The 115,343-nt window shown below is 47.9% G+C and carries 112 protein-coding genes, 1 tRNA gene and 2 pseudogenes (1 of these 115 running past the window's edge); 42 read left to right on the top strand and 73 right to left on the bottom strand.

Features of this window, described 5'->3' with window-relative positions:
• A protein-coding gene (locus ACWXW9_RS17490; RefSeq protein ID WP_494930430.1) for an oxidoreductase crosses the window boundary here: on the bottom strand, positions 1-110 show its 5' portion. 940 nt of this gene lie to the left of the window's left edge; only the first 110 of its 1,050 coding nucleotides appear in the window; its start codon is at positions 108-110; its stop codon lies beyond the left edge, outside the window.
• Between the two features lie 196 nt (positions 111-306).
• On the opposite strand from ACWXW9_RS17490, the gene ACWXW9_RS17485 reads away from it, so the two are divergent.
• From ACWXW9_RS17485 to ACWXW9_RS17470, 4 genes are all read left to right on the top strand, one after another.
• On the top strand, positions 307-1,278 hold the full coding sequence (locus ACWXW9_RS17485) for a LacI family DNA-binding transcriptional regulator (protein WP_494930429.1): 972 nt from the start codon (positions 307-309) through the stop codon (positions 1,276-1,278).
• 233 nt (positions 1,279-1,511) lie between these two features.
• The gene (gene licT / locus ACWXW9_RS17480) at positions 1,512-2,360 is read left to right on the top strand and encodes a BglG family transcription antiterminator LicT (protein ID WP_494930428.1); all 849 of its coding nucleotides are present in this window, start codon (positions 1,512-1,514) and stop codon (positions 2,358-2,360) included.
• Between the two features lie 237 nt (positions 2,361-2,597).
• Positions 2,598-4,454: a beta-glucoside-specific PTS transporter subunit IIABC gene (locus ACWXW9_RS17475; protein WP_494930427.1), complete on the top strand. Its 1,857-nt coding sequence runs from the start codon at positions 2,598-2,600 to the stop codon at positions 4,452-4,454.
• A 160-nt stretch (positions 4,455-4,614) separates the two neighbouring features.
• The gene (locus ACWXW9_RS17470; RefSeq protein WP_494930426.1) at positions 4,615-5,130 is read left to right on the top strand and encodes a thioredoxin family protein; all 516 of its coding nucleotides are present in this window, start codon (positions 4,615-4,617) and stop codon (positions 5,128-5,130) included.
• Between the two features lie 269 nt (positions 5,131-5,399).
• Here ACWXW9_RS17470 and ACWXW9_RS17465 read toward each other — a convergent pair whose 3' ends face one another.
• Entirely contained in the window at positions 5,400-6,743 is a 1,344-nt protein-coding gene (locus tag ACWXW9_RS17465) for a sugar phosphate nucleotidyltransferase (RefSeq protein WP_494930476.1), read from the bottom strand.
• Between the two features lie 156 nt (positions 6,744-6,899).
• Between ACWXW9_RS17465 and ACWXW9_RS17460 the strand changes: the two genes are divergently transcribed.
• Entirely contained in the window at positions 6,900-7,595 is a 696-nt protein-coding gene (locus ACWXW9_RS17460; protein WP_283653033.1) for a response regulator transcription factor, read from the top strand.
• A 45-nt stretch (positions 7,596-7,640) separates the two neighbouring features.
• Here ACWXW9_RS17460 and ACWXW9_RS17455 read toward each other — a convergent pair whose 3' ends face one another.
• From ACWXW9_RS17455 to ACWXW9_RS17445, 3 genes are read right to left on the bottom strand one after another with little or no spacing between them, the layout of a single operon-like run.
• A complete protein-coding gene (locus tag ACWXW9_RS17455) occupies positions 7,641-12,071 on the bottom strand; it encodes a putative glycosyltransferase family protein (RefSeq protein WP_494930425.1) in 4,431 nt (1,476 codons plus the stop codon).
• Positions 12,072-12,123: 52 nt separating this feature from the next.
• Positions 12,124-13,860, bottom strand: coding sequence for an ATP-binding protein (locus tag ACWXW9_RS17450; RefSeq protein ID WP_494930424.1), 1,737 nt, complete (start codon positions 13,858-13,860; stop codon positions 12,124-12,126).
• Positions 13,857-14,306, bottom strand: a complete 450-nt coding sequence (locus ACWXW9_RS17445; RefSeq protein ID WP_134913005.1) for a hypothetical protein — start codon at positions 14,304-14,306, stop codon at positions 13,857-13,859. The genes ACWXW9_RS17450 and ACWXW9_RS17445 overlap by 4 nt, the downstream gene beginning before the upstream one ends.
• Positions 14,307-14,351: 45 nt before the next feature.
• Here ACWXW9_RS17445 and ACWXW9_RS17440 point away from each other — a divergent pair, with 45 nt between their 5' ends.
• Complete coding sequence (locus ACWXW9_RS17440; protein ID WP_494930423.1) at positions 14,352-15,056, top strand: response regulator; 705 nt, start codon at positions 14,352-14,354, stop codon at positions 15,054-15,056.
• Here the strand turns inward: ACWXW9_RS17440 and ACWXW9_RS17435 are convergent.
• The 4 genes from ACWXW9_RS17435 to ACWXW9_RS17420 are packed head-to-tail and all read right to left on the bottom strand — an operon-like array spanning position 15,024 to position 19,496.
• A complete protein-coding gene (locus ACWXW9_RS17435) occupies positions 15,024-15,935 on the bottom strand; it encodes a glycosyltransferase family 2 protein (RefSeq protein ID WP_494930422.1) in 912 nt (303 codons plus the stop codon). The two genes, ACWXW9_RS17440 and ACWXW9_RS17435, sit on opposite strands and share 33 nt — an antisense overlap.
• A complete protein-coding gene (locus ACWXW9_RS17430; RefSeq protein ID WP_494930421.1) occupies positions 15,895-17,121 on the bottom strand; it encodes a glycosyltransferase family 4 protein in 1,227 nt (408 codons plus the stop codon). Before ACWXW9_RS17430 ends, ACWXW9_RS17435 begins: the two co-directional genes overlap by 41 nt.
• Complete coding sequence (locus ACWXW9_RS17425; RefSeq protein WP_494930420.1) at positions 17,105-18,370, bottom strand: lipopolysaccharide biosynthesis protein; 1,266 nt, start codon at positions 18,368-18,370, stop codon at positions 17,105-17,107. Before ACWXW9_RS17425 ends, ACWXW9_RS17430 begins: the two co-directional genes overlap by 17 nt.
• A gap of 4 nt (positions 18,371-18,374) precedes the next feature.
• On the bottom strand, positions 18,375-19,496 hold the full coding sequence (locus ACWXW9_RS17420) for a glycosyltransferase family 2 protein (RefSeq protein WP_494930419.1): 1,122 nt from the start codon (positions 19,494-19,496) through the stop codon (positions 18,375-18,377).
• Between the two features lie 399 nt (positions 19,497-19,895).
• Between ACWXW9_RS17420 and ACWXW9_RS17415 the strand changes: the two genes are divergently transcribed.
• The gene (locus tag ACWXW9_RS17415; protein ID WP_494930418.1) at positions 19,896-21,617 is read left to right on the top strand and encodes an NAD-dependent malic enzyme; all 1,722 of its coding nucleotides are present in this window, start codon (positions 19,896-19,898) and stop codon (positions 21,615-21,617) included.
• 24 nt (positions 21,618-21,641) lie between these two features.
• Positions 21,642-22,595, top strand: a complete 954-nt coding sequence (locus tag ACWXW9_RS17410) for an AEC family transporter (RefSeq protein WP_494930417.1) — start codon at positions 21,642-21,644, stop codon at positions 22,593-22,595.
• A 51-nt stretch (positions 22,596-22,646) separates the two neighbouring features.
• Here the strand turns inward: ACWXW9_RS17410 and ACWXW9_RS17405 are convergent, their stop codons facing one another.
• The 5 genes and pseudogenes from ACWXW9_RS17405 to ACWXW9_RS17385 all read right to left on the bottom strand — a co-directional run.
• Positions 22,647-22,841, bottom strand: coding sequence for an XRE family transcriptional regulator (locus ACWXW9_RS17405; protein WP_452485904.1), 195 nt, complete (start codon positions 22,839-22,841; stop codon positions 22,647-22,649).
• Positions 22,842-22,903: 62 nt separating this feature from the next.
• Positions 22,904-23,071 carry an aspartyl-phosphate phosphatase Spo0E family protein gene (locus tag ACWXW9_RS17400; protein ID WP_082067123.1) on the bottom strand — a complete coding sequence of 56 codons (168 nt, stop codon included), beginning with the start codon at positions 23,069-23,071 and terminating at the stop codon, positions 22,904-22,906.
• 264 nt (positions 23,072-23,335) lie between these two features.
• Positions 23,336-23,515 (bottom strand): hypothetical protein, encoded by a 180-nt coding sequence (locus tag ACWXW9_RS17395; RefSeq protein ID WP_494930416.1) that lies wholly within the window; start codon positions 23,513-23,515, stop codon positions 23,336-23,338.
• Positions 23,503-24,153 (bottom strand): hypothetical protein, encoded by a 651-nt coding sequence (locus tag ACWXW9_RS17390; RefSeq protein WP_494930415.1) that lies wholly within the window; start codon positions 24,151-24,153, stop codon positions 23,503-23,505. Before ACWXW9_RS17390 ends, ACWXW9_RS17395 begins: the two co-directional genes overlap by 13 nt.
• Before the next feature lie 129 nt (positions 24,154-24,282).
• Positions 24,283-24,381, bottom strand: a pseudogene (locus ACWXW9_RS17385) (NucA/NucB deoxyribonuclease domain-containing protein); the annotation flags it as partial.
• Between the two features lie 22 nt (positions 24,382-24,403).
• On the opposite strand from ACWXW9_RS17385, the gene ACWXW9_RS17380 reads away from it, so the two are divergent.
• Positions 24,404-24,583 carry a hypothetical protein gene (locus tag ACWXW9_RS17380; protein WP_044645611.1) on the top strand — a complete coding sequence of 60 codons (180 nt, stop codon included), beginning with the start codon at positions 24,404-24,406 and terminating at the stop codon, positions 24,581-24,583.
• A gap of 507 nt (positions 24,584-25,090) precedes the next feature.
• Here the strand turns inward: ACWXW9_RS17380 and ACWXW9_RS17375 are convergent.
• Together ACWXW9_RS17375 and ACWXW9_RS17370 are read right to left on the bottom strand one after the other, a co-directional pair.
• The gene (locus ACWXW9_RS17375) at positions 25,091-26,509 is read right to left on the bottom strand and encodes a helix-turn-helix domain-containing protein (RefSeq protein ID WP_494930414.1); all 1,419 of its coding nucleotides are present in this window, start codon (positions 26,507-26,509) and stop codon (positions 25,091-25,093) included.
• Positions 26,510-26,638: 129 nt separating this feature from the next.
• The gene (locus tag ACWXW9_RS17370; protein WP_494930413.1) at positions 26,639-27,607 is read right to left on the bottom strand and encodes a LacI family DNA-binding transcriptional regulator; all 969 of its coding nucleotides are present in this window, start codon (positions 27,605-27,607) and stop codon (positions 26,639-26,641) included.
• Between the two features lie 178 nt (positions 27,608-27,785).
• On the opposite strand from ACWXW9_RS17370, the gene ACWXW9_RS17365 reads away from it, so the two are divergent.
• Positions 27,786-29,129, top strand: a complete 1,344-nt coding sequence (locus ACWXW9_RS17365; protein WP_283653047.1) for a 6-phospho-beta-glucosidase — start codon at positions 27,786-27,788, stop codon at positions 29,127-29,129.
• 191 nt (positions 29,130-29,320) lie between these two features.
• On the opposite strand, the gene ACWXW9_RS17360 is transcribed toward ACWXW9_RS17365, so the two are convergent.
• Positions 29,321-30,079 carry an SDR family oxidoreductase gene (locus ACWXW9_RS17360; protein ID WP_283653048.1) on the bottom strand — a complete coding sequence of 253 codons (759 nt, stop codon included), beginning with the start codon at positions 30,077-30,079 and terminating at the stop codon, positions 29,321-29,323.
• 277 nt (positions 30,080-30,356) lie between these two features.
• Positions 30,357-30,430 (bottom strand) — tRNA-Arg (locus ACWXW9_RS17355).
• A 176-nt stretch (positions 30,431-30,606) separates the two neighbouring features.
• On the opposite strand from ACWXW9_RS17355, the gene ACWXW9_RS17350 reads away from it, so the two are divergent.
• On the top strand, positions 30,607-30,900 hold the full coding sequence (locus ACWXW9_RS17350; protein ID WP_134912986.1) for a magnetosome magnetite crystal formation protein family: 294 nt from the start codon (positions 30,607-30,609) through the stop codon (positions 30,898-30,900).
• 298 nt (positions 30,901-31,198) lie between these two features.
• On the opposite strand, the gene ACWXW9_RS17345 is transcribed toward ACWXW9_RS17350, so the two are convergent.
• Positions 31,199-31,558 carry a hypothetical protein gene (locus ACWXW9_RS17345; protein ID WP_404581121.1) on the bottom strand — a complete coding sequence of 120 codons (360 nt, stop codon included), beginning with the start codon at positions 31,556-31,558 and terminating at the stop codon, positions 31,199-31,201.
• A gap of 166 nt (positions 31,559-31,724) precedes the next feature.
• Here ACWXW9_RS17345 and asnB point away from each other — a divergent pair, with 166 nt between their 5' ends.
• Positions 31,725-33,569 (top strand): asparagine synthase (glutamine-hydrolyzing), encoded by a 1,845-nt coding sequence (asnB, locus tag ACWXW9_RS17340; protein WP_494930412.1) that lies wholly within the window; start codon positions 31,725-31,727, stop codon positions 33,567-33,569.
• Positions 33,570-33,739: 170 nt separating this feature from the next.
• Here the strand turns inward: asnB and ACWXW9_RS17335 are convergent, their stop codons facing one another.
• The 3 genes from ACWXW9_RS17335 to ACWXW9_RS17325 all read right to left on the bottom strand — a co-directional run bounded on the left by ACWXW9_RS17335 (position 33,740) and on the right by ACWXW9_RS17325 (position 36,285).
• The gene (locus ACWXW9_RS17335; protein WP_044648295.1) at positions 33,740-34,372 is read right to left on the bottom strand and encodes an XTP/dITP diphosphatase; all 633 of its coding nucleotides are present in this window, start codon (positions 34,370-34,372) and stop codon (positions 33,740-33,742) included.
• Positions 34,372-35,133, bottom strand: coding sequence for a ribonuclease PH (gene rph, locus ACWXW9_RS17330; protein ID WP_044648296.1), 762 nt, complete (start codon positions 35,131-35,133; stop codon positions 34,372-34,374). The genes ACWXW9_RS17335 and rph overlap by 1 nt, the downstream gene beginning before the upstream one ends.
• A 93-nt stretch (positions 35,134-35,226) precedes the next feature.
• Positions 35,227-36,285, bottom strand: coding sequence for a GerMN domain-containing protein (locus ACWXW9_RS17325; RefSeq protein WP_149094769.1), 1,059 nt, complete (start codon positions 36,283-36,285; stop codon positions 35,227-35,229).
• A 153-nt stretch (positions 36,286-36,438) separates the two neighbouring features.
• Between ACWXW9_RS17325 and ACWXW9_RS17320 the strand changes: the two genes are divergently transcribed.
• Complete coding sequence (locus tag ACWXW9_RS17320; protein WP_494930411.1) at positions 36,439-36,996, top strand: phosphatidylglycerophosphatase A family protein; 558 nt, start codon at positions 36,439-36,441, stop codon at positions 36,994-36,996.
• A 284-nt stretch (positions 36,997-37,280) separates the two neighbouring features.
• Here the strand turns inward: ACWXW9_RS17320 and ACWXW9_RS17315 are convergent, their stop codons facing one another.
• The 5 genes from ACWXW9_RS17315 to ACWXW9_RS17295 form a co-directional block, all read right to left on the bottom strand.
• Positions 37,281-38,072: an SDR family NAD(P)-dependent oxidoreductase gene (locus ACWXW9_RS17315; protein ID WP_494930410.1), complete on the bottom strand. Its 792-nt coding sequence runs from the start codon at positions 38,070-38,072 to the stop codon at positions 37,281-37,283.
• A 107-nt stretch (positions 38,073-38,179) separates the two neighbouring features.
• The gene (locus ACWXW9_RS17310; protein ID WP_494930409.1) at positions 38,180-38,818 is read right to left on the bottom strand and encodes a TetR/AcrR family transcriptional regulator; all 639 of its coding nucleotides are present in this window, start codon (positions 38,816-38,818) and stop codon (positions 38,180-38,182) included.
• 128 nt (positions 38,819-38,946) lie between these two features.
• Complete coding sequence (locus ACWXW9_RS17305; protein ID WP_494930408.1) at positions 38,947-39,582, bottom strand: NAD(P)-dependent oxidoreductase; 636 nt, start codon at positions 39,580-39,582, stop codon at positions 38,947-38,949.
• A gap of 52 nt (positions 39,583-39,634) precedes the next feature.
• The gene (locus tag ACWXW9_RS17300; RefSeq protein ID WP_494930407.1) at positions 39,635-40,657 is read right to left on the bottom strand and encodes an MBL fold metallo-hydrolase; all 1,023 of its coding nucleotides are present in this window, start codon (positions 40,655-40,657) and stop codon (positions 39,635-39,637) included.
• Between the two features lie 23 nt (positions 40,658-40,680).
• Complete coding sequence (locus ACWXW9_RS17295; protein ID WP_494930406.1) at positions 40,681-41,469, bottom strand: class I SAM-dependent methyltransferase; 789 nt, start codon at positions 41,467-41,469, stop codon at positions 40,681-40,683.
• Positions 41,470-41,700: 231 nt separating this feature from the next.
• Here ACWXW9_RS17295 and ACWXW9_RS17290 point away from each other — a divergent pair, with 231 nt between their 5' ends.
• Positions 41,701-42,579 carry a DUF72 domain-containing protein gene (locus ACWXW9_RS17290; protein WP_494930405.1) on the top strand — a complete coding sequence of 293 codons (879 nt, stop codon included), beginning with the start codon at positions 41,701-41,703 and terminating at the stop codon, positions 42,577-42,579.
• On the opposite strand, the gene ACWXW9_RS17285 is transcribed toward ACWXW9_RS17290, so the two are convergent.
• The 5 genes from ACWXW9_RS17285 to ACWXW9_RS17265 all read right to left on the bottom strand — a co-directional run bounded on the left by ACWXW9_RS17285 (position 42,571) and on the right by ACWXW9_RS17265 (position 47,655).
• Positions 42,571-43,683 (bottom strand): glycosyltransferase, encoded by a 1,113-nt coding sequence (locus tag ACWXW9_RS17285; RefSeq protein WP_494930475.1) that lies wholly within the window; start codon positions 43,681-43,683, stop codon positions 42,571-42,573. The genes ACWXW9_RS17290 and ACWXW9_RS17285 overlap by 9 nt on opposite strands.
• A gap of 89 nt (positions 43,684-43,772) precedes the next feature.
• Positions 43,773-44,603 (bottom strand): class I SAM-dependent methyltransferase, encoded by an 831-nt coding sequence (locus ACWXW9_RS17280; RefSeq protein WP_494930404.1) that lies wholly within the window; start codon positions 44,601-44,603, stop codon positions 43,773-43,775.
• Positions 44,596-45,945 (bottom strand): nucleotide sugar dehydrogenase, encoded by a 1,350-nt coding sequence (locus ACWXW9_RS17275; protein ID WP_494930403.1) that lies wholly within the window; start codon positions 45,943-45,945, stop codon positions 44,596-44,598. Before ACWXW9_RS17275 ends, ACWXW9_RS17280 begins: the two co-directional genes overlap by 8 nt.
• A gap of 2 nt (positions 45,946-45,947) precedes the next feature.
• Positions 45,948-46,928 carry a polysaccharide biosynthesis protein gene (locus tag ACWXW9_RS17270; protein WP_494930402.1) on the bottom strand — a complete coding sequence of 327 codons (981 nt, stop codon included), beginning with the start codon at positions 46,926-46,928 and terminating at the stop codon, positions 45,948-45,950.
• 19 nt (positions 46,929-46,947) lie between these two features.
• Complete coding sequence (locus ACWXW9_RS17265) at positions 46,948-47,655, bottom strand: glycosyltransferase family A protein (RefSeq protein ID WP_494930401.1); 708 nt, start codon at positions 47,653-47,655, stop codon at positions 46,948-46,950.
• Between the two features lie 216 nt (positions 47,656-47,871).
• Here ACWXW9_RS17265 and ACWXW9_RS17260 point away from each other — a divergent pair, with 216 nt between their 5' ends.
• Positions 47,872-48,585: a GT-D fold domain-containing glycosyltransferase gene (locus tag ACWXW9_RS17260; RefSeq protein ID WP_494930400.1), complete on the top strand. Its 714-nt coding sequence runs from the start codon at positions 47,872-47,874 to the stop codon at positions 48,583-48,585.
• Between the two features lie 225 nt (positions 48,586-48,810).
• Positions 48,811-49,938, top strand: a complete 1,128-nt coding sequence (locus ACWXW9_RS17255; RefSeq protein WP_494930399.1) for an SGNH/GDSL hydrolase family protein — start codon at positions 48,811-48,813, stop codon at positions 49,936-49,938.
• Positions 49,939-50,095: 157 nt separating this feature from the next.
• Here ACWXW9_RS17255 and ACWXW9_RS17250 read toward each other — a convergent pair whose 3' ends face one another.
• Positions 50,096-50,512, bottom strand: coding sequence for a hypothetical protein (locus tag ACWXW9_RS17250; RefSeq protein ID WP_494930398.1), 417 nt, complete (start codon positions 50,510-50,512; stop codon positions 50,096-50,098).
• Between the two features lie 164 nt (positions 50,513-50,676).
• Between ACWXW9_RS17250 and ACWXW9_RS17245 the strand changes: the two genes are divergently transcribed.
• The 3 genes from ACWXW9_RS17245 (at position 50,677) to ACWXW9_RS17235 (ending at position 54,431) form a co-directional block, all read left to right on the top strand.
• Complete coding sequence (locus tag ACWXW9_RS17245; protein ID WP_494930397.1) at positions 50,677-52,656, top strand: methyl-accepting chemotaxis protein; 1,980 nt, start codon at positions 50,677-50,679, stop codon at positions 52,654-52,656.
• 53 nt (positions 52,657-52,709) lie between these two features.
• On the top strand, positions 52,710-52,886 hold the full coding sequence (locus ACWXW9_RS17240) for a YjfB family protein (protein ID WP_137060033.1): 177 nt from the start codon (positions 52,710-52,712) through the stop codon (positions 52,884-52,886).
• A 189-nt stretch (positions 52,887-53,075) separates the two neighbouring features.
• Positions 53,076-54,431 (top strand): dipeptidase, encoded by a 1,356-nt coding sequence (locus ACWXW9_RS17235; protein ID WP_494930396.1) that lies wholly within the window; start codon positions 53,076-53,078, stop codon positions 54,429-54,431.
• Positions 54,432-54,505: 74 nt separating this feature from the next.
• On the opposite strand, the gene ACWXW9_RS17230 is transcribed toward ACWXW9_RS17235, so the two are convergent.
• Positions 54,506-54,901: a hypothetical protein gene (locus tag ACWXW9_RS17230; protein ID WP_494930474.1), complete on the bottom strand. Its 396-nt coding sequence runs from the start codon at positions 54,899-54,901 to the stop codon at positions 54,506-54,508.
• Between the two features lie 107 nt (positions 54,902-55,008).
• A complete protein-coding gene (locus ACWXW9_RS17225; protein WP_025686288.1) occupies positions 55,009-55,500 on the bottom strand; it encodes a hypothetical protein in 492 nt (163 codons plus the stop codon).
• Positions 55,501-55,701: 201 nt separating this feature from the next.
• Between ACWXW9_RS17225 and ACWXW9_RS17220 the strand changes: the two genes are divergently transcribed.
• The gene (locus ACWXW9_RS17220) at positions 55,702-56,481 is read left to right on the top strand and encodes an IclR family transcriptional regulator (RefSeq protein WP_494930395.1); all 780 of its coding nucleotides are present in this window, start codon (positions 55,702-55,704) and stop codon (positions 56,479-56,481) included.
• Positions 56,482-56,514: 33 nt separating this feature from the next.
• On the opposite strand, the gene ACWXW9_RS17215 is transcribed toward ACWXW9_RS17220, so the two are convergent.
• The 9 genes from ACWXW9_RS17215 to ACWXW9_RS17175 form a co-directional block, all read right to left on the bottom strand.
• A complete protein-coding gene (locus ACWXW9_RS17215) occupies positions 56,515-57,744 on the bottom strand; it encodes a Zn-dependent hydrolase (RefSeq protein WP_494930394.1) in 1,230 nt (409 codons plus the stop codon).
• 15 nt (positions 57,745-57,759) lie between these two features.
• On the bottom strand, positions 57,760-58,317 hold the full coding sequence (locus ACWXW9_RS17210; protein ID WP_494930393.1) for an L-2-amino-thiazoline-4-carboxylic acid hydrolase: 558 nt from the start codon (positions 58,315-58,317) through the stop codon (positions 57,760-57,762).
• Between the two features lie 43 nt (positions 58,318-58,360).
• On the bottom strand, positions 58,361-59,086 hold the full coding sequence (locus tag ACWXW9_RS17205) for an ABC transporter ATP-binding protein (protein ID WP_494930392.1): 726 nt from the start codon (positions 59,084-59,086) through the stop codon (positions 58,361-58,363).
• Positions 59,073-59,858, bottom strand: a complete 786-nt coding sequence (locus tag ACWXW9_RS17200) for an ABC transporter ATP-binding protein (RefSeq protein WP_494930391.1) — start codon at positions 59,856-59,858, stop codon at positions 59,073-59,075. Before ACWXW9_RS17200 ends, ACWXW9_RS17205 begins: the two co-directional genes overlap by 14 nt.
• Positions 59,855-60,826, bottom strand: a complete 972-nt coding sequence (locus ACWXW9_RS17195) for a branched-chain amino acid ABC transporter permease (protein WP_494930390.1) — start codon at positions 60,824-60,826, stop codon at positions 59,855-59,857. Before ACWXW9_RS17195 ends, ACWXW9_RS17200 begins: the two co-directional genes overlap by 4 nt.
• On the bottom strand, positions 60,827-61,699 hold the full coding sequence (locus tag ACWXW9_RS17190) for a branched-chain amino acid ABC transporter permease (RefSeq protein WP_494930389.1): 873 nt from the start codon (positions 61,697-61,699) through the stop codon (positions 60,827-60,829).
• Positions 61,700-61,764: 65 nt separating this feature from the next.
• Positions 61,765-62,892 (bottom strand): ABC transporter substrate-binding protein, encoded by a 1,128-nt coding sequence (locus tag ACWXW9_RS17185; RefSeq protein WP_494930388.1) that lies wholly within the window; start codon positions 62,890-62,892, stop codon positions 61,765-61,767.
• 212 nt (positions 62,893-63,104) lie between these two features.
• Positions 63,105-63,587: a hypothetical protein gene (locus tag ACWXW9_RS17180; protein WP_494930387.1), complete on the bottom strand. Its 483-nt coding sequence runs from the start codon at positions 63,585-63,587 to the stop codon at positions 63,105-63,107.
• 300 nt (positions 63,588-63,887) lie between these two features.
• Positions 63,888-64,268 (bottom strand): DUF5071 domain-containing protein, encoded by a 381-nt coding sequence (locus ACWXW9_RS17175; RefSeq protein WP_494930386.1) that lies wholly within the window; start codon positions 64,266-64,268, stop codon positions 63,888-63,890.
• A gap of 118 nt (positions 64,269-64,386) precedes the next feature.
• On the opposite strand from ACWXW9_RS17175, the gene ACWXW9_RS17170 reads away from it, so the two are divergent.
• Positions 64,387-64,656 carry a hypothetical protein gene (locus ACWXW9_RS17170; protein WP_494930385.1) on the top strand — a complete coding sequence of 90 codons (270 nt, stop codon included), beginning with the start codon at positions 64,387-64,389 and terminating at the stop codon, positions 64,654-64,656.
• Between the two features lie 163 nt (positions 64,657-64,819).
• On the opposite strand, the gene ACWXW9_RS17165 is transcribed toward ACWXW9_RS17170, so the two are convergent.
• Positions 64,820-65,047, bottom strand: a complete 228-nt coding sequence (locus tag ACWXW9_RS17165; protein ID WP_007431813.1) for a helix-turn-helix domain-containing protein — start codon at positions 65,045-65,047, stop codon at positions 64,820-64,822.
• Positions 65,048-65,351: 304 nt separating this feature from the next.
• On the opposite strand from ACWXW9_RS17165, the gene efeO reads away from it, so the two are divergent.
• From efeO to ACWXW9_RS17150, 3 genes are read left to right on the top strand one after another with little or no spacing between them, the layout of a single operon-like run.
• Entirely contained in the window at positions 65,352-66,230 is an 879-nt protein-coding gene (efeO, locus tag ACWXW9_RS17160) for an iron uptake system protein EfeO (protein WP_494930384.1), read from the top strand.
• A gap of 4 nt (positions 66,231-66,234) precedes the next feature.
• Positions 66,235-67,599: an iron uptake transporter deferrochelatase/peroxidase subunit gene (gene efeB, locus ACWXW9_RS17155; protein WP_494930383.1), complete on the top strand. Its 1,365-nt coding sequence runs from the start codon at positions 66,235-66,237 to the stop codon at positions 67,597-67,599.
• 24 nt (positions 67,600-67,623) lie between these two features.
• On the top strand, positions 67,624-69,438 hold the full coding sequence (locus ACWXW9_RS17150) for an FTR1 family iron permease (protein WP_494930382.1): 1,815 nt from the start codon (positions 67,624-67,626) through the stop codon (positions 69,436-69,438).
• A 117-nt stretch (positions 69,439-69,555) separates the two neighbouring features.
• Here ACWXW9_RS17150 and ACWXW9_RS17145 read toward each other — a convergent pair whose 3' ends face one another.
• The 12 genes from ACWXW9_RS17145 to ACWXW9_RS17090 all read right to left on the bottom strand — a co-directional run bounded on the left by ACWXW9_RS17145 (position 69,556) and on the right by ACWXW9_RS17090 (position 81,743).
• Entirely contained in the window at positions 69,556-70,857 is a 1,302-nt protein-coding gene (locus ACWXW9_RS17145; RefSeq protein ID WP_494930381.1) for a type III PLP-dependent enzyme, read from the bottom strand.
• Positions 70,858-70,885: 28 nt separating this feature from the next.
• Complete coding sequence (locus ACWXW9_RS17140; protein ID WP_494930380.1) at positions 70,886-71,932, bottom strand: Gfo/Idh/MocA family protein; 1,047 nt, start codon at positions 71,930-71,932, stop codon at positions 70,886-70,888.
• Positions 71,929-73,089: a UDP-glucuronosyltransferase gene (locus ACWXW9_RS17135; RefSeq protein WP_494930379.1), complete on the bottom strand. Its 1,161-nt coding sequence runs from the start codon at positions 73,087-73,089 to the stop codon at positions 71,929-71,931. The genes ACWXW9_RS17140 and ACWXW9_RS17135 overlap by 4 nt, the downstream gene beginning before the upstream one ends.
• 17 nt (positions 73,090-73,106) lie before the next feature.
• On the bottom strand, positions 73,107-74,648 hold the full coding sequence (locus tag ACWXW9_RS17130; protein ID WP_494930378.1) for a hypothetical protein: 1,542 nt from the start codon (positions 74,646-74,648) through the stop codon (positions 73,107-73,109).
• Between the two features lie 50 nt (positions 74,649-74,698).
• Positions 74,699-75,511 carry an ABC transporter permease gene (locus ACWXW9_RS17125; RefSeq protein WP_494930377.1) on the bottom strand — a complete coding sequence of 271 codons (813 nt, stop codon included), beginning with the start codon at positions 75,509-75,511 and terminating at the stop codon, positions 74,699-74,701.
• A 1-nt stretch (position 75,512) separates the two neighbouring features.
• Positions 75,513-76,319 carry an ABC transporter permease gene (locus tag ACWXW9_RS17120; RefSeq protein ID WP_044645720.1) on the bottom strand — a complete coding sequence of 269 codons (807 nt, stop codon included), beginning with the start codon at positions 76,317-76,319 and terminating at the stop codon, positions 75,513-75,515.
• On the bottom strand, positions 76,309-77,301 hold the full coding sequence (locus tag ACWXW9_RS17115) for an ABC transporter ATP-binding protein (RefSeq protein WP_494930376.1): 993 nt from the start codon (positions 77,299-77,301) through the stop codon (positions 76,309-76,311). The genes ACWXW9_RS17120 and ACWXW9_RS17115 overlap by 11 nt, the downstream gene beginning before the upstream one ends.
• A gap of 108 nt (positions 77,302-77,409) precedes the next feature.
• Positions 77,410-78,495, bottom strand: a complete 1,086-nt coding sequence (locus tag ACWXW9_RS17110; RefSeq protein WP_494930375.1) for a hypothetical protein — start codon at positions 78,493-78,495, stop codon at positions 77,410-77,412.
• A gap of 37 nt (positions 78,496-78,532) precedes the next feature.
• The gene (locus ACWXW9_RS17105) at positions 78,533-78,778 is read right to left on the bottom strand and encodes an acyl carrier protein (protein WP_025682535.1); all 246 of its coding nucleotides are present in this window, start codon (positions 78,776-78,778) and stop codon (positions 78,533-78,535) included.
• A 17-nt stretch (positions 78,779-78,795) separates the two neighbouring features.
• Positions 78,796-80,172, bottom strand: a complete 1,377-nt coding sequence (locus ACWXW9_RS17100) for a preATP grasp domain-containing protein (protein ID WP_494930374.1) — start codon at positions 80,170-80,172, stop codon at positions 78,796-78,798.
• A gap of 49 nt (positions 80,173-80,221) precedes the next feature.
• Entirely contained in the window at positions 80,222-81,415 is a 1,194-nt protein-coding gene (locus ACWXW9_RS17095) for a radical SAM protein (RefSeq protein ID WP_494930373.1), read from the bottom strand.
• Positions 81,416-81,464: 49 nt separating this feature from the next.
• Entirely contained in the window at positions 81,465-81,743 is a 279-nt protein-coding gene (locus tag ACWXW9_RS17090) for a phosphopantetheine-binding protein (RefSeq protein ID WP_014277736.1), read from the bottom strand.
• A gap of 595 nt (positions 81,744-82,338) precedes the next feature.
• Here ACWXW9_RS17090 and ACWXW9_RS17085 point away from each other — a divergent pair.
• From ACWXW9_RS17085 to nagA, 3 genes are read left to right on the top strand one after another with little or no spacing between them, the layout of a single operon-like run.
• A complete protein-coding gene (locus ACWXW9_RS17085; protein WP_494930372.1) occupies positions 82,339-83,205 on the top strand; it encodes a MurR/RpiR family transcriptional regulator in 867 nt (288 codons plus the stop codon).
• 2 nt (positions 83,206-83,207) lie between these two features.
• A complete protein-coding gene (gene nagB, locus ACWXW9_RS17080) occupies positions 83,208-83,936 on the top strand; it encodes a glucosamine-6-phosphate deaminase (protein WP_494930371.1) in 729 nt (242 codons plus the stop codon).
• Positions 83,933-85,153: an N-acetylglucosamine-6-phosphate deacetylase gene (gene nagA / locus ACWXW9_RS17075; RefSeq protein WP_494930370.1), complete on the top strand. Its 1,221-nt coding sequence runs from the start codon at positions 83,933-83,935 to the stop codon at positions 85,151-85,153. Before nagB ends, nagA begins: the two co-directional genes overlap by 4 nt.
• A 101-nt stretch (positions 85,154-85,254) precedes the next feature.
• Here nagA and ACWXW9_RS17070 read toward each other — a convergent pair whose 3' ends face one another.
• On the bottom strand, positions 85,255-86,265 hold the full coding sequence (locus ACWXW9_RS17070; protein WP_494930369.1) for a YhcN/YlaJ family sporulation lipoprotein: 1,011 nt from the start codon (positions 86,263-86,265) through the stop codon (positions 85,255-85,257).
• Between the two features lie 195 nt (positions 86,266-86,460).
• Here ACWXW9_RS17070 and ACWXW9_RS17065 point away from each other — a divergent pair, with 195 nt between their 5' ends.
• Entirely contained in the window at positions 86,461-88,038 is a 1,578-nt protein-coding gene (locus tag ACWXW9_RS17065; protein ID WP_494930368.1) for an esterase/lipase family protein, read from the top strand.
• A gap of 109 nt (positions 88,039-88,147) precedes the next feature.
• Here ACWXW9_RS17065 and ACWXW9_RS17060 read toward each other — a convergent pair whose 3' ends face one another.
• Positions 88,148-88,279: a hypothetical protein gene (locus ACWXW9_RS17060; protein ID WP_494930367.1), complete on the bottom strand. Its 132-nt coding sequence runs from the start codon at positions 88,277-88,279 to the stop codon at positions 88,148-88,150.
• A gap of 23 nt (positions 88,280-88,302) precedes the next feature.
• The gene (locus tag ACWXW9_RS17055) at positions 88,303-88,665 is read right to left on the bottom strand and encodes a sigma-70 family RNA polymerase sigma factor (protein WP_494930473.1); all 363 of its coding nucleotides are present in this window, start codon (positions 88,663-88,665) and stop codon (positions 88,303-88,305) included.
• A gap of 191 nt (positions 88,666-88,856) precedes the next feature.
• Here ACWXW9_RS17055 and ACWXW9_RS17050 point away from each other — a divergent pair, with 191 nt between their 5' ends.
• Positions 88,857-89,054, top strand: coding sequence for a hypothetical protein (locus ACWXW9_RS17050; RefSeq protein WP_494930472.1), 198 nt, complete (start codon positions 88,857-88,859; stop codon positions 89,052-89,054).
• A gap of 117 nt (positions 89,055-89,171) precedes the next feature.
• On the opposite strand, the gene ACWXW9_RS17045 is transcribed toward ACWXW9_RS17050, so the two are convergent.
• From ACWXW9_RS17045 to ACWXW9_RS17030, 4 genes are read right to left on the bottom strand one after another with little or no spacing between them, the layout of a single operon-like run.
• A complete protein-coding gene (locus ACWXW9_RS17045; protein WP_494930366.1) occupies positions 89,172-90,113 on the bottom strand; it encodes a DUF4340 domain-containing protein in 942 nt (313 codons plus the stop codon).
• Positions 90,110-91,501, bottom strand: a complete 1,392-nt coding sequence (locus ACWXW9_RS17040; RefSeq protein WP_494930365.1) for a GldG family protein — start codon at positions 91,499-91,501, stop codon at positions 90,110-90,112. Before ACWXW9_RS17040 ends, ACWXW9_RS17045 begins: the two co-directional genes overlap by 4 nt.
• 5 nt (positions 91,502-91,506) lie before the next feature.
• Positions 91,507-92,229 carry an ABC transporter permease gene (locus tag ACWXW9_RS17035; RefSeq protein WP_494930364.1) on the bottom strand — a complete coding sequence of 241 codons (723 nt, stop codon included), beginning with the start codon at positions 92,227-92,229 and terminating at the stop codon, positions 91,507-91,509.
• Positions 92,226-93,371 carry an ABC transporter ATP-binding protein gene (locus tag ACWXW9_RS17030; RefSeq protein WP_494930363.1) on the bottom strand — a complete coding sequence of 382 codons (1,146 nt, stop codon included), beginning with the start codon at positions 93,369-93,371 and terminating at the stop codon, positions 92,226-92,228. Before ACWXW9_RS17030 ends, ACWXW9_RS17035 begins: the two co-directional genes overlap by 4 nt.
• Before the next feature lie 476 nt (positions 93,372-93,847).
• Between ACWXW9_RS17030 and ACWXW9_RS17025 the strand changes: the two genes are divergently transcribed.
• The 4 genes from ACWXW9_RS17025 to ACWXW9_RS17010 all read left to right on the top strand — a co-directional run bounded on the left by ACWXW9_RS17025 (position 93,848) and on the right by ACWXW9_RS17010 (position 98,469).
• The gene (locus ACWXW9_RS17025) at positions 93,848-94,876 is read left to right on the top strand and encodes an NTTRR-F1 domain (protein WP_494930362.1); all 1,029 of its coding nucleotides are present in this window, start codon (positions 93,848-93,850) and stop codon (positions 94,874-94,876) included.
• A gap of 165 nt (positions 94,877-95,041) precedes the next feature.
• Entirely contained in the window at positions 95,042-96,133 is a 1,092-nt protein-coding gene (locus ACWXW9_RS17020) for a glycosyltransferase family 2 protein (protein ID WP_494930361.1), read from the top strand.
• A 55-nt stretch (positions 96,134-96,188) separates the two neighbouring features.
• Complete coding sequence (locus tag ACWXW9_RS17015) at positions 96,189-97,319, top strand: tetratricopeptide repeat-containing glycosyltransferase (protein ID WP_494930360.1); 1,131 nt, start codon at positions 96,189-96,191, stop codon at positions 97,317-97,319.
• Between the two features lie 115 nt (positions 97,320-97,434).
• Positions 97,435-98,469, top strand: a complete 1,035-nt coding sequence (locus tag ACWXW9_RS17010) for a glycosyltransferase family 4 protein (protein WP_494930359.1) — start codon at positions 97,435-97,437, stop codon at positions 98,467-98,469.
• Positions 98,470-98,478: 9 nt separating this feature from the next.
• On the opposite strand, the gene ACWXW9_RS17005 is transcribed toward ACWXW9_RS17010, so the two are convergent.
• From ACWXW9_RS17005 to ACWXW9_RS16995, 3 genes are all read right to left on the bottom strand, one after another.
• Entirely contained in the window at positions 98,479-98,730 is a 252-nt protein-coding gene (locus ACWXW9_RS17005) for a hypothetical protein (protein WP_494930358.1), read from the bottom strand.
• Between the two features lie 289 nt (positions 98,731-99,019).
• Positions 99,020-100,870, bottom strand: a complete 1,851-nt coding sequence (locus tag ACWXW9_RS17000; protein ID WP_494930471.1) for a beta-glucoside-specific PTS transporter subunit IIABC — start codon at positions 100,868-100,870, stop codon at positions 99,020-99,022.
• A 38-nt stretch (positions 100,871-100,908) separates the two neighbouring features.
• Complete coding sequence (locus ACWXW9_RS16995) at positions 100,909-102,189, bottom strand: glycoside hydrolase family 140 protein (RefSeq protein WP_494930357.1); 1,281 nt, start codon at positions 102,187-102,189, stop codon at positions 100,909-100,911.
• A 243-nt stretch (positions 102,190-102,432) separates the two neighbouring features.
• On the opposite strand from ACWXW9_RS16995, the gene ACWXW9_RS16990 reads away from it, so the two are divergent.
• Positions 102,433-103,461, top strand: coding sequence for a LacI family DNA-binding transcriptional regulator (locus ACWXW9_RS16990; protein WP_494930356.1), 1,029 nt, complete (start codon positions 102,433-102,435; stop codon positions 103,459-103,461).
• Positions 103,462-103,520: 59 nt separating this feature from the next.
• Positions 103,521-103,739: a DUF5316 family protein gene (locus tag ACWXW9_RS16985; RefSeq protein ID WP_494930355.1), complete on the top strand. Its 219-nt coding sequence runs from the start codon at positions 103,521-103,523 to the stop codon at positions 103,737-103,739.
• A 46-nt stretch (positions 103,740-103,785) separates the two neighbouring features.
• Here ACWXW9_RS16985 and ACWXW9_RS16980 read toward each other — a convergent pair whose 3' ends face one another.
• Together ACWXW9_RS16980 and ACWXW9_RS16975 are read right to left on the bottom strand one after the other, a co-directional pair.
• Positions 103,786-105,081, bottom strand: coding sequence for an arsenic transporter (locus ACWXW9_RS16980; RefSeq protein WP_494930354.1), 1,296 nt, complete (start codon positions 105,079-105,081; stop codon positions 103,786-103,788).
• A gap of 112 nt (positions 105,082-105,193) precedes the next feature.
• The gene (locus ACWXW9_RS16975) at positions 105,194-105,544 is read right to left on the bottom strand and encodes an ArsR/SmtB family transcription factor (protein ID WP_494930353.1); all 351 of its coding nucleotides are present in this window, start codon (positions 105,542-105,544) and stop codon (positions 105,194-105,196) included.
• 164 nt (positions 105,545-105,708) lie between these two features.
• Between ACWXW9_RS16975 and ACWXW9_RS16970 the strand changes: the two genes are divergently transcribed.
• The 5 genes from ACWXW9_RS16970 to ACWXW9_RS16950 all read left to right on the top strand — a co-directional run bounded on the left by ACWXW9_RS16970 (position 105,709) and on the right by ACWXW9_RS16950 (position 111,362).
• Positions 105,709-107,634 (top strand): BglG family transcription antiterminator, encoded by a 1,926-nt coding sequence (locus ACWXW9_RS16970; RefSeq protein ID WP_494930352.1) that lies wholly within the window; start codon positions 105,709-105,711, stop codon positions 107,632-107,634.
• Between the two features lie 193 nt (positions 107,635-107,827).
• Complete coding sequence (locus ACWXW9_RS16965; RefSeq protein ID WP_494930351.1) at positions 107,828-108,196, top strand: PTS lactose/cellobiose transporter subunit IIA; 369 nt, start codon at positions 107,828-107,830, stop codon at positions 108,194-108,196.
• An 18-nt stretch (positions 108,197-108,214) separates the two neighbouring features.
• Complete coding sequence (locus ACWXW9_RS16960) at positions 108,215-109,510, top strand: PTS sugar transporter subunit IIC (RefSeq protein ID WP_494930350.1); 1,296 nt, start codon at positions 108,215-108,217, stop codon at positions 109,508-109,510.
• A 64-nt stretch (positions 109,511-109,574) separates the two neighbouring features.
• Positions 109,575-111,011 carry a glycoside hydrolase family 1 protein gene (locus ACWXW9_RS16955; protein WP_494930349.1) on the top strand — a complete coding sequence of 479 codons (1,437 nt, stop codon included), beginning with the start codon at positions 109,575-109,577 and terminating at the stop codon, positions 111,009-111,011.
• A 30-nt stretch (positions 111,012-111,041) separates the two neighbouring features.
• Positions 111,042-111,362 (top strand): PTS sugar transporter subunit IIB, encoded by a 321-nt coding sequence (locus ACWXW9_RS16950; protein ID WP_494930348.1) that lies wholly within the window; start codon positions 111,042-111,044, stop codon positions 111,360-111,362.
• A gap of 384 nt (positions 111,363-111,746) precedes the next feature.
• Here the strand turns inward: ACWXW9_RS16950 and ACWXW9_RS16945 are convergent, their stop codons facing one another.
• From ACWXW9_RS16945 to ACWXW9_RS16935, 3 genes are all read right to left on the bottom strand, one after another.
• Complete coding sequence (locus tag ACWXW9_RS16945; protein ID WP_494930347.1) at positions 111,747-112,676, bottom strand: NAD-dependent epimerase/dehydratase family protein; 930 nt, start codon at positions 112,674-112,676, stop codon at positions 111,747-111,749.
• Positions 112,677-112,803: 127 nt separating this feature from the next.
• A complete protein-coding gene (locus ACWXW9_RS16940) occupies positions 112,804-113,430 on the bottom strand; it encodes a DUF1796 family putative cysteine peptidase (RefSeq protein WP_494930346.1) in 627 nt (208 codons plus the stop codon).
• Positions 113,423-114,070 carry a DUF1796 family putative cysteine peptidase gene (locus tag ACWXW9_RS16935; RefSeq protein ID WP_494930345.1) on the bottom strand — a complete coding sequence of 216 codons (648 nt, stop codon included), beginning with the start codon at positions 114,068-114,070 and terminating at the stop codon, positions 113,423-113,425. Before ACWXW9_RS16935 ends, ACWXW9_RS16940 begins: the two co-directional genes overlap by 8 nt.
• A 199-nt stretch (positions 114,071-114,269) precedes the next feature.
• On the opposite strand from ACWXW9_RS16935, the gene ACWXW9_RS16930 reads away from it, so the two are divergent.
• Both ACWXW9_RS16930 and ACWXW9_RS16925 read left to right on the top strand, forming a co-directional pair.
• Entirely contained in the window at positions 114,270-114,617 is a 348-nt protein-coding gene (locus ACWXW9_RS16930) for a hypothetical protein (RefSeq protein WP_494930344.1), read from the top strand.
• A 25-nt stretch (positions 114,618-114,642) separates the two neighbouring features.
• Entirely contained in the window at positions 114,643-115,065 is a 423-nt protein-coding gene (locus tag ACWXW9_RS16925) for a hypothetical protein (protein ID WP_494930343.1), read from the top strand.
• A 65-nt stretch (positions 115,066-115,130) separates the two neighbouring features.
• Here the strand turns inward: ACWXW9_RS16925 and ACWXW9_RS16920 are convergent.
• Positions 115,131-115,343, bottom strand: a pseudogene (locus tag ACWXW9_RS16920) (IS3 family transposase); the annotation flags it as partial.

Here is a 115,343-nt window from a genome sequence, read left to right as displayed (position 1 = left end):
TGGCGTGTGAACACTCTCGATACTTGAAAGGTGTCCCTGATCTGAACATAGGGCAGATGATATCTGGTTGTACTTTTACCAAATCCTAAATATGCAATTTGAATCGTCATTTCGCAAATCCCCTCGTTCCCTAAAGGCTTAGCTTTACGATATCGCAAGTATTGCCAGAATAATCCCGCATCATAAGAACTGTTTTTTTGAAATGCATTGACAGATGATATAAAATGGACGTAATGCCCTCATAAGCATCCTAAGCGTTGTAACGCGTTTCATGTCAAGTATTTTTCTTATGTGAGGAGAAGCATCATGTCGAATCTTGATCAAATTGCCAAACTGGCTGGCTTTTCCAAAGCTACGGTATCCAGAGTGTTAAATAATTCCCCCCATGTGAGCCAGGAAACGAGAAGCAAAATTTTAAAAATCATGCAGGAGCTGGATTACGTTCCCAACCGGAACGCCATTTCCTTATCCAAAGGTCAGACCCTTCAAATTGGCATAATCACTTCAACCATTAATGAAATTGTTCTCGCATTTCTGAACAGCTTTGTAGAAGTGGCGGCCCAGTATGAATTCCAAACGATTATTTATACTTCTGGAGAAGACAAGAAGAAAGAGCTTCTGGCCTTCGAAGATCTGAAAAGAAAAAGAGTTGATGCGTTAGTTATCATTTCCTGTGTAAATGATACCGATTTGTTAAGCACTTATTGCAAGTATGGCCCGATCGTGTCATGGCAACGAATGGATCATACTGATATTCGCTCCGTCGCCATGGACCAGTATGAAGGATATATGCTAGCGCTAAAACACTTGATACAAAAAGGCTATACTCGTATAGCCAATGCCTTTGGTCGCCCGAGCAGCATCAACACCCACAGCAGACAACGAGCCTATGCGTATATTATGGAGCAGCACAATCTTCCTGTATTGCAGCATTGGAATTATTCTTCCATCTATAACATCCGTGACGGTGAACAGGTGGTGCGTGATTTGTTACAGTATCGGGATGAATTCCCACAGGCTATTCTGTGCTCCAACGATTACGTGGCGGTTGGGATCCTCTGCGAAGCCCGTAGACAACTGCTGAACGTGCCGGAAGATCTGGCGATTGTCGGGTTTGATAATACGGAACTTGCGCATACTATGGGCATTACAACCATCCAGAACCCGATTGCAGCTCAGGCGCAAAATGCTTTTTACATGCTTTCCCCTCAGCTCGTAGGTCACCAAATGGAGCTGCATACCCTGCAATACAGCCTCATTGAACGCACGACTACATAGAGTAACGCTTAACCGGGGGGCTAGGTGAAAGTACCTGTGTATGTAATGTTTTTTGTCGAATAAGAATAAAATATGTTGAAATCGCTTTTTTTTGTGCTACAATAGCACTATATAAAAGGATTGTGACCGGTAATGCGGGCAATGCCTGAGTTCAATTGAGTGCTATTGCTAACAATAGTGTTGAATTGTGCTTAGGCATTTTTTATTGGTAAAGGATGGGAGGGGGAACTTCAATGATTATTGAGAAGGTGCTCAATAACAACGTCCTGTTGACTAAAAATGATAAAGGCAAAGAGGTCATTGTAATGGGAAGAGGCATTTCCTTCAAAAAGGTGGCTGGCGACCAAGTCGATGATCATAAAATAGATAAAATCTTCATGTTAAATGAAAACGAGTTCACAGCCAAATTAACGGAGCTGCTGAATGATATTCCTGTATCGCATCTGGAGGTCGTAAATGAAATTGTGACCCATGCAACGCAAGTGCTGGATACAGAATTAAGCGATAATATTTATTTAACGCTGACCGATCATATTCATTTTGCCATACAGCGGCAAGAAAAGGGGCTGGCGCTCCAAAACGCGATGCTGTACGAGATTAAGCGCTTTTACAAGAAAGAATTTGAGGTTGGACTGGATGCTCTGCAAAAAATTGAAGATACGCTCGGAGTAAAGCTGGGCGAAGACGAAGCGGGCTTTATCGCATTGCATATGGTGAACGCTCGAATCGACGGTAACGAAATGAAATCCACGCTAAAAATGACGGAAATCGTTCAGCATATATTGAATATTATTACGTATCATTACGGTATTGTGCTGGATGAGTCCTCCTTTAGCTATTCGAGATTTTTGACACATTTGCAATATTTTGCGATGCGGGTGATTCGTAAAGAGGTCATTCACAGCGGCGAAGAATTTTTGTACAACCAGGTGAGGCAGACGTATACCGAAGCTTTCGCTTGTGCGCAAAAAATCAATGAGTATCTGGAAAAAACATACGACCAATATTTAAGCAAAGACGAATATGTGTATCTGACCATTCATATTCATCGAGTGACGGAGCGAAATAATATCACAGAGTAACAGGCAAGTAAACTTCATAATTTCATCGTATAAGGATTGTGACTGGTAAGGCAGGCAAAACCTAAACTGATGGCGAAATCCACGTTCTTCTTTTAGGAGAGGACGTGTTGCTTTCGCTACGAGTTTAGGTTTTTCTTGTTTACAAGGTTAAAAAGATGCACGCCGGCGCATCTTAGCAACATGAAGTAAACAGAAAGCCCTATCCATAACAAGAATAACCCATAAGGAGTTCTGAACATGAGCGATAAAGAGCTATCCAGAAAAATAGTGACCCTCGTTGGCGGCGAAGAGAATGTCAATTCGGTATTCCATTGCGCTACACGCTTGAGATTTAAATTAAATGATCGTACAAAAGCAGACAAAGCTGCATTGGAAGCAACGCCTGGTGTCATTACAGTAGTGGAAAACAGCGGCCAGTTTCAAGTGGTTATCGGCAACAATGTAGGTCAAGTATTCGAGCATATGATGGCAGAAACGAATTTGCAGGATGCCGAAAATGCAGGTGAGAAAAAGGAAGAGTCTTCCGAAAAAACGAATTTTCTCGGCAAAGCGGTCGATATCATTTCCAGCATTTTTTCTCCCATTCTCGGTGCTCTTGCTGGGGCGGGTTTGCTTAAAGGGCTACTGGCGTTAATTTTATCTTTCCACTGGATTAATGATAAAGGCGGTACGTACCTGATTCTAAGTGCAGCTTCTGATAGTGTTTTCTATTTTCTGCCTGTGTTTCTGGCTATTACATCGTCCCGTAAATTTAAGACAAACGCCTTTGTATCAGTGGCAATTGCCGGAGCTCTGATCTATCCAACGGTTATAGCAGCAGTAAGCAACCCGGAAAGATTGGCGTTTCTAGGTATTCCGATCATTCTGATTAATTACAGTTCCAGTGTCATTCCAATTATTCTGGCGGTATGGGTTCAGTCCTATGTGGAACGCTGGTTCAATTCCTTTATCCATCAATCGGTTAAAAACATTATCGTACCTATGCTATCACTGCTGGTCGTTGTTCCGTTGACATTTTTGGCTTTTGGTCCAGTCGGTAATCTGATCAGTCAGGGCTTGACGAACGGTTTTATATGGGTATACAATTTAAGCCCATTAATCGCCGGAGCTGTTATCGCAGCATTCTGGCAAGTATTTGTTATTTTCGGCGTACACTGGGGCTTCGTTCCTATTATGCTGTCCAATATTGCAACATTGGGTTATGACACGATGCTTCCGATGCTTTCAGCAGCCGTACTTGCTCAAGCCGGTGCAACCTTTGGGGTATTCCTGAAATCCCGCAACACTCAAATGAAGGCTTTGGCAGGTTCCTCTACGATCGCGGCTGTATTCGGGATTACAGAACCAACGATTTATGGCGTAACTTTGAAATTGAAAAAACCTTTTATTTATGCTTGCATATCCGGCGGTATTGGCGGGGCTATTATCGCTTCCGGCGGAGCGACTGCAAATACCTTCTCCCTGCCTAGTTTACTGGCGTTGCCAACTTATTTTGGAGCTGGATTCTTGTGGGTTGTCATCGGCTTGCTCGTTGCCTTTGTACTTGCAGCTCTTCTAGTTATGATTTTGGGCTTCGATGATCCAAAAGAAGAAGCTGTCAAAGCAACACCAACACCAGAGAAAAAAGAAACTGTGATCGAGAAGGAAATTCTCGTAAGTCCACTGCAAGGTAAAGTGCTGCCACTCGAAGAATCTTCTGATGTCGCTTTTGCATCAGGGGCTATGGGTAAAGGAATTCTGATTGAACCTACAGAGGGCGTACTGACTTCTCCTGTAAACGGAACGATTACGACGGTATTCCCGACCGGACATGCTATCGGTATTACTTCCAATGACGGAGCAGAAATTCTGATCCACGTTGGGGTCAATACGGTGAAGCTGAAAGGACAATTTTTTGACAAGCGTGTGAAGGAAGGCGACGTGGTTACACAGGGACAGCTGTTGCTCGAATTTGACATTGAACAAATTCAAGCTGCAGGTTACCCGACAGCCACGCCGATCATCGTGACGAATTCTGCTCAGTATCTGGATGTTTTGAAAACAGCAGAATCTGAAGTGAAACGACAAGATTACCTGATGACGGTGGTTGTCTAGTTTCCATTAAACCATAATAAAGCCCCACCAATACTGCTCAAAAAAGAAGCTTTCCGAATGGAAAGCTTCTTTTTTTATACAGAGTGAGACAAGTATTACAGCGAAAAATGGAAATATCATTTATGGTATGTATAAGATTGTTAAATAAAGGAGGATTTCTGTGAAAAAAGGATATATTGTCGGTCTAAGCGTGATTGCGCTGCTCGTCATTGCTATCGCTATTTCGGCTGTGTTCAAATTTCAGGATCTGGAGCAGGTTGTTCAGCAGAAAGACAAAGAGATTCAAGCGAGTAAAAGCAATTATCCCGAAATATACGATCACTTGAATGCGGTTACAATTAATGGTTTTAAAACTATGATCCAGCAGGACCAAAGTGTGTTTGTCTATGTAGGCAGACCTAGCTGTGGAGACTGCAACCGCTTTGAGCCGAACTTTAACAAGATGATTGAGCAGTATAAACTGGGCTCCAAAATCACTTTTTTGAATGTTCACAAAATTCATAAGGACAAGCCTCAATGGAATAAATTTAAAGAGGAATACAACGTAAAGTATACCCCCACCATTGCGGAATTCAGACATGGCAAGCTGGTGGATAAAGTGGAATGGACACCTGAAAGAGACCTCAGTACGGATGTGGTAAAAGAGTGGCTAATTTCCAAGAAACTGATTTTATAAGCATCGTCCTATACCGTGTCTTATGGACAAGCTTTCATACAGAAAAAGGTATTCACGCGTTCACCGCATGGATACCTTTTTTAGGAATTTCAGATGATTTAAGGTTTCCAAGAAAAATTGGTTCCTGACTCTCCATTCTACCTTATGATACCGCCCTTTGTACTCAGCCGAGTCCTACTGCGCAGACGGATCGTGCTTCGATTGTACAGCACCATTCTGCCAACTCCGTTTCTCATTTACCTTTTTTAGTTAAGCTTATATAGCTAGTATTAGATGGAGTCGGGAAATTCGTATCTGATAATATCGGTTTCTGACACAATATGCCCCATTTGAGATTCGATGAACTCCAAATCCCCTTCGACAGCACCTATATAATGCTTGGTACCCGGCTCTACGACGATAACCTCACCGGGGTTGACCATTTGCATTATTCCATCGATACAGACGCTTCCCACCCCGGACGTAATAGTCCACACCTCTTTACGGAACTGATGTTCATGATAGCTGATGAATCTTCCAGCAGAGATGACTACCCGTTTGGTGACTGTCTGTAAGCCGCCGGCCGCTTGTTGCTGGGACAATACCGTTTGCTTCCCCCAAAAGCGCTCCTCAAAACGAGGACCAATCTCAATTTCCGCCACCATATCCTTAATCCCTGTGGATGATTGTCGATCGGTGACCAGCACACCATCCGGCCCGGCAACGACGATGATGTCCGGGACATTCCAGATGCTAACCGGAATCTCTAGTTCATTGATAATATGCGAATCATGAGAAGCTTCTGAAATATAGCCCGGGCCGCTCAGCTCTGAACTCATTTCCCGCACCAGTGAATCCCACGTTCCTAGATCCCTCCACTCCCCATGATACGGAAGCACCGAAAGCCGACGGGTCTGTTCCACTACCGCAATATCGAAGCTGGTTTTAGGCAATTCTGCATAATTTGTCGAAAGTGATGCATAGTCCGATGATAGGCCCTTTTGCTCCAGCATGTCCAATAAAAAACCAAGCCTGAAGGCAAATACACCGCAATTCCATAGGGCTCCTTCCCGGATCAGCGCCTCCGAACGGATCAGATCCGGCTTTTCCACAAATGAGCTAACCCTGAGATACGGCTGATTGAGGGAGGAAGATGACGAAGGAACAATATAGCCGTATTTGTCAGAAGGCTCGGTTGGAGCAGCTCCCATGAGTGCGATGTCACTCCCGGATTGCTCCAATATAGATGGGAGCCTGCGCAGATGCTCGAAAAACTCATCCCCAGCATATCCGTCCACCGGCATGACCCCTACAATCTCGTCGCGCGACGCACCTGCCCGGTCATGTAAGTAGGCCGCAGCCAAGGAAATGGCCGGAAATGTATCCCGCCGGTTCGGCTCCTCAATTACCACAGCGTCCGCCCCAATTTGCCCGCGGATCAGCTCAGCTTGAGTTCCACTCGTTGAAAAATAGGCCTCTCCTGCCAAATTGGCTTCAGATAACTGCCGCCAAATCCGTTGCAGCATGCTTTCAGGTCGTTCGTCATGACGCAGAATCGTAAGAAACTGCTTGGGGCGACTCTCATTGGACAAAGGCCAGAGACGTTTCCCGGAACCTCCAGATAATAAAATCATTCGCAATGATGCAACCTTCTTCCTCTAAATTAATAAATTACGTGCCATCTGGCACTATTCGTTTTTCATATATTTGCCGAATACATAAGTATGCATAAATCGCAATTTATGCATACTTATGTATTTGTATATCTGTTTGTACAGGAGCTGTCCGTCATGTCCATTAAAATACTGATCATTGAAGATGAAAAAAGTTTGGCAGATATGATCGCCCTTCATCTTCAGGAAGAAGGTTACCATACCGAACTTATTTACGATTCCAAACAAGCACTTCCGACACTTATGCGTTTTAAGCCTGATATTATTGTGACCGATCTTATGTTTTCCGGTATGGTCGAATGCGCGCTAATCGGCCAACTCCGTCAATATACGACGGTTCCTGTGCTGGTGATCTCCAACAATACCCTTTTGAATATAAGAATTAAAGCATTGGATGACGGAGCGGACGATTTTTTATGCAAGCCATTCAACCTGAGAGAGCTAAATGCTCGTATCAAAGCCTTACTGCGCCGCTCTGGCCGCAACATACCTGCCGAGTCCCAAGCCATAACCAAAAAACTCAAAAAAGTGCGGGTCTGGGTGAATGATTACCGTCGCAGCCTGTTGGTCGATGACCGGGAGGTTGAAGTGACTCAAATTGAATTTTCCATTATAAAAGAGCTATCCTGCTATCCGGGGAAAGTCTTTACCCGCAGCGAGCTGATGGATCGGATTAAAGGCGGAGACGGTGCCTATCTCGATCGCACGATTGACGTACATATCTCCAGTCTCCGCAAAAAAATCGAACGTGACCCCAAAAATCCTCAGCACATCCGTACCGTCTGGGGCCGGGGGTACAAATACGAGATGTAGCCGTGCCTTCTAATGGCTACTGAATTGCATCATGGTAACTTCCTTCTATGGAATCTTTCGTTTTTTCCATCGCCGATAAGGAAGAAAACAAGCCGCCCCACCAAGTATCCCAAGTATGAACAGGATCCAGCCAAAGCGGTAGGCGGAAGCCAGAATAATGACGACCTTGCCGCTTCCGCTGCCACTGGTTATAAATCCGGTAGTCACTCCGTTCACCGACAGACGGGCACGCTGGGTTTCACTTCCCAGTCTGAATTCCCACAGTGGATTGGGCGACTCGGTTTCCCGAATCAACACCTGCTGATGCGTCGGATTATACAGCGTAAAGCTGCGTTCCATGGAATTTTCACGAGAAGCCCGAATACTTTCTGAAGCATGGGGAGTCGTAAAAAAGGTTTCCATATCCGTCCCCTCAAACAACGTAAGCTGATCCACTGTAATCATCGCCTGATAAGGGATGACGGAATAATGCTTCATTTGAAATAAGCCTGACTGCTTCTTATGCGCATGCGCCAAAATCTGAAACTGCATAAAGGCGGTTCCTGCCGGAGCCTTCACAATCTGATCGTAATGATTCCATTGCTCCTTATCTCGCTCCTCCACCTCGTTAATATAAGAGGTCTGGAGGATTTGGGAGGCTTTATTCAAAAAAATAACCTTCATATGCCGACTTCCAATTTGTTCTGACCGCGCATCCAGTTGTACGGCATACTCTTGCAGTGGCTCAGCCTTCATCTTCTTCGACGCATAGATATTCCAATCACATGAATAGCTCGGTGCGTAACGAATGGACAACCCCTCGCCGCCTGATGACAGACTCGTCTTCCCAGGCTGAATATCCGCCACGCAACCTACATCATTGGTTAAAGATTCCTTCGTATTATCCTCTGGCATAACCGTCACTTCCTGCGCAGCCATCCGATGAATATCTTCATACCCGCTCATGGACGGCACCTGACTGTCCAACACCAGCGTTAAGCGATACTTCCCTTTGGTTAAAAACAGATTTTTGAACTCTACGCGTCCATAATCGTTCAGTAAACCGGGAATTTGAATGATTTGTTTGGCAAAGCCATCCTGATTCGGCACCGTTTCAATGACCTGTTTTTCGGATGAAGAGGTAACAGGCAACCGCTTATACGACTCACCTGTATGGATCGTTCTTGTCAGCACCTTTCCTGTCTCTTCATTCGTCCACTTCACCGTCAATGCCCCATGATACCCGGCAGGTAAATCAGCCAGAATAGCTGTGGAATAGGTGCCGGTTTTGGCGATCTCCACATCCCTGCTTAACGTACCTTTCTGATAGCTGATTCCCCGTCCCATGCTGAGCCTCGGCAGAGCACGCTCTGACTGCACATTTCCTTGGGCGTTAAAATCGCTCTCGGCCTCCAGGGTGAAAAAGAGCTTGCCCCGCTTCAACGCCTGCTCCACCGGAAAAGATAGCTCATCCAGTTGGTCTACAGGCACAATCGCAAATTGATTGATCGCGTTAAAACCTTGCAGGTTATTAACTGTAATCGGGGTATCCCCTTTGGGAAAAGCATGTTCTCCCAGGTCGACCCATTGGAACTGATTCAAGCCTTCATCATGGGTCTTGATGCCGACCACTCCACCCGGCAGCGTAACTTGCAGCTTCCCGCCAGCTTTATTCATAAACACTCTCGCATATACATGCGAGGTTTGCGACTGTGCCAACTTTTTGTGCATCGTAAATGCGTTAGGCTTACTATATTGTCCCAAATCACGTAACTGGATATCATGAATCCACCAGTAATTCTTTTGCTGCGGGCGTTGCAGGGTTAACAAATCCATTCGCATCCAGTAGCTGCCCGGCGGGGACACATATTCCCCGTAAAATTTCACACCGTCAAAATTGTATCCCTCCGAAGGAGCCACAACATAGCTAACCCCCAGCTCACGCATCTGCTTATCATAAAATCTCATTTTAACATGCATTTTGTTCGTGCCGCGTCCAGAGACGGTAATCTGAAACTGGTACGGGTTATTTTCCTTGGCTTCCAGCAAACCGGATCTGGCGACCTGCCATATATTGCTCGGGTCTCCCTTCATAATCTCGCCGTGCAGGGTCGGCACATCATTCAATTCCTCACGCGGATTAGCCTCCACGCTGAACAACTGCGGATTATCCGGTTTGAAGAAGGTTTCGGTCCGCAGCATGGAATCAAAATCCACGACTGTTTTCCCTTCAATGCTGCTCATCTGATAAGGGGCCACATCCAGCTTCTTACTGGCAAAGGTGACAGCAATCCCAGCGTCCATTTCCATATCAAACGGGAAATTCCGTATATTTTGGGACGATAAATACCATAACCAATCGTTGGTCGAGGCAAAGGTTTTGGACCATTTTAAAAAAGCATTGCCATCTTCAATGACATCAAACGGGCGCAAGTAATCCTCTGCCGGAAGCTGTGACAACAGCAAATCGTTAAAGGAGGCCGCTTCCACATAATCCCCCTTGTTGACCGTCTGAACGGTTTTTAGCTCAGGCTTCAATGCACTGAATAGTACCCCGAAGCGACTAAAATCAAATCCAGGCAGATGACTGTAGCTCTCCAGTCGGCTAAAACCGTAAGGTGTCACTATTTTGCTCGGTAATACGTTCATATAAGGTGGAGCCTGATCCAGATTAAATATGGAAAAAATTCCGTTCTGGTACGTGCGTTTCAGCCCCGTCTGGCCTTCCAGTTGAGACAGATGAAAATCCTGCCGCTTCTCCTGTCCCTCATATTCGTCATGGTACACTAACTGATTAACCCCAAAGGTGGAGAACAACCAGCCCAACCGAGAGCTTAGCCCGTTGTCCAGCAAATACTCCAGAAAGTTCATATAGTATGTGATCCCGGGGTCGTTGCCTTCATGATGGAAAATCGTATTTTTAGGAGATGAGTACACCTGAAAATCCCCGGTTGCCTTCTCGGTTGCTGTCTTACCCTTATTCCATTTAGGCGTAGCTACGCCGTTAAAGCTCTGAATCATATTGTCGGCAATCGGAAAATACAGTGCCTTGCTGTCGAAGCGATCCGGGTCGGTCAGCTTTTCAGCCATTTGGCTGTAAGCCTCCGGCACTTGAACCGGCTTGTAATATCCCTCAATGAATTGGGTACGCAAGGGTGCAAAATACACGCCAAGGCACAGGACAACAATGACAAGCGCCAGCCTTTTATACATTCGTTGCAGCGGGGATGATCCGAACCATTCCATAAACTGAATCACGCCGAAGGTCAGCAGTACCCCGAAATTAAGGGCAATCAGCCCGATAAACTTGTTAGGATCACGGAAAACCGAGCCAATCACAGGTGTCTTCGTCACCAGAATGACAAACCACTTCGCAATGGACGGGAAGGTAGTCCCGGTGGCTGCGACGAGAAATAATAGCGTAAGCAGCGAAAAGATCAGAATGATCGGATTTTTGTGTGAGCGCGTCACCATCGCATAACCAATCAAGAGCAGTAAAAATCCCCCGCCCACATAAAACATCGCAGGCAGTGAGGAAAAGGAAAACATAGGCCACCAATAGCTCAGCAAGTAGCCCACATTATATAAGCTGCTGTTACGACTGAACAGGGACAAAGTATCGACGACGTTGATATTATGCTGCGATGCCTGAGCATCCATCACCATACTGCCGAGATACAGGGACAACCAGTAAAAACTGAGTAGTCCGAAGAACACGCCAAAAATGATCCCTTTACGCAAAAAATTGCCGTATAACGGCTGTAAATAGGTGCGACCCGCCTTGCGGTGCGTCCAGGTCAGTTTGATCAGTAAGAGCACGGTGAACAAGCCCAAATAAATCATGCCGAAGAAAAAATAATGAATCGCAGCGGCGCTGACGGTAAATACCGCCGCCAACAGGAACAAGTCTTTCCAGTTCCGCTGGTACAGCTTGTGAGGATTATAGTTTTTAATTTGCTGAATTTGAAATTTGGGATCAACCGCGCTGAAAAAGAAACGCAGCATTAACGGAAACAAACTATACCCACAGAGCAAATAAATATGCTGAATGCGAAAAATAACCCACGGATTCAGTGCATAAAACAGTGCGCCGATCATGATGGCAAAAATACGGGTTTTCGTAAAGCTCGGTGAGTAATATACACTGACCAGCCGCTTGGCAAAGGCATACATCGAAAATGCGGAAACAAACAGCAGGCCCGTGATAAACGACTTGAGCAAAACCGGGCCGCTTTCCCCGAATAGCAACGAAAGTCCGTAGAAGGGCAAGATATAAAGGATACGGGGAGCATTGAACATGGTAGAGGTAGACCACCGTTCGTTCCATACTCCCATAATTTCCTCCAGATACCGATGAGAGGTGGCTCCAAAGGCAATATCACTAAATACGATTTGCCCCGGTCCATAGATAGGCGCAAGATATACGCCAATCGCTGCCAGCATCAGCAAGATTGCTGCCATATCATAGCGGTATCGAAATATCCATTTTCTTACCATGCCTGGCCCCCCTCTCTTGAAATTTCCGATGATCTTTCGGTTTATCTCTCCGTTATCTTCTCAAACGAACGATTGCCTGCAAGCCCTGATCCGTATTACGCAGCTTTAAGCGGCCGCTGATTGTCTTTAGATAGGCATCCATATGATACAGGCTGAACGTATGCTCCTGCGAGTTTTGGGAATAGTCCGGCTGGAAATAGCTCCAGCGCATCTTGTCATCAATGCCGCCGCCCGTATCCTCAATGGTAATAACAATTTCTCCTTCTTCCAGCCGCGAGCTAACCTTGAGGACTTGAGTCTGGCGCTTGGAACGCAGCAGACCCGTACGTCCCCGCTCCTGATCCTCCGATAGCTTATTCGTTTGGCCCATCGCCTGTACCGCATTCTCCAGCAATCCCTGAATCGTCTTGTACAGCATCGGCGTTTGGGCTGCAATGGACGGAATAGGCTCTTGCCGCAAGATGACCTGAATATCCTTCATGTTCAACGAACGGTTCGCCCATTTCAGCGACTCAGATAATACCTCATTCATATCCGTAAAGCTGATTCCGCTATTGTCGTGCATCTTCTCTTCCAGCTCATCACGTAAGGTGCGGACTCCGGTCAGCAGCCCTCCCAGTGAGGATTCCTGTTTGAGACGTCCCTGAATGAAATTTTCATTCAACTCACGGAAATATTCCAATTCCTCATGGGATGCTCCCTTTCCCTGACTGGAAGCTGCTTCAAAGCGGTTCGCCAGATCATGATAAAAGCCTAACAGCTTCAAGTCATCTCCGCCTGTCAGGCGGGCAGTCTGCTCTTGCAACTCTTGTAGCCGCTGCTCAATCGTCTGCATTAACGGCAAGTAGTACGTATCCTGCTGCTGACGCATATCTTCATCCCGCCGTTGGTCCCGCACCTGATTATTCACGAGCGTATCCTTCACGATCCGTTTGCGAAACTGTACGAGCATGGCCCATAGTATCAACAATAGCAGAGCCATGACCAGCCATACCTTTTTGCGAAAAGAGCTGATCCGCTGGGCAGTGTCCTGATCAACATCCTCAACTGAAATGTAAAGAGCCTCTTCCCCAACGCGGCTGAACCCTATGCCGTGTTTCACTCCCTGATCTTCAACAACACCTGTATTGCCCTCCAGCAACCTGCGGGTTACACCCGTAATGTCTGTCCGATTGATATCCGATGTGTTGAGGGAAGCTACGACCTTGAATTGATCATTATAAAATAAAGTCTCGTGCGGATTGATCGGTTTACTCTTGATGATACCGCTGAGCATACCGGAGTCAATGGTACGCACCATAAAGCCGCCAGTCTGCGCCCCTTGAATCCTGCACACGATATACTGCGCAGGCTGATGATCCTCTGTCACAAAGGAGCTTACGGCACAGCCGTTTTGCAGCAATTTAATTTGCTGTACCGCGCTTTTCATCTCACGGTTATCACGTCCGGCAATCACACGATACTGTTCATCCAGCACATAAAATGCCCCGCTTTCACGCTTAAAGCCCTCGGTATACTGACGCGTCCCCTGATTCAGTATATTTCTGCCGAGGCTGGAGGCCAGCTCATTCAGTTCAGCCTGCCATGCCGTGTAGTGCTCGGATATACGGCTGGACCAATCCTGCACCTCATACCGGAGCTGCTTGTCCTGAATGTCCGCCAATTGACCGCTGAACTGTCGAACAATAAACCACTGAAGCACGATGGCCAGAAGCATGGTCATACCCAGAACAAGCAGGTACAGGATTAGCTTTTGCCAACCCGGTTTCAACAAAGCCCATCGTCTCATGCTTCCCTGTCTCCTCCATTCGGTTCGATTCGGCCCAGAATAGCCTGCATCAGACACTCCAGCTCATAGCTGACCAGCGGAAGCCGTGCGCACAGCAGCCGGGGAGTCCGACGCTGGAGTGCGGCAAACCTCGCAGCGGTTTCCGTCGCCCCATCCGTCAGCAGCAGCAACTCGCAGGTTTTTGCAATATATAAACGATCCAGCTCTTCTTCGCTATACTCGCGCAGATCAACAATGTAAATATCATGACGATCGTCCATATGCTGAAGTGCGCTGGAGACGGTCAGGGTTACTCCCGCATGCCGTGCAGCATGATACTGGTGAAGCAGACGCATTCCTTTTTCCCAGAGCGCATGCTCAGCCGAGTCGAATCGTTCACAAAACAGACGCAGCGCTCGTTCTGTATTGACATCTTTCAAAAATGCCAAAACGCTGATATTATACATGTAGTTCCTCATTTCTTACTTCCTGATTGGAGTTGCGCAGTTCATATGACACCCCAAAACATTCTATTTGTTGACGACAGCCCTATGGTTTTGTCCCTGCTTGAACGGACATTGTCGGAAGAAAGGTTCACCTTACATACCGCTCATACTACCAAAGAAGCCTTGCAGGTGCTGGAGCAGCACCCGATTGATGTCGTGGTTTCCGATCTGCTTATGCCTGGTCTGGACGGGATTACCTTCCTTCGAATGATCAAGGAGGATTATCCCCATATCGTGCGGATCATTTTGTCAGGTCACCTGCATACGCAGACCATTTTATCCGCGATTAATCAAGTGGGCGTCTTCCGCTTTTTGACCAAACCACTGGAGCTGGATGATGACACACTGAAAAAGATTCTATACGAGGCGCTTGATGAAGCCAAGCTCAATCGAACACATCTGAACACAGACCAGAGCATCGCTCCTGCCCTGTCGGTATTTATAGACAGCATTCTGAATGCTCCATACCGACCCTATGTGCTGCTCAATGAGCAAGATATCGTAACTGCAGTACATGTTGCACTCGCTGAACTGTATCCTGTAGGCAGCTCTCTTCGCCACCCTAAACAGGAAGGCATTCAGTTAACTGCACACTCACTGTATATACCGTATGATGAGTCGGAATCTTCCGATCTCGACCTGTACACGGTGGATACGCTGACCCTGGGCCGTTCTTCCTTACGCCTTATCCGCCTTAGCGAGATCGCCTGAGTGACGGGCGCCGCCCTTCAACACGGCGGCTGCCCCAATCAAGGTCAGGCATGCATACATCCACAGCATCCCCGCCGTTAGCAGCGGGTGACGAATATAGCTTTTCAGATTGCTCCATGTATATAGCACCGGACGGAAAAAGTACCACCGTTCCAGCGCCTTCCGCAATCCCCCCTCCTCAGACGACAGCGTACGATCCATCACCGAGAAGTAGTAGGCTTTTTTACGTAATACATCACGCAAATAGACTTGCTTTTCATCATGATATACACGTGTAAACACCGCCCGCCGGATGACTCCGCCAGACTCTATATAACGCAGGGTCGGCTGTATTTCTTCAAAAGCAATCTGCTCTGCGTTAAATCCGCCTGTCGATTCATAAGCGCTCATTCGCCAGAAGCGTGCTGCTTCAATCGAACGTTTTCCCAAGCTCTCACCCGCGTTGTTAATCACATTCCGCTCAAAGACTTTGACTTTGGAAAAAAAGTTGGTCGCTTCCGAATAGGCCTCCTCGGGAACGACCAGTGCACCGATGTCCTGATGATGGTCAAAAAAGTCGATGCTCTGCTGAATCAAATGCTCGGCTAAAATCATATCGGAATCCAATACAAGTATATATTCGGCACCCAAACGTCCGGCTTCCTCAACCGCCTTGACTCTTGCGACTCCCCGCTCTCCATGAGGAAGCTCCAACACCGTTACAGGTACTGGGCTCCCTGCCGCTAGCGTACGAATCGTCTCCACAGTCTGGTCCTCCGAGCCATCATCGGCAATCACGATATGCAGATCCTTGTAATTTTGCCACATACAGCTCCGCAAACAAGGCTCTATCGTCCGTTCATTGTTGTACGTGGAGAAGAGAATGACCACTTTGTCCACTCTGTTCCGCCTCCTTTACCCAATCTCCCATTAACTGCTCAAATGCAGCCGCCGTATGATCAAAATGAAATCCCAGCGCATACTGATACGCCCGCTCACGCATGGCCATATAGTCTTCGCCGCCGTTTGCTGCTCTTTCCATTTGTTCAGATAATCCCCGGACGTCGCCGTGGAAGCACAGGTATCCGCTTTTCCCAAAATCCGTCGCATCCACCAGTCCGGGTGAATTACTGACGATGCTGGGAGTCCCCACAGCCGCTGCTTCGGTAATCGTCAAGCCCCAGCCTTCACGCAGGGAAGGGAATACGAGCGCGTGGGCGCGGCTCATCAGCTCCAGCTTATGCTCTGCTGAAACGAATCCGTAAAAGGTAATATCCGCTTGGGATTGTCCCTGTACATCCGGTTCTCCGTAGGTCAATCCATACCGTTTCATAATCGGCAATAATTGTTCTGCCACATAGGTTTTATCGGTTTTTCCAGCGATCCATAACATAGCCTGCGGGAATTTTTTCTTAAGCTCTCCAAAAGCTTCAACCACCAGATCAATGCCTTTATATTTCACAAAGCGTCCGGCGTACATAAAGGTCGGATTGGACTCCTTGGTTAAAAATTGTTCCCGAGGCCAGTGTTCAAACTCGATGCCTTCAGGCAACAGATGAACACGATCCGGGTGAAAGCCCAGCTTGAGCAGATCATAACGGGTAGATGGGGATACGGTAATTGTCCGATCCTTACGAGCAAGCTTGAGCATCAATGGCTCCAAGCGATATCCGATATGATTTAGCGGGAATCCGGCATTTTCAAACCATATTTCCCTTGTTAGCTGATGTATAAAGAAAATTCGCTTGGGTGCCTCCACCCAGAAACGGGTGAAAAACTGGTGCGTGTTCGCCTGATTAATCACATAATCAATATGCTTGCGATGTTGACGGTAATAGCGCATGGCATAATAAATGACACTGTAAATATTGCCTTTTCGAATATACGTAATTCCGTCTATGATTTCTTCCTCGGGCATCCCCTCGAACCTGGGCGAAAAATGAATAAACTGAAAACGGTCTTGCTGCGAGCGTTTGAGCATTTCGTGGGTGAAAATTTCGGCTCCCCCGCTTTTAGGTGAACGAATGTCACGCCAGGAGAGCAACAGAATTACGGTCTTACCATTCTGTTCAGGTATTGTATTCACGTGGTGAATCCCCCCTTATTTTTATTTTGAACAAATATACATAGGCATCTACCACAAAGTAGAGAGACATGGCGCCGTAAACAATCAATTCGGATAGCAGAAAATCAGACGGGTTTTGATGCGCCACATGAAAAGCTGCCAATAAAGTCGCAACTCCGGCCAGCAGCCCGAACATAAATTTGCGTCTGCCCACCAATACATGCACATGAACAAAGAACAGCACGATGGAAAACAGCCAGTACACCCATCCACCCAACGGAATATAAGCTTCTGCCGACTGGTATGAAGCCCCGAATAGTACGGGAATAGAAGGCGGGAACACAAAGGTAGTGCCCACATATACACAGATCGCTGCAACAGCCATTAATCCGGCATAGACGGCAACCAGCTTGCCCAGAGCTTGGCGGTCATGCCCCTGCGCACCGAGCTTTGGTATAAAGGCAGCTATCAGGCTGTACGACACGTAATAGACCAACTGGCTGTATTTCAACGCAATCGCATAACCGCTGGCCTGTTTGGGAAAGTAATGCTGCACATAGAGCATGTCAATGGAGATACAGAACAAAATAAATAAATTCATAATGAGACTATCCGTAAAATCCTGACCTAGTGATTTCCATAGCCCGGAAGGTATACGTTCTCCAGTCCGTCCGAGTAAAGATAAGCCCCGAACCGAAACAGCCCAGCCGTGAAGCAGCGACAGCAGCATCCCCCCACAGCTTGCCAGCAGTAAAGCCTCCAGCTTCAGCCCTGATGCAGCCAGTATAAAGAACAGGATCAGCTTTCCTAAAACCTCCAAGTAATAGTTCACATTCAGCGCCAACATGCGTTCCCTGCCCTGTAAATCTCCACGGCACGAGCTGACGAGAATATGCAGCCCCACCAAGGCATACAGCATAAATAGCGGGCCGGAATCCACGCCTAATAACGAACGTAGTAACGGATGAAGCGCCAGTAATATCGCCATGGCAAGCACGGTTAGCAACAAAGGTGCTTTTAGCAATAGGGAACCGAGTGGCAGGCTACGGAGCGGAACCTTTTTGTCTCCCTTGGAGACCAGCTTGGCTGTTAATAGCTGAATGGACAGGCCCAAAACGGACAAAAGTGCAAAGAGGGCCAGCAGCGCATTCGCCTGACCATAAGCTTGTCCGGTAAGATACCAGCTCGCTGCAATATGGAAGAAAAAATTAAATCCGTTCAGCAGCACATTAAATAGAGGAAACATCAACGTTCGCAAGCGGTTTGTCACGTTCTTATCTCACCCGCCGATCCAGCCGCCAAATATCAATAATGGAGCGCAAAAAACGAATGGAATCCTTCCAGACATGGATGTGCGATCCGTCCCGGTCAATACACTTGACGGGTAATTGCAGCACACGAAGCTGGAGTCGCTTGGCAATAAACATCATTTCCAGATCCAGCGCCAGTCCAAGCTGTTCCTTCAAATGCGGGAACATCCGCTTCACAGCAACGGAACTCATCACTTTAAGCCCTGTCTGGGAATCCACCACGCCTGTCGGTAAAAACGGCCGGGAAATGACTCGTTTGCCAAAGCTGACTACAGATCGTAATAAGGAACGGTTTTCAGCGGTCATGTCTTTGGTTCCAATCACCACATCATAGTAGCCCTGCCGAACGACATTAATCATTCTGGCAATATCCTCAATAAAAAAGGAGTCGTCCGCGTCCACAAATACGTAGTAATCCGCGCCGATGGTGCGCATCCCTTCCAGATACGTTCCTGCTTTGCGGGTATTGCGTCCCAGTTCCCTGGTTTGAAGCAGCGGACTCAGATTCTGATTAATCCGGTTCACGGACAGGTCTGTCGCCGCCTCCAGCGCTTTGATCAAGGCATTCGTGCCATCATGACTGCCATCATCAATGAGATAAATAGAGCCCTCCACAATATGACTGCGGATAAAGGCTTGCAGCCGTTCAGCAAACTTCTTGACATGAACAAAACGCTGCTCCTCGTTATATACAGACAAGATGAAGGCAATATGCCGGCTTTTGGCCGAATACTCGGGATAGAGCAAGCTTTGAATTTCGGAAAGCATCTCTTCGTTGTCATTGGCTTGCCAAAAAAGCAGGCGCAAACGACCTATTCCGGTAATCTGCACCATATGCTGATCACTGAACGGATGCGATACATCCGTCACCAGTAACAGCGGCATCTGCGGAAAGCGACTACGGATCTGATTCGCTACCCGTACAGCCTGTCCAGGCTCCCTGTAATCAATCAGGCAGCAGCATGCGTCTTCATAGACTGAAGTGGCCTCCTGATCCTCGCACTGTATATATTCGTAAAAATAAATCACGTTGGGATAATCAATAGCCCTGTGGTTATCGCTAAAAATGGCTATAGGTCCCTGCACACAAACATCTCCTTTTTCTCCGGGTAGTTCTATTTTCTTAAAAAGGAATTAAAAATGTTTGCTTATAGGGATTAAACATGGCTACAAATCCTTCATATTTTTTTAATAAAATAGCTCACACATCTTGATATATATGGATATTGTCGAATTGAGACTGATATTTTACATTTAGCAGAAAACAAGCATTTAGACCTACTTTTCTCTGTAAAAATAAGCGTCAAAAGGCCTTGCACTCCATTCTTCATATATAGTTCTTTTTAATCAAAATCAGAATGTATTATGGTTATTTTGTCATAGAAAACTAGGCGAATAAATTAGATTTACACGTCCATACTATGGGCAACATGTCATCTTTCGTCACGAATGGTCATCAATACGAAATGAAAGAAGGTTATTCTTATGGAAGCATTTTATATAAATAGGGACGGATCATTATCTACTCCGCTACGGGGAAAGGATGTATTAGCCAATCCTCTTTTGAACAAGGGGGTCGCTTTTACCGAAGAGGAACGCAAAGAACTGGGTCTTGAAGGAATTCTTCCGCCAACCATCCTTTCTCTGGAGAAACAGAGCGTCCGGGCGTACCAGCAATTTTTGGCACAACCGACCATGCTGCGCAAAAACGCTTCCCTGAACGATCTTCACAATCGAAATGTCGTGCTATATTATCGATTGCTAACCGACCATTTGAGTGAGATGCTGCCCGTTGTCTACACACCTACGGTGGGGACCGCGATTCAGGAATATAGTCATGAGTATAATCGCCCTGGAGGCGTCTATTTGTCGATTGATAATCCGAACGGCATCGGACAAGCATTCTATAATTCTGGCTTGAGCGGTGAGGATGTAGATCTGATTGTAGTGACGGATTCCGAAAGTATTTTGGGGATCGGTGACTGGGGCGTGGGAGGCATTAATATTGCCATTGGCAAGCTGGCTGTATACACGGCTGCGGCAGGAATTCACCCGGGGCGGGTGCTGCCGATTGTGCTGGATGTGGGCACGAACAATGAAAAACTGCTGAATGATCCGCTGTATATCGGAAACCGCCATAAACGGGTTCGCGGAGAGGCTTATAACCAGTTTATTGATACCTTTATCAGCAAAACGTTAGCTCAATTCCCAAAGGCGCTTTTGCATTGGGAAGACGTGGGTAGTGTGAATGCACGCCATATTATCGGAAAATACGGTCAAAGTATTCTCACGTTTAACGATGACATTCAGGGTACGGGAGCCGTAACCTTGGCTGCAATTCTTTCGGCGGTAGGCGTCACCAAGGTTCCGCTGCGTGAGCAACGAATACTGGTCTTCGGCCCGGGAGCAGCGGGAATCGGCAACGCCGACCAAATCCGGTTAGCCATGATCGTCGACGGCCTTGCAGAGAAGGATTCCTTTAAGGCATTTTGGGCCTTTGATTATCGAGGTCTGCTCACAGACAATATGGAAGATGTATTGGATTATCAGAAGCCGTATGTGCGCAAAAAAGAAGAAGTCAGCTCATGGACCCGGTCTGATGACGGCAAAATACCGTTGCTGGAGGTCATTCGTCAGGTAAAACCTACGATATTAATCGGAACCTCCGGCGTAGCGGGTGCCTTTACCGAAGAGATTATCAAAGAAATGGCCAAGCATGTGGAGCGTCCCATTATTATGCCGATGTCTAACCCTACGAACCTTGCGGAAGCTGTTCCGGAGGATTTGGTCCGATGGACAGATGGCAAAGCACTGATCGCTACCGGAAGTCCCTTTGAACCTGTCAGCTATAACGGAACGAAATTTGAAATTGGACAGGCGAATAATGCCTTTGTTTTCCCGGGGCTTGGTCTGGGCGCAATTGTGGTCCGAGCTAAGAGAATTACACCCGCCATGTTTACCGCTGCGGCAGACGCTGTTGCCAATGGAGTAGACACCGATCAACCCGGAGGGGCATTGCTTCCCAACATCCGAAAATTACGGGATGTTTCATTTGCCGTTGCTGTTGCAGTAGGAAAAGCCGCGATTCAGGATCAGGTGGCTCAGGCACGCATTTCAGATATCGAGCAAGCCGTTCGGGATGCGATGTGGAAGCCGGAATATGCGAAGGTAAAAGCAGTGGAAAACGTAATACACCACCCGCATTAATAGGGCTTTCAGGAGGAAAAATCCATGAGTGTCGGACATATCTTTTACATTTTGGTGCCTATTTTCTTCGTTATTATTTTAGGGTGGTTGGCAGGCCATTACAAAAGCTTCGATGCCTCTTCCTCGAAAGCCCTAAATTCACTGGTTACCAAATTTGCGCTGCCCGCGCATTTATTTATCGGCATTACGACCACCAGCAGGAAATCCCTTATCGAGCAATGGCCTTTCTTGCTGGCTCTGTTCATGGGTATTGTCGGCTTTTATGTCGTCCTTCTGCTGGTGGGCCGGTTTGCGGTGAAGCAATCGGTAAAGGATGCATCCATGTTTGCTTTGAACTCGGCACAGCCGACATTTGCCTTTATGGGCATTCCGGTACTAGGTGCCATCTACGGTTCCTCTGCTGTAGCTATTCCGATTGCGATTACGGGGATTGTAGTCAATGCCGTTCTTGATCCAGCGGCTACCATCATAGCTACCGTCGCCAGCCGGAACTCAGGCAAAGAGCGGAATGGTCATCTCGGGAAGCTTGTTTGGGACTCCATCCTCCACGGTTTAAGAGAACCACTGGCGCTGGTGCCGCTTATTGGTGTTATTTTGACCTTGTTCGGCTTCCACTCACCGGATTTATTGAACAAATCGTTCAATCAAATTGGTGATATTACGTCCGGGGCCGCTTTATTCGCGGTCGGTGTGACCATAGGCGTGCGCAATATCAGTTTCAGCATAACCGCCATTGCCATCGCGCTGTTAAAAACGATTGTACAACCTCTATTGATGCTACTGCTTGCCTACCTGTGCGGTCTTTCGTCTGCCGATACGGTAAAAGCCGTATTGCTCGTTTCCTTCCCTGGCTCAGCCGTTGCTGCCATGATTGCTACACGGTTTGAAAGTCTGGAATCGGAAACGGCCTCTGCTTTCGTCATTAGTGCGGTCATTTCTCTTGCTACACTGCCTGTACTCATTTCCCTGCTGGTGTGAATTCATGCGTATAGATAGAGCTGACTTTCTCCAGAAATAGATAAAGATACGCTATTCTTCAATTCCAAGCAATTCGGATACTTGCTTTCTATATCTCGTAGCCTTACGTGTCCCGTGAATGAGATTGGACAATCTGGAGGCCGGAATATGATATGTAGTACAAAACGTTTTTTGATCCATTCTTTTCTCAACCAGTTTTTGTTTGATCTCCCACCCAAAGGGGGTTACAGCATTTCGTCGATTCAATTTTATTACCTCCAAGCCTGGTTTTTGAAATCATATATGAGCAACACGTAATACACATTAGCTTAATGATCTGATCTACCCGTTTGGTAATGATTCAACAGATCATCCAGTTTCTTGGATTGTTCAATCACTTTGGGATGTGTTAAAAATCCGTACTTTTTCTGGACTTGGTACAGCTTCCTCCTAGCTCTCTCGACACGAAGTAAAGTCACACCTTGATTCATCAGCATGATCCCCTCCTATATGTAATATTTTAGAACAAAAAGACGTTTTTTAGGTTTTTTAATGATGCTCCTACCAAAAAAGGACTTTCCCAAAAGTTCGCATAAACTGGGAAGCCACAAGTTTTACGCAAAGGAACCCCTGTCTCCACTACTAAAGTGGGGACAGAGGTTCCTTTGGTTTGGATAACAACCCTTTTGCAGTTTGATCTCTTTTCATAAATAATGAAAAAAAATCCCTTGATCTTTAATGCAATCAAGGGATAGACCGATTCATTTCTCTCGTTTCGACAATGCAAAATTAATTATTTCCCCTGTTATAAGTCCAGCCAAAAAAATATAAACCATCATAGCATTCAACTTATACCCCAGTGCATAAAATATTCCCAGACACACTGCATAGCCTAGCAAAATACTTGCATCACGTTTTAATAATTTTTTCACGGAGTGCATCCAATAGGGTATGGCTGTGAACTAAAGAACTTCGCAGAGTCAGCCGTACCAATTACTTTATTTCGTGAAGCATCTTGATAGAACACCGTATGGTTAGCGTAGGGGATAGCTTCGCATTTCCTAGGATATGAATATTGATAAATGGTGTAGTAAGCTTGGGTATTCAAACTTGCTCCAGCACCTATAATTACAAGAATGGTTGATACAGGAGCTTTAGTAACCGTTGATATTATCCCTGCTGCAAAAACTATCCCTACGTTCACCCAATCATAGGAGTAATCAAACTTGCCTACAAAGGTTCCACCTGAAGGAACAGCATTTAACGAAAAATCAGAACGGCTCTCTTTAACATTAAAGTTCTCCTGTTTTACGCCGTCAATCAGCAAAGTTTGATCTTGTGGGAAATACTCAATTTTAGTTGTTTTTCCATTCTCAACAACAGTCGTTATTCTATGATTGTCATCATTAAAGTTGGTTGTTACAGTCGCCTCTCCACGATCAGTCTGAATAACTTCTGTTTGAACTAGATTTACCTCTGGCTTAGTGGCCTGTTCAGCATTACTCACCGAAGGTAAAACAGTCGCGCAGAGTAATACTGATGCCAATAAAGGGACGAACACTTTCTTGAAAATTTTCATAATAATTCTCCTCCTATACAAATATTTCAAACAGTTATAAATATTACACTTTGTATAGTGAGAAGTAAGGGGGAATTTGTCGAACAATAAATCAATTAAAAAAGTCAAACTCATTCCAGAAAAAAGTATTTAATTAACAATAAATTTTACTTTTGTACCGTCTGGATAGTCATCCAGCTTTACCCAACTACCAACTCCTCGGTTATCACTAGGGGTTATGTATCGAATCTATTTACTTCCTTAAGATAAGATGGTTATGATTGATTTAGGCACAGATAGAACTATTGATTCATATAAGCTTAAAAGTGATTCAAAGAATATGAGAATAAGCTTTTATAATCGGGGTGTAGGTTATGAAGGTGCATTTGCAACGAATGTAGGGGATGGAGATCTCAAAACGCTTCCTGATGAAAAAAAGTTTATAATGTAATCGAACCAACATAACTAACTGGTGAACGCGCTATTCTGACTGTAACAATGGACAATGGATTTGATAATTCCTTTAATAACTGTGATTAACAACGACGAATAACGGAGGAAGAATGAAAAGAAAGTGGTATTTAAGACCAATGGTCATAATTTTAATGATCATTATAACCCCGCCGATAGGCTATTTGAATGTATTCTTCAATAGGAAGAAATTTGAATCCAATGAACGATTAGGCTATTTGGCAATAGCCACGGTATTTGCTGCCCCTATGGTTAACTAAATTTCTACCGCATTCATGGCGAATTCTCGCTATAATAGTTGTTGCACTTATTGGGATATTCATATTCAGAAAAAAGTAAATAATAAAATAAATCCCCGTTACCTTAAAATTGGTCGGCGGGGATTGTTTTGTTCCTATCCGTTTACATTCCTCCTACCGTTTCCTGAAGCTGGATTCTTTGATTATGGCTGTGCGGCTGAACAGGCATAGCTAAGATAAACAAAAAGCTAGTTACGCTGACCAAAAGCACCATTTTTTTTAACATTTTTTACCCACACCTTTTCAATAAGATTGAAATACTCCGCTTTGGTTTCAGGAACCGCATGGGCTTGGAAACGAACGAACAATCCCATACAGTTTATAAAATATGTCTCATTATTTAGTATATTCGCTTTTAGCGATGCATTCATCAAATGTTTAAAGCCAACAGCATAAATCCCTTTGTGTAAATAGTAATAAGCTAACTCATAACCAAAACGTGCATACTGGTCTGGCACAACTTGTTGGGTATACATGTCAGCAGATGGTCGCTGTTGAGCAAAAGAATCAATCTCCGTTTCAAACCGCAGGAGTATTTCATCCACATTTATCTGATATTGGTTAGCGGCCATAACAATGTTCATCATATTCGCAACCATTTCTTTTTCAGTTTTATCTGGTGATGCAATAATATAGTCAACATAATCGTGTAGTACACTTGTATCCCCAGACAAAAGCTTGTATACGTAAGTATTACATTGCGCCCAATGTTGATACAGTTTGATCCAATGCAGGGTATCCTCTTCCGTCTCTTTAACCCAATCTAAATTAGCGTAGGCGTATGTATAATCTAAAGCTTTCTGATAATCGCCTTGGGCTTCACAGACACTTGCACACAGTAAATTGGAATAAGTGATGTACGCAAACATGGGACGACCCAGCCTTCTATCAAGCTCCTCGCGCTTTTGCTTCTTCTGCTGATGTTTCAAAGTATATTGAATTTCCGCTTTATCTCTCATTTTTCTAGCTATTGTATCGAGCTTGTCCCATTTACGCAAAGACCTATACATGTTTGCCAAATCTTTCAACGCATCCAGTTGATCTATTTCATCCAGACGTTCGACAAAGGGCTCAAATAGCGTAGCTGCCCTGAAATTTCGGTTTTGATCGTCTCCAACCTGAATCGTAAACATACGATACTGACAGATGGCCAGACGTTCAGAGTGCTGGTACTTCTCTCCTTCCGCAACCCCCTCATAGAGCAACAACGCAGCAGCGTGTCGACCTTGTGCGAATAATATTTCCGCTGCATCAAATAGCTTCGGGGAATATAGGAGCTTGTCCATGATATGACCAACTACATGCTTAATCGCTTCCAGCTTATCCAGCTCAGCACAGCGATACAATACTGGCTCAATTCGCCGCCAATCCGGGGAACGTTCGATGATGTAATGATCTATGTATCGTTCGTAAAAAAAGCCTTCGGGTAATCCCATAGCCAGCGTGATTCGATCAAGCTGATGTATAGCAACAGGACGATGCTTAAGAATCCAATTATTAAGCGTTCTTTGATGAACACCTGAGCACTCCGCAAATTCTGCTAAAGTCAAGTCATTTTGCTTTAGATATTCTTCCAACTCCGCTAAAATCGTAGGTGTATGTTCCAAGTCATAACCACCCTTCATACAAAAAATCCAAATTTTATAATCTTATCTCAGATTATTGTCCAAATATTGGCATGTGTCAATATACTTTTTCTCTATATTCGCATATCAACTCAAAGCTCTTTCCCCAAATCAGGTAGTCGCTCGCTCCACTAATTTAAACTCCAAATGATGTAACGTTTCATCCAGCCCTTCAAGGGTGTTGCGAATCATAATGAACGCGTTCTCAGCTTGTTTATCAATCGGGTAATGAATCGTTGTTAAATCAAGCAAATGCGAAATTTCTGTGTTATCAAAGCCGACCACCGCAAATTGGTCCGGCACAGAAACGTCGAGCCTTCGTGCTTCGGTCAGCAGTCCTGCTGCCAAATAATCGGTAGAACAAGCGAAGGCATCCGGTTTGTCCGTTTGTTCTATCCACCAATGGGCGATATTTTCACCGGCTTCAATGGTATTCAAATTATAAAAATGCGTGAATGCCTCAGCGTCCAAATCATATTTTCGGCAAAAATCATGATAGGCCCGGATGCGTTCCTTCGTATTTAGCCCTCGCATATTGCCATAAACATTCACAATTTTCCGGTATCCACTGGCATATAGATGCTCCAGCGCCAGCATATAGCCCTGATACTGATCCATAAATACAGACGGGATTGACTCTATGCTCACACGCTGCCATGTCACAATCGGACCATATTTGGTATAATGCTCGATCACACTCCACTCATTGACGCGAATCATACAAACCAAGGCATCCAGTTGCTTTCTCCGCAACATTTCCAGTGCTTCAAGCTCCCTTTCCTTATCTCCATTCGTAATAAAAAGCGCTATATTAAAACCATGCTCCTGAGCATACATCGTAAAACCACGTACAAATAAATTCAATGAATCATTAAAAGAAATTGAAATAATTCCTATAAGCTTTGTCATGCCCGTTTTTAAAGAAATCGCATTCAAATTAGGAACGTAATCCAGTCGGTCTATGACCTCCTGCACACGCTGTCTTGTCGGTTCACTCACATACGGATGGTTATTAATGACACGGGACACCGTTGCCGAGGATACACCCGCAAGCTTTGCAATTTCATGAATATTCGCCATAGCCCTCACCTCATTCTCTCTATTCTAACATGTCCTTGGGCTAAGCCTCTATGACCTCGCTGCACCCCTATAAATATGTTTTTTTAAAGCCCTTGACCTGTAATGCATTACAGAGATTACAGTGAAATAGAAGCTTGAGAAAGCGGTTTTAAAAAAAGTATTCAGGGAGGCAACAATCATGAAAAAAGGCTTAAAGATTGCAACTATCGGCGGCGGCTCCAGCTATACTCCGGAATTAGTGGAAGGCTTCATCAAACGTTATGCAGAGCTTCCCATTCGGGAATTGTGGCTGGTAGACATTGAGGCAGGACGCGAAAAGCTGGAGATCGTGGGAGCCATGGCTAAACGGATGGTGAAAGCAGCAGGCATTGATTGTGAAGTGCATTTGACGCTGGATCGCCGGGAAGCCTTGGTTGATGCCGATTTTGTAACGACTCAATTTCGGGTAGGCTTGCTCGAAGCCCGGATTAAAGATGAAAGTATTCCGTTAAAACACGGTATGATCGGTCAGGAAACCAACGGTGCCGGAGGAATGTTCAAAGCCTTCCGTACCATTCCTGTCATCCTGAGCATTGTTGAAGATATGAAAGAACTCTGCCCGAATGCGTGGCTTATCAATTTCACCAACCCTGCGGGTATGGTCACCGAAGCCGTGCTTCGTTATGGTCAGTGGGACAAAGTGATTGGATTATGTAATGTTCCAATCGGCGCGATCAAGAGTGCATCGGCTGTACTGGACAAACCGGAAGAAGAACTGTTCTTTAAATTTGCAGGGATTAACCACCTTCACTGGCATAAAGTATATGACAAAACAGGGACCGAATTAACTGAGCAGGTGATTGAAGGGCTGTACGCGCCCGGCGCAAAACCGGAGAAGGTCGTTGAAAATATTAGAAACATGCGTTTCCTGTATGATCAAGTGCGTCATTTGAAAATGCTGCCTTGTCCATACCATCGTTATTACTACATGACCGATAACATGCTGAAGGAAGAACTAGAGGAAGCCAAAAATGAAGGAACTCGGGGTCAAGTCGTCAAACGTCTGGAAGAAAGCCTGTTTGAACTGTATAAAGATCCGAATCTGGATTACAAGCCGGAGGAACTATCCAAACGCGGGGGCGCGCATTACAGCGATGCAGCCTGTGAAATTATTAATTCCATCTATAACAACAAAGGCACATTGATGGTGGTTAGCACACGTAACAATGGTGCAATTGATGATGTTCCTTATGACAGCGCGATTGAAATTACCAGTGTGATTCGCGCACATGGTGCAGAACCCGTAAACTTTGGCAAATTCCCGCCTGCACAGCGCGGCTTGCTGCAAGTGATGAAGGCGATGGAAGAATTGACGATTGAAGCGGCAGTAACGGGTGACTACGCAACAGCTCTGCAAGCCTTCACCCTGAATCCGCTCGTACCAAGCGGTGACATCGCCCAAACGGTGCTGGATGAATTGCTGGAAGCGCATAAAGAGCATTTGCCGCAATTTTTTGCGCATAAGGCGAAAGCAACGGTATAAAACAAAAGCAGAGCTTTTCCTATCACTTAAGTGATGTTCCACGTTCTGAGTTCGAAGCTATTGAATCCAGTAAAAGAGGCCGTGTTAGACACGGCCTCTTGGTATTTAATTATTCTCCCGCAGTAACTCGTAGCTAATCCATCGCTCCAACTCCCGGGATAGAACCACGTATTGTGGCTTAATTCAGATTATTAATAGGCAGTCCAACCTGCATCGGCAGTAATCACTGTAGCGTTCACAAAACCTGATTCATCCGAAGCAAGGAATAAAGCCACCTGTGCTATTTCCTCCGATTTTCCAAGACGTGGATTAATAGCCATTCCCAATTGCTGTCTGGAGGCACCAAATTTATTTAGATTAGTTATCGTTGAATTGATGTTAGTTTCCACACCACCTGGAGCAATTGCATTACAACGTATTCCTTGTGGAGCATACATGTAGCCTGTATTTTTAGTAAAACCAACAACTGCATGTTTAGAAGCTGTATAAGCTCCACCAGCTCGCCCACCAAACAACCCACCTGCAGAAGCTACATTCACAATGACACCCTTTTGTTTTTCTAAAAAGATAGGTAGAACTTTACGAGTAGAACGCATAACACTGGTTGTATTAATCGCAAAAATTCTTTCCCACTGGTCATCTTTAATATCGCCTGCCGGTTCCATGTTATCCATAATTCCGGCATTGTTTACCAGAATATCTACTGTACCATAGGTGTCAACGGTCGTATCAATCAGATTCTGAATATCTTCTTCTTTTGCAACATTAGCAACTACAACGATGGCATCTCCACCATTAGCTTTGATTTCTTCTACCACATTAGTTGCTGCATCTGCATTAATATCGGACACCACTACCTTGGCCCCTTCTTGTGCATAAAGCTTGGCAATAGCTTTACCCATACCGGAAGCTGCACCTGTGACTACTGCAATTTTGTCTTGAAGTCTCATTTCTATCCTCCTCGTCTGCATCTGTATCCTGTATAATGTTCAGCAGTTGTTCATCAGCTAAAATCATCAAACGCTGCTTATTTTGCTCACTAGCAGACACTTTTATGCATTAATGTCTATTAAATCGGGGGACATTTTATAAGAACTATCAGTCTATTGAAGCTCTGCATAATGAAATTATAGACGATGTCACTACAGATTAATCGCATCATATCGTGAACCCTGTGGCATAACTGGAACACAAAAAAAGCTCCCTTACGGAAGCTTCTCTGTTATACGTCCCAGGAGGGATTCGAACCCCCGACCGACGGCTTAGAAGGCCGTTGCTCTATCCAGCTGAGCTACTGGGACAAAATGGTATTCGTTGGAACCTTATGTATTCAGCGCATTGATTATTATATCATATTTTTGCTAACTGTCAAAAGCATTTTTTTATCGTACAAGTAAACAGGCTACAAAAGGAATCATTTGGACGCTGACGGGGTATTATGTACAAAAGGCCATGCTACGAAGGAGGTATATAATCCGTGAGAGGTCTATTGTCATCACTTTGTTATTTCAGTATTTTTTTCGCCCCTTTTCTGTTGCCTGTCATTGTGTGGATTGCAGTACGGGACGAGTATGTTCAGGGACATGCGAAAAAGGCTATTTTATCGCACATTTTCCCTATTATCGCGGCGATTCCGCTATTGTATTTTATTGCAACGGCGAATCATGCAGGTTCTGTAATCGGGTTTGTGCTGCTATTCGCTGTGGTCTATCTCGGGGTATTTGTTTACAACATCTACAAAGGTATCATGACGCTCCGTGAAGCCGCCTAAATCTGAAGAAGAAGCCTCCTTGTATTCCGCGAGTTAAGCGGGATACAAGGAGGCTTCTTTGACCATTTTTGATGGACAAATTTATTTATTACCGAAACGTCTAGGACTTTTTGGTACTTCATGCCTTACGTTTTTCTCAAGCACTTCTTCCGCAAATTCATTGTTATGAATATAACTGCTGCCTTTGTTCTTCTTATACTTCGCTTTGCCGTCTATGATTTCCCCCTCCTTTCACGCTGATCCCGCGGCGGCGCTGGAGCCCAAATCAACAAAAGCCGAGGCATGGCGCATCCTATTCTCATACGCCGAACTCCTTGGCAAATTCCGTGCTGAGCTGCCCATAGGAAAGTAACTCCCTTTTAAACTTTTCCCGTTCTTCTCCAGCCGTAATGTGAGTGGAGTCGGTAAAAGCCTTGTCCGTCACTTCCTCAAACGCGGAATGCAGGTTATTGTCGTACCAATCCAGCGCAAGATCGGCGTCATTACGAATAATGCGTACCACGTCATAGCCTTCCTGACCGTCCTGCTGATTGGTGGCGGTGATGTAGACCAGCAATTCCGGGTCATCTGCCGCGCCTGGCCGCACCTCTACCTCTGCGCAGCGCACTCCGTCAAGTTCGGTGAAGCGGCGTATTTTAGCATCCTTGATGTAGTACATTTGCCTTCCTCCTTCCTTGCGAATACACGGGTTGCCCCATTTGTAGTTTTCGGAACGGACAGACATTTTATGCTCCTTTTCGGCATATATACTGATGAACTAGGGATTTAGTTTTTGTTTCATCCCAACACTGGATGAACACGACAAAGAGAGGATGAACAGACATATGTGCGGAATTACTGGTTTCATACAGTGGAACGGAGACTTAATGCATCAATCGGAGCTGCTGCTCAATATGACGCAAACGCTCTCCGATCGCGGACCGGATGCTGCAGGCACCTGGATATCCAACCCGTGTGCCTTCGGACACAGAAGACTGAGCGTCATGGACCCGGAAAACGGTGCTCAACCCATGATCCGGCAGCTTGAGGATATCACTTATACGATTGTATATAACGGGGAAATATATAACGCGCCTGAGCTGAAAAAAGAGCTGCAACAGCGAGGGCATTTTTTCCGGACACAATGCGACACAGAGGTATTGCTCGAAGCCTACATGGAGTGGGGCCCGGATTGTGTGGATCGGCTGAACGGCATTTTTGCCTTTGCGGTCTGGGACAGTGAACGAGAGCAGGTATTTCTGGCACGGGATCGGCTGGGAGTGAAGCCGTTATTTTACAGCCAAACCGGAGATGTATTCGTATTTGGCTCGGAGCCCAAAGCGCTGCTCCAGCATCCTGCGGTAGAAGCCGCAGTCGACGCCGAGGGTTTGGCCGAAATTTTTATTATCGGTCCTGCACGCACCCCCGGACACGGCGTATATTCTTCCATGAAGGAGCTGCGCCCCGGACATACGCTAACGTACAGCCGCGACGGTGTGCGCATTCAAGCCTACTGGAAGCTGGAAAGCTTTGCGCATGAGGATAACACCGAAGAAACAGCGCTCAAGGTGCGCGAGCTGTTGCTGGACACGGTAGAGCGGCAACTGATTTCAGACGTTCCGGTATGCACCTTGCTGTCGGGCGGTCTGGATTCAAGCGCACTGTCCGCGCTGGCTGTCGATTATTACAAGCGTACCGGGCAGGGACAAGTTCATACGTATTCGGTCGATTATGTGGATAACGACAAGCATTTCGAAGCTCATGCGTTCCAGCCCGGAGCCGATGCCCCGTGGATTCAGCGGATGGTCGATGAGTTAGGCACGAAACATCACTGGATCGAATTCGATACGCCCGAGGTCGTAGCAGCGCTGAACAACTCCACGCTAACGCGGGATTTGCCCGGTATGGCGGATGTGGATTCGTCGCTGTATCTCTTTTGCCGGGAGATAAAAAAAGGAGCCACTGTCGCCATTTCCGGTGAGGCGGCGGATGAAGTGTTTGGCGGATATCCGTGGTTCCATCGTGAAGAAATGCTCAATTCGGGTACGTTCCCGTGGGCAGTCGCTCCCGACATGAGAGCCAGTCTGCTGTCTCCCGAGGTGCGGGACTGGATCAAGCCTTTGGAGTATTTGAACGACCGATACTCGGAAGCGGTAGGAGAAGTGCCGAAGCTGCCGGGGGAAACAGGTAAAGCTGCGCAAATGCGCGTCATGTCCTATCTGAACATCACCCGCTTTATGCCTACTCTGCTGGACCGTAAGGATCGGATGAGTATGGGGGCCGGACTGGAAGTGCGGGTACCGTATTGCGACCATCGACTGGTGCAGTATGTATGGAACATCCCGTGGAGTATTAAAATGACGGGCGGACGTGAAAAAGGTATTTTGCGCAAAGCGCTGGAGGGTGTACTGCCGGATGATGTACTGTATCGCAAAAAAAGCCCGTATCCCAAAACGCATAACCCCTCCTATCTTGCTGCTGTGAAAAAACAGGCGCTGGATCTATTGGATGATTCCTCATCCCCACTACTCAAGCTGATTGATGCCCAAAAAGTACGGGATATCGCGGCCTCGCCGGAGGCATCCACCAACCTGCCCTGGTTTGGTCAGCTGATGTCAGGGCCTCAATTGTTCGCGTATTTGGCTCAAGTGGATAACTGGCTGCGCACTTACAAGGTAGCGATTCGGTAAGCGTTAGTCAATAGCTAAAGTAGCAAGCTTCGAGGCATAGAACGGCGATTGGTTCGTCGTATACGGGAAATAGCGACGGAAAATAGTGAATGTCAAAAAGGCTATCCGCAGCTCATGGCTGGCGGATAGCCTTTTGATCGTTATGTGTCTGGCCTGTTACTTATATCAAACTATGCCTGCGGATTCCCAAGCTTTTTCGCCAAGTCACGCAATGCTACACCACGGTGGCTAATGGCTTGCTTTTGTTCCAGCGTAAGCTCAGCCATCGTCTTTTCAAACTCCGGCAAATAAAACAACGGGTCATAACCAAATCCCCCGCTGCCTGCGGTTTCCGTTGTAATCCAGCCCTCCACCGAGCCAGTCGATTCCAAGGTCTCCCCTGTCTGCGGATTATACAGAATCAAGGTGCAGACGAATTGAGCCGGGCTTAGCAAAGGCTGTCCGGTATCATCACCAAGCTGCTTCGATTCCAGAACGTCGAGCAGCTTGATATTGTTTTCGTGATCGCTGGCGCCTTCTCCGGCATAACGGGCCGAGTATACGCCCGGCGCACCGTCCAGCAAATCCACGCACAGGCCGGAATCATCAGCCAGCACAGGCAATCCGAGCACATCTCCGACCGCTTTGGCCTTTTTCAAAGCATTCTCGGCAAAGGTTTTACCATCTTCAACGACATCAGGGATGTCAGGATAGTCGTACATACTTTTGACTTCCTTGCCAAACGGAGCAAAGGCATGTGCGAACTCCCGCACTTTCCCTTTATTCTTCGTAGCGACAATAACAACCGGACCCTCCAACAGCATCAGGCCCCAGCCCCCGCACGTCCTGCTCCAATTTTGTCTGCAATCGGGCCGAGCACTTCTTTTTGACGCTCGATCATTTGCAGAATTCCTTGTTCACCCAAACTGAGCAGTTGATCCAGCTCTTGACGGTCGAACGGACTTTCTTCACCCGTACCTTGCAGCTCGACATACTTGCCGCCACCCGTCATCACGAGGTTCATGTCTACCTTGGCCTTGGAATCCTCTTCATAGTTCAAATCCAGCAGCGCTTTGCCACCAACAACCCCCACGCTGACGGATGCCAGAAAATCGGTAATTGGAAAAACAGGCAGCTTGTGCTGGACTGCAATTTTATTTACAGCAATCGCCAGCGCTACGAAAGAACCGGTAATTGAGGTCGTGCGTGTGCCGCCATCCGCCTGAATCACGTCACAGTCGAGCGTAATTGTCCGCTCACCCAGCGCCTGCAAATTCACAACCGAACGCAGCGCTCTTCCGATCAGACGTTGAATTTCCATCGTCCGGCCTGTCAGCTTCCCACGTGCAGCTTCTCGCTGATTACGCGTATGGGTCGCCCTCGGAAGCATGGAATACTCTGCCGTTACCCAGCCCTTCCCTTGTCCCTTCATAAAGGGTGGAACGCGTTCTTCCACGGTAGCCGTACAGATGACTTTCGTCTCGCCAACCTCTATAAAAACAGAGCCTTCCGCATACTTATTTACTCCTGCTGTCAATTTCATCGGGCGCAGCTCATCACCGTTTCGTCCGTTAGATCTACTCATGCTTTTTCCTCCTACGTCGTATGCAACCTGTTCTTATACATTTATTCTACCAAAGTGTGCAGGCAAAAGCACCCCAAGGACGATTCGCCGCCCTTAAAGAGGAATTTCGTTAATATGCTGTGGCTTGGCTACAGGCTCTCCATAATTCTGATTATTTTGTCCAATCACGCTTTTTTCACCGTTCAGCTCAATTCGAATTTTAGTTTTAACCGCATCCTCTGAATTATCTGCCGCCGTCAGCACGACCGATTCCAAAAACTCGGCAGGCACCGCTTCTCCCTTGGCAAACATGTCATCCGAGAGCGATACCGTAATCACGTTATCTTTGGAGCGTTCCACAGATTTCAGAGCCGTCTCCCCTGTCATGACTTCCTGTAATCCGTCCTTGGTCTGCGGACCCTGGATCAACTGATGCAGCGCGGACTGAACACGATCTTTTTCCGGGCTGACCAACCGTGTTACAGGCACATAGTATTGAACTCCGGCAGGAGAAGATGATGAAAAATATACTGTGACCGGACTGGAATCCAAAGGCGTTACGCCATGACCTACCTCCAGATTAATGCCTACTGCACGGGTCAAAGGATGATCCAGCGGTGTGCCGCCAACAGGCATTTCATTCAGCTTTTTGCCATCCACCCAAATTTGTACGCTTTGAATATCGGGACGGTCAGTCAGGGTCCAGGTCAGGCTCTCCATTAATTTGCGTTCTTCCTGTGGCTTGTAGCTGCCGAACGATTTGTTGAATTCGACGACTGCCAGCTTGTTATTCTTGTCCACCGTCACACTCTTCACTTCCGTACCTTGTGGCAGCACGCCCTTAAAGCCTTCTGGCAATAACCCGGCATACGGTCCGCCCTCAACCAGCGTTTCCAGCGCCGACTTGGCATCCGCCTGCACATCACCTGTAGCAATCGGCAAGGATACCGGAGCCAGTAGACCGTTATGATCCTGTAAAAATACAGCTCTCAACTGTCCGGTGCTGACGGGAGCTTTTCCTGTCACCGCCTTAATCATGGACTGCTCCGTCGTGGATGGCGGGGGATCAATAGATGCCGATTCATTGCCGAAAAGACTGCATCCGGACAACAACAACGGCAGGGACAGCAGCCCTACTACAGACGTTACGCGCAATGGATGTTTTATGTTCATAAATGAAGTTCCTCCCTAACAATTTTGTACAGATTGTACTAATATGTATACGAGCCTCGCGTAAAAAATAACTACTTTTTCAGCCGACTGGACACACTGGTCATAATTGCAGTAGAAATCAGGAACGAATACGAGGAGGGAAACTTCAACTTTATGGACAAGAAAAAAGTGCCTTATAGCCTGAACAGTAAAAAAGTAGCCGATGCGACCCGCGAATGGCTGCACAAGCGTGGTGTAAACATTACAGAGATCGCAGAGCTGGTCATGCTTTTACAAAATAAATATTATCCGAATTTAACGATGGAAGAATGTATGGAGAATGTGGAAAAGGTGCTGATGAAGCGCGAAGTTCAAAATGCGGTGCTCACAGGCATCCAACTGGATATCCTTGCCGAGCAAGGCGCTCTCCTTCCCCCATTGCAGGATATGATTGAAAATGATGAAGGGCTATACGGAGTGGATGAAATTTTGGCTTTTTCCATTGTGAATGTATACGGCAGCATTGGATTTACGAATTACGGTTATGTCGACAAGCTTAAACCAGGTGTGCTGGAACGACTGAACGATAAAAGTCTGGGGCCGATCCATACGTTTCTGGACGATATTGTAGGGGCCATCGCTGCTTCGGCCAGTAGTCGTATCGCGCATCGCAAGCAGGCAGAACGCGAGCAGGAGCTTGGGGAGGAAAGCGCCCCGGATACGACTCGTTAATTAACGACACGTTAGAAAACGACGGTTAGAATAGAATAGATATATGCAGGGTAAGAGGAGAACAAGACATGGCAAACGTGACCGAAGGAAATACATTCCGCACCATGAAGGCTGACGATTATGATCAGGCACTTCCGCTGTGGAATGGGATTTTACTATATTCCAGAGGGCTGGAGTAGCGTCTGTGCGCTTGACATGTATGTAAGCAGAAATGCCAGGTCTGATCTTCAAATGAGAAGCGATCAGACCCGGCGCATGGGGAAAACTAATGTGATTTATACAATCTAAATTTTATTTTGTGGGCGCAGTGCACGTTCTACAATTCCCAGCGTGGATTGGCGAGAGAAGAACCGGGACACCTGAGCTACCCAATAGTTTTGGCGACCGGAAATGATGTGACTACGCCCCTTTTCAAATGCTCTCAGCGCGTTCTTCACAACGGTTTGGGGAGTTTCCCTAATTCCAATTGACGCTTCACTTGCGCCAACAATATCAAAAAACGGCGTTTCTGTTGAGCCTGGGCAAAGGGCCAGAACTTTAAGCCCCCGTTTCCGATTTTCTGCCCATAGCGCTTCAGTAAAAGAAAGCACAAATGCTTTAGTTGCTCCATACACCGCCATATACGGATCGGGCTGGAATGCGGCTGTGGAAGCCACATTGATTAATCCGCCATCCCGGTTACGCAATAAATCAGGCATAAATGCATGTGTGATATCGACTAAAGCAGCCACATTGAGCATGACTTCCTCATGCTGCCGTTCTCCTGAAACCTGCTCAAAGTATCCATAGGTGGCAAAACCGGCATTGTTAATCAAGAGATCCACCTTTAGATGATGTTTTTGAACCTCCTGATGTAATGTTTGCGGTGCTCCTATCACAGAAAGATCAAGTGCGATGACTGTTGTCTTTACACTGTATTTAGCAGAAAGCTCTTTAGCCAACGCCTTCAACTTCGTTTCATTACGTGCAACCAAAATGAGATTGCATTTTTGAGCTGCCAGCGAATAGGCAAAGGCTTCGCCAATACCGGATGATGCACCTGTGATCAGAGCTGTTTTGTTTGCGTACATAAACATGATTATGAACCTCCATAGTATCGTTGTTTTATTTAAGAAACATTGTTACCATTGTTCCAAAATGAACCGAAGTCACCTATTATGACGACCTCAGTACACCTTATATCTTAAGATTGGGATGAGGATGTTTTAAATGCTGCGAGCATATTCTTCAGTGTAAATACATACACCCCTTGAGCCATATCTACATCTGAAAAATGACCTGCAAACTGAAGATGTATGACTCCATGTAAAGCAGACCAAAACATACGGACAACCAGCAGCGGATCATGTTCTTCCAGTTCACCCTGCTCCATAGCGTGTATGACGGTTTCCAGAATTCGAGATAGGGCTGTAGTCGTGCCCTCCAGACTCTGTTCATCCGGTTTAAAATCAGATAAAGCCCCGCCAAACATCATTTTGTAATAGGCTGAATGAAGCTGTGCAAATTGCCAATACGCCCAGCTTAGAGCTTCCAGATCAGCGAGTACGTTATCGGTGCTTGGAACTTGTTGAAAGGTTTCGGCCAATAGCCGACATCCATCCAGGTACATCTCATTGGCGAGACCATCCTTGCTGCCGAAAATACTGTAAATAATCTTGGTGGAACAGCTTAATTTCTGGGCAACTCGTCGTACAGTCACAGCCTCTGGCCCTTCTTCCGCAAGAAGGATACATGCCGCATCAATGACATTTTTACGTAGCATTTGCTGCTGCTGTAGCTTCACTTCCGAATAGGTTTTATAGGGATGCGATGGCTCGGACATTTTTTAATGCACTTCCTTACTATTTTTAACATAGAGTTTGAACGTGATCTTTTCGGAAACAACGTTACCAACAAGAATCATAGTATTCTAATTCTGAATTTTTGTCAAATATTAAACTCGCTACAGCATCAATAGGCAATGCCTACCCGTGTGTGTATAAAATCGCTGCTACTCAACTGACGATAGGTAAAATCGGCCGTGTCAGCGGTCGTAATTTGTGTGCCGCCCTCGGGCAGCATATCCTTTTCCACGCGATATATGCCCGTCCGCGCTCCGTCCGGCAGCCATGTCGAGCAGACTATCGTCCAGTCCAGCGCCGAATCTCGCAGCAGTTCGTACACCCGGCGGTGTTCCTCAGCCGCACGGGTGCTGCGCCGCCGGGGCTCGGAGGATTCATACCGATACAAACCCGGCTCTGTCCGGCTCTGTAAAATCCCTGCCGTCCCCACTGTAATGAGCCGGGGAACGGACTGCTCCTGCATAAGCCGGATCAGCAAACGGATATTCACGGATAAGGTCGTGGTTCCATCCGTATTCAGCGCGCTGATGACAGCCGTCGTTCCACCCCCCAGCGCTTGCGCTACATCCTCAGCGTTGGTGGCATCTCCTTGTACGATCTGGAGTAGCGTCCCATATCTTAATATGTAATCCTCCAGCTTGTCCGGTGAACGAACAAGAGCTGTAACAGTATGACCGTCCGCTAATGCATATTCCAGAATAAAACGCCCCACACGTCCGGTAGCCCCCAGTAGCAGCAAATTCATAAAAGCCTCTTTCCCGGCACGGATGCCGTTGTCCTTCTATTACTTTCCTCCATTACTTTCCGCGAAGCGGGTAGAAACGTGAGATAGGGTTCGTCTCGCTTATAGAGGCCCGACCGCGTCGCTCCAGTTCCACCAGATGGGCCAGTGTCTCGGACATGGCAAACCGTAGCTGATGAATCCCCAGTTTGTCACTAAATACAGCGATACACAGCTCATAGGCTGTACTGCCCTCTGGCTGGATCAACTCATGGAACTTGTCCAGCCGTTCTTCATGATGCTCCAGCAGCGCCTGCGTCCGTTCACGAAAATAACCAAACGGGTTACGGTGCCCCGGATATGCCCACGCTACCTCCAGCTCGCCAAGCCGCTGCAAACCATTCAAAAAAGACTGCAAGGGCTGGGGGGCACTTCCCGGCAGCAGACTGATATTAGGCGAAATCCTTGGCAAAACCGCATCACCGCACAGAATAACGCCGCTATTCGGCTCATACAAAGAGACATGTCCGGGCGCATGCCCCCCTGTCTCAATGGGCAGCCAGCCACGCCCACCCAATTCCAGACAGGCATCCTCCCCGACAGGAATAACGGTGATATCAGGCTGTGGATTCACTTGCAGATGAGCCTGCTGCATGTGCAGTTCCAAGGCCGATACCTGCTCCACAGGAAAGCCGTGACGGACAAAAAAGCTTGGCAGCCTCTGCTCCATCGGCACAGAGATATCCGCTTGTGAATCTGGCTGGCCCCACATCATCATCGCTTCCTTATGGCTTCGCGCTGACATATGTACACGAGCCTGACTTTGCTGCTGCATCCAGCCCGCCAAACCATAATGATCCGGGTGATGATGAGTCACGACAATGTCCGAGATATCACCAAAGGACATCCCCAGCTCCTGAAAGACATGCGCCCATTCTTCCTCCGTATCCGTACTGCGCGGGCCGGGGTCTACGATTGTAAATCCGTCTTGCCCCTTCAGCACATAGCTGTTCACCCAGCGCAGCGGAAAGGACATGGATATTTTGACCTGAAAGCCTCCGTCGATCCGTTCACACGGGGTCAGCTCCGGCATCTTCATGGCTTCCCAACCGCCTTTCCGTATCAAGTACGCACACCGACAAAAATCATTCGGGGCGATGCATTTTCAATATATTTATCTTCGTTATAGCTTCCATGTACCTGCTCTACAGACAGTCCGGCTTCCTCCAGCAAAGCACGGAATTTTTCATATGGGTACAGCTTGACGCGTTCATGATACACACGTACAGGCTCTTCACCCGCTACAGTTGTATCCTGACCAGCAGCACCGCCATCAGAAGCCGAAACAGAAGCGATGGAACGAATGGCAATCTGTTTTTTCACAAATCCGTCCTCGATAACCCGATGCTCCTCAATCTGATTTCCTTCATCCTCCCGTGACGAATGCGGCACCAGATGAGCGGCTACGTACGCAGGATTCAAATAATCTATAATAAAACGTCCGCCCGGCTTCAACAACCGATAAATTTCTTTTAATACTTTAAGCTGCTCCGCATCCTCCTCAAAGTAACCAAAGGAAGTAAACAAATTCACCACCGCATCAAAACTCTCCTCCAGCGGCACCTCTCTCATATCGCCCTGATGCCAGCTAACCCGTCCTTCGGGATCGGCAGCATGTGCCTCACGCAGCAGCACACCGGACAAATCCACACCCGTTACCTTATAGCCCGCATCCGCGAGCGCAAGAGAATGACGTCCCATACCACAGCACAAGTCCAATACGCTGGAGCCCTGCGGCAATTTGAGCCAAGAGATCATTTTCTGTACTTCATGATAGGCTCCCTGAAAGTCGCGATGCTTGTATACTAATAAGTAATCTTCCCCAAAGCTCTGCTCATACCATTCTGCCATATTGTTTCTCCTCCATGAACTCATTTCGCTCTATTACATACTATATTAGCTTTTTCAAACTGGAAACTCAAAAACATTACGATTAAGCAACATGTTACAATAACCATATTTAAGCTTAAATATTCATAGGAACTTCATACCAGCTTCATGCGATTCACCCCATTTTATCATTAAAATGAATCATGGGAACGCCTTTTGACGGTATTTATGAAGGAAAGGAGCGGCAACGTTATGATTCAAATCGGACTGACCGGTTGGGGCGATCACGATGATCTGTATCCGGTCGGCACCAAAGCCAATCAAAAATTAAGCGTCTATGGAAGCCATTTTTCAGTGGTGGAGATGGATAGTTCTTTTTATGCCGTACAGCCCACGGATCGTATGGCACGCTGGGTGACCGAAACCCCTGACTCGTTTTCATTTCTTGTCAAAGCCTATCAGGGCATGACCGGGCATACGCGCGGCAAACAGCCTTATTTCAAAACAACTGATGCCATGTACGAAGCATTGCACACATCCATACAGCCTCTCCGCGAAGCAGGCAAGCTCAAGGCTGTGCTGTTCCAGTACCCGCCCTGGTTCGACTGTACACGTGAGAACGTCGCCGTGCTGCGCGACACGAAAAAAAGGATGGGAGATGTCCCATCCGTACTTGAATTCAGAAATCAAAGCTGGTTCACACCCGAGTTTCGAAAGCAAACGCTGGCATTTATGCGTGAGGAAGGCTGGATACACAGCGTATGCGACGAGCCGCAGGCGGGATTGGGGTCCGTGCCGATTGTACCACAGGCTACGGACAGCAATATGACAGTGGTACGTCTCCACGGACGGAATGTGTCCGGCTGGAATCAAAGCTCCGCACCCAACTGGCGAGAGGTTCGTTATCTGTATCGGTATAATGAGAGCGAGCTGGCCGAATGGAAGGACCGTTTGCTGGAGCTGGAGCAGCAAAGCCGCGAGGTGTGCGTTATTTTCAACAACAACTCAGGTGGAGATGCCGCCGCTAACGCCAAGCAGCTCATGAACATGCTCGGCATGGAGCCTAAGCCTTTTCCACCCCGCAAGCCACCGGAAGAGGACAATGGACCGGAACAGCTTGAACTATTTTGAAGGACGGGCTGAGGATGAAAGGTTGTGAATAGCACTCCTGAGCTTGCGTTCGTTATCCAGCAAATGCGGGTCCTCAGGCAAGTATTGCAAAGCTTTTTGGTTATGCTCATATGAAGCGTCCAGCTTGCCCAGATTGGCACAGCAATGGCTAAGTCGTACATGCGGCAGCCAAGAGTAGCAGGGCAGCGGAACAGCTCTCAAACCAGATACGCCCTGCTGCTCCAGTGCTTTTTCGTACCAGTAGGTGGCTGTGCTCCACTCTTTTCGTGTGAAAAACCAGTCACCAATCATGCAGCACAGGTCCGCTTGCGGCACATCATATCGGAAGGAGCGCAGCAGACTATCCAGTTGTTGCTCCGGCTCCCCGAGATGAAGATAGCATTCCGCCAACCGTACGCAAGCCGTAATCCGGTCTTCCCGGTAGCCGCTCGGCTCTCCCAGCAGGCGATTGAACGCCTCTGCCGCCTCGGCATATTCCTTACGATCAAAGCACTCGTTTGCGTGAAAATATAGTAGACGCCCCTCCACCTTGCCGCTTTCTCTGATCCAGCGGGCAAGAATATGTTGATTGCGGAGCGAGTGATCTTCCATGCGGCGGTGTGTTACAGCCACATCGGAATGAACGATTCGCCCTTCTGATATCACCAGATCCTCATGCAGACGCCCTTCCCAGCGGTATAGCCGCTCCCGCTTCACGAGACGGATACGGCGCGAGGTGAACAACGGCTCACCCTGCTCACCTTCCGCCAGATGGAGTGGCATCACCACCGCGTCGATGTCCGCAGACAAACGCCGCTTCAACGAACACATACGCTCCCGATCCGGCTCCAGCAGCACATCGTCCGCATCCAGCCACAGGATATAGGAACAGGTCGCCTTGTCGAACGATTCGTTGCGGGCGAAGGCAAAATCGTCGTTCCAATCGAATGTATACACCCGATCCGTATAACGGGCTGCAATGGTCTTCGTCTGATCCGTGGAGCCTGTGTCCACGATGATGATTTCATCCATCAGGTCCGCCACCGAATCCAGACAGCGGGCAAGCGTCTGCTCCTCGTTTTTCACAATCATACACAAGCTGATTGTGACGGGAGGTTTAGTTATGGAGCCTTCCGCGCTACAGCTATGCGTCTTGGGCATTTCCGTCGTCATGACTTCAACCCATCCCCTTTACCGTTGGCTGTATTCCCGGTCTATTTCCCAGTAGACCCGCCATCAGTATATGCACCTTTCCCTTCACTCTGCGCCTTGCCTGCCTGTTCAGGACGTGCAGTCCTCTCCGCTGGCAAAGCCCGTTCCTCCATATGCCGGATTCGCTGTACCGCCTTGTCGAGCGCTGCCTTGCGCTGATTCATTTTGCGAACATGCTGCTGCTCCACCAGCCGGAATTGTTCCTCGTCTAGCTCCATCCAGCGGGCCAAATGCTCTGCCCCCGGATTGACTTCGCGCATATCTTTCGATTTTTTGCGGCCTGCGAAGCACAAATATTTGTGATGCACTTCCAGCGCTTGTTCATCAAAATAAGGATATAGCACACGGGACAGGCTCCCGGCATAATAGGTCCGCTTGTGATCGTGAAACGGATGGTATCCGTAGGGTACAGAAAGGACGAGCGTCCCTTTTTTATGAAGCAAACGGTAGGCTTGTGCAAGCAATGTATGAGGGTGTGCGTAATGCTCCAAAATCTCACCTAAAATAATCGTGTCAAATCCGCCGGGCGGACGTTCGAATTGAGAAATATCTTTTAACTGAAAATGAACTCTTCCACGAACAGGTGCAGATTCCTGACGAAGTTCTTTTTTTGCATATGAAATGCTGCCCTCTTCCAAATCAATGGCCGTTACCTCAAAACCTTCCCGCCCGAGCAAAATGGACGTGATCCCCTGACTACATCCAGCATCCAGCACAGTATGACCCTGCACATGGCGGCAAATCCAGTGGATTCTGTTACGGGTAGCCTCATGAGATTCCTCCGAGTTAATCTGCCCGTAATAGCGCTCATTTACCTGATCACGGTTAGCCACCAGCGGCGCCCCCTCCAGCACCGGGATTCCCCAGTATCACGACATGACCACCTGTGCAATGCACCGTCGCGTTGCGTGTATCGAACACCAGCGGGGCATGGTCCACCAACTGCTGGTAGTCCAGCACCGAATGATCCGTCGTGATCACGACGATATCTGCACTTTCCCACAGACGGGTATCCGCCACACGAGATGGAATGACCTTGCCATTAAGCTTAAAGCTCTTTACATATGGGTCGGTGAAGCTCACCGAAGCACCCATTTCCTTTAAGCGCTCAAACAGGACAAGGGCGGGTGATTCCCGGACATCATCAATGTCTTTTTTGTAGGCTACGCCAACCAGAACGATCTCGGACTGGTTCACGGCTTTACCTTTCTGGGCAAGCAGGGATTCAATGCGCTCTGCAATATACAACGGCATACGCCGATTCATACGATCTGCCAAATCCACAAATTCCAGCTCAAGCCCATGCTGCTCGGATTTCCATGACAAATACAGCGGATCGACCGGAATACAGTGACCCCCGATGCCAGGTCCCGGATAGAACGGCATATAGCCGAAGGGCTTCGTTGCTGCCGCATCCAGCACCTCCCATATATTGATGCCAATTTTCTCACAGGCCGCTGTGAGCTCATTGACCATCCCGATGTTGACACTGCGAAACGTATTCTCGAACAGCTTCGCAGCTTCCGCGACTGTTGTCGAGCTGACCGGAACCATTTGCTCCAGAAAGGAGCCGTAAAAGGCTACTCCTGCTGCCAGGCAATCCGGCGTACAGCCGCCAATCACCTTGGGCGTGTTCCGAATGTTAAAATGAACACTGCCCGGATCGACGCGCTCCGGTGAAAAACACACATAAAAATCCTGACCTACCGTCCAGCCCCTGCGCTGTTCAATCACCGGGCGGATCAGTTCCTCCGTTGTTCCCGGATACGTGGTACTTTCCAAAATCAGCAGCGTCTGTTTACGCAAATGGGGAATAGCCTGGTCGATAGCCGTTTCAATATAGGACGTATCCGGCTGATGCTCATCCGTCAGTGGCGTAGGCACGCAGATGACGACGATATCCGAATGCTCCAGCACTTTGATATCCGTAACCGGATGCAGCCTATGCCCGATCAGACCCTCCAACGCATCATCTCCGATATCTATGATGTACGATTGTCCTTGAAGCAGCTTGGCTACTTTGACCGGATCGGAATCCACACCGTACACGTCGTAACCGGCTCGTGCCATTTCCACAGCCATCGGCAATCCCACGTAACCGAGGCCGATTACCGCAACCTTTACCGTGCCTTTACTTATTTTTTCTATAAGTTGCAAAATACCCACCTCTTTCATCGTTACTCCATGCCTCGCAATAGCTCAGCAATTCCTGTGCGGTCCATTAACTCATCGTCCGAGCGATATTGATCAAAGCTCACCCGCTCCAGCCCACCATACTGGCTCAGTAATCGCTTGTTTGCCTGCTGTGGGAGAATGACAAAATAACGATCATCATAGCGGTACGTGTGCGGCACCTCATAAGGAGAAATCAGCACCTCATGCAGCTTTTCCCCACCGCGTATGCCGATTTCTTTTACTTTCAAGGCAGGCTGGCCCGCCTGCTCCTTCATCACTTCCGCCAGATCTGCAATGTTGCAGCCCTTCATTTTCATAACCAGCGTCTCTCCACCAATCGCCGCCACAGAAGCCTTCAGCAGCAAGCCAATAGCCTCACCAAGCGTGAGGAAAAAACGGGTCATATCAGGACTGGTCAGCGTCAAATCCTGCCCTTCCGCGATCTGGCGATTGAACAACGGCACAACACTTCCGCTTGTACCCAGCACATTGCCGCCGCGAATACACACAAAACGGGTGCGCTCGCTCAGATCGTTGGCACGAATCATCAGTCTTTCGCCAATCGCCTTCGTCATGCCATATACATTCACCGGGTCTACTGCCTTGTCGGTAGAGACATCAATAACCTTGGTGACTCCCTGCTCAATACTGGCCCGAATTACATTTTGCGTACCATGTACATTCGTCTTGAAAGCCTCTTCCGGCTGTCTCTCGCATACAGGTACATGCTTCAACGCCGCCAGATGGAACACATAGTCCACCCCGCGACATGCCTCTTGCAATGCTTGTAGATCCCGAATATCACCAATAACGAAATTCAACCGGGGATCAGACTGGAATTGACGCTGCATTGCAATCTGTGCAAATTCACCACGTGAAAAAACACGAATTTCCGCTGGCCCTTCCTTGAGCAATTCCTCCGTCAGACGTTGCCCCCAAGATCCCGTCCCTCCGGTCACCAGCAGTTTTTTTCCTTTGAACAATATAATCTCCTCCTGACCGTTACAAATTGGCAGTGCCCGTTCCCAAAAATTCAGCCAGCACAGCCTTCATGTCATCCTCTGTCAGCCGATCCTTCACTGGCACTTTTTTTACCGAGGTATTAGCGGCGTGTATGACGTTCACGTAGTTGCGATACAGAATCACCTCATGCGGCAGCTCCGTTACATATCCATGCGTGCCCTTGCCGGGAATGACAATACGATAATCATCCAGAAAATCCTTTGCTTGATAGCGGAACACATAAAAGGAGGGCGAACGGTGAAATACCGGTGCCATCTGACCATCTACGGCATCCCACAGGTAACCCATCTGGTTCACCAACGCGACCGTATCCGGCTGAAATTCGTAATCATGCAACTGTTGTACAAACGATTGATGATACAAATCGTCGGAATCAATTCGCGCAATAAGCAGTTCGTCCGCAGCTTCGATATACGCATTAATGCGGCGCTTGCTTTCGATGCTCGTGCCAAAGCGGATATGGTCGGGAATCGGCTCACGCTTGGCTAATTCATCCTCCACAAAGTCACTGCATCCGCCCGCCAGCTTGACAACAGACAAGAAATCCGCATTCGTCTGACTGAGCAAGCTGCGCAGCGTAAAGGTTCTGAATACATCCAGCCGCTCGCTGATCCACTCCCGTGTCAGCCGATTGGGATTCATCCCGTAGTTATTAAAATTAATCTCTATGACAATCTTGCGATTCATTCATCTTCCTCCCTTTCAACCGTCTCTTCACAAGTTATGGAACCGCCGGGGAAACGGCACGTACAAATACATCAACTCTTTCAATAAATAGGTAGAATCCAAAAAGAATAGCCGATCATACAAAAACCTTGCCGCTTTCGACATATGATAGAATACAGAGTTTTTTGCACCCTTCTAAAAGCTGAAGAAGAAGGATAGACAGGGAGGAAGCATGATATGACTAAGCCAAAGTATCTGGAGATTGACGAGGTACTGAATCATTTGAAGTTGGCACTGGATCAACAGCAGCCCTTCTCGCTCATTCGGATTGGGGATGGTGAAAATTTGATTTTGTCTCAGGATACCGTCTGGCCGATGGAAAAGGTGTTGCAGGAACGTTGGGCAGTCAAAGCCAATCTCGGGCAAAAAGGATTGTTTCTACCGAATACGGAATTGCGAGATGCGGTGGCCGAGGCGGTACGCAAAGCCGACATTGCTGGCATCCTGCCTTATGATGACGAATCTATCAAAGCACCGTCCTATATGAAGCGGGAGCTGACCGACCAGGTTTTTAACCATTACGGCCTCTCTCCTGCGCTGACCTGCCATGCCTGCCTGAACCGATATTTGGCTGAGACACCCGCTTTCTGGGACATGCTGAAAAATCGGCGCATCCTGTTCGTCACCCGTACAGCCGCCGAAGTGAAGCCCGTCCTTGAAGCCGAGCCGTATCAGCTGCATATCCCGCACACGCTTGCATTTCATCAATATGAACAAATGGATAAAACGCTCCAGTGGATCGCAGCGCATAAAGATGACTTTGATATTGCGCTATTCTCCTGCGGGGTCAATGCGGTCGTACTGGCGCAAAAAACGGCAGAACTAACTGGCAAAGTAGGTATAGACTTCGGCAAGGCAATTAATATCGTAATGTTTGGCAAAGCGAATTAATGGATAGCCTCTGCTTCTCATATCAAAAAAGCACCAGCAAATTCAAGATTTGCTGGTGCTTTTGGCTATCACAAACCGTCCTAAAGTCCGTGGTCGCATGGAATATCCATATAAAGCCTTGAAATCTTATTTGCTTAAAAATAGACTTTGAGATTTCCTGTCACTTATTTTACAATATTATAGAAACTAGAGTTAAATTTGGAGATTATAAGGAGGATATTGGAAATGACACCTAACAAGAAATTGAAGACATATCCACTTACAAAAGCAAAGCATGTAAAGGTTCATGGTCGAACTACGAAAACACTTGCACCACTAACTCTGTTTTGGACAGGCAGCGGCATTGAATTAAATATCAAAGGCTCGGAGCTGTGGATTGAAATGGAGGCCGATTACCAGGTGTACGAGCAATGGATCAGTATTGTCATCAATGGTGCCCCAATGAGTCGCCTGATGGTAACCGCAGGACGGCATTGGATTTGTATTTTGAGAGGTATGAATCCTAACATGGTTAAAAGTGTCCGGGTGGTCAAGGATGTCCAGCCTATGAGTTCGGACTCGCGCTGCTTGCTGCAAATTCATGCCCTGAGGGTTGACGGAGAATTGCTGCCAGTCACCGATAAGCCCCACAAGGTGGAATTTATCGGTGACAGCATTACCTCGGGAGAAGGAACGATTGGAGCGAAGGAGGAGACAGACTGGGTCCCCATGCTGTTCACGGCACTACGCAATTATACAGCCATAACAGCCGAAGCACTGAATGCGGACTACCGAGTGTTATCACAAAGCGGATGGGGTGTCCTAACAAGCTGGGATAATAATCCGCATGCGAACATTCCGGCATATTATGAGCAGGTATGTGGTGTGCTCACTGGGGAGAAAAATGAAGCATTAGGGGCATTTTCCGATCATGATTTTACCTCATGGCAGCCGGACGTGGTCGTGGTGAATTTGGGGACTAATGACGGGGGAGCCTTTTATTCTCCTGCATGGACGGACCCCGTAAGTGGGAAAGTGTACAAGCAACGCTTAAACGAGGATGGTTCATTCAATGAAGAAGATTTACAATCTTTTGAAAACGCTATCACAAATTTTCTTGCCAAGCTTCGGACCTGTAATCCTGCTGCCCATATTGTGTGGGCCTATGGGATGCTTGGCACTCCGATGATGCCAGCGATCTACCGGGCGGTAGACGCGTACAAGAAAAGAACGAGGGATCGGAATGTGTCCGTATTCCAACTGCCGAACACGACGGAAGAAACGATAGGGTCTCGCAGCCATCCCGGGCTCCCCTCCCATACCAAAGCGGCAGATGAGTTGACAGGGTATTTGCGAGAGATTTTAAAGAATTAGAATCCGGGAAGCAGAATATGGAGAATCGGTCACATGGGACGAGACGCTCCGATTCTAGGAGCCGGAACTGATGAGCTTACAGCAAACAACACCCAGGATATTTGTATCCTGGGTGTTGCGGCGAGCTCTTAATTAAGTAAATACTCGTCTGATATATTTAGAAAAAAGGAGTCGAAGCGATGCCAGTAAATACCTCCGGACCGTTACGTACGGTCGTCGATACCCCGGAAATATAAGAGGAATACACCGTTTGTATCGCCCATGGCGCGGAAAGATTCTGTGCATTAAAAGCTTGCGTTTCAGTGGCTCCTGTAACGCCAAGTACACCCTCTGCCCGATAAATAACATCGTTCGGATCGTATTCGGCACCACGCACGATTTCAATCGCATACGTATCACCAAGCTCACCGATCAGACCGATGGAACCGCTAAAGGTCACTATCGGACCCGGTACGAGATAGGTTCGCAGCCCAATCAGGCCGAACCGCTCCGGTTCAGGACCCAACTGGATATCGGGACCCTCACCTGTTTTTGATGAATTTGTTGAACTCCTCATATCCAGAAAAAAGCCCATTGCTTATCCCTCCAAATTGCAAGATACTCCATGCTATGCAAAAAAATCTTTGCCGACTTGGACAAATTAGCAATAAATCTATCAAATCCGCTTAAAATAGCCGATAGTAAATACATACAATATAAATTTTGGAATTGAAATGTACATAGAAAGCAGGGGGTTTGATGAAACAACTGAAACGACTGAAAACTTTAACGCTTCGCAAAAAATTGACAGCAGCATTCCTGCTGGTCATGCTTGTTCCTAGCATTATTGTCAGCTCTTTTTCTTATCAGGCAGCGTATAACCAGACAGACCAGCAATTAATGGACAGTGCGACGACTAGCGTTACCGCAGCCGACCGCGCAGTCACCCAGACGATTCAAGCCAAAATTGCAGATATCGAATATTACGCTACTACGATGACGGCCAGTGACAACACTCCAGAAGCAGATGCAGCACTCCTGACGGAGCTGCAAATCTATTTGAAAATGCATGCGGAAGCCCTCGATATGTTCGTAGGAACTCCCGAAGGAAAACTCATCATTGGCAAAGCCGTAGGCTCCACAAACGATCCTCGTGAGCGTCCTTGGTACAAACAGGCCATGGAGAAACCCGGGCAAACCGTAATCAGCCCTGTCGGACTCAATACGGCTAAGGTCGCCGTTGTGTATATTTCACGTACGCTTCCTGACAATAGTGGTGTTCTCGGTCTTTCCCTGAACCTGAATAATTTAAAGGAAATTACGAATTTAAAAATCGGGCAGCAAGGTTATGTCATGATATTGGATAACACTAAGCGCATCGTTACCCACCCGACAGAAGTCAGCGGAAGTACCCAATTGGGGGAAAAACTGCCGCAACTGTTTGCCTCCAAGGAAGGCAGCTTTGGTTACGATTTGAATGGCGTATCTAAAAACCTGATTTTTAAAACCAATACGCTGACGGGCTGGAAAATTGCCGGAACGATGGACAAGTCGGAAACAAATGCTTCCGCCAAGCCGATCCTCATCACGACCATCGTGGTGCTGGTCATTTCAGCTATCGTCATCGGTGTGCTGGCGCTGTGGCTAATCAGCAGTATACTCAAACCGATCCAAAGATTGCGTAATTCTATGGATGCTATCAGCCAAGGCAATCTTTCCATCAATGTCGCTACGAACAGCACAGATGAAATCGGCGAATTATCGAGATATTTTCAAAAAACGGTGGATAGCCTGCGTAACATGATCAGAGAAATCCAAGCCATGACTGGCAATCTGTCGGCCTCCTCGCAAGAGCTCGCCGCAGGTGCAGAACAAACCACCCGCGCGATTGAGCATGTGACCGAAGCCATTCAGGATGTGGCCGCAGGCAGCGAGAGACAGGCCAACAGCGCCAAAGAAAATCAGGATCGTGTGTCAGGCATGTCAACAGATATCGCGGCTATGACCGAGGCCATGACTGAAATGACCACGTTCTCTTCTCAGGCCATTCAGGCGTCGGATGCAGGCAGTGAGCATATCGGCAATAGTGTCGTTTCCATTGATGGCATTCGTACTACAGTGGAAGAGCTGGATGCGATTATCGGCGCTTTGAGTGAACGATCCGGGCGAATCGGAACCATTGTCACCGTCATTACAGAAATCGCCAGCCAGACCAATTTGCTTGCCCTGAACGCTTCTATTGAAGCAGCACGCGCCGGGGAGCATGGTAAAGGCTTTGCTGTCGTAGCGACTGAAGTCCGCAAGCTGGCGGAAAACTCCGCTCATTCGGCACAACAAATCCGTGAGCAAATTCAAGGGATTCAAAACGGCGTATCCGAGGCCCTGACCGCAATGGAATCTGCCAAAGAACGCGTAAGCGAAGGCATCAATTCGGTTGACCTGTCCGGCCGCTCCTTCTCCCGTATTCGTAGAGCGATCGTTAAATCGGCGAAGCAACTCGACAACGTCTCAGCTTCTACAGCAGGAGTAGCACAAGGAACAAGTGCAGTGGTCGGAAGTATGGAGGAAATTACACGTATTGCCGAAGAAGCCGCATCCCATACCGAGACGGTATCTGCAGCCGCAGAGGAACAGCTCGCCTCCATGGAAGAGATCGGTTCCTCTGCCGCAGAATTAACCCGGCTGGCAGAACAGCTCCAGGATTTGCTGGCACAATTCCAATTGGATGAAATAAAATAACAGTTCTGACCGATAAATAGTAAGAGTCTTCACGACAAAGGAGGAATGAAAACATGGATATCGCAGCATTATCAACGGGTATGAGCCAGGCCAGCTTGGCGCAAGCAGTAAGCGTGAAGGTATTGAGTATGGCTAAGGATCAAGCTGGTGAACAGGGACAAGCACTGATCCAGATGATGGAAAAAAGCGTACAGCCTCATCTCGGGGGTCAACTGGACCTTCGAGCGTAGCTTTACCGCTATTGGATGGGCGATCTGTTCGGGTCTAAACGGACCGGAGCAGATCGTCTTTTTTTATCACATCGACCATCATGATTTTTCGTTCGATGCAAAACGTAGTAAACTATACATATTATCCACGGCCTTGATTCGGAGGATATAGCAAAAAAATGCACATTGAAAGAGGAGGATACATAAATCATGAGTTATTCTGCATATTTTGAAAAGGTCAGAGAGCAGCAGCTTGATGAGCTGAAGGAATGGTTGTCCATTCCGAGTATTTCCGCATTATCCGAGCATAAAGGAGACATTAACAAAGCAGCTGATTGGCTTGCTGCCAAACTGACATCTGCCGGATTGGAAAACGTTGAAATCATTCCGACTAAAGGCCATCCGCTGGTGTATGCGGATTATCTGCACGCACCCGGTAAACCGACGATCCTCGTTTACGGTCACTATGATGTACAACCGGTCGACCCGCTTCATCTGTGGGAAACTCCACCATTCGAGCCGTCGATCCGCGACGGAAAGCTGTATGCGCGCGGAGCTACAGACGATAAGGGTCAGGTATTCTTGCACATTAAGGCGGTCGAAGCCATTTTGAAACAGGAAGGCAAGTTGCCGCTGAATATCAAATTTTGCATCGAAGGCGAGGAAGAAGTGTCCAGCCCGAACCTGCTTGAATTTTTGCAAACAGGCGCAGACCGCCTGGCTGCCGACGCTGTACTGGTATCCGACACCTCCCTGATCGAAAAAGGTAAGCCTGCCATTTGCACAGGTCTGCGCGGATTGTGCTCACTGGAAGTTGCGATCCACACAGCCAATACGGATCTGCATTCCGGCTCCTTTGGCGGCGGTGTGCCGAACGCGCTGCATGCCCTAGTGTCCTTGCTGGCAACGCTGCATGACGACAAGGGACGCGTCAGCATCGACGGCTTCTACGACGATGTCGCGCCACTATCAGCGGAGATGAGAGCAGAGTTCGTGAAGCAAGATTTCAATGAGAGCAAGTTGCAAAAGGATCTTGCGCTTGATTCCCTGTACGGCGAAGAAGGATTCAGCTTCGTCGAGCGTGTCGGGGCACGTCCGACGCTGGAGCTGAACGGCGTGTATGGCGGCTTCCAGGGTGAAGGCACGAAGACGGTCATTCCGAAGGAAGCTCATGCGAAAATTACGTGCCGCCTGGTTGCCAACCAGAATCCGCAGGACATTCTGGACAAAATCGAGCGCCATCTGCGCGCCCATGTTCCGACGGGTGCCACACTGGACATCCAGCAGGGTGAAAAAGCGAACGCCTTTAACATCGACCCGTCACACGCATTTCTGCAAGCGGCGGCGGATGCTTTTGAGAAGGTATACGGTGTACGCGCCCTGTTTACCAAGGACGGCGGCTCCATCCCAATTGTGGAAACCTTCTCCCGTGTGCTAACCGCTCCAGTCGTACTGATGGGCTTCGGCTTGCCGGATGAAAACTTGCATGCGCCGAATGAGCATTTTAATTTAGAAAATTTCGATAAGGGTCTGCTGACCATTGTGGAGTTTTTGAAATCTGTGTAAGCTAGCAAAAAAAAGCATTCACAGCATGTGATCAACCATGCTTCGTGAATGCTTTTTTACATGGCTGCTGTCGCTTAAGAAAAACGGGTGTAGCGCAACAGGTGAACCAGCCGATTCAACCGCTCTATTTCCCGATCCAACTCGTGAAGCGGTTGCCCGTCCAAAGCAGCGTTCGCTCTCAGATCACGCAGCGGGTTCATTTTCCGACCCATAAGTTTTAGCACCGTGGCCTTCCCCATGTTGTTCACCACCGCATATTGCGTCAACGGGTCAAGCTCGATCCATAATACATGACGCTGCTGAAAAAACGACAATAGTTGCTTTTTCAGTTCTTCCAGCTCTTTCAGCTCTTCAAGCTCACCTGTAATTTGCGGATGATGATGAAAGGCCACATAGCCCATCACCCGCAAGTCACCTATAATTTGTTCCAGATGAAGTGTTTCGTTTATGTACACACTGTTCGTGCTCATGCGATTCCTTGCGCCGTTCGTATGATGTTCCCGGATGACGTTCACCACCTGACTATCGTTATCATTTTATCGAGTATGATTCAATAATACACAAAAAAACAACCGGCTTATACGCCAGTTGTTTCCCGTTCCACAAAATACTTATTGGTCATAAAATGAGCCTTGCCTCTGGAAGTGTCGACCATTCCCTTTTTGTTGTCGAGAAAAACAATTTCCCGGCATTTAGTGCAGTACCACTTGGTCCGCTTAAAGGGAGATTCCGTTACATAGGAGGTGCCGCATTTGCAATCTACTTTGATCAAGGTTTCTGTTGATTTGTAAGCTTGGGACAACTCTTTCAAGCCCGTATCCGGCTGTTGAACCGGGATAATGACTTCCTGATAGCTTGAATATTGATTATGAACTTTAAAATCAGCCACCAGTTCCGCATGCAGCCCAAAGTACTCTTTGCCAATCTCGGTTACAAATTTCTTGCCGATTCTGTAACACTCAAGCCATTCCTGTATCTGTTGATTAGACAAAGGCACTGTGCCCTTGATACCGCTATTTAATGTGTAAGTCATGATGTATAAAGTATCATCTTGTCTATGTCCGTACATGAGAAGCCTCCTTATAATACACTTGATAATGTACTACAAAGCGCAAAAAACATCAATTTTATTATTTGGCAAAAGAGTTTAATAGCATTTTCATATTAGTTAATATCGTAACCATATTGACATTATCGCAAAAAGAGAAGAACATATGATTATTGTGGAAATAAAACCGATGTTACGCATCTTATTTTTGGGGGTATTGACTTGACTGAAAAAAGCCCGCGTTTGATCCAATCGATTAAGCGAGCCGTTGATATTATTAATTGTTTTGATTCTATTCATGTTCATCTATCTCTTAGCGAAATCAGTGAAAAACTGAATTTGAATATCAGCACCGTATATGGAATTATCAATACCTTATGTGCATATTCCTACATTGATAAGAATCCAAGCAACGGCAAATACAAGCTGGGACTGGAGTTTTTACAAAAAGCCAATCTCGTTTCCGAAAGCCTGGATCTCAAGGAAATCGGGCATCCTTACCTGACCCAGCTCACTAAAACGTATCACGAAACATCGCATTTATACGTCTATCAAAATCAGCAAATTTTTTGTGTAGATAAGGTAGAGTCACCGGACAGCTATTTTATTATCAGCTCCAGAGCCGGCAGCAAGTTGCCGATGCACGCCTCAGCGTCAGGCAAGGTTTTTCTTGCTAATATGACGGAAGCCGAGTTCAAGGACGTTTTGCAAAGATACAAATTCACCAAACTTACCGACCATACGATTACCGATAAAAAAGACCTGCTCCTAAATTTACAGTTGATCAGGGAACAGGGCTTTGGTGTGGAGGATCAGGAAATTGAGATGGGCGCATACAGTATTGCCGTTCCCGTCAAGGATGCCAAAAGCGAAATCGTTGGCACGATCAGTATGATCGGCTCGCTGACACGCATGAAGGAAAACGAGGATCGAATCCTTTCCGATTTAATTGAAGCAGCCAAAAACATTTCTGCCCAATTCGGATACCATTGGAAAGCTTAATATCATGAGCTTGTTTGATCCCCTGTACTGGTGTTAACGGGCTTGCGCCAGTTGAATCAGCGTATGATACAGCACCTCTGTACCTGCTCTGCAATCTTCCGGTGTGCTCCACTCCAGCGGAGAATGACTGATTCCCTCACGGGAACGCACAAAAATCATGCCAATCGGACAAAAATCAGTGAACTGCATGCCATCGTGACCCGCTCCACTCACCAGCGTAAACGGACTTAGTCCGGCTTGCTGGCAAGCGGTCTTTACGGCGTTCATAATTTCGCTGGAGCAGGGGGCAGGAGCCACTCTTTGCAGCAGGCTAATCTCCAGCTGAATGACTTGTTCCCGGCTAATCTGTTCGGCATAAGCCCGAATGCTGCCTTCCAGTTCGTTTCTCACCGTTTCGTCGATGTCCCGCAGGTCCAAAGTAAATTCCACATGCTCAGGGATCACGTTCACCCCTCCGGGCAGCGCCCGTATTTTGCCGACCGTCGCGACTGCGTTTGGAAGCTTTCTCGTCTCCTGATAAATGAAGCTCATGATCTCCGATGCACAGGCCAACGGGTCCCTTCTCGCATTCATGGGTGTCGCGCCAGCATGACCAGCTTGGCCTGTAAGCGTAAATTGCAGCCATAACGGACCTGCAATGCCCGACACAATCCCTACCGATAAGTTGTTCCGCTCTAACACAGTCCCTTGCTCTATATGAAGCTCTACATATCCCTTAACCTTAGCTGGAATCCCTGCGGCTTCGCGCAATTTTTCCGGCTCATATCCTGCCCTACGCATAGCTTCAGCAATCGTAAGACCTTGCTCATCCGTCTGTGTTAATTGCTCCAAAGTTAACGTGCCAGCCAGCGCTCGGCTGCCCAGCATCCCCAAACCAAACCGGGAGCCTTCTTCGTCGGTAAAAGCCATCACCTCAATCGGATGATCCGTTTCAATCCCCTGCTCATTCATCTGCTGCAATGCTTCAATCGCTGCCAGCACACCAAGTGCTCCATCAAACTTGCCGCCATGCGGAACAGTATCAATATGTGAGCCTGTCAGCACAACCGAAGCAAGAGGGTCCTTCCCCTCTTTGCGGCCGATCACGCTGCCTATGGCATCCTCATGTACAGTCAAGCCCGCTTCCTTCATATATTGAATGACCAGGTCCTTGGCCTGTCTCTCTTCCTCGGTGAAGGACATGCGGGTTACGCCCCCGCTGTCTTCATGCGCACCAATGGACCCTAGCTCCATAATCCGCCGCCACAGTCTATCCTCCTGCATAGCCGCGCCTCCCCTTTATTTATGATCCGTATCCTTGCTATCTGTCTGCTCGCTGTCCGCCGGGTTCTTCATTTGAAAACGGAAATGACAGTTACCTTCTCTTAATAGATAGTCATCGTGTACGACCTCAAAATTCGGGTTGTATCCTTTGGCAATCGCCGGATCAATCATTTGACAATATAAAATGCCGTACTCCTCCATGCCGTCTTTTTTCCATTGGTCACCAAAAGCGCATTTCGTAAAATTCTGCTCAATCTCCATCGGATGATACTGTGTTTCGTACTCGAACAAATCACTGCGGCCCATATCATAATGGGTCAAATAATTTTCGATATCATTAGGCTGTCCGTCCGCCGCTGCCCTGCGTGCAATATCCCGTCCGCGTTCTTCGCCGAAGGTACGCACACCTTCCCGCACAGCATCCCGGCCCTCTTCCCCGAAACGATCCACAACCGCTTTGGACACATGGGCAAACAGCTTGGCCATAATCGTATACGGCGACACCGGCTCCAAGCTCTCATCATGATATTTGGTTTGCTCGTTATCCTGTTTTTCATTTTTTTCCTGACTCATTGCTGCAACACCTCTCCCACTATTGTAGTCTACCGTTCAAGCTTCATTGGATGCCCAAATAAACCGACCGGATCAAATCATTATGCTTCAGTTCGTCTGCTGTTCCATGCAGCGTGATATTCCCTGTCTCCATGACGTAGCCCCGATGGGCTACCGCCAGCGCCATTTGGGTATTCTGTTCGACGAGCAAAACGGATACTCCATCATTGTGAATGCGACGAATCGCCTTAAAAATCTCACGCACTACGATGGGGGCCAGCCCCATGGACGGTTCATCCAGCAACAGCAATTGAGGCTTGGCCATCAGTGCCCGCCCAATCGCCAGCATCTGCTGCTCTCCGCCACTCATCGTGCCTGCAAGCTGCTTTTTTCGTTCCTCCAGACGTGGAAAAAGGCGGAATACCTCCAGCATATCCCCCTTGACCTCGTTTCGTCCCTTGCGGACATATGCGCCTACTTTTAGGTTTTCAACTACGGTCAGATCGGGAAATATCCCTCTCCCTTCCGGTACATGCGAAATCCCCAGCTTCACAATCTGGTGCGGCTCCAGTCGGGTAATATCCTGTCCCTGAAACCGAATCTGTCCCGCGCTTGCCTTCACAATGCCTGAAATGCTGCGCAAGGTGCTTGTTTTGCCTGAGCCGTTTGTGCCGATCAGACTGACGATTTCGCCTTGGCGGATATTCAGTCTGATCTCGTTCACCGCAGAAATGGCTCCGTAGTTCACCTGTAAGCCTGTGATTTCCAAAATAAATTCATTCCCACTCAAACGAATCATCCTCCCCTCCCAAATAGGCGCTGATGACCTGCGGGTTTTGCTGAATTTCGGCCGGAGTGCCTTCGGCAATTTTAATACCATGATCTAAAACAACGATTTTATCAGAAATGTCCATAATGAGGCCCATATCATGTTCAATCAAAATAATCTCAATGCTGAATTCCTTGGACAGATGCCGTATTTTCTCGACCAACTGTTTTTTCTCGATTGCATTCATGCCTGCGGCAGGCTCATCCAGCAACAGAATTTCACATTTACTGACTAACGCGCGGGCGATTTCTAGTAATCTTTGCTCCCCATAAGGCAAGCCTCCTGCAAGTTCATCAACCTTATGCTCTAGTCCGACTAGAGCGAGAATGCCAATGCATTCCTGTGTAGCAGTTTCCCGTCGATCCCTTCCCTTTTTCGTCAGAAAAATGGAGCTTAGCAGTCCTTCCGTATTGCATTGCCGATGGGCAATCAGCACATTTTCCAATACCGTCATGCCCTGAATTAGCCGGGTATTCTGAAACGTGCGCGCAATCCCTTTTTTCACACGTTCAAAGGGCTGTAGCTTATTAATCACTTCGCCTTTGTAACAGATGGAGCCGGTGGTCGGTCGGTAAATGCCGGTCAACAGGTTAAACAGCGTAGTTTTGCCTGCCCCGTTCGGACCGATTAATGCCAGCACTTCTCCCTGGTTCAGGGTCAGATCAATCTCATGCAGCGCCACCAGACCGCCAAACTTCACAGTAACCTTTTCCAGTTGCAGCAATGTTGTCATGGTTTGCGCTCACCTCTCTGTAAACGGTAAAAATTGGTCTTTCGATGCTTCTCTCCCCAAAATCCCGACGGCTTGAAAATCATCATCAGTACGATGGCAACGCCCATCAGCATCATTCGGTAATCATCCACATAACGCAGAAGTTCCGGTGCAAGCACCAGAATGACTGCTCCGAGAATTGAGCCAGGAATGCTTGCTGCACCGCCCAAAATCACCATTGCTAAAATATTCACTGAATCCATGTATCGGAAGCCATCCGGGCTGATATACGAAATGTATGAGGCCCAGAACGCCCCGGCAATTCCGGCAAAAAAAGCACCCAGCGCAAAGGCCATCAGCTTGTACTTGACTGGACGGATACCGATGGATTGCGCCAGCGTCTCATCCTCGCGGATTGTCAGCAGATTCAGCCCGATCCCGGAATGAATAATCCGATGGACCACGAATATCGTGATGGCTGCCAATACCAGAATAAGATAATAAAAATCAGTCTTCTCGGTGAACGTGTAGCCGAAAAGGGTAGGCGCAGGAATGCCCGGCAGTCCCATCGGGCCCCGGGTCACATCCACCCAATTCACAAAAACGAGCCGGACGATTTCACCAAATCCCAGCGTCACGATGCCCAAATAGTCCCCTCTTAAACGAATGACCGGGCTGCCGAGTAACAAACCGAACAATCCCGTAATAATCGCTGCTGCCGGAAGCGCGACCCAGAACGACACGTTCCAATGCAGCATCAGCAGCGCGGAGGCATACGCCCCGATGCCGTAAAATGCAGCATGTCCAAGCGCAAATTGCCCGGCATAGCCGATAATGATATTCAGGCTGAGTGAAAGAATGATATAAATACCAACCGTAATGGCAATATGCAATAAATAATCATTCACTTGCTGCAAAAATAAAGGCAGGATCAGCAACAACACACCAGCAAGGAGTTTGCTGTAATTTTTCAGTTTCAACGCATTCACCTACACTTTATTAATTTCTTTTTTGCCGAAAATGCCTGTGGGCTTAATCATCAACACAATAATCAAAATGGAAAAAGAGATTACGCTCTGATATTGGGTAGAAATATAGGCCCCGCCCAAGTTTTCGATGACTCCCAGCAGGATACCGCCCAGCATGGCTCCCGGTATGCTGCCGATGCCGCCCAGCACCGCAGCGGTAAACGCGCTAATCCCTGCCATATACCCCATTGTCGGATAGACCGCGTTATAGTAAATGCCGACCATAATTCCTGCACAAGCCGCCAAAGCCGAGCCAATCGCAAAAGCCACCGAAATCATATGATTCGTATTAATACCCATGAGAGAAGCATTCGTCAGACTCATGGAGGTTGCCCGCATGGCGATACCCGTTTTGGTGCGGGTCACAAAAAGTTGCAAGGCAATCATAAGAGCAAAGGACAGCATTAGAATAAGAATTTGAATTTCAGAAAAGGCCAGATTGCCGATTGTCCATGTTTTGCTGCCGAAGGTCGTAGGGAATGGATGCATTTCCGTACCCCATACCTTTTGCACAAAGCTGGTCAGAAAAGTGGATACCCCCAACGCACTGATCAGCGGAACGATCCGATCCGCCGTGCGCAGCGGTCTGTAGGCAACTCGCTCAATAATCATCCCCAAGGTTGCTGTAGCCAGAGCCGCAACGATAAAGGCAGGTAATAATGGCATGTGCAGCGTTTTGACCAGAAACAGACCGAAAAAGCTGCCAAACATATAAATATCCCCATGCGCAAAATTTACTATTTTCAATATCCCGTAAACCATCGTATATCCGAGAGCAATTAAGGCATAAATTACGCCCATCGTTAATCCGTTCGCCAATTGCTGGAGAAACATGGAAACCTCCATTCCATAATTCAGAGCAGGAAGTGTATGATCTCTCCTGCTCTGAATGCTGTGTCTTATTTGTAAATTTCAAACTTTCCGTTCTTCACAACCAGTTTCTCAGGAATCGTCTGGACATCGCCGTTTTGGTCAAAGGTCAGCGTACCTGTTGCTCCTTTAAAGTCCTTCAATGTAACCAGTTGTTTCTTGATGCTTTCCCGATCTGCGCCGCCCTTTTTGATCGCGTCCAGAATGACAGATGCCGCGTCATAAGCATATGCTGCGTGGTTATCCGGCTGCTTGCTGTAGGCCGCTTCATATGCTTTGGCAAATTGGTTAGCCTCGGCATTGCTGCCGCCCGGATAGAAGAACCCAATCAGCTTGAACCCTTCTACCGACTGTCCGCCCAATTCAAGCAAAGCACCCGAGTACAGACTGTCCACACCGATAAAATCGGTTTTCAGGTTCAGCTTCTGAGCCTGCTGAGCAATCAAAGCTGCCTCGTTGTAGAACCCTCCGATAAAAATAGCATCCGGCTGCTGTTCCTTGATTTTAGTCAAAATCGTGCTAAAATCCTTGGTTCCCGGCACATAGGCTTCGTTCGCTACCAATTGAACACCGTTTTTCGGAGCCGCATCTTTATATACATCGAGCAAGCCCAATCCGAAATCCGTTTGCTCATAGATCAATGCTACCTTTTTATAGCCCAGCTCCTTGGACCATTTAGCCAAATAATCGGCCTGGAAGGCATCTGTCGTAATGACCCGGTATGTGTAGTCGCCCGCATTGGTTACGCCCGGCGCACTGGAGGACGGCGCAACTTCGACGATTTTATTTTTGTTATAGATCGGGGCCGCTGCCAATGTAGCAGAGCTGTTAAAGTGACCTATCACCGCTACAATATCCTTATTCGACGTAAACTTGTTCGCTACATTGACTGCCTCGCCTGCGTCTCCTTTGTCATCTTGAATGACCAGCTCCACCTTTTTGCCGTTGATGCCACCCGTATCATTAATCTCCTTGACCGCAAGTCCGGCGCCATTCTTGTAGGCTTCACCGTACTGTGCCTCGGTTCCCGAGATCGGCGCAGACAGGCCAATTTGAATTGTGTCTCCCGAAGCCTGTCCATTCGTTCCATTGGAGCAAGCCCCTAATAATACCGAAAACAACGTAATTCCTGCAATAAAAGCTGCCGACTTTTTCATGAACATAACCCCTTCATTAATATAATTAAACCTACGATTTAAGTATGTTTTTATTATAGTGATATCCGACAGAAAAGCAATGAATATTTTTAATATAGTCAAATTTGTTTTGACATTATCGCAACAATGGAGTATTTTCCCTATTATCCCCCAAGTCGTAACCCCCTATGATGAAAGAGTAGCTAATCACAAAAAAAAGCAACTGACTGATGTCAGTTGCTTTGTCTTTCCACATAGTATTTGTTGGTCATGTACCACGCCTTGCCTTTTTCCGTATCCACCATGCCCTTTTTACGATCCAGGAACACAATGTTATTGCATTCCTTGCATGACCACTTGGTTCTTTTGTGCGGCGACTCTTCTATATAGGAAGCTCCGCATTTGCACTCTACCTGAATCAACGTTTTATACTGACTGTACGCCTCTACCAACGGGTCTACGTCTACAGCTTTACTTACCATTGCAGGCTGTATCATGGATATATGATCCCGCTGCTCCGAGTATTCATTATGTACCTTAAAATCTGCTACCAATTCAGGATTCAAACCAAAATACTGTTTACCGACTACCGTTACAAACTTGCTGCCAATTCGATATGCTTTTATCCATTCCTGAACCTGCTTACTGGATAGGTCGACTGTTCCCTTTATGCCGCTGTTCAGCGTATACGTCATCAAGTGTTGGTTTTGTATCATATGTCTCCCCGTTCACCTCCGATCAAGAATATACCACAGGTAGGCCTAAGGAAAAGCTACTTACTGCTACCTGAAGCAACGAGCCTTTCTGCCTTGTGATCCTTTTTCAACATTTTTTTGCAGAGATCTTTACTCGCCTCCTTAGAATATCACAAGATGCATTTTTATCTTTTTATAACTTTGTGGTACAGCCTTCTACATTAACCATTCATGCGGGTGGGCGCATGAGCTAATGGTAGTTTCTTCCTTCTCTATATATAGTACAACACTTATGCACAAATTCCTACATTTTTCAGCGGTTTAATCGTTTAAAATCTCCTTCGCAATCTGATCGATCTCTTCTAATTTATCGTTTTCACTCGGATTGGTGCTGAGTCTGTTTAGTTCGTATGTTAACTTTTCAAGTAAAGCATTGGGAAGCTGCTTACAAAAATGTATAAGCACGAAATACTTCCATGAACTATCGTTTGAATTTAATATTTGCCGGATGACTGGAATTAGCTCCATATCGAACTGGAACAAAATATTTCTTACTTCCGCTGAAATGGGCCAATTACTGTCTTGTAACCAGGTAAAAAGCTCAGGAATTATGGGTCGAATTTCTTCCTTACTGCACAATTTTAATTGATCAATGCTATCAAAATCCGACTTATGTTTAGGGATAAGATCGTGAGGATTCACCGTGTGGCCTCCTTTACTGGTTTTAGTATTTTACAGATGCTAGTGACAAAAGTAAAAGGCTCTATAAGAGTAGCCATAAAATGACTCTACAACAATGTCTGGTGGAGAAGTCGAAAAAATGAATGTTTTCTTTGATCATAAAGCTCTATGGATTTTTCGAAGTAAATACAACAAAAGTAATATTGGAGCCGTCTTCGAGTTCAACCGTAAGAAACGACTTTCAGCACACCGGGGATGGGTCGCCAAATTCGACGGTGCATTCTCCAAAGGGAAAATTCATTGTTCCTGCTGGATGTGCAGTGAAAAAACAAACCGACTTGGGCATCCCAAATCGGAGTTATCAAGAATAGCTAACTGTCAGGAACAGCTTCTGGATTATGATTTTTAAACTACAAATGATCAAAACAAGCGATTGTCTCTTTCTGCGACAATCGCTTGTTTTTACGTTGGCTCACTTGGTTGAGTCATCCTACAAAACAAAAGCCTTCCCGACCAGCCTTCACTTTTGAAGGATCATCGAGAAGACTTTGCACCCCGCAAGGAACAAGAGGTCAGATTTTTAATTCGCCAAGCCTGATTAATTCCACGACCGCCTGTGAACGACCTTTTACGTTCAGTTTCTGCATTACGTTGGAAATATGGTTACGCACCGTCTTCTCACTAATAAATAGTTGTCCGGCGATGTCACGTGTTGTTTTGTCCTGCACAAGCAGTTCAAATACTTCACGTTCACGGTGAGTTAACAAAAACTTGTTTTTGTGGTCGTTACCCTTCGTCAATTTCACCCCTCCTTGCTCGGGTTTTGTGTGGTGTAACAAGGTTAAGGGATACAGTCAACACATTTTATGTCACGTGCTTAAGTATGGTTCAATATGCGGATAAAAATGGGCCTAGGCACTTATTTTCAGCCTTTGCAGAATCGTTAGACTCTGCGTCTAATTTTATGTATTGACAGGCATATGGGGCAGCCTTATGATAAGAAAAACCGCGACTGATAATCATTATCAAAATAATGATACATATAGATATCGCGCAACAGACTATTGTTCATGGCCGCTTGGCCAGAAAGGGTGTTCATTAATTATGAAATTACGTTACGCTGTACCGGCCGGAGTGCTGGTTTCTTCTATTCTTTTCGCAGGTTGCGGCCAAACCGGAACTGCTACTCAGCAGCCCGCTGCAACGACCAAAGATGCGGGAGCAACTACACAGTCAACGACTCCCGCGGCCTCTGCCCCCAATTTTGATCAAGCGGTGGCCGCTTACCGTGCCTATGCCATAGAGCAATGCGATACGTTTGTGAAAAAGACAGAAGAATTCACGAACGCGGTCAAAGCTGGCGAGCTGGACAAAGCCAAGGCGCTGTATGCTCCTGCACGTATGTACTATGAACGGATTGAACCGATTGCAGAAGCGCTGGGCGATCTTGACCCGAATATTGATGCGCGTGACGGTGATGTGGATGCAGCAGATTGGCGCGGTTTCCACCGGATTGAAAAGACATTATGGGAAGAAAACACCACCAAAGGATTGGACGAGTTTTCCGACCGCCTGTTGAGTGATGCAAAGCTGCTGCGTGCCAAGGTGGAGACGGTCAACATTGACGCCAGCCTGATGGTAACGGGCGCAGTCGAGCTGCTGAACGAAGTGTCCACCTCCAAGGTGACGGGTGAAGAAGAACGTTATTCCCACACCGATTTGTACGACTTTGCAGCTAATGTAGAGGGCGCACAAAAAATATATGAGATTTTGAAAACAGATCTGAACCAAAAAGATGCAGCGTTGGAAACGCAAATTGGCGAGCGCTTTGAGGCATTGCAGAAAGAATTGGCTCCTTTCAAGAAAGGCGAAGGCTATGTATCTTATACGAAGCTTAAACCGGAAGAAATTAAAAAGCTGAGCCAAAACCTTGATGCTCTGGCAGAGCCGTTGTCCCAAATGGGAAAATTGTTAGGAGTGTAACGATATGAAAGGCTTTAAGCGGCAAAAGGGACAACCCTCGCAGCAGCATGCGGAATCCCATGAAGAACAGGCTGATCTGTTAAAAAAGGATGTTCATCCGGAGGTTAGTGAGCTTTCGGGAAAGAGTAAATCTGTATCACGCCGGGATCTATTAAAGCTGGCCGGGGTCGGGGGACTGGGTCTCCTGCTCGGCGGCGGCGGTGTGGGGGCTGTGCTGACAGCCAGCCAACGGCTTGAAAGCATGATGACGGACGCAGATACCAAGGATGTGGTTCCTTTTTACGGGAAACATCAGGCTGGTATTGTGACTCCGGCACAGGATTTCATCTGCTTCGCCGCCTTTGATCTAACGACGAGTGACAAGGAACGAGTGCGCAGCCTGTTTAAAGCCTGGACAGAAGCCACCGCTACGATGACTTCCGGCGCGCTGATCGGCAACGATAACGAAAATCTTAACCTGCCTCCGTCCGATACGGGCGAAGCGGCGGGGCTGTCGCCGTCACGGACGACGATTACCTTTGGTGTGGGTCCGTCCTTTTTTGATGGGCGCTTTGGTCTGGCAGGGCTTAAACCTGCCGGGCTCCGTGAGCTGCCCCGTTTTCAAGGGGATGCGCTGGACGACCAATGGTGTGGCGGCGATATCGGGGTACAGGTATGCGCCAATGATTTGCAGGTAGCTTTCCATGCCCTGCGTAATTTGGCGCGTATCGCCAGAGGAACAGCGGTGCTTCGCTGGACACAGGAAGGCTTCCAGCGGACAGCACAGGCCGATCCGGCGGGAAGCACGCCGCGCAATTTGCTCGGCTTCAAGGACGGTACAGGGAATCCGGATACCTCCAAGGCTGACGAGATGAACCGTCTGGTATGGACACAGGCGAGTGATGGCCCCGCGTGGATGGGCGGCGGCAGCTATATGGCTGTGCGCCGTGTACGCATGCGGGTTGAGGTATGGGATCGCTCGACACTGGGCGACCAGGAGGATACCTTTGGACGCCATCGCAGCAGCGGGGCCCCACTAGGCAAGGCCAAGGAGTTCGACAAGCTCGATCTGGCGGCCACAAGTCCGAATGGCAAGCCGATTACGCCCCCCACCTCTCATGTGGCATTGGCTCATGGGGACGGGAGCATAAATATTTTACGACGGTCTTATTCTTATTCGAGCGGATTGGACAAGCAAACAGGACAGCTCGATGCCGGGTTGCTGTTCATCAGCTACCAACGTGATCTATTCAAGCAGTTCGTCCATATTCAGGAGAAGCTTGCACGCAATGACAAGCTGAACGAATACATTGTACACAAAGGCAGTGCGGTGTTCGCCTGCTTCCCGGGTGTATCGCAAGGCGGCTACATCGGGGATACGTTATTTTAGCAGCAGGCAAGGAAGGGGATTTATATGAATCGGCGCAATAAAAGCTTGGGATGGGTATTTCTGCTGGTGGCTCTGCTGCTGACAGTAACTCCGTTCATATCCGGCTCCGGGTCGGTCGCTTTCGCACAAACAGATGCCAAAGCTGTTTCCAATGATCAGCTCATGCCTGTGGTGGGTGGCGCACTGGTGGAGGCGGGACAATCCCAATGGACGGAAGCCTCCAGGGACGTCAAAGAATTCCGTACGCTGTGGGAAGCTGCCAAAACAAACGGTGGTGATGCAGCCCATATCGCAGCGGTAGACAAGGCTCTCGCGGATGCAGAGCAGGCACTTGCCAGCGGCGGCGGAGAACCAGCAAAAGCTGCACTGTCCGTGCTGGCTCGTTCGGTCAACGAATTTGTGACTGCTGCGGAAGGCGACAAACCCGCCCCGGCTGGAGCCAAAGCAGCGGAAAAGCTGCTCCCCATGGCGAAGGGGAGTCTGGCTGCCATGCAAAAAGGCGACTGGACTGCGGCCCGCGCTGATTACGACCGGATCGTAAAAGCATGGTATCAGGTGGAGACACCGATTCGTTCGGACAATTTTCCGGTATATAGTGCGCTGGAAACTAAAATCAGCCTGATTCGCATCTCCATGCAAGCCGAGCCCATACGACAAGAGCAGGCTCTCAAGGAAATGCAGGAGCTAACGACTTTGTTGTCAGATTATAGTCAAGGCAAGTTGGTGAATACGGGTCAAGAAGCTGGAGCAAACAACGCGGCTAATGGTTCAGTAGCTTCGCTAAGTGATGCGGTCAAGCTCCTCGAATCCGCACGGCAGGATGCGGTAGCCAATCAGCCTGAGCAAGCGGCTGACAAGATAGGGCGGTTCATCGCCCTGTGGCCTTCGGTGGAAGGTCATGTGCAAATTTCCGATCCGGCGTCCTATACCGCGATTGAAAATGAAATGACCGAGACTTCCGGTTATCTGCTGTCTTCTCCACCGAACACGGCCAAAGCCATCCAGACCCTTGATCAGATGCTGGAAAGGCTCCGTCCGTTGACGGAAGAGCGTTCCTACACCGCTTGGGATGCGGCGCTGATTTTGCTGCGTGAGGGGCTGGAAGCCATTCTCGTGCTCGCGGCTCTGCTGGCGTATGCCAAAAAAAGCGGCGAAGCTGTGGCTGGTCGCTGGATATGGGCCGGTGCCGGAACAGGGCTGGTACTGAGTGGAATCCTGGCAGTGCTGTTCACTACACTGGTCGCGGCCGCCGCATCGGGAAGCATGCGTGAGCTGCTGGAGGGTGTGACTGGACTGGTCGCGGTCGTGCTTATGCTGACTGTCGGTAGCTGGCTACATTCCAAATCCAATGCTGCCGCATGGAACCGCTTTGTCGAGAACAGCGTAGACAGCGCGCTGGCGCGTGGTAGCCTGTGGTCGCTGTTCGCAGTTTCTGCGCTTGCGATTTTGCGTGAAGGCGCCGAGACGGCTATCTTTTATATCGGTATGGCCCCGGCCATCGAAACCTCTCAATTGCTGATTGGTATTGGCTCGGCAACTGTCATTCTGGTTGTGCTGGCATTGGCGATTATCAAGTTTAGCGTACGGCTGCCGATTCGCGCCTTTTTCCTGACGGCCACTGTACTGATTTACTATCTCGTATTCAGGTTTCTGGGCGAAAGTATTCATTCGCTTCAGGTGGCTGGCAAGCTTCCGGGGCACACAGCCTCATCGCTGCCATCTATAAGCTGGCTGGGCATGTATCCAACTTGGGAAACGTTTATCCCACAAGTCGCTGTGCTGATCTTCATGGTGTGGCAGCTTGTGCGTCAGGAAATGCGCAACTCCAAGCAACGCTAAAATCCAAGCCACAACACATATAATTGCAAAAAAACGTCAAAACGCAGGTCCGATCTCTATCGGCTCCGACGGTTTTGGCGTTTTTTTAGTCACGAGAAGGAGTGTTGATTTTTACGATCAGAAAATATCCTCCAGCAACGGAATCATACGCTGGTGATGGAGCAAGTCTGTACGGTCACCGTGCTCGCGAATCACGTGTACCTCACCGCGAAAATCCAGCAGCTCCGCCGGCATAGCATGTCCCAGAAAATGCACCGGACTATAGCTTAGTCCATAAGCTCCTGCATTCGGAATGACAATATAATCACCCTCCTGAATCGGAGGAAGCTGCGCTTTTTTCACAAGACAATCCTCGGGTGTACAAAGCGGTCCGACAATGCTCACAGTTTCCAGATCCACGGTTGCTTCTGGCTGAATCTCCACTTCCTGTCCCTCCCCTTGCCCGCGCATAATTCGCACCGGATAGTTGTCCCTAATCCGACGTCCTCGAAAAGCAGCCGAGGCATAATGATTCATACCGCCATCAGCCACGACGAACTTCTCGCCCTTGGATTCCTTGGTGTACAATGTCCGACAGACGTACATACCCGCCTGAGCAACCAGATATCTACCGCTTTCGATGATCAGCGTAACACCTGGCAGACGGGATCGAGTCTGCTCTGCCATCGCGTTCAGTCCGTCGATCACTTGTCCCATATCCAACGGCTGCTCATGAGTAAAATAAGGAACACCAAACCCGCCGCCCAAATTTACCGTATGCATCGCAACACCATACTGATCCTGTATCCGTTCTGCCAATTGAAGGGTATTCGCAAATGAAGCTAAAATCTGATCCGCTTTCAGCATTTGCGTACCTGTATACACCTGAATGCCCTGGAAATATACATGTGGACAATCTTCCAGCACCGTAAAAAAGTGATCCAACTGCCCCTCGTCCACACCAAAGGGACGAGGAACGCCGCCCATTTTGATCGTCGATCCCGACAAATCGTTATCAGGATTCACACGAACCGCAGCGCGGACAAACAAGCCTGCTCGGGCAGCAATATCCTCCAGCAAGCGCAGCTCCCGCACCGACTCGACATGAATGCAGCCGATTCCACAGGCTACCGCCTCGCTCAGTTCGGCTACCGTTTTTCCCGGCCCGGCGTACAGCACGTCTTCCGGGGTATAGCCAGCCTCCATCGCGACGAACATTTCCCCGGCCGAAGCGATTTCAACGCCACAGCCTAACGTGCGAAGCAATCCCGCCAAGGCTACGTTCCCATTGGCCTTGAGTGCGTAATGCACACGCACAGCCGGGTGCAGCCGGGATAGCAGCGAGCTGACATGAGCATGCAGCGCGTCGCCATCGTAGTAGTAAAATGGCGTCGGATGTTCGCCGAAGCGTTTCAGCAAGGCTTCGTCCTTTTTATCCATCTGCTGAATCTCCCCCTTCTTCTTTTTCCTATACCGCATAGATCGTCGTGCCTGAACGGGCGGCCTCATGAATAGCTGCCAGCAATCTGACGCGCTCGGCGGCCTCATGGAACGGAATCGGCTCCGCGACTCCCCTTATGATATTGCAAAACGCCTCCAACTGATTAACGTAATAGTTCATCGGCTCGAAAACGGTTTTAATTTTGGAGCCTGTCATTGTATCCTTCGTTATTTCCGTCTTGAGCGTTATTTTATAAAAGCCCAGATTCGCCCGAAAGCAGTCCTGCAAAGTAACTACCGCCGAATCAAAGGTCAATACATGAGCGCAGCGGTATGGCCGTTCGAATGAAAAGAGGGCGGATGCCTCCAATCCCTCCAGATAACGGGCCTGTGCACGAAATGTCCAGTCACATCCGTTAGGACCATCGAAATCCGATTGACTGCGGAATTCCACCTGTTCCAGTCCAATGACTGCCTGAAGAAACTGGAGCCAATACACGCCCAAATCCCAAAAGCATCCCCCGCCCTGCTCGGGTCGGGATCTATAATTCTCCGCATGCCCGTCCTTTGCGGGAATGCACAGGCTGGTCGCTATGGAGCGCAAACGGCCATAGCGACCGGAATCCACAATATTGCGCAGCTCTCGCTGCCAAGGATGGTGCTGCACCATGACTCCTTCCAGCAGATGAGCGCTGCTCTGACCGACTGCCGCTTCCAGGGGAGCCAGCTCCGCCGGATTCAGACATAACGGCTTCTCTACAAGCACATGCTTGTGAGCCTGTAATGCTTTACCGATCCACTCGGCGTGCAGATCATTGCTCAGCGCAATATACACGGCGTCAATCTCCGGGTCGCTCAACAGATCCCTGGCATGCCGATAAACGACACTAACGCCGAAACGGTCCGCCAGATCTCCTGCCTTGGCAACGGTCCGGTTCGCAAGCGCGGTTACACGGGCCCCGGCAACGTGCCGAATTGGCTCCAGTAGCGCGCGAGGTGCAATGGCTGAACAGCCAATGAGGCCAAAGCGGATATCCCGTACTGCAGGCTCTTGTGCCGCTGCTGTGGCGTTCATGACCCTTTCTCCAATCCCATTGAGCTTGTCCGCACCTGAGCGTTCCTCACATATGCCTCCACATAGCGTGGTGTCTGACTTCGCAGCTCCACGATCCTCCGATGCATGTCCTCCAGAATCTCAGCGCTTCCGCCATAAATTTGCATCCAAGTATCATACCGTATCCCCAGTCCCAGCCGTTCCCACAGATCCGCATTATGCATCTCATGTACACCGAACGGCTCCAGCATAATGAGTGGAGTGGCTGTGGCGAACGAATCTGTCAGACTGCCCCCGCCAGGCTTGCTAACAATGGCCTGGACATGACATGCCTGATCCAGCATGCCATGGTAATCCGCCCCGACCTCATACAACGTCTCCTCGCCAGCCTTCACCTCACCGAAAGGCGGATATGTATGCTCCCCGGCTTCATTCCGTTGCCATGTTCTCCACTGCGGGTCCATTCGGAAATAACGTATACCGTCCCGCTGTTCATCCGGCTGATCCTGATCATACAGCAGCAAATCCAGCTCCCAGCCCGTCTCTTCCAGCCGTCCGACCTTTTCACGGTACGTGCCCATGCCCCAACCGCCGCCATGCACAAATAAGCGGGATTGCCGTGCTTCAAATGGAACATGCTCCACAGCCGGGACATCAATATAGTAGCTGATTCTATTTTGGTCATTTTCAAAAAATGTCGTTTCTCCACACCCATCGGCAAAGTGCGAGTTATGCTTGGCAAGATTTTTCCACGAAGGAGAAGGCGTGGAATCCATATACACAATGTCCACATGCACCGATCCCGGTTCCCTGCGCTTGCGATACTCCTCCAGTACATACATCCAATGGCCAGACAAGCATATAAAATGCCTCCGATCCTCCTCCATCCATCGGGTCAGCAATACTTCCAGGGCGACGAGATCAAGCGAATTGCGCATATCCTGCGGAACCTTCTGTGACATTAAGGCTACAGCGAAATTGTCATGGTACGCTTTGCGGCTTTTGTCCACCTTGAGACGGGCCGACTCGGGCAGCACATTTTCAAATACATGAATCGCCGTCTCCACGCCCAGCCTGCGAAGACCCGCTTGCATCAGCAAGCCGGGGGTATAAAAGCCCAATCCGAAACCGGAACACAAAATCGCTACCTTCATACTCTGATGCATACTCTCGCTCATGCTCATACGCCTCCCGTTTAATTCAGCACTGTAAAATGATGCTCCGCCAAAAAATGCTCCAGCTTCGTAGTCAGACGCATTTTTTCCTCTTCACCCGCGGCAACCAGTTCCAAATAAAGACGACCTTTCCCTCGCGCCCGCTCACTTCCAGTCGCCTCTTCTTTACCTTGAAAATCAGCTAGTCCCTCCGGCCCGCCAGACACAGTCAGGCTGTCACCACTGCCACTGCCAATGCCGCTAACGCGAACCTGCTTGGCAGACGATCTGCCCCCGCGCTCCGTTGTTTTTCTGCTTGGGGTGCTTTTATGACCTGCATTCCTGTTTTCGCCATCTCGTCCACCCGTGTTCACATACAGCGTATTGGCGCCCAGCGGCATCACGCCTTCTTCACTTTCACCTGTGAACAGCAGTCCTTCACATTCCAGCCCTTCCAGCAATTCTTCATAGGACAGACTGCCATCATGGGACAATGAATAATTCGTCAGCGTGCCACGCATATTTTTTCCAGCCAAAAAGGTGTCCAATTGGTGCTTGATCAGACTCATGGATTTACGGGCGTTAATTTCGATAATAGGCTCCAGCTTCCCGCCACGGAGTGTCATCGAGTCAATACAGACGTCGCCGTAATAACCGTCCTGATACAGCTGTTTCCCTACATCCTGCATTAAGCTAAAATAGCCTTCGCGCTCCAGCCGCTCCATAAAAGCCTTATCCGGCGACAACGATTCCCGATAGGCAAATTGGGTGTTAGCCAGCCACTGCACAGACAGAATATCGACACTTCCGTTATCACCAATCGTAAATTGGCATGAAAAATCCTGCTCCTTCTCCAAGAAAGGCTCCAGGAGGAACAGTACCCGTTTGCCTTTGCGTTCCTGCCCACGTAAATACGATACAATCCGGTCCAGCATCTGCGTTGAGGTAATGTGCAGGTTTCCTTTGCCCGATACGCCAAAATCATCCTTGATTAAAAAGCTTCCATCCCGCAGCAGCTTGCGTCCCGCCTCAGCTACATCCGCAAACGAAGTCACAATATAGCCGGGATGGCGCAGTCCGAGACTGCGTTTTAAATCGGAAGAATAGGTTTTGGCATTCACCTTGCGGATCGTTTCTAGCGGCGGCTGATGTAGCGTAATTCCCCAGGCGCGTGCGGCCTCCTCGACATGCGGCAAACCCGCAAACGGGCTAAGCACACATCCCTCCAGTTGCGGTAACCCCGTACTGGTATCGGCCTTGCGACTGCCCAACAGTTCAAAAACAGAAGCCGCCGACACATTCCCCGCCTGCTCCGTTCCGTCAGTTAAATCCCGTTCATTCACAGCCGGGCGAAAACCCAACTGCGCAATATACTGACGATGCACAGGCGAAATCGCATAGCGGGTCAACAACGCGTCTCCCGGCTGACAAAAGCTGAACAGAAGCTCATCCATAGCTGCTACAATCGCAGAAGAAGCCCGGTCAGGAATGGCGGGCAGGGAAGCTAACTGGGCATCCCGCCAGTACACCTCCGCTTCGAACGTTCCCATATACAAATGACGCTGGTTCGGTATCGCATTCATATGATTCGCTTCCTTTCCTGCTTCGTTATTAGCCTGCTATTACGGTAGCGCTACTGGCTTGCACTCGTATAATCACGCAAGGCAAACTGCCATATAAAGCGGATCACCGCCAGTAGCCAGATCGGGGCGAGGAATGCCCAAATGATCAAGCCGGGTTCCATTTTGCCCAGAATAAACATAGGAGGAAAATTACAAATCACAAACACCGGAAGCACGAACAGGCCGATACGCTGAATCAGGTTACTATACACCGCCATCGGCACATAGTTTGTCTCGAAAATGCTGTTGGACAGCTCCGTTACCCCGTTCGTGCGGATGATCCAGAAGGCCAGCAGCTGGGGCAGCAAAAACACTGAATAGGCCGTTAACACTCCGCAACCGAGCAGCACAGAAAAGCCCCCGACCGTCTCAAAGTTGAACGGCAGAGCGAGCCGATACCAGCCAATGCCCGTCATGATTCCGCCGCCGACTACGTTCGGAACGGTGTAGCCCAACTCAAATTGCCGCAGCGTCACCATAAATTGCAGGGACACCGGCTTGGTCATAAGCACGTCCAGTGAACCGGTACGGATTTTATCGGGCAGACTTGTAAAATTGCTGTAAAACAAGCCGCTGTAAAAGCCGCTCATCATCGTAAATACGCCGATATATAACAGCACTGCGTCAGGAGACCAGCCATTAATATCCGTTCCGGCCCTGTACGGAACGGAGGCGTACAGCAGTTTGATGAGCAAATAAGCAGCTTCGACCAGAAAGGCAGTAATGAAATTAATGCGGTATTCCATCTGCGACATAACGGAAAACTGGATGAACTTCCAGTACAGCCGAATGTAACGTCCAACGTTTCGGTAAACATTTTTCATGTTAACCTCCTACCGAGACAAAGCGTTTGACCCCGGCTTGCCACACCCGGCGCGATACGGCCGCCAGCACTACAATCCAGAGCCATTGCACGCCAATGCCTTCAGCGGCCTCCAGCATGGTCAGCTTGCCCGTTAATGCATTCACCGGAAAAAATACGGTGTAGCTGAACGGTAGCAAACTGAACATGCGGGCCAAAACGTCTCCAAAAATCGTCAACGGAAACACCGTGCCACTAGCTACATAAATGACGAGCGACAGCGTGTAAAACAGTCCCGCCGATTCCGTCACCCAAAAGGCTATGCCGCTCAGCGCGTAATAGACCACAAAATTGAGCACCAGCGCCCCCGGCAACGCCAATATGTAAAGCAGGATATACGATAGCCCGAAGCTGATTTGTCCTTCCAGGCTAAGGCACAGCAGTAGAATTGCAGCCGCAAGCAGCACCACTGCGGACTGTACCGCCTTGCCTCCAATAAACCGACAAAAACGGTAAGCAAAATAATGTACAGGCTGCACCATGAATTTGGCCAGTCCGCCTTCCTTGATGTCTGTAGCAATTTCGTATTCAAACCCCGTGGCGATCAGCTTCCCGGTTACCCCTGCCATGACTACATACACCAGCATTTCCGACAAAGAGTAGCCCAGCACCCTTGCTTGTCCCGAAGAGCCGAATACCGCGAGCCAGAGAAAAATTTGTGTCATGATCGGCAACATAAATCCCGCCATCTGGAGCCAGTAATTGGCCCGGTATTCCATTTCGTTTTGCATGCCAAGCTGGAGCACCTTCATGTATTTATTATTTCGCATCGGCCAGCCTGCCTCCATCGTACAAATTGGCTATCCCCTCTTCCAACGGGACGTCCTCAATCGTAAAATCGACAACAGGCAGCGCATCCAAAATCTTTTTGGACCAGGTTAGAGTATCTTCTGCATCCAGCTCAAATACCACCTCCAGCTCCGAGTTGGAGCGCAGCTTGCCAAGTCCCGTCAACGTCAGGTTAGGCACAGGGGTCTCCAGTCGAACCTTGAGCAGCTTGCGGGCGCCGATCACCTCATTCACCTTGTTCAAATCCCCGTCATATACCAATCTGCCCCCGCTGATAATGATAGATCTGCTGCACAAATCCTCAATATCCTTCATGTAATGGCTTGTCAGCAGGATGGTCGTCCGGTGTGTGCGGTTATAGGCTTTGAAAAACTCGCGAATCCGCCTTTGGGAAACCAGATCCAGTCCAATGGTAGGCTCGTCCAGCAAAATGACCCGTGGACGATGCAGCAGCGCAGCAATCAGCTCCATTTTCATACGCTCGCCGAGAGATAAGCGCCGAACCTGAACATGAAGCTGCTCCTCCACCCCAAGCAGGGTAACCAGCTCGTCTAGCGCCTCCTTGTAACGACTTTCATCTATTTCGTAAATAAGCTTGTTCAGCTCGAACGACTCGCTTGCGGGCAAATCCCACCAGAGCTGGTTTTTCTGTCCCATCACGATGGAAAACTGCCGTTTGAACTCCTTTTGCCGCTTCCATGGGGTAAAGCCGAGCACGGATGCCTCACCGTCACTGGGATGGAGAATGCCGGACAGCATTTTGAGCGTCGTTGTTTTGCCCGCCCCGTTCGGGCCGAGAAATCCGACGATTTCCCCTTCCTCAATGGTGAAGCTGACATCTCGTACGGCCTCCTTGGTCAGCTTTTCCCGCCTGAACAGGTTTTGTAATGATTTGCGCACGCCCGGCTCCTTTTTATAGTACGTAAACGTTTTCGACAATTGATTCAATGTAATGGACGGCATTCAATTCTCCTCCTCTTTCATCTGTCCGTGACACCTTGATGAGCATTCCTGATACAACTGGCCTGAGTGGTTTACCTGATACGATTTACATAATCTGGCTTGCCTGAACTACTCGGCTGCCTGCTCGGCTAAAATCATCAATTCCTCCAGCATATGCCGCTGTTTGTCAATCAGGCCGAGGGCGCGTTCGCTAATGTCAGGCATCCGATGCTTGCGCAGTTGAAGACCTGTTTTGTAAATATGCAGATTGAGCTTATGCCATTCCGCATGCAATGACTGCGCCAATTCCATCACATGCTGCGCCCGCGGTCCCAATGTGGCTTCATGCAGCCTGCAATAATCCGCTGTGTAATCGGTCAGATGAAGGGCGCTGCCCAAACGCAGATTGTAATAGATTTCATGGCAGTACGTACGGAAGTCCGCATCCTCCAAGTCTGTCAGCAGGCGGAAGTCCTCGACAAAGGCCCGGTAACCCTCATCTCCCCGCTTGACCTGTTTGCCAACTGCGACATTTCCGGCTTTATTTCCTGGGTCATTGGACGAAGGTACACCTCTCCAAGCCGCTTCATGTCCAGTCACATATTGACGAATATGGTATGCACACGCCGCATGCAATTCGCCTGGCGAAAGCGGCGCGGGCTGTTCTACCAGCCAGGCATATTCAATAATGCCCTGCATCAGATCGTCGAGCCGGGCCGAACCGACGTAAGTCATGGCATGGCCCGAAGAATCCAGCAGGAAGCTGTCATTTACCTGTGCTGTTCGCTCCTGCAAGTCCAGTCCAGACAGCTCAATGACATGGCCCCTTGGATAATTTTTCACATACACGTCGTGGTAGGTTAAAGCGGTACTCGATGTGTGCAGCATCGTACCGTAGCCTGATGTCAGCGCCCGCAGCAGGTCGGTTTCATCGCTTACACCAACAATCCACGGCTCTACCCGAATCACCGGACCGCCACTGGCTGCCATTTCCTGAAGCTGCTCCGGATATTTCTCGGGACCGAAGCGCTTCAAATCTCCGCTATACTCCGCGCACATACTGCCGCACAGCATGAACAGCTCGGATTCCGCCATGTTCACGCCATACCGATGCAGCGAGGTGCGCAGGGATGAATATACACAGTGCTTACCTGGAGGAGCATCTATAATTTCTGCAGCAGCGTAATCGTCAACGGACTCATGAACGTTCTCCATGCCCGATGCCTGCACAGGTCTGATCTTTGCCGCCCCCTTATGCATATTTGCCCAGCAGACGTTCAATGCCTTGAAGTGTAGAAAGATGCTCCAGCACCAGATCGTCGTCCTCCATCGTAATATCAAGCTCATTTTCCAGCTCTACAATCAATTCAACAGCGGATAGGGAATTCAGCCCCAAGGTTCTCAAATCCTGCTCCGGAGTCAACTGTTCCAGCTCGCCCGGAGCCAGCTTCAATACCTTTTCCAGCAAAGGTACTACATGATACACATCTGTTTTCATCCTAAATTCCTCCCGATTTATGAGCTTGCCAATCCCGCAATGACATCTTCCAGCCTGTGCGCATAGACTTCGGCTTCCTGCCAGCTATCTGCCATAATAAGCGTGAAAATCCGATTCACATACCCCCGCTTCACCGGAATACCGGACAACGTACCTGCCGTGTAAACAAACACCCCTTCGGGGCGTTCGGGTGTGTAGAGTAAGCCTTCCTCTGCGAGCAAGCCGCACAAGCGGCTGTAGGTCAGCGGTGTGGCGGTAACGTTGCGGTAGTAGCGAGACAGCGTTTTATGCTGCTCTCCTAATACCGAAGACAGGAACGAAATATAGGTAGACAAGGTAAATCTGCCGTTAATCTCGATCACCGGAACCAGCAATCCTCCTTCATCGACAAAACCATCAATGGAAGCCATACCCGTATAACCGATGGAATACAGATACGTTCCCAACTGGCAGGCACAGCTTCTCACTTCTTCCTCCAGCGCATCGCCAAGCTCAGCCGGAACGCGGGACCCGGTGTACACAGTGCCGTCCACGTTTTGCCTTTTCAGCGAAAACATTGTCACCCCGCCGCCCTCATCAATACAGAGCTGGTAGTTCAGATCCATCTGCTTGTTATGCCAGCGCTCCACCAGCCAGCCTCCAGAAGAAGGCGATGAGCCGCCAAAGCGTTTCATCACACTCAACAGCGTATCCAGTTTGGACAGCTCGTCCAGCATATACATGCCTTGTCCTGATGCGCCATGCGGCTGCTTGATGATCAGCTTCACAGGCCCGTCCGACAAGTCAGCCAGTCTGCCACACTCCCTGCGGATCGCCGCTTCGTCTGCACATACAGCCCCCTCGCTGACGGCAAAACCAAGCTTTTGTGCAGTCAGGCGGCTGAATATTTTATCATTCACCCGGGCGCTGACCGAGGACGGAGCCCCGATCAGCTCCAGCCCACAGCGCTCCGCAATCGCTTCCTCCTGCGGGGTAACCGCATATGGAACGAGCCACGCTTTAGCTCCATCACTACTGTGGCCTGCTTCCGCAACTACACGCAGCCGTGCCAAAAGTGCCTCGTCCGCCAGCACCAGCTCCGAAATCGGCGTTAATGGATCAGAAGGCTCCGGCACCTCAATACGCGGCAGGCTAAAGCCCAACCGCTGAAGCATGTCCAGAAAAGCCTGATCCGGCTGTTCCCGCAGCACGATCACATCCTGATTTCGACACAACAGGAGATTCATTTCCTCCATCCGGTTTACAACCTGTTGTTCATCACGGTCTACCATCCCCCCCTTACGGGGGGACGGATGCCATACCTGCTCTGCGCCAATATTAAACAGCCAAATCAGGACTCCATGATCCCGTTCATGGGCAAGCGCTTCCACAAGGTTAATGGTTTTAGTCGTCACGTCCTGTCATCCCTCTCTTCCATCCAGTAAGAAACAACTGCGATCGAAACTAAATATATTTCAGGGAGCCAGCTCCGTGCAGATACAATACGCTGCATTTGGAGCACACCGGCGTTAATCCTTCGTGATTAATCGTTTGACGGGTTTTCTCATACGCATCCGAATTCCATATTTCCTTCAGGCTGTGGTCACGCAAGCTTCCAATCGTAAATTCACTGAAAAATTTGCAAGGCATGACCTTTCCATCCGGCAAAATATCCGTTCTGGAAGTGAGTGCCAAGCAATGATTGGAGCAGCGACTGACCATTTCCTCACCATGTATAAATTTGTCGATCTCCTCATAGTCCAGACCGGGCTGATAGCGCACGCGAATGTTCCACACCCGCTCATTAATCCGCTGTAGCTCCTGCATGAGAGGATCGATATTATCCGGGTTGATTTTATATTTGAAAGCATGCCAGCTACTAATATTTTTTTCCTCCAATTGTCGGAGCCAAGAAAAGTTTTGTGTAAAATATTCATCCATTTTGAGGGAGGTTTCTTTGGAAATATACCAGGGGAACGTCAACAGCACCAGATCCAGCCTCTTGTCCTCCAGCATTTGCAGAAACTCGTACATCCGTCCGATCATGTTATCGTTAATGACGGCATGGACGGTCACCCGTCCCTTGTACAATCCCTGGTCACGCAGTTCAATCAGCTTATCCATCTGCCGCATCGTTTTTTGAAAGGTGCCTTTACCGCGAATCAGATCATGTTCTCTTTCAAAGCCTTCAATCGCTATTAACAGCTCCAGATTTTCAGATAAATCCAAAATCCGGTCCAAATACTTATCAATAAGTAGTCCATTGGTACAAAAGGTCATTTCGCGCCGATCTTCGGCCAGCACGTCCAAAACTTCGTCAAAACGCCGATGAAACATCGGCTCTCCGCCCCACATATACAGCCGGGACTTGGCCTCCTTGGTCTCGCTCAAAATTTGCCGAAGCATATCCGGGGCAAGATCCATGTTTTGCTCCTCTTTATCCATTTGATGATGATAGCCTTCCTCGTTCCATTCAAAGCAGTGCGTACATCTCAGGTTGCAGCGGTTGGTCAGCTTAATGCCGATCGTCTGGGGCATGTCCGTTTTGAAAGCAGGGTCCTGTGTTGCGTTACGGTAAGATACAGAAGCGTTTTTCAGGTTGCGCTTGATGAGCTTGAACGCCTTCTCATCAATCAGCACATTGCTTTTGGGCTGCATGCTAACACCTCGTTTAATGGATTTTCAGGCACATGTACCAAGCTGTACGTCAGACCGTCTCCATTCCCTCCGGGTGCGGCGCTTTTTCCGCATCGCTAATCCCCTGAATGTAGCTGCAAAACGCATCTACCGAGCTCAAATGCTCCAGCTCAAAGGAATCAAAATCAATTTCCACGTCAAACGCATCCTCCACTTGCAGCATGAAATGAACCAACTGTAACGAATCCAGTCCTGCATCATGAATAATGTCCGAATGTCCATCCAGCTTACCGACCAGCTCAGGATCTTCCTTGACCGCGCTGATCATTTCAATCACTTGGCTTTGCATAGCAAACTCCTCCTTGTGAATGATCCTATTCGTTCCGCCCGACAATGCCATCTGCAAAGCTCCTCGAAAAATTCCTACACTGGAACTTTATTCAATTATACTCCTCCATTGAAGAGACAAGTCAATAGGTGGTTTTGTAAATATATCGCACAATATGTAAATTAATGTGTGTTGTTTTCTACATTTTTCGCTATCTTTTTTATTCATTTTTAATTCATTATTTTATATAAGCTAAATTCGAAAATCTTACATGGAAAACGGAGTAGGCGGAATGGTGCTGGACAAGCGATAGCGGTCGCCTGAAAGCTTTCCAAAGGAAAGCTCGCATCGTAAGCATATACTGCTCCCAGATTTCTACCATTGTGCGTTCATTCACAAAATCTGGGGGCAACAGCGATGGGAAGCACCATCCGCCTGCGTAGTGGCGCACCATGTACATTTTCAGTTTTGCATTTAGCTCACATCTTGCCTCCAACTGCTTGCAAGTGCGACAGGATTATTTTACAATAGGTATGAAAATAATTTTCTTTTTAATGTTTATTTTTACGATATTTATTTTCATGAAAAACACTCTACAGCCAAAGGAGCGCAGCTCATGTCCCCCATTCTTCATACATTAACCCACAGATTGGAGCAGCTTCCCGTCCAAGAGCGCAAGCTGGCGGAATCCATTTTGCAAGCTCCGGGAGATGTGCTGTATCTGGGCATTCGGGAGCTGTCGGAGCGTTGTGGTGTGAGTCCGGCGACCGTTACACGGTTTTGCAAATCACTTCATTTTAAAGGCTATCCCGATTTCAAAATGAAGCTGGCTGCCGAGCTGCCCCGTTCTAATAGTGACGGTGAAGCCTCCTATCAGGACATCGTCGCCGGAAATTCGCTCTCTCGTATCGTGGAAGCTATAGAGGCGAATCATACCGCATCCATTGCGGATACGACCCGACTGCTGGATTTTGGCAAACTGGAGCAGGCGATTGCATGGCTGTCCGCCACAAGTCGCATTGATCTGTACGGTATGGCAACCTCCTCGATTGTGGCGCAGGATTTTTATCAGAAGCTCATTCGAATTGGAAAAAATAGTACCGCCTTCGCGGATTCGCACATGCAGATTACCTCTGCCTCCTCGCTCGGGCCGGGAGATGTCGCCTTTGCCGTCTCCTATTCGGGGGAAACCCAGGAAACCATCGCGGCTCTGCGCTGCGCACAGGAACAGGGGGCCAAAACATTGTCCCTGACCTCCTTCGGAAATAACACGCTGGCGGGTATTGCGGATATTGCGCTGTTTTCCTCCTCGCTGGAAGAAGGGATGCGGCGTGGAGATATGGCGTCCCGCATTGCCCAGCTTCATATCATAGATATCCTATTTACAGGTATGGTCAGCGCGGATTTTGACAAATATATTCCGAGACTGGAAGGTTCGTATCAACAAGTAAGCAAGCTCAAAAAACAACCAGGGGGCCACTAAAGATGAACATACGTATTTTGAACAGCCGTGAAGACCTGAATGCTACCGCTGCCGCTGTGATCGCCAGTTTACTGCTGAACAAGCCTCAGGCCATGCTTGGGCTCGCTACCGGAAGTACACCTATCGGCATTTACCGTCATCTTGTAGAAATGTACCGTAAGGGACAGGTGAGCTTTGCACGAGCCTACTCCGTGAATCTCGATGAATACGTTGGTCTTCCCTCGGAACATCCGCAGAGCTACCGCAGCTTTATGAATGAGCACTTGTTTCAGCACATCGACATTCCTCTTGCCCATACGCGCGTACCTGACGGTAATGCGTCCGATCTGGCAGCAGAATGTGCGGCCCACGAGCAGGCAATTCTGGATCATGGACCCGTCGATCTCCAATTGCTCGGCATTGGTCACAACGGCCATATCGGCTTTAATGAGCCTGGGCACAGCCTGACGGGAGTCACACATGTGGTCGATTTGGAAGAGAGAACACGCACAGCGAATGCCCGATTTTTTGGTAATATAGAAACTGTGCCCAAGCAAGCAGTCACGATGGGGGTTGGCACGATTCTGAAGGCGAAGCAAATTGTACTGGTCGCTTTTGGCGCGGATAAGGCAGACATTGTAAAGCAAGCTTTCACTGGACCTGTAACCACAGAATGCCCGGCTTCTCTGCTGCAATGTCATCCCAACGTGCTGATTTTACTGGATCAGGAAGCGGGAGGCTGGTTAAATTGAACTCAGATGAAACGAATGGTGATTTAACCCAACTGTTGTATGGACAAGTCGTTATGGGGAATCACATGATTGAAAAAGGGGTTGTCGCCATAGAGGGCCAATCCATCGTATATGCTGGTGCAGAGGATGATTTACCTGCTGATCTAGTTGCAGCAGCAGTGCAAAATAAGAGTGATGGTGCAGCGGTGGGGGCAAACATCGTGCGATTGGAAGGTGGCTATCTGCTGCCGGGCTTCATAGATATTCATGTTCACGGGGGTAACGGTGAGGACTTTATGGACGCCAATCCGCAGGTACTGGATACGATTACCTCTTTTCACGGCTCCCAAGGAACGACCGCAATGCTGGCTACTACGATGACCGCACCCAAGGATCGAATCGACCAGGTACTAAGTGAGGTTCACGCCTATATGGCGCAGCCTATGCCCTATGCACAACTGGAGGGCGTACATCTGGAAGGGCCGTTCATTAGCCCAAACTGGCCGGGAGCACAAAACCCGGAACACATTCAACCGCCTAATCTGGCCTGGGCAAAGGAATGGGAGCAGCGCTACCCGGGCCTTGTCCGCCAGTTAACGCTTGCGCCCGAACGGGAAGGCGCACTGGAGCTGATTGCATGGCTACGCAGCCATAACATTACTGCAGCTCTCGGTCATACGGATGCTACGTATGAAGAGGTGGAGCGCGCAGCGGCGGCGGGCCTGAACCATGCGGTGCATGCGTTCAATGCCATGACTCCGCTGCATCACCGCAAGCCGGGAGCCGCCGGAGCCGTGCTTGCTGATTCGCGCATTGAAGCGGAGGTGATCGCGGACGGTATCCACGTTCATCCGGCAGCGGTATCCCTGCTCGCCAAGCTGAAACGGGAGCACAATCTTATTCTCATCACCGATGCTATGTCTGCCACCGGACTGGAGGACGGGCATTACACACTCGGTGATTTACCAGTAATCGTGCAGGGCGGTGTGGCACGGCTGGAGGATGGCGTGACTCTGGCAGGAAGCACGCTGACGATGATTGAAGGCTTCCGATATCTGGTTCGTCATGTGGGTCTGACCATTTCCGAGGCGTCACAAGCCGCCAGCCTGAATCCAGCTAAGTCCCTGAATATAGCGGATCGGACAGGTTCGCTTGAAGCAGGCAAACAAGCAGACGTTCTGCTACTGGATGCAGACTTAAAGCTGCAAGGCGTATGGATCAAGGGAATACGAACATAATTCAATATTAGGATGCCCCTAAACCAAAGAGCTATCCATCGACGGTCACATCCGTCGAGATGGATAGCTCTTTGTTTGGCATTACACACATATGTCGTGAATTAGCGATGATTCAGAGGTGCAGGGGTATGATTTTGTGGACGAGTTGGTGCCGTTGTTGTTCCTTTTGTTGGGTGGGTTGCACCCGTAGCAGGAGTCGGGAATACCCGGTGAATGATATCCACCAATTGGGCACTCATTCCTTTGATTGGATGACCGCTTTGAACACTACGTGTAAAGTCAGTGGCATGCTTTACAAAATCGGGGTTCGCCGATACATACACCTGTTCAATCGAAGGTGCGAATTGCTTTACCTTGTTGGCAATACGACTTTTGACAGCTTCGGTCAACGTGTTAGGCTCATATGCAGTTCTTGCGCCTTCCACTGTAGTTCCATCTGTGCGTCCGATATCCGTGCGGGTACCGTCCGTCAAGCCACGAATCATACCATAAGAACCCGTACCCATCGTGCCGTACAATCCATCGCCACGACGCGCAGGGGTTCCGGGACCGTTAACTCCATTGTCTGTAATTCCCGGCGCTATACCATCGATGGTATAGTTACCTCTTGTACCATCAACCCCATGTGTAGTCATACCATGTGTAGTCGTGCCATGTGTAGTCGTGCCATGTGTAGTCATGCCATGTGTAGTGGTACCATGTGTATTCATGGAATGCCCCGTACCTTTAACGCCTGAAGTGCCAGTGCCTGTTCCATTGGCTTGGTCCTTCAAGGAAACCGCTACATAAGCATTACGATTACCGACCAGCACCGTCGCCGATTTTACCTCTGGCAGCTCGGCTATGCGTTTGGACAAATTGCGATCGACTTGCAGATTACCAATTGGGTGTGCGGTTCCATTGGCGTTTTGGTTTAAACGCATCCCGTCCATACCGTTGGACTTAACTCCGAAACGGTTCACACCATCCATATGATGTGTACTTTGCGCGTTATAGCGGGTAGTGTTCGTGCGGACATTATGATTCGCAGTCCCACACCCTGTCAAAGCAGCCATACTGGCGAGCAAAGCAGCAGAAATCGTTAAACTGATTACCTTCTTAGTCCCTGGCATGAACTCATCCTCCATACATATAAAATGTGTGACGAGAATAGGATGCGCTATGATTCTCAGGGCTATGCTGACTAAAAAATGACTAAAAAAATAAAATTTTAATGTAAATATGAAATACAATTGATGATTTACCACAAGATGGCATGTATAATAAGGTTGAAAAATACTTTATTTGACAAAAGGAGGATTTCAAGCTTGAAAAAGATCACGGTTTGGATGCTTATTTTTTTGTTATCTGTCACTCTTGTACCCGTCGGCGCCTTTGCAGGCTCCACTACACCTCAACCCCCGAAAGATCCTGGAGGAAGCTGGGCAGCAGGCCCGCTACCTGATCGCGTGGATCCCGCCAAGCCCGCACTATTATTTGTACATGGTTTGAACAGCAGCGCGGAAGTCTGGAAGAATAATAACGACATGCTTCAGCGCGCACGTGACGCTGGATACCAGACGGCCACCGTTAATCTGTACGATGCCAACGGCACCTCACAGGATATGTGGGACAATGGTAAGCTTTTAGCCGACAAAATCAAGGTCATTAGTAATCACTTTGGAAAAAAACTCATCATCATTGCCCACAGCAAAGGTGGAGTGGATACTCAAACTGCTCTTGCATATAACGGAGCCGCTCCCTATGTACAACGTGTGATCACCCTCAGCAGTCCCCATCATGGCTCACAACTTGCAGATCTCGCCTACAGTAGCTGGGCCGGGTGGCTGGCAGATATTGTTGGCTCACAAAATCCCGGCACCTCTACTTTACAAACCTCTTATATGAAGTATTACCGATCCAAGACCGATGCACTCAGCAACGCAACTACAATCCCGTTCTTCACGTTTGCTGGTGATAACTGGTCCGGCGGCAGCGCTTCCTACATACTGGGCGGACTTTACCTTTCATCCTTTGGCAAGAATGATGGAGTAGTCACAGTCGACAATGCCAAGCTTCCCGGTGGACGTGTAGTCAAAGTCGGGTCCTGGGATCATGCCAAAGTTCGTACCGGATCTTATGTCTTCTCCCTGATCCAACCTTACCTCCAAGCGAATACTCCAGCATTGAATCAGGAAACTGAAGCACTTTCAGCAGCATCTTCCCTGCCTGCTTCCGCTTTAACATCCACCTATAGCGAGATCGACAATTCATACTTTATCCGCGGCGGAGACTATAACGGAAAAGCCTCCGAAATCCTCACCGTTGAAAATGGCGTCAAATCCATTGATTTGGACTGGATCAGCGATAAACGTGTAAGTAAACTTGAGCTGACCAAGCCTGACGGTACCAGCGAGATCGTTAATCTGAAAGCAGGTTATGATGACGAAATTTTTGCTGGTGCCTGGCATCATAATGCAGTCATCAAAAATCCAAAACCGGGCATCTATAAACTGAACGTCACGATTCCTGATAAAGGAGCGTATCTTCTGGTCGCCCGCTATCAGGCCGCTCAAGTTCCTGAGCTGAAATATAATCTGAATACTGTAGGTCCGAAGCTGAATCTGCAACCACAGGATTCCCCTAAAAACGTTACACAAGTCACCTACCAGGTTCAATATTACGGTGATCCACAGCAAGGAATGACTCCTGCGTCCAAAGGTCTGACGGTACAACAAAAAACGGTTAACCCCACCGGACAAATCGAGCTGTCCAAAGCGGACAAGCCCGGCATTTATTCCGTAACCTATGAAATCGAGGGAACTACAGAGGCAGGCTATCCATACCGCCGTACAGCTGTTCAGTCCATTTATATTGACGCTGACGGGAATAAGTATGTTGATTAAACTCCCCCACGTAATCATTTATATTATTCACTAAACAAAAAGGTGTAGGCCCTCAAAAGCCTGCACCTTTTCTTTTCTGTATCAAATAATGGCGTCCGGTTTAATCCATTCAAATATCGTTACGCTTCAAATCTTCTATAAAATCAGTCACAATACTTTGGACTGCATCTTCCCGGGACATTCGGATATACCGACTGGTCTTCTGAATATCCTCCTCGAACAGATGAAGTATACTGCTCATAGCTTCCTGATCTCCGTTTCGAGCTAATGTGAGCAGTTTGATGAACTCAGCATCTGAGATAATTGATTCAGCATTTTCTTTTTCCATTTATTCACCGCCTGTTGGGATAGCTTCAGTTCTCTTGCAATCTGTGCTTCGGTTTTGTCTAGTATGTAAAGGTCAAAGATGATGGCTTTTCCGATCTCAGATGGTAGAGAGTTAATGAGCTGTAGAGTGTACATTTTAGAGTTTGCAGAGTCTGTAAAAGATGGAGTAGCGACGGCTTCGTTCTTTTCCATAACAAATTCATGATTCGTTTGTACCCGGGCACGATACTGGATTCTCCATGCAATGCGGTACAGCTTTTTACGATATTGTTCAACCAATGTTAGCTGAGATTGACTCATCATAAACCACCCTTTCTCTTTGGATTTGACTTTTCGAAATCCTCATATTATAGGGTAATTTGAGAACATATTTCACAACCAAAACAGAACATTTGTTCTTATTTATTATACTATTTTTTGGGTCGGTTGTATACGGTTCTTTTGATTTACCTTCCTTTATATATGGCTAAAAAGGAGGGAAACCATTGCAGATGGATGATGCTCTTTCTATCATAACCAACGTAGGCTTTCCGGCAGGTCTTTGCTTTATTTTGTTGCGGCACATCCTGCACACCATGGAAGAAAAACTGGATAAGCTGGATCTCTCGCTTCATGAGCTGATTGAGGTCATCAAGGAATTAAACGATGGGAACCAGCATTCTTCCAAAGGCAGTAAGCTTGATGAATAGTGAACACAAAGAGGCTCCAACCGACGATCCTCGCCGATGGAGCCTCTTTGTTCGTTTCATACCGAAAAATGTGCTTGCTTGCGGATCTGCTTATGCTCCAAGCTCATGTTCAGATGATCATTTTCCAGCTTGAGCCTGGTCATGTCCAGCCTGTTCAATACGCTTCACGTCAGATACGGACAGACCATACGCCCAATTGCTTTGCGGAGGCACGACCCATACGGTATCCGGGTCACCGTCCACCGTCCAGCCCTGATACACCTGCTGCGGCTCATCCTGTTTGCCCAGCGATACGCTCAGCGTAAAGCGGTGAACAGGATGGTTCAGCTCGGAGGCTTTACGCAAGGATTGGCTGCTGGCCAGATTCTTGATTTGCTGTGATAAGGAAGTCCCCACATCACTGGTTACCGACTTTCCATTCAGCGTCCAAGCTGTGGAAGAGCTTTCCCCCGTTCCTCCGTCACCGGAAGACTTGAGCATCCAAGAGGCTGACTGACCTTCCCACTCCAGTCCGCTCAGCTTGTCATCATCCCAGTCAAACGGCGTCGTATCCGTAAAATCGGCTGCACCCAGTAACAACCCGGAAAGGGTATCCAGAGGTACGGAAGCTACCTCTTTTTTATCTGACAGCACATAAGCAGCATCACCGGAAGGCAGCGTTTCACCAAAAGCAAAGGTATGCTCGCTTCCATCCTTGGTCTTGATCTGAATTTGGTTGTTGGTAGCGCTGATTCCGTATTTGGCTACGTCTTTTGGAGAAGATTCCACCACCTCGCCGAGCTTCACGTTTTGAATAGCGGCTAACCAATTATCAATCGTATAGCCGTTTAACGGATAAGACCGAGGCTTGCTCATGCTCCATTTACCATCATGTTGTGTAAGTTCGACCGACTTGCCTTCCTTCCCTGTTATAGCAAAAGACGAAATATTCCCCTGCGTAAGCTGAACCAGTTGGCGAGCTGCAGGAGCTTGTTCACGAAAAAAGTTTTGGCTCTTGGCATAGACTATACCCGCTCCCAATACAACTAACAGCAGCACTGTGGGTATCCATTTTCTCATGCTCTTCTTCGCCTCCACCATAATAAGATTCCGGCTGCCGCGAACAACAACGGCAACCCGATCACGGATAGGGTCAATATCGTCTTCGCTTGCGCAGGAGTCAAATAAACCACCTTATAATCCTGCTCCTGACGAGGACGAATGGTAAGCCCGTCAGATTGTTCCTGTACATAATTCAGACTGTTCAGGACAAAATCCCGATTGCCTCCAGTGCTGATCTCGGTGTCGCTCAGAAGGGCCGACGTTCCGAGAATAATTGCTTTAGGCTTGCCGTCCTTGCCATCTACCGCGTAGCCCAGTTCAAGCGGCCCCTGCGGGTCCTTGTCATCCTTCTGTGTTTCGTTGTTCAGCAGCCCTTGAATATTCGTTTCGCCATAGCTGGCGGCAGAAGATTTGAGCAAGGCCGTAGTCTTCCAATTCTTCTGCTCCCCTGCTTTCAGAGCAATGGACAGCGAAAGCACCGGGTACAGATTGGACGCAGCCAGCTTATCCGTAATCGCATGACTGCCAAAGGTAGGCACTGTAAACAGAGGTCCAAGCGTATTCGTCTGCTCCTGATCCACCACGATCGCATGTGTATCCTTCACACCGTAATCAGCCGCCAGTGCGTCAAGGTTTTTCCAGTCCGATTGCATGTTCGGATGAAAGCCCAACGCCAGAAAAAGCTTTCCACCACCCTCCAAATAGGTGCGAATGCTTTTCAGCTCCGTCGCGCTGATATCCCGTTGCGGCCCAACAATAGCCAGCACCGATGCATCTTTAGGCACGCTACCCGCCTGATTGAGCTGCACTTCTTCTGTTTTCACATTATCCTGCGCCAGTGAATTGCTCAATCCGGTCATTTGGGACAAAGGGATTTCCTCATGTCCGGTCAGGAAAACGGCTTTTCCCTGGCGGGTAGACGATAGCCCCAGCAGTCCGCTTGTCAGCTTTTCTTCCCCTGTAAACTGGTACGCCCCCTCGCTACTTCCCTGTGCCTGTGTAAACAGACTACCCATATCAATAACACGTTTCTTCTCACCCTGAACCAGCACGATGGATGCTTCAGTGACACCGTATTCCTTGGCCAGCAGCGGCTCCTGATTCAGATCATATTGCTCGACCTTGAGCTTGCTGTTACGCTTGGCGTATTCCCTCAGCATATCCGTAACGTCTCGGTTCAGCTTTTGATTTTGCGAAGTCGATACGGTAAAAGCAATCAGACGCACGTCTTCCTTCACTCCCTGAATGGCCGTCAATGTCTGATCAGACAACGTATACTGTTTGCCTGCCGTCAAATCCAGCTGAAAGCCCCCCAGCGAACGCAGAAACAACGTCAGCAAAATAAAAATACCTACAGCAGCAATCGACAATACCACACTGTTTGTATGACCCAGCCATTTTTTCATGTTCATCACCTCCACCGTTTCCGTTCAACCACCTGAATGCTGAATAACAAAAAGAGCGCCGCCACCGTCACGTAATACAGCACATCGGCTCCGTTCAGCAATCCTTTGGTGAAGCTGTCAAACCGTGCGGTTAGTGAAAAAGGCTCCAGCCATTGCTGTAATGCCGCAGACGCGTCTGTTTGTCCACCAAACGAATCCAGCATCCAAAATACAAGCAAAATAATAAAGCTGACGACCGCAGACATCATCTGATGCTGTGAAAGCGTCGAAGCGAACAGACCAATGGCCATCATGGCTGCACCCAGCATAAACAGACCGATTGCGGATGTAAATACGAGTGTCCAGTCCAGCGACCCGTAAAAGGACATCACGACCGGATACGCCAGGCTGCACAACACCAAAATCAGCAGCATGCCCAGCGACGCCAAAAATTTACCCACAATCATTTCCGTCACACTCACAGGCGAGGTAAGTAACAGCTCATCCGTACCCTGCCTGAATTCCTCAGCGACCAGCCTCATCGTGAGCAGTGGAACGACGAACACCAGCATGGACAGCGTGTCACCGAGTACCAGCCGATAATCCAAGATGCTTGGCTGATACATGACAAAATTCGTGTAAAAGAGCAACCCCGTCAGCAGCATATACACCGCAAGCGCAAAATACGTTGTCGGCGTCCATAGATAGGCTTGCAGCTCCTTTTGACAGACCGCGAACAAGCGCCTCATGGCCGCTCACCTCCTGTGCCCTTGTCTTGCCCGGCTTTGTTGTTGCCAGAAGCAGCTTCTTGGCTGTCCTCAGCAACACCTGCGGAAATTTCATTTTCCGTCGAATGCTCGACTTGTTCCACTACATTCACTTGATCGGCCTGACCTGCTTTTGATTCGCGAGTCGTTAACTGCTGGAATATATTTTCCAAGCTGAGGCTTTCTTTTTTCAACTCCAAAATCGGAAGCTTCGCACCAGACAGCACATAAAAAAGCTCCTCGCGGAAATCCTCACTGGAAGCGCCTGTCAGTAAGCATCCGGTCAAATCTTCCTCAGTTGCAGTCTGCTTCGTGTTAGCTTGAGACAGGCCAGATGTTAATAGCTCTACCTCTACTTTCCCCCAACCGCGAAGAACGTTCAGCACCTGCTCACGGCTGCCTTTGACCTCCACTTTCACCTTAAATCCGTCTTCCATCGAACCGCCGAGCGCGTCAGGTCGTCCATCCAGCACCAATTCACCCTCATGAATGATGAGAACCCGATTACACAAGGCGTCCACCTCGGGCAAAATATGTGTGCTGAGCAGCACCGTATGATTTTCTCCAATCTCCTGAATGAGCTGACGAATTTCGAGAATCTGATTCGGGTCCAAACCTGAGGTCGGCTCATCCAGCACCAGCAAGTCCGGGTTATGAATAATCGCCCCCGCCAGTCCCAAACGCTGCTTATACCCTTTGGACAAACTGCGTACCAGTTGCTTTTCACGCCCGTTCAGCCCAAGCCGGGAAATCATCTCGGAAATGCGCAGCTTTTGTTCTCTCGCAGGCACATCTCGAATGCTCGCCACAAACTTTAAATAGGATCGAACGGACATATCTCCATACAGAGGGGGCGTTTCCGGCAAATAACCGATTTTGGAACGAGCCTGTCTGCCCTGCTCCTGAATCGGGATGCCATCAATCGTAATCACTCCCTCATTCGGCTGGAGATACCCTGTAATCATGCGCATCGTCGTCGTTTTGCCTGCACCATTAGGCCCCAGAAACCCAACAATCTCGCCACGCTGCATTTCAAAATCCAGCTTATGTACGCCCCGGTTGCCCTCATACCACTTGCTCACCTGCTGCACCTTGAGCACACGCTTCACCCTTTCTTTTATCATAATCATAGTCTTTCAGTGTAACTACTCATTCGTCCAAACAGCTCTATTCCCTTTTCACACATCCAAAATGTTGCGTAGAGGCTTTTCCCTACTCTCCCTCCCACACCTAAAATGTTGCATTAGAAGCGGGTAACGGAGGATTTGAAGCTGGAGAAGCGCCAGCGCTCGCCTTTGCCGTGGGATTCTTACCTTCTCATGTCTTATATAAATCAGAGAGAATCCCACGGCAACAGCGATCGTGAGCTCAAATCCTTCGCGGAGCGGCATCATCTGCGCTTCATGCAACATTTTTAAACTCTAATGTTAATCCCACACATATAGCTGCAGCTTAAAGTCACTTAAATATAAGCTTAAAATAATGTGTCTAAAATGTGAACTTGAAATATGCTTTTACCCACGTAAACTTGTACGGTTCGCATTGGTTCTCCTTCGCATTTACTAACATTACAACGTGTGAAGGGAGTATATAAAAAGCGATGAGCGTATTGTTTACCAATCTAATCTCAAACGGCGACTTCGAAGTCGGATCAACACTTTTTTGGAACTCAGTCAATGTGACGGTCACTAGCCTATCCGTTAAAAAGACGAACTTTTATAGTGCGATTCTGGCAGGAGGCGCGGTGGATGCATCTCTTTCCCAGGTCGTTTTTGCTGCTCCGGGCGAAAGCTATACGTTAAGCCTTTCAGCCGCAAAAATAGGAAGCCAGTTCAATCCTCAAGTCAACATTTTCCTGTACTACTATGACGCAGCGTTTACCTTCCTTGGCACGGGGCTAACTACCTATTTGAGCGCAGGCACATTGCCAGACGCTGTTAATGGAACATGGCAAAGCCTGTATGAAGTAACGGCTCCTGTTCCAGCGAACGCAGCTTATGCCTTTTTGGTGATTGGCAAAGCTGCCTTGGCTAACTCCGCTGATGTTGCCATTGATGCCGTTGCTCTTGTTAAAGCGAGCGCGGCTGGAGCCGTTGGACCAACAGGACCTGCGGGGCCTACCGGCGACACTGGGGCTACGGGACCGACTGGAGTTACGGGTGACACTGGAGCCACAGGACCTGTCGGACCGACAGGCGATACCGGACCCGTGGGACCTACTGGACCGACAGGGCCATTTGGTCTTGGATTTACGGGCCCTATTGGGCCGACAGGCGATACCGGACCCGTAGGACCTACTGGACCAACCGGACCGTTTGGTCTTGGATTTACGGGCCCTATTGGGCCGACAGGCGATACCGGACCCGTGGGACCTACTGGACCAACCGGACCGTTTGGTCTTGGATTTACGGGCCCTATTGGGCCGACAGGCGATACCGGACCCGTGGGACCTACTGGACCGACAGGGCCGTTTGGTCTTGGATTTACGGGCCCTATTGGGCCGACAGGCGATACCGGACCCGTAGGACCTACTGGACCAACCGGACCGTTTGGTCTTGGATTTACGGGCCCTATAGGTCCAACCGGACCGACAGGGCCGACCGGACCCACTGGACCGACGGGACTTTAGTCTTTCCATATCTTAATGACAAAACCGCCGCCCATGATGTTTGGCTTTGTCAACCTTGCCCTGCCGCGAATGCGGCAGGGCTTCTCTAATCGCAACCTTATGTAAAAGCGACTATGAACGCTTGAATTAAACCCGCTTGATTGTTTCCAAAGGAGTGATGCACCATTGATCAGTATCAGCCTGTGCATGATCGTGAAAAACGATCAGAATACCATTGGTCGTTGCCTTGAATCCGTCCATCATATTGTGGATGAAATCAATATCATCGACACGGGTTCACAGGATCGGACCCTGGACATATGCCGCACCTTCACAGATCGTATTTATCCATTTGAATGGGTGGACCATTTTGCCCTTGCCCGTAATTATTCCTTTGAGCAGGCTACGCAAGAATATATTCTCTGGCTGGATGCCGATGACATGCTGGAGAAACAGGATGCCGCCAAGTTGCTTGAGCTGAAACATACCCTTGACCCTACAACTACACCAACCGTGGATTCGGTGTCTATGAATTATCACTATGCCTTTGATAATCATGGCAATGTCACGCTGCATTTTCGTCGAAACCGACTGGTCAGACGGTCAGCAGGGTTCCGCTGGCATGGGGCCGTGCATGAATATCTGGCGGTAGAAGGAAACATCCAGCATGCAGATATTGCCGTGACTCATACCCGAACCCATACCACCTCCCCTGGACGCAATCTGCGAATCTACGAAAAACAGCTCACCCAAGGTCACAACTTCGCGCCCCGCGACCTCTACTACTACGCCAACGAGCTAAGGGATAACGGAAAGTATGAAAAAGCAGTGCAAACCTATCAGAATTTTCTGGATACCGGACAATGTTGGGTGGAGGACGCGATTAGTGCATGTGGCAAAATGGCCGACTGCCTGCAATCGCTCGGCAAACTGGAGCAAAGTATCACTGCGGCTCTCAAAAGCCTGATCTTTGGTACACCCAGAGCGGATCTATGTTGCCGAATGGGTCATTATTTTTTAGACAAAAATGAAGTTTCCAAAGCCGTCTATTGGTACGACATGGCTACCGTTCTGAAGCCCGCTGACACGATGGGTCCAATACAGGATGCGTATCGAACCTGGTTCCCCCATATACAGCTATGCATTTGCCATTATCGTCTGAAAGACTATACACGTGCGAATTGGCACAATGAACAAGCTGCAACGTACGTCCCCAACGACCCGCATGTGCTGCATAATCGGCAGCTATTTAGCTCCATCCTGAATTCTCCCGAATAGACGTACTTTTCCTGCCCATCCCCACCATCTTACAATTAAAGGAGGAGCAAGCAAGATGCAACCACTTCATCCAGCCGATCCGTCTTCACTAGAGAAACACCGAAATCGATACAAGGTAGCTGTCTATGCCATCAGTAAAAATGAAGCTCGTTTCGCCGGGCGCTGGATGCGCTCCATGCGGGAGGCCGATATCGTCATTGTGGCGGATACTGGCTCTACGGACAACACCGTTTCCCTGCTGCGAGAGGCAGGAGCAGTAGTGCATCCCGTCCAAGTAGCTCCATGGCGCTTTGATAACGCCCGCAATGAATCCCTGCGACTGGTTCCCCATGATGTGGATATTTGTGTATGTACGGATTTGGATGAAGTATGGGAGGAAGGTTGGCGAGAAAGGCTGGAAAAGAACTGGGCACAAGGGGCAACCCGGATGCTGTATGCCTTTACTCATGGCCTGCCCGGGCAAGAAAGCCCCTATACATGGTTTTGGAAGGAAAAAATACACACTCGCCACGGCTACCACTGGATACGTCCCGTTCACGAGGTGCTTGAATATATCGGGGAGGGTGAGGAACGCAGCATCCGATCCGACCAGCTCCGCTTGTACCATGATCCCGATCCGCACAAGTCCAGAAGCCAATACCTTCCGTTGCTGGAGCAGTCCGTACGTGAATTTCCCGAGGATGATCGCAACATGCACTATCTGGGGCGGGAATATATGTATTATGGCCGTTGGGAGGAGTGCATCGCTACACTGGAACGCCATCTGGCCATGCCGCAAGCAACCTGGGAGGACGAACGCAGCGCCTCCATGCGCTACATTTCCCGAGCCTATGCCGCAAATGAACAATGGCAAGAGGCTACCCGATGGCTGCACCGCGCTATTGCCGAAGCGCCACATTTGCGTGAGCCTTACACCGAAATGGCCCAGCTTGCCTATCGTACCCGGAACTGGTCTGCCGTTTATCATATGGTCAAGGAAGCACTGCGTATTACAACACGCCCGGATACCTACATGCAGGAGCATTTTTGCTGGGACGCAACACTATATGATCTCGGAGCCCTCGCCTGTTATGAGTTGGGACTACTGCGCCAAGCTTGTGATTTTGCCAGAGAAGCAGTGGAGCGCTCCCCCGAGGATTCCCGCCTCAGCCACAATTATATACTGATTCAATCCAGGCTTCCATAGATACCCACACCCCGTCCCTTTGCTGGAATACCTTGGTATATAAGAAGCTTTCGATTGGCCGAAGGGGGTTATTGAGATCAAAGTTCTATTTACCTTTTATATACCCAGCGGCGGCGTGGAAACCTTGAACCGCCAACGCTGCAAGGTGCTCAGCCAAGACGGGATTGAATGCCATCTTCTCTACTATCAGCAGGGTACGGGGATGCAAAACTTGCATGGGGATATTCCCGTGTTTATGACTTCCTCCGAGGAAGATATTCGTAGTCTGATACACACTCACCGTTACGATGCCATCGTCGTCTCGTCGGATTACCAGATGCTCGCCAAGCTGCGCATGTTAGGCTATCAGGGTGTGCTAATCTATGAATCGCAGGGCTTCGGTCAGCATGAGGAAGCTGCATTTGTTGTAGCCGAAGCCACACCGTTTCTTCAAAGATACGCCAATGCGGTACTGCTGCCCACCACAACACATCTGGTTAAACTGTTTTCCAGCATGTGTCCTTGGCTTGATCGCTATGTATTCCCGAACGTGCTGGATACCAGCATATTTCAGTATGTCCTTAACACTCCCCCGACCAGCCCGGTCATTGCATGGATTGGGCGACTGGAGCCGAACAAAAACTGGAGGCATTTTCTCGATATCTCTTACTGGATGCTGCAAAACCACGCGAATCTTCGCATCTGGATGTTCTATGATGATACCCTTTCGCAACCAGCGGATAAGATACAATTCGAGAATATGATGACACAGCTTGGCTTGTCCTCCATTGTAGAACGTTTTAACAACGTGCCTCATGCCAAAATGCCTCTGTATTACTCCATGATTGGCGATTCAGGCGGGCATCTGTTGTCCACTTCGCTGGTAGAGGGTTTTGGGTACGCCGTAGCTGAGGCCATGGCTTGCCGCTGCCCCGTACTCAGCTCTGATTCTGACGGGGTGCGAGCCTTCATCGACCACAACGTAACGGGTAAATTTTATACGCAAGGAAATATCTCGCAGGCGGTATTGGAGGGACTGGATCTGATGAACAACGTGCCACAACGCGAATCCATTCGCCAGAAGGGGCTGACAAGGATCGTCGACCTGTTAGCACCGGATAAATATGTGCAATCCTTCCGGCAAATGATGAATGCGCTGGGCGTGAGGTAATTTATTATTTTAGCAAATGTCCGAAAAAGTCACCTTCCATGTCGCCGTCTGTACTCCATCAGCAGTTGCCGTAATGCATCCGTTGACCGCTTCAAACACCACTTCCACCACCACGGGTACGGATGCCTGGGGAATCGCAATAAGCTCTGTACCTTCGGGTTTCCCCGGTGTTCCGTATATCCGCCATTCAATCTGGCTCCAGTTCATATCCGCTGTACTTTGAGCCAGTGGAATGTGTGGTACAGCAGCCCCTTCTCTCACAAGCAGGACAATCGGATACGAGACGTAAAAACGATTCTCCCGCCCGAATATTTTCTCGCCCGGAGATAATGAAAAGCTGGCCGTAATCTGATCTACTTTGGGCGGGTGTTTAAAAAGCTCAAAGGCGTCTCCCCAAGCGAACTGCTCCAGCAGCTTAAAGCGGCGCAGGTATCCAAGGCGATACAGAAACCATTATCCTAAAAAAATAACTGACGACAACCCGTGTTATCTAACACACCGGTCATCGTCAGCTTCACGAATTTCCTTTTTTAGCATTTATATTTGGCAACTATCTAATATTTAATAACGAATCTCCAGCATGGATATCCTTTTTCCCTTCAACGATGATATCCGTGTACACGGCTGAGTTGGTTACAATGATGGATGTGGTGATATCATATCCTTCACCTGCTATAGCCTCTGGATCAAATTCAACCAGCTTGTCTCCTTTTTGAATGGCATCCCCTTCAGAGACAAAAGAAGTGAAATGTTTTCCCTTCAGGCTTACCGTATTAATTCCAATGTGAATGAGCAGTTCAACACCATCCTCAGAAATAAGCCCGATTGCATGTTTTGTTTTGAAAACGGTAACAACAGTTCCGTTAAAAGGTGCGTAGGCTACCCCATCTTTCGGAACAATAGCAGCCCCCTGACCCATCGCACCACTGGAGAAAGCCTCATCTTTTATAGCGGTTAAAGGAATCAATTCACCGTTCAGAGGACTGAATACCACTTTTTCCTCCACTTTGCTTTCATCTGCAACCTTAATCTCAGGCACAGGTTTAGCATTTTTATAGCCGAAAAGATAGGTCAGGATAAATGCGAGTACAAAAGCCACAACCAAAGATATGATAAAGCCGATGAAACCTGCATCTATGCCTTTTGGATTAATGAACAGAGGAATACCAAAAATACCGCCGGAGGCAAAACCATATGCCGTTGATCCCAGTAAGCCTGCTGCAGCTCCCCCTATACCTGCGGCAATGGAAGCTAAAATAAATGGTTTTTTAGCGGGTAGCGTAACCCCGTAAATAGCTGGTTCCGTAACCCCCATCAAGCCTGCAATCGTCGCGGAAGTCGCAATCGGCTTTAATTTAGGGTCACGTGATTTCAAAGCAATGGCAAAGGCCGCACCGGTTTGAGCAAAAGTAGTACAGAACAGCATACCGTTAATCGGATCAAACCCGTTCGTAACTACATTATTCAGGAGAATTGGAATGAATGCCCAATGCAGACCAAAGATAATAATGGCCTGCCAGAACCCGGCTAGAACGAGACCAGCTACAGCCGGACTTAACTGGTAAATCCACATGGAGCCATTGGCTAACCCATCGCTAATTATAGTTGATATCGGTCCGACAACCAGAAAAACAATCGGTGATATGATGACCAAGGTCAGAAAAGGCACAATGAACATTTTAATGGAGGCAGGTGCATACTTACTTATCATTTTTTCGACCTTAGCTGCCAAAAACGCTCCAATAATGATAGGTATAACAGAAGAAGTATAATTAATCAGAACAACAGGTATGGTCAAAAAGGACAGCGCCGTTTTATCCGTAAAGGCGGAAGTCATGGTCGGATACACCAAGGCGGCTCCCAAAACAGCAGACAGGTACGGGTTTCCTCCAAATTTTTTACCTGCTGAAAATCCTAGAATAATCGGAAAGAAATAAAACATAGCGTCTGCTGTCGCATATAAAATTTTATACGTGCCCATCTGATCCGTCATCCAGCCCAGGGATGTGCATAAGGCCAACAGTCCTTTTAGAATCCCCACAGCAGCGAGCACACCAACAACGGGCATGAACACGCCTGAGATCACATCGACAAATCGGCTGAATAAACTGGATTTCTCATTGCTTTGCTCTTCTTGACTCGTTTGATCCGGCTTTACTCCCATCGTCTCCAAAAGAGCTTCATATACCTTAGGGACCTCATTACCAATAACCACCTGGAATTGGCCGCCGCTTTCTACGACAGTAATCACACCGTCAATTTGCTTGATTTGTTCCTTATCAGGTAATTGATGATCCTTCAGTTTGAATCTCAGCCGAGTCACACAGTGTATGACACTGTTTATATTTTCGTTTCCTCCCACTGCACTCAACACGTCGCTAGCTGTTTTTTTGTAATCCAACATGTTCACTCCTTTTTGGATGCGTTTTCTATTTTCTTTTATTTTGTTCCGATGATCACAACATCACTTTCAAAGCTATGCATGTCTATGACGGATTGATCATCCTGAACGTACACCTCCGTTTGTGCAAATCGTTTCTCCGCTAAATCAATCGTTGTAAACTTGTAATCCTGCACATTGATGCTTAACCGCACCTTTGTGTTAACCGGAATATACAAAACTACGGTATTCTCGTTTCCGGCGGCTCTAATCTCTTCTGTCTTATTTAGAACAATATCCAGTGGCCTAATGCCAACAAGGTTATACATTTCAAACAGATATTTAATAAATGAATAGTCCCATGCACCTTCAAAACGTAATGCCGTTCTCCAATCATAAGGACTATCAAAGCCTTCCCCTTCTACAATGCCGAATTTCTTCCCTTTTTTATGCCAGCTCCAAATTCCGTGCGCTCCGTATGTTACTCCTGCTCCCCCACCTGCAAGGAGACTCTGCCATGCTGCTTTTCTGGCATCCAATGCAGTATATCTGCCATACACATTACGGCTATAACTGATCTGTTCATAGCATGGTTCCCCATTAATGACTGGCCGTATTTCCGATTTATGATAAAAATGTTGGGCAATCTCATGAGATACATATTGAAATTGTGAATTATGCCCGGATTGATACATATAAAATCCTAGTCCATTGTGTTTTTCAAAAACTTCAGGGATTTCTTTCAATCTTCCTTGAATGTGGAGAGTAGTTAAGCTTTCCGGGCTTACTTGTTGTACAATTTCCAGTGCCTTTAAATAGTAGCCGTTGGCACGTTCTGTCGGAAAATCAGTATCCCCGCTGATCAGAAAAATAGGATCAAATTGGGAAAATCGACTTACTGCATACGTTACATAGCTTTCAATACATTCAAACGGCATTTTATTGTCCTTCTGAAACATATCAGCCCATGTATCCGGTACATAGTTACACCACAGAAGGACCAAAGCTGGAATAAATCCTCGCTCCACAGCCATCTTAATCATGACTTCTGCCCGATCAAAATAAGCTTCGTTTAATGTATGGTAGTCAAAATCTCCATTCTCCATTAAAGCAAACGGCTGAAGGTTCAAGTCCGATTCACTAGCATCCCATTGTCGGAGCATGTTAATTTGCAACACATTGAACCCCTGCATCTTTCTATAATCAAGGTAATCACTCCACTCCTCAATGGTTGCGTTGGTAAACGCGCTCCAAACCGTATCAGCTAAATAAAAAAATTTTTTCCCCTCTTTTGTAAAACTTCTTTGATCTTCAGCAATGTTTAATCTCAAATGAATCACCTTTCCTTCCTTGCTACATTCTTGATTTTTTCTAAATATAACTAAACTAAAAAACTAATTTTATATTTTTTTCGTAAAATAAACTAAATTAAAGCGCTTTACATCTGAATATTAACATCAAGAATCATAATCGGTCAACATATTTTTAATTATCATATTTTATTTTAGTTTAGTTTATAAACTAAACTTTCTCGTATAATAATGTTATAATTTATGTAGTTTAGTCCAATAGGAGGATCCACATTGAAAATTGATGATATTGCTAGGCTTGCCGGTGTTTCGAAATCTGCCGTCTCTCTTGCTTTTAATAATAAGCCCGGAGTTAGCGAAGAAACGAAGCAGCATATTTTGAAAATCGCTGAAGAACATGAATATAAACCACGAACCATGAAGACAAACAAGGAATTCTCTAAAAATTACAATGTGATTCGTTTTGTTGCGTGCAAAAATACAGACATCGTAACAGAACATTATGACTCGCTTCCATTTTTTAATGAATTAATTCATCATATTACCAATCAGGTGAGAGAACATGGAAACACCCTTATTTTTTCGTCTTTTGATAGCCATTGCCTTGAAGAAGAATTATCTGCTCTGGAAAAAGACCACCCCTCCTCTGGGGTGCTTCTGCTTGGCACCAATTTAACTTCCGAGGATATTTATTCTATACAATCCATTCATTCCAATATCGTTATTTTGGATACCTGCTTTGAACATGTTGATGCCAGTTTTGTATCCATTAATAACTACCTTGGCGGCTATCAGGCAGGTCAATATTTAATTCAGTTAGGACACAAGAAAATAGGATACGTACAATCCAGTACCAGAATTCTTAACTTTAAAAAACGAAAGGAAGGGTTTATGGCAGCTTTGGAGGAACACAATCTTTCCATAGAAAATGGGCTTACATTTGATATGAATCCCCTGCTTGTAATGTCACAGGATTCATTTAAAGCAGCTATTCATGAATTGGGTGAGCTGCCTTCGGCATTATTTTGCGAAAATGATTACATGGCGATCAGCGCCATTAAAACGTTTCAAGACATGAACATACGCGTGCCTGAACAAATTTCTGTTATGGGATTTGATAATATTCATGAGGCCAAGGTCATTAGCCCGGAACTCACAACCATTCATGTGAAAAAGGATATTTTGGCCCAAACTGCTGTAAAGTTGCTTATGGATAGGCTTAACAACAATCAGGAGCATCATACTCAGGTTCTGGTGAATACAGAGGTTATTGAAAGAAAATCTTGTTTAGCCTCAGAATGAACTATGATAAGGTAAACTAAATGGGGTGATAGAGAAGATAACATGAGGGAGGGTTCAGCATGATATATGATTATGTGAGCTGGACAGGAGCGGTCTTTATCATACTCGCCATTATTTTAAGTGGAACAGGGGTTAGCGGTGACCGTATGCGTGCCAATTTTTATAATGAACAGGCGGCGGACCCCGAGGGGAAAGATAGAAAAAGCAGATGGAAATGGTCCTTTATTTTTATGATCATAGGTTTACTTTTATCTGCTATCTCTACGATTCTAAAATAAAGCCGCCGGGTAGGCGGCCTGATGATCGTCTCCTTTAGTGTTTAAATCATAATATCGTCAACCACAAATACAAACCCAAAAGCGTGAAAAAAAGCGTAGGCAAGGTCAGAATTACACCTGTTTTGAAGTAGGTTCCCCAACGAATCTTTATGCCTTTAGAAGTAAGCACATGCAGCCAGAGCAGCGTAGCCAAGGAGCCAATGGGTGTCATCTTGGGCCCTAAATCCGACCCGATTACATTGGCGTAAACAAGTGCCTCCCGGATCATTCCCGTTGCGTTCGTAGCATGGATCGCCAGCGCATTAATCATGACCGTAGGCATGTTGTTCATCGCCGACGAAATGACGGCAGCCATAAAACCCATAGCCATCGTAGCCACAAACATCCCCTCGTCTGCTGCCGCTTGAATAAGATGAGCTAGCAAATCTGTCAAACCCACATTACGCAACCCGTATACTACGACGTACATCCCAATGGAGAAAAATACGATGGCCCATGGCGCGCTTTTCAAGACTTCTTTTACAGGTACTACGGGACTTTTACGAGCAATTAATAAGAGAATAACAGCAATGATTGCCACAATCACCGAAACTGGAATGTTGAAAAATTCGCTGATCAGATAACCTGCAAGCATGAGGGACAGGAAGATCCAGGAAAGTCGGAACATTTTTGCATCCTTAATCGCTTTAGCAGGAGCCGTTACATGAGCAACATCAAACTTCCCTGGAATGCTTTTACGGAAAAAGAGGTACAGCACTAACATGCTCGCAGCTATAGAAAAAAAATTCGGAATAATCATGCGGCCTGCATACTCCATAAATGTGATGTTGAAGAAATTGGCGGTCACGATGTTAACCAAATTGCTGACGACGAGCGGAAGCGAAGCCGTATCTGCAATAAAGCCGCTGGCTATGATAAAAGGGAATACCCTTGTTTCTTCAAACTTGAGCGCCCGTACCATCGCCAGCACAATGGGAGTCAGGATCAAAGCGGCACCATCATTTGCAAAAAAAGCAGATACCACCGCTCCCAGCAAAGTCACATACATAAACAGCCGGACCCCGCTTCCCTGCGCAGCCCTCGCCATATGTAAAGCGGCCCATTCAAATAGTCCGATCTTATCCAGCACCAATGAAATGAGAATAATAGCTACAAAAGCCAGCGTGGCATTCCACACGATTCGGGTTACTTCCCACACATCTTGAATATGAACCACGCCAACAAGCAGAGCCAAAATTGCTCCTGCACAGGCTGACCATCCAATAGACAGGTTCTTAGGCTGCCAGATCACCAGCGTCAAAGTTAACAGGAAAATAGTACATGCCAAGAAAACCGATAACACGCTCAAACCTCCGATCCAAGATGTAACATCATATTAAATCATTTTATAAGCATATGCTTAAATATCAGACATCATTTTCCATGCTCACAGAGGCAACTTTTCCATCGAATCTTTAGCAGGAGCAGGATTTCGAATCAGGTCCGCAAGCAGCGGTGGGTTCTTCTTTATTTAAAAGCTTCAAAATTTGCTTCTCATCTGGCATACATTGAAGGACCACTTGAATATGAGGCTTGTCCTCCACATTGAGAGAATAGTACACCCACTGTCCGCGTCGAGCTTCTTTTACAATCCCTTGAGACTTTAGCTTTCTTAGATGCTGGCTGATACCCGGTTGCGAAATATCAAAAATCTCGACAAATTCGCACACACACCATTCCCTCTCTTTGAGCAAAGAGAGCATCGTCAGCCGTGTTCTATCACCCAGTAGCTTTAATTGATCCGCTACATAAGCCAGTTGGTCCAATATGACCACCTCTTCTCTCTATATATAATCATTTGCTTATATGTTAATTGTATACTCAACACCACTCTTTTTCAATACAATCGTATAATCGAATTTTTCACTTTTTCATAACCAATCTACCGTTGTATACTGTTCTTCAGAACTGCTATGGAAGGAGGCTCATTTTGCGTATTTTTGATATTCTTCGTATATTGGTTGCAGAACAGATGGTCAACGGAGAACACTTGGCAAATGTATTGAAGGTATCCTCTCGAACCATACGAACGGATTTAAAGGAATTGGGTGCGCTGTTGTCGAAGCATGGAGCAGCAGTCAAACCTCTCAAAGGATCGGGCTACAAGTTAGAGATTCGGGACGAGCAAGAATTTCATCATCTGCTGAAGCAATTAAAGGATTATGAAAATAATGTGCCTTATCCATTAGCGAATTCTTCTGAAGCGAGAAATCGTTTTTTAATGAAAAAGCTGCTGCTCACCAATGCATATATCAAACTTGATGATTTAGCTGAGATTCTGTATGTTAGTCGATCTACTTTACAGAATGACCTCAAAGAACTGCGCAAGTTACTGGCAACCTACGGACTATCCCTGGAGAATAGACCGTATCATGGTATTCGAGTCAAAGGTAATGAGGCCAAGCTGCGTTATTGCATTTCCGACTATATATTCAGTAGAACAGATGAAATAGGCGAGCAGCAGATGTCCCACCCTCCTCTGATCTCTAACGAAGAGATGGAATGGATAAGAGAAGTGATTCTGGATCGTATTGAATTCAATGATATTCAGTTGTCGGACATTGCCTTGAACAATCTGGTCATTCATATTGCTATAGCATGTAAGCGTATTCGTGAAGAAAGGTATGTTTCATATTATCCTCAAGAGATGAAAAAAATTGAAGCGCAGAAAGAGTTTATGGTGGCGACTGAGATCGTATCCGCTTTGGAACAAAACATGAAGCACTCCTTTCCGCTTGTTGAAGTTGCGTACATTGCTGTGCATTTATTGGGTGTAAGAACAGTCGTCAGTGCCCATATGGATGAAGTGGAGATTAAAAAGATCATTGATAAAGATATCTACGAGCTAACTATTGAAATACTGGATCAAATTGATCAGCAGTTGAAAATGAACATTCACAACGACAAGGAATTGCTGATTGCTTTTTGCCTTCACCTCAAACCGGTCATTAACCGCTATCAATACGGAATGAATTTGCGGAATCCTATGCTGGATGAAATCAAAGCCAATTACCCGCTTGCCTTTGAAGCAGGTATCATTGCTGCGGAAGTCATCAAGCAACGGCTTCATATACACATCGAGGAAAATGAAATTGGGTATTTAGCCATTCATATCGGAGTCGCGATGGAAAGAAAGAAAATGGAGGGCGCACCCAAAAGGTGCATGATCGTTTGTGCTTCTGGACTCGGCAGCGCAAAGCTGCTGTATTATAAGCTTCAATCGGTCTTCGGTTCCAGGTTGGATATCGTGGGAACCACTGAATTTTATAAGCTTAAACAAATGCCGTTGGATACACTGGACTTTGTCATTAGCACGATCCCCATTTCAGAACCGCTTTCTGTACCCATGATACATGTGAATACATTTTTGGGCGGTTCCGATATCACTAAAATTGAACAAGCAATCTCAGAGGCAAGACTTCCTGCTGTGCAGTATGTACGAAAAAAATTGGTTTTTCTTCAGCAGAAGTTTGATAACAAACTCCAAGTGCTTGAATTTATAGCCGCAAAAATACACGAAGCCGATCTTGTGGAAGGCCCCCTGCTGCAATCTGTGGTAGAGCGTGAAGCCGTTTCCCCAACATCATTTGGCAATTTTGTCGCGATTCCGCATCCAATGGAACCTTTCGCTGATTCCACGTTTTGGGCCATCTGTACATTACAAAAAGCCATCGATTGGGATGGCAAACCGGTACAGTTTATTTGTATGCTCTGCATACAGCGCACCAAATCAGAAGATTTACAGAGTATGTATCATATTCTGCTTGAAATCTTAAATAATGAAAAGCTCGTCCAGCAGCTTATCCGCTGCAAAACGTACACGGAATTTGTAGAAGTGCTGCATATAAATAGCTGAATATTAGCAATATGTAATTGCAAAGGAGGAACCTGAAGCCCGCAAGGCGGGGGTCTCTCCTTTTTTTGGTGATGGAGAAGTCATTTAGAAGAGACGATTTTTCCGTTAAGAAGCGGAAAAAGTATGCGTCAAATTGAAAGCGATTCCAAATTATAATGCTAAAGAAGAAAGCTTTTGAAGGGAGATAAGAAACATGAATAATGATGAGACTGAAGATCGGGATATGAATATGGAGGCTATGGATGAAACAGAGATTGTGTTCCAAATCATATTATACGCAGGGAATGCACGCAGCTCGGCCATGGAGGCGATTGAGCTTGCAAAGGCAGGAAAGTTTCAGGAAGCCAAAGAAGAATTAGCCTCAGCTAAAAAAGAACTGGTGTCCTCCCACAAAATTCAAACCAGAATCATCCGTAAGGAAGCAGAAGGTGAAAAAACAGAGATGTCGGTCATGATCGTACATGCTCAAGATCATTTGATGAATGCCATCACCATTCGAGATATGGCCTCAGAGTTTGTAGACCTGTATGAACGTATTGATCAATTCATACCAAAATCGTAGAGGGAGGGGCGCTATCCCATGACTTTCAAAGACAAACTGGTTGACGGCCTCACATCAGTGGCAAATGCAATCAACAATTTTAAATATATTATAGCGATCAAATCAGCCTTTATCACATTAATGCCTGTCATCATTGTGGGTGCCTTTGCTGTTCTGATTTCCAATATGGTGATGGACCCGGTAAATGGTCTGGCCCATTTTAAACCTTTCTCCTTCCTGGCAGAGTACAAACCGATTTTCTCAGGCATTAACTATGCCAGCTTGAATATCCTTACCATCCTGGCTATTTTCATGATTGGTCTGGAGCTAGGAAAAATTAACGGGGAGAAAAATCTCTTTCCAGGACTACTCGCTGTGATCTGCTTTATATCTGTAACGCCAACCACGATAGAGTTGATGGTTAACGGAGAAATGCAAAAAGTAACGGATGTCATAGCCCGCCAGTTTACGGATACCAAAAGCTTGTTTTTAGGTATTTTCATAAGCATTCTATCCGTTGAGCTGTACAGCAAACTGGGCAAGTCCGATAAGCTAAAAATTAAAATGCCTGAAAGTGTTCCCAGCAATGTGGCTGTTTCTTTCTCTGCACTCATTCCAACCATCATTACGGTGACTGTCTTCTCGATGCTTGGATTCTTCTTTCATAAATTTACGGGTCTCTACCTGTATGATGCCGTCTATAATGTGGTGCAAAAACCTCTGGAGACCGTGGTGCAAGGACTGCCGGGTATACTGGTACTGATGCTGGTTGCGCAAATCTTCTGGGTGATCGGCATTCACGGGAACCAAATGGTAAAACCGATTCGTGAACCTCTGCTGCTTGGAGCGATTACCGTCAACATGACTGCTTATGAGCAAGGACTGCCGATTCCGAACATTATTACGATGCCTTTCTGGGACGTATACATGAGTATCGGTGGTTCAGGGATTACGCTGGCCCTTTTGATTTGTATTATGATCGCCTCCAAGCGTGAGGATATGAAGGAAATTACCAAGCTTTCGTTTGGACCGGGCCTGTTTAATATTAACGAGCCTGTCATTTTCGGACTTCCGATTATGTTGAATCCATTGATGGCTATCCCTTTCATTATTACTCCGCTTATCACAGGAACGATTGGATACTTTTCGACGTTGCTTGGATTTGCAGGTAAGGCCGTCGTCATGGTTCCATGGACTACTCCGCCTATTATTAATGCCTACCTGTCTACAGGTGGAAGCATTGGCGCCGTCGTAACCCAGATCATTTGTATTGTGGTAGCGATTATCATCTATTTCCCGTTCGTCAAAATTGCCAACAAGCGAACGGCTGAATAATGCGCTACTATAGAAATATATCATTCAATTGAAAGCATATTCTTAATAAAAGGAGGAGCATGTCATGGCTAAACATACGATACAAATTCCGTCGAATTTCATCATGGGTGCTGCGGCTTCCGCCTGGCAGACAGAGGGCTGGAGCGGTAAAAAGGAAGGTCAGGACTCATTTCTCGACCAATGGTACAAAAATGACCGCTATGTCTGGCACAATGGATATGGACCTGCGGGTGCAACCGACTTCTATAATCGTTACGCCGAGGATATTGCGCTGATGAAGCAGATTGGCCTGACCCATTATCGTACTTCTATTAATTGGTCCCGCTTCTTAACGGATTATGAGAATGTTATCGTGGATGAAACGTATGCGGATTATATGAGCCGGGTCATTGACGAGTTGATTGTCAGTGGGGTCGAGCCCATGATTTGTTTGGAGCACTACGAGGTGCCCGCTTATTTGCTGGATAAATATGAGGGCTGGTCTTCCAAGCATGTGGTGGAACTGTTTGTGAAATATGCGGAAAAGGTTTTTGAACGATACGGAGATCGGGTAAAACACTGGTTTACATTTAATGAGCCGATTGTTGTACAGACTCGTGTCTATCTGGATGCCCTTCGCTATCCCTATGAACAAAATACGCGGAAGTGGATGCAATGGAATTATAATAAAACGCTGGCAACCGCGAAGTGCGTACAACTCTTCAAAGCAAAAAATTATAGTCAAAACGGGGCGAAAATAGGCATTATTCTGAATCCCGAAGTTACTTATGCCCGATCCAGCGCTCCTCATGACCAGTACGCGGCACATGTGTATGATTTATTTTACAATCGAGTATTTTTGGACCCTCTTATTAAAGGCGAATACCCGCAGGAACTATTCGACTTAATGAGCAAGCATGATATTACATTTGAATCAACCACAGAAGAACTAACAGTGATTAAGGAACATACTGTTGACTATGTCGGGATCAATCTCTATTATCCCCACCGGGTCAAAGCGCAGAGTAAAGCGTGGAATGAAAACATTCCCTTTCACCCCTCTTACTACTATGAGCATTTTGATCTTCCGGGTAAAAGAATGAACAAGTCACGGGGCTGGGAGATTTATCCGAAAATCATTTACGATATGGGGATGCGTATCAAGAACGAATATAACAATATCGAGTGGTTTGTCGCGGAAAATGGTATGGGCATTGAGAATGAAGTTGTCTTCAAAAATGAGGAGCACATCATTCAGGACGACTATCGCATTGACTTTATAACTGAGCATTTGTACTACACGTTACAAGCTGTAGAGGATGGTTCGAACTGTACAGGTTATATGCTGTGGGCCTTTACAGACAATGTTTCTCCCATGAATGCTTTTAAAAATCGCTATGGACTGGTGGAAATTAACCTGGAGAATGATCGAAGTCGGCATTTGAAGAAGTCCGGCTACTGGTATCAATCTGCCATCAAAGAACACTCGTTTGTTGCTGATCTGGATGAAGAGTATAAATAATTAAAAATCAATTTCTGGAGGCGTTCAAATATGAAAAAAATTATTCTGGCATGCTCTGCGGGTATGTCCACATCCATTCTGGTTTCCAAGATGAAAAAAGAAGCAGCAGCACGATCCATAGAGCTGAACATCGAAGCCATCCCCGAAAGTACCATTAAGGAAGAACTGGAAGGCATTAAAGATTCTGTGATTGCTATTTTGCTTGGACCTCAAGTGCGGATGCGTAAAAAAGCAGTAACCGAAATTGCAGCTCCCTATGGAATCCCTGTGGATGTCATTGACACGATGGCTTACGGTAGAGGAAACGGTGCGGCCGTGCTGGATCAAGCCTTGAAGATGGCTGGCGAATAATGAATGTATAGAGATTCTTTTAAGAATGGCAAAAGGCGGCAGTCTCCTATCAGGAAGCTGCCGCCTTTCCATATATTGATATAAATTATCTCGTCACCTTGAACCGTCCAATCAACTGGCGTAGCTCGGCGGACATCCCCTTCAGACTATCCGCCGATCGGCTGACGCCTTCCATCCAGCAATAACGTACATGTGACCAGGGTGATACCTATTATTCTTAAAGCCTGCTTCAACATGGGTTCAGACTCCTCCTTTGTGAAACCTGTGATCTATACTGCTGACCATTCTATCAGGTAAGTTCATATTTTCCTATAAGTAGCTGCCAGGCTATCCATAAAAAAGAGGCTGATCCCCCAGCCCCTTCCTGAATCCCACGCTTTCCCGCTACATGCCTTCTTTGCCTGAACCAATACTGCTCACGTACGTTTCCTTCAATCCGGCAGAGATGCCATATAGCGGTTCCCACCGAAGCCAATGTCTCGCAACTGCGTTGCTAAGACAGCTATGGTGAATGTCGCCCGCCCGCGCAGCTGAATACACGGGCCGAACGGACGAGCCGTGCAGCTTCAGCAAATCGTAGGCCAGCCGATTGATGGACGTAGTTCGTCCCGTACTCACATGCACTGTACGCTGATCCGCTGCACGTATAGCCGCCATATTGGCTCTGACTACATCCTTGACGTACACAAAATCGCGGGTTTGCGTTCCGTCGCCGTGTATGAGCAAGGGGCTCCCTTTTTTCAGCCGATCCATAAAAAGAGCGACTACACCGCCCTCTCCCTTCGCCGCCTGACCGGGACCATACACATTGCCGTAACGCAAAATCGTGTAATTCATGCCATATAACCGATGAAAAAGACGGATATACGATTCTGCGGTCAGCTTGGAAAGTCCGTAGCCCGAAATCGGCTCCACGGGATCGTCTTCCTGAATACATTGCTTTTGCAGTTCACCGTATACGCCGGATGTGGATGCAAATATCAGCTTGGATACACCGGCTTCATGACAAGCCTGTAACAGATGAATCGTCCCCATCACATTCACATCTGCGTCCTCATCCGGTCGATGGATGGATTGCTGGACATCGACCTGTGCCGCCAAGTGAAACACAATATCCGGGCTTTCCCGAATGAGCAGCGTCCGGGTCTCGGAGCTGCGTATATCCGCCATATGCATGACCGCGCGCGGGTCCACATTTGCGACATTCCCGGTCGTCAGATTATCCAGCACATGCACCCTAATGCCCGAATCAGCAAGCGCACGCACCAGATGGGAACCAATAAATCCGGCCCCCCCGGTGACCAAAGCCTTCACTAGCGCACCCTCCTTTTGAACCGAAGCAAGTTTTCTTCCTTTCCCATCATGTTATGCGGCGTTCTACAGCTTGGCGCAGGCACAAGCACAGGCACCAAAGACAATCTAAGACGTACCTTGCCGTTGTTCAGACGTGTAGCCTGACATTTGCCAGCATAAAGCGCCACATCTCATCCTGACCGCTCCAAATATCCTCGGGCGGCAGCGCCACTGAAACCAGTTGCTCCAGCCCCCAATCCAGCTCGGTCACACCGGCAGTCCCTGTATAATCCACGAATAACAAACGAAAATCGTGGGTGATCATCCTTGATAACACGGTGTGCAATTCTACCGCCTGATCCTGGCTGCCCCCCAGACGAACCAGCAGCAGACGGGACGCAAGTGCAGATTTCTCCAGTAGACGTGCGATTCGGCGATCAAGCGTCGTTTTGAATGCAGGATAGGAAGTCAGATACTCCGATGTATTCTGGGTAACGGGAAAATGGTGTGCCGCCGTAATCTCATACGACGCGTCCTCGACCATGAAGTTATACTCGCCGTAATCATGCCCCGTGACACGCAGGCTGGCAAAGTCCATAAATCCGGCGAAACGGGTATCCAGCAAGCGACTGATCTGCGACAAGTTGCCGGAAATCATCCAGTCCAGCGGTCCTGCATACGAACGCAATCCGTTTTTATCCAGTTGAATGGAAGGCAGGCAATGTCCTCCCAAGCTGAATACAGCGTCATAATCCCCCTGCAATCGCTCAAGCACGCCGTTCTCCCCTTCCCGAAGACAAGGACATTCCCTGAAAAAGCGTACGCCAGTGCGGATCACTTTGGTAATTCCATACATCAGTAAAAGGCATTTCCACCGCGCATACATTCGCAAGCTGCCAGTCCAATTCGGTCAACTCTGTTACACCGGAACAGTTAACGATGAGCAGACGAAATTCATGCGCCACCATGCCGGACAAGATGCGCTCCAGTTCCTCTACCTCTGCATAGGTTCCTAGCATACGGACGAACAAGCTGTGCTGCGCCTTCTGCGTTTTTGCAAAAAAACGTTCGATACGGCGGTCTGTCTTCTCCCTGAACTCCGGATAAGTCGCCAAATCTGCGGACGTATTGCGTTCCTGAGGGAAATCATGTACCGAGATCACGTTATAATCGATATCTCTGACCATATAATTTAGTTGGCTCGTACCAACAACACTTAAATTAGGCAAATCCATAAACCCGGCAAACCGGTTTTCCAGCAAGCGATTCACATCGGACAGCGTGTCAGACATCATCCAGTCCAGCACCCCGGCAAACGGCCGCAGGCGGTTCTTTTCCAATTGAATGGCAGGCATGCAGTTTTGCCCCAAACTGAAGACCGCATCATATTCCCCTGCCAGCTGTGCAAGTCTCATAGCGTGCCTCCTTTTTAAAAGTGACCTGTCCTCAGGTCGCAGGTTGTTCCACTCTACATTACATGCACAGATCGGCTAAAAGGGTTGGACCTCAGCGCGTATTTTGTCAAAAAAGGCGTACAACTATCCAATCGAGACATGGCACATTTTCATATGATATAAGGCTGGTATACAACGGAATTCAAGGAGGCTACAGGATATGTCCGTGTTTCTTTTATCTGCTGATCATCACCTCGCTTATGACAGCGCCAGTATCCAGAGCTGCCATGTGACCCTGTTCAATCGTGAAAAGAGACCTGTCGATGTACTGTTGGAAATAGGCAATGATAGCACCGTTTTCCGGCGGCAGCTCCTTAGCCTGAGCGCTTCTCCCGAAGCCGGCTCCGTCGTACAGCTCAAGGATATGGAGACAGCCCAAAATCCTTTTTACCTGCGGGTGATCACAAGTATATGCAATCCGGAAATGCTATTTATTTTGGCTGAATTTGTAGAGGACGGAAACGTGGTCGCTATGCGTACAGCCAGTCATTTTACCGTGACGCCCTAATACACGGACAGGAGAGGAAGAAGGTATGCTAAAATATTCGGTACAAAACAGAGCCGATGCAGGCACACATGCGCTACCTTTTCAGGTCACCGGACAGGAGAGCGTGCTATCTACGTTGATCATTCCTGCGAATGAGTCTGAAGGACGTATTGTCATTGAAGCCTCCTTGGCATGGGAAAATCCGCTGCTCAACTGGGATATTGGAGAGCTGGATATCCGGCTACGTCGCAACGACGGGCAGGGTCCCGTGCTGGACTGGTTGCAGGATTCCTGCTATCAGGAGGGCTTTGCCGAGCTAAGGTATGAGGAAACCGTGAAACCGACAGCGCCATATGTATATTGCCTCACCGTGCAATCGGCCAACCGCCGGGCCGTTGTCACGGGTCCACTCGTGATCCAAGGCTCGGTCTACAAAGATTCAGTCGATGAAAACTCGGACGGAACATGATCTGTAACACCCAAAAGGCAGGCCGGGACGTGATAAAGTGACCCCTTAAAGTTAGACAATTTATTTCAGGCAACTTGTTGGGTATGGGCTCGGTATTGTACGGGGCTCATACCCTTTAATTTGGCCTTGATACGTTTGTGATTATAGTAATCCATATACTTCGCCAGTTCTTGCTTGAAATGCTGCATGTTATCAAATTCTTTTAGATATAGAAGTTCGGATTTCATGATACAAAGAAGTTTTCAATCACCGCATCGTAACAGTTCCCTTTACTATTT

It is taken from the genome of Paenibacillus sp. LT-B23 (genome assembly GCF_059417685.1).
This window is presented reverse-complemented; position numbering and strand designations above follow the sequence as displayed.

Coding starts and splice junctions, on each gene's coding strand:
- ACWXW9_RS17485 (WP_494930429.1), top strand. CDS start 307: ATGTCGAATCTTGATCAAATTGCCAAACTGGCTGGCTTTTCCAAAGCT.
- licT (WP_494930428.1), top strand. CDS start 1,512: ATGATTATTGAGAAGGTGCTCAATAACAACGTCCTGTTGACTAAAAAT.
- ACWXW9_RS17475 (WP_494930427.1), top strand. CDS start 2,598: ATGAGCGATAAAGAGCTATCCAGAAAAATAGTGACCCTCGTTGGCGGC.
- ACWXW9_RS17465 (WP_494930476.1), bottom strand. CDS start 6,743: ATGATTTTATTATCTGGAGGTTCCGGGAAACGTCTCTGGCCTTTGTCC.
- ACWXW9_RS17460 (WP_283653033.1), top strand. CDS start 6,900: ATGTCCATTAAAATACTGATCATTGAAGATGAAAAAAGTTTGGCAGAT.
- ACWXW9_RS17455 (WP_494930425.1), bottom strand. CDS start 12,071: ATGGTAAGAAAATGGATATTTCGATACCGCTATGATATGGCAGCAATC.
- ACWXW9_RS17450 (WP_494930424.1), bottom strand. CDS start 13,860: ATGAGACGATGGGCTTTGTTGAAACCGGGTTGGCAAAAGCTAATCCTG.
- ACWXW9_RS17445 (WP_134913005.1), bottom strand. CDS start 14,306: ATGTATAATATCAGCGTTTTGGCATTTTTGAAAGATGTCAATACAGAA.
- ACWXW9_RS17440 (WP_494930423.1), top strand. CDS start 14,352: ATGACACCCCAAAACATTCTATTTGTTGACGACAGCCCTATGGTTTTG.
- ACWXW9_RS17415 (WP_494930418.1), top strand. CDS start 19,896: ATGGAAGCATTTTATATAAATAGGGACGGATCATTATCTACTCCGCTA.
- ACWXW9_RS17410 (WP_494930417.1), top strand. CDS start 21,642: ATGAGTGTCGGACATATCTTTTACATTTTGGTGCCTATTTTCTTCGTT.
- ACWXW9_RS17400 (WP_082067123.1), bottom strand. CDS start 23,071: ATGCTGATGAATCAAGGTGTGACTTTACTTCGTGTCGAGAGAGCTAGG.
- ACWXW9_RS17395 (WP_494930416.1), bottom strand. CDS start 23,515: ATGCACTCCGTGAAAAAATTATTAAAACGTGATGCAAGTATTTTGCTA.
- ACWXW9_RS17390 (WP_494930415.1), bottom strand. CDS start 24,153: ATGAAAATTTTCAAGAAAGTGTTCGTCCCTTTATTGGCATCAGTATTA.
- ACWXW9_RS17380 (WP_044645611.1), top strand. CDS start 24,404: ATGGTTATGATTGATTTAGGCACAGATAGAACTATTGATTCATATAAG.
- ACWXW9_RS17370 (WP_494930413.1), bottom strand. CDS start 27,607: ATGGCGAATATTCATGAAATTGCAAAGCTTGCGGGTGTATCCTCGGCA.
- ACWXW9_RS17365 (WP_283653047.1), top strand. CDS start 27,786: ATGAAAAAAGGCTTAAAGATTGCAACTATCGGCGGCGGCTCCAGCTAT.
- ACWXW9_RS17360 (WP_283653048.1), bottom strand. CDS start 30,079: ATGAGACTTCAAGACAAAATTGCAGTAGTCACAGGTGCAGCTTCCGGT.
- ACWXW9_RS17345 (WP_404581121.1), bottom strand. CDS start 31,558: ATGTACTACATCAAGGATGCTAAAATACGCCGCTTCACCGAACTTGAC.
- asnB (WP_494930412.1), top strand. CDS start 31,725: ATGTGCGGAATTACTGGTTTCATACAGTGGAACGGAGACTTAATGCAT.
- ACWXW9_RS17335 (WP_044648295.1), bottom strand. CDS start 34,372: ATGCTGTTGGAGGGTCCGGTTGTTATTGTCGCTACGAAGAATAAAGGG.
- rph (WP_044648296.1), bottom strand. CDS start 35,133: ATGAGTAGATCTAACGGACGAAACGGTGATGAGCTGCGCCCGATGAAA.
- ACWXW9_RS17325 (WP_149094769.1), bottom strand. CDS start 36,285: ATGAACATAAAACATCCATTGCGCGTAACGTCTGTAGTAGGGCTGCTG.
- ACWXW9_RS17320 (WP_494930411.1), top strand. CDS start 36,439: ATGGACAAGAAAAAAGTGCCTTATAGCCTGAACAGTAAAAAAGTAGCC.
- ACWXW9_RS17315 (WP_494930410.1), bottom strand. CDS start 38,072: ATGTTTATGTACGCAAACAAAACAGCTCTGATCACAGGTGCATCATCC.
- ACWXW9_RS17310 (WP_494930409.1), bottom strand. CDS start 38,818: ATGTCCGAGCCATCGCATCCCTATAAAACCTATTCGGAAGTGAAGCTA.
- ACWXW9_RS17305 (WP_494930408.1), bottom strand. CDS start 39,582: ATGAATTTGCTGCTACTGGGGGCTACCGGACGTGTGGGGCGTTTTATT.
- ACWXW9_RS17300 (WP_494930407.1), bottom strand. CDS start 40,657: ATGAAGATGCCGGAGCTGACCCCGTGTGAACGGATCGACGGAGGCTTT.
- ACWXW9_RS17295 (WP_494930406.1), bottom strand. CDS start 41,469: ATGGCAGAATGGTATGAGCAGAGCTTTGGGGAAGATTACTTATTAGTA.
- ACWXW9_RS17290 (WP_494930405.1), top strand. CDS start 41,701: ATGATTCAAATCGGACTGACCGGTTGGGGCGATCACGATGATCTGTAT.
- ACWXW9_RS17275 (WP_494930403.1), bottom strand. CDS start 45,945: ATGAAAGAGGTGGGTATTTTGCAACTTATAGAAAAAATAAGTAAAGGC.
- ACWXW9_RS17265 (WP_494930401.1), bottom strand. CDS start 47,655: ATGAATCGCAAGATTGTCATAGAGATTAATTTTAATAACTACGGGATG.
- ACWXW9_RS17260 (WP_494930400.1), top strand. CDS start 47,872: ATGACTAAGCCAAAGTATCTGGAGATTGACGAGGTACTGAATCATTTG.
- ACWXW9_RS17255 (WP_494930399.1), top strand. CDS start 48,811: ATGACACCTAACAAGAAATTGAAGACATATCCACTTACAAAAGCAAAG.
- ACWXW9_RS17250 (WP_494930398.1), bottom strand. CDS start 50,512: ATGGGCTTTTTTCTGGATATGAGGAGTTCAACAAATTCATCAAAAACA.
- ACWXW9_RS17245 (WP_494930397.1), top strand. CDS start 50,677: ATGAAACAACTGAAACGACTGAAAACTTTAACGCTTCGCAAAAAATTG.
- ACWXW9_RS17240 (WP_137060033.1), top strand. CDS start 52,710: ATGGATATCGCAGCATTATCAACGGGTATGAGCCAGGCCAGCTTGGCG.
- ACWXW9_RS17235 (WP_494930396.1), top strand. CDS start 53,076: ATGAGTTATTCTGCATATTTTGAAAAGGTCAGAGAGCAGCAGCTTGAT.
- ACWXW9_RS17230 (WP_494930474.1), bottom strand. CDS start 54,901: ATGAGCACGAACAGTGTGTACATAAACGAAACACTTCATCTGGAACAA.
- ACWXW9_RS17225 (WP_025686288.1), bottom strand. CDS start 55,500: ATGTACGGACATAGACAAGATGATACTTTATACATCATGACTTACACA.
- ACWXW9_RS17215 (WP_494930394.1), bottom strand. CDS start 57,744: ATGCAGGAGGATAGACTGTGGCGGCGGATTATGGAGCTAGGGTCCATT.
- ACWXW9_RS17210 (WP_494930393.1), bottom strand. CDS start 58,317: ATGAGTCAGGAAAAAAATGAAAAACAGGATAACGAGCAAACCAAATAT.
- ACWXW9_RS17200 (WP_494930391.1), bottom strand. CDS start 59,858: ATGACAACATTGCTGCAACTGGAAAAGGTTACTGTGAAGTTTGGCGGT.
- ACWXW9_RS17190 (WP_494930389.1), bottom strand. CDS start 61,699: ATGTTTCTCCAGCAATTGGCGAACGGATTAACGATGGGCGTAATTTAT.
- ACWXW9_RS17185 (WP_494930388.1), bottom strand. CDS start 62,892: ATGAAAAAGTCGGCAGCTTTTATTGCAGGAATTACGTTGTTTTCGGTA.
- ACWXW9_RS17180 (WP_494930387.1), bottom strand. CDS start 63,587: ATGATACAAAACCAACACTTGATGACGTATACGCTGAACAGCGGCATA.
- ACWXW9_RS17170 (WP_494930385.1), top strand. CDS start 64,387: ATGAATGTTTTCTTTGATCATAAAGCTCTATGGATTTTTCGAAGTAAA.
- efeO (WP_494930384.1), top strand. CDS start 65,352: ATGAAATTACGTTACGCTGTACCGGCCGGAGTGCTGGTTTCTTCTATT.
- efeB (WP_494930383.1), top strand. CDS start 66,235: ATGAAAGGCTTTAAGCGGCAAAAGGGACAACCCTCGCAGCAGCATGCG.
- ACWXW9_RS17150 (WP_494930382.1), top strand. CDS start 67,624: ATGAATCGGCGCAATAAAAGCTTGGGATGGGTATTTCTGCTGGTGGCT.
- ACWXW9_RS17145 (WP_494930381.1), bottom strand. CDS start 70,857: ATGGATAAAAAGGACGAAGCCTTGCTGAAACGCTTCGGCGAACATCCG.
- ACWXW9_RS17140 (WP_494930380.1), bottom strand. CDS start 71,932: ATGAACGCCACAGCAGCGGCACAAGAGCCTGCAGTACGGGATATCCGC.
- ACWXW9_RS17135 (WP_494930379.1), bottom strand. CDS start 73,089: ATGAGCGAGAGTATGCATCAGAGTATGAAGGTAGCGATTTTGTGTTCC.
- ACWXW9_RS17130 (WP_494930378.1), bottom strand. CDS start 74,648: ATGAATGCGATACCGAACCAGCGTCATTTGTATATGGGAACGTTCGAA.
- ACWXW9_RS17125 (WP_494930377.1), bottom strand. CDS start 75,511: ATGAAAAATGTTTACCGAAACGTTGGACGTTACATTCGGCTGTACTGG.
- ACWXW9_RS17120 (WP_044645720.1), bottom strand. CDS start 76,319: ATGCGAAATAATAAATACATGAAGGTGCTCCAGCTTGGCATGCAAAAC.
- ACWXW9_RS17115 (WP_494930376.1), bottom strand. CDS start 77,301: ATGCCGTCCATTACATTGAATCAATTGTCGAAAACGTTTACGTACTAT.
- ACWXW9_RS17110 (WP_494930375.1), bottom strand. CDS start 78,495: ATGGAGAACGTTCATGAGTCCGTTGACGATTACGCTGCTGCAGAAATT.
- ACWXW9_RS17105 (WP_025682535.1), bottom strand. CDS start 78,778: ATGAAAACAGATGTGTATCATGTAGTACCTTTGCTGGAAAAGGTATTG.
- ACWXW9_RS17095 (WP_494930373.1), bottom strand. CDS start 81,415: ATGCAGCCCAAAAGCAATGTGCTGATTGATGAGAAGGCGTTCAAGCTC.
- ACWXW9_RS17090 (WP_014277736.1), bottom strand. CDS start 81,743: ATGCAAAGCCAAGTGATTGAAATGATCAGCGCGGTCAAGGAAGATCCT.
- ACWXW9_RS17085 (WP_494930372.1), top strand. CDS start 82,339: ATGTCCCCCATTCTTCATACATTAACCCACAGATTGGAGCAGCTTCCC.
- nagB (WP_494930371.1), top strand. CDS start 83,208: ATGAACATACGTATTTTGAACAGCCGTGAAGACCTGAATGCTACCGCT.
- ACWXW9_RS17070 (WP_494930369.1), bottom strand. CDS start 86,265: ATGCCAGGGACTAAGAAGGTAATCAGTTTAACGATTTCTGCTGCTTTG.
- ACWXW9_RS17060 (WP_494930367.1), bottom strand. CDS start 88,279: ATGAGCAGTATACTTCATCTGTTCGAGGAGGATATTCAGAAGACCAGT.
- ACWXW9_RS17055 (WP_494930473.1), bottom strand. CDS start 88,665: ATGAGTCAATCTCAGCTAACATTGGTTGAACAATATCGTAAAAAGCTG.
- ACWXW9_RS17050 (WP_494930472.1), top strand. CDS start 88,857: ATGGATGATGCTCTTTCTATCATAACCAACGTAGGCTTTCCGGCAGGT.
- ACWXW9_RS17045 (WP_494930366.1), bottom strand. CDS start 90,113: ATGAGAAAATGGATACCCACAGTGCTGCTGTTAGTTGTATTGGGAGCG.
- ACWXW9_RS17040 (WP_494930365.1), bottom strand. CDS start 91,501: ATGAAAAAATGGCTGGGTCATACAAACAGTGTGGTATTGTCGATTGCT.
- ACWXW9_RS17035 (WP_494930364.1), bottom strand. CDS start 92,229: ATGAGGCGCTTGTTCGCGGTCTGTCAAAAGGAGCTGCAAGCCTATCTA.
- ACWXW9_RS17030 (WP_494930363.1), bottom strand. CDS start 93,371: ATGATAAAAGAAAGGGTGAAGCGTGTGCTCAAGGTGCAGCAGGTGAGC.
- ACWXW9_RS17025 (WP_494930362.1), top strand. CDS start 93,848: ATGAGCGTATTGTTTACCAATCTAATCTCAAACGGCGACTTCGAAGTC.
- ACWXW9_RS17015 (WP_494930360.1), top strand. CDS start 96,189: ATGCAACCACTTCATCCAGCCGATCCGTCTTCACTAGAGAAACACCGA.
- ACWXW9_RS16985 (WP_494930355.1), top strand. CDS start 103,521: ATGATATATGATTATGTGAGCTGGACAGGAGCGGTCTTTATCATACTC.
- ACWXW9_RS16965 (WP_494930351.1), top strand. CDS start 107,828: ATGAATAATGATGAGACTGAAGATCGGGATATGAATATGGAGGCTATG.
- ACWXW9_RS16960 (WP_494930350.1), top strand. CDS start 108,215: ATGACTTTCAAAGACAAACTGGTTGACGGCCTCACATCAGTGGCAAAT.
- ACWXW9_RS16955 (WP_494930349.1), top strand. CDS start 109,575: ATGGCTAAACATACGATACAAATTCCGTCGAATTTCATCATGGGTGCT.
- ACWXW9_RS16950 (WP_494930348.1), top strand. CDS start 111,042: ATGAAAAAAATTATTCTGGCATGCTCTGCGGGTATGTCCACATCCATT.
- ACWXW9_RS16935 (WP_494930345.1), bottom strand. CDS start 114,070: ATGAGACTTGCACAGCTGGCAGGGGAATATGATGCGGTCTTCAGTTTG.
- ACWXW9_RS16930 (WP_494930344.1), top strand. CDS start 114,270: ATGTCCGTGTTTCTTTTATCTGCTGATCATCACCTCGCTTATGACAGC.
- ACWXW9_RS16925 (WP_494930343.1), top strand. CDS start 114,643: ATGCTAAAATATTCGGTACAAAACAGAGCCGATGCAGGCACACATGCG.